87 protein-coding genes and 2 pseudogenes are annotated in these 83,889 nt (G+C 58.4%); 40 read left to right on the top strand and 49 right to left on the bottom strand.

Annotated features, from left to right (window positions below; translation table 11 throughout):
* Positions 1-182: 182 nt before the first annotated feature.
* A complete protein-coding gene (locus PL599_RS21435) occupies positions 183-641 on the bottom strand; it encodes an Rrf2 family transcriptional regulator (protein ID WP_077984493.1) in 459 nt (152 codons plus the stop codon).
* A 154-nt stretch (positions 642-795) separates the two neighbouring features.
* Here PL599_RS21435 and PL599_RS21430 point away from each other — a divergent pair, with 154 nt between their 5' ends.
* Entirely contained in the window at positions 796-1,683 is an 888-nt protein-coding gene (locus PL599_RS21430; RefSeq protein ID WP_077984492.1) for an NAD(P)/FAD-dependent oxidoreductase, read from the top strand.
* On the opposite strand, the gene PL599_RS21425 is transcribed toward PL599_RS21430, so the two are convergent.
* Complete coding sequence (locus PL599_RS21425) at positions 1,684-2,460, bottom strand: AraC family transcriptional regulator (protein WP_162520574.1); 777 nt, start codon at positions 2,458-2,460, stop codon at positions 1,684-1,686.
* Positions 2,461-2,554: 94 nt separating this feature from the next.
* Between PL599_RS21425 and PL599_RS21420 the strand changes: the two genes are divergently transcribed.
* Positions 2,555-2,962 carry a DUF2000 family protein gene (locus tag PL599_RS21420; RefSeq protein ID WP_142913750.1) on the top strand — a complete coding sequence of 136 codons (408 nt, stop codon included), beginning with the start codon at positions 2,555-2,557 and terminating at the stop codon, positions 2,960-2,962.
* Between the two features lie 64 nt (positions 2,963-3,026).
* On the opposite strand, the gene lepA is transcribed toward PL599_RS21420, so the two are convergent.
* The 3 genes from lepA to PL599_RS21405 are packed head-to-tail and all read right to left on the bottom strand — an operon-like array spanning position 3,027 to position 6,397.
* A complete protein-coding gene (lepA, locus tag PL599_RS21415) occupies positions 3,027-4,865 on the bottom strand; it encodes a translation elongation factor 4 (RefSeq protein ID WP_162520589.1) in 1,839 nt (612 codons plus the stop codon).
* Between the two features lie 60 nt (positions 4,866-4,925).
* Positions 4,926-5,795, bottom strand: coding sequence for a carbon-nitrogen hydrolase family protein (locus PL599_RS21410; RefSeq protein ID WP_269825239.1), 870 nt, complete (start codon positions 5,793-5,795; stop codon positions 4,926-4,928).
* Positions 5,792-6,397, bottom strand: a complete 606-nt coding sequence (locus tag PL599_RS21405) for a GNAT family N-acetyltransferase (RefSeq protein ID WP_162520573.1) — start codon at positions 6,395-6,397, stop codon at positions 5,792-5,794. Before PL599_RS21405 ends, PL599_RS21410 begins: the two co-directional genes overlap by 4 nt.
* Positions 6,398-6,469: 72 nt before the next feature.
* Here PL599_RS21405 and PL599_RS21400 point away from each other — a divergent pair, with 72 nt between their 5' ends.
* From PL599_RS21400 to PL599_RS21390, 3 genes are all read left to right on the top strand, one after another.
* On the top strand, positions 6,470-6,871 hold the full coding sequence (locus PL599_RS21400) for a ketosteroid isomerase-related protein (protein ID WP_142913747.1): 402 nt from the start codon (positions 6,470-6,472) through the stop codon (positions 6,869-6,871).
* Between the two features lie 95 nt (positions 6,872-6,966).
* Entirely contained in the window at positions 6,967-7,548 is a 582-nt protein-coding gene (locus PL599_RS21395) for a helix-turn-helix domain-containing protein (protein ID WP_077984486.1), read from the top strand.
* 21 nt (positions 7,549-7,569) lie between these two features.
* Positions 7,570-8,097, top strand: coding sequence for a GNAT family N-acetyltransferase (locus tag PL599_RS21390; protein ID WP_269825238.1), 528 nt, complete (start codon positions 7,570-7,572; stop codon positions 8,095-8,097).
* A gap of 5 nt (positions 8,098-8,102) precedes the next feature.
* Here the strand turns inward: PL599_RS21390 and PL599_RS21385 are convergent, their stop codons facing one another.
* Positions 8,103-9,179, bottom strand: a complete 1,077-nt coding sequence (locus PL599_RS21385; RefSeq protein WP_137409606.1) for an alpha/beta hydrolase family protein — start codon at positions 9,177-9,179, stop codon at positions 8,103-8,105.
* A gap of 143 nt (positions 9,180-9,322) precedes the next feature.
* On the opposite strand from PL599_RS21385, the gene PL599_RS21380 reads away from it, so the two are divergent.
* The gene (locus PL599_RS21380) at positions 9,323-10,417 is read left to right on the top strand and encodes a helix-turn-helix domain-containing protein (protein ID WP_269825236.1); all 1,095 of its coding nucleotides are present in this window, start codon (positions 9,323-9,325) and stop codon (positions 10,415-10,417) included.
* A gap of 6 nt (positions 10,418-10,423) precedes the next feature.
* Here the strand turns inward: PL599_RS21380 and PL599_RS21375 are convergent, their stop codons facing one another.
* Both PL599_RS21375 and PL599_RS21370 read right to left on the bottom strand, forming a co-directional pair.
* Positions 10,424-11,527 (bottom strand): TRAP transporter substrate-binding protein, encoded by a 1,104-nt coding sequence (locus tag PL599_RS21375; protein ID WP_077984484.1) that lies wholly within the window; start codon positions 11,525-11,527, stop codon positions 10,424-10,426.
* A gap of 162 nt (positions 11,528-11,689) precedes the next feature.
* Positions 11,690-12,160 carry a group III truncated hemoglobin gene (locus PL599_RS21370; protein ID WP_269825235.1) on the bottom strand — a complete coding sequence of 157 codons (471 nt, stop codon included), beginning with the start codon at positions 12,158-12,160 and terminating at the stop codon, positions 11,690-11,692.
* Positions 12,161-12,301: 141 nt separating this feature from the next.
* Here PL599_RS21370 and mbfA point away from each other — a divergent pair, with 141 nt between their 5' ends.
* Positions 12,302-13,285: an iron exporter MbfA gene (gene mbfA, locus PL599_RS21365; protein ID WP_269825234.1), complete on the top strand. Its 984-nt coding sequence runs from the start codon at positions 12,302-12,304 to the stop codon at positions 13,283-13,285.
* A 57-nt stretch (positions 13,286-13,342) separates the two neighbouring features.
* Here the strand turns inward: mbfA and PL599_RS21360 are convergent, their stop codons facing one another.
* Both PL599_RS21360 and PL599_RS21355 read right to left on the bottom strand, forming a co-directional pair.
* Complete coding sequence (locus PL599_RS21360; RefSeq protein ID WP_089153251.1) at positions 13,343-13,957, bottom strand: transglutaminase-like cysteine peptidase; 615 nt, start codon at positions 13,955-13,957, stop codon at positions 13,343-13,345.
* A 119-nt stretch (positions 13,958-14,076) separates the two neighbouring features.
* Positions 14,077-14,865 (bottom strand): alpha/beta hydrolase, encoded by a 789-nt coding sequence (locus PL599_RS21355; protein ID WP_269825233.1) that lies wholly within the window; start codon positions 14,863-14,865, stop codon positions 14,077-14,079.
* A 187-nt stretch (positions 14,866-15,052) separates the two neighbouring features.
* Here PL599_RS21355 and infC point away from each other — a divergent pair, with 187 nt between their 5' ends.
* From infC to pheT, 6 genes are all read left to right on the top strand, one after another.
* Positions 15,053-15,589, top strand: a complete 537-nt coding sequence (gene infC, locus PL599_RS21350) for a translation initiation factor IF-3 (protein ID WP_077224822.1) — start codon at positions 15,053-15,055, stop codon at positions 15,587-15,589.
* A 189-nt stretch (positions 15,590-15,778) separates the two neighbouring features.
* Entirely contained in the window at positions 15,779-15,982 is a 204-nt protein-coding gene (rpmI, locus tag PL599_RS21345) for a 50S ribosomal protein L35 (protein WP_003493355.1), read from the top strand.
* A 40-nt stretch (positions 15,983-16,022) separates the two neighbouring features.
* Positions 16,023-16,427, top strand: a complete 405-nt coding sequence (gene rplT / locus PL599_RS21340; protein WP_003493358.1) for a 50S ribosomal protein L20 — start codon at positions 16,023-16,025, stop codon at positions 16,425-16,427.
* Between the two features lie 164 nt (positions 16,428-16,591).
* Positions 16,592-17,470, top strand: coding sequence for a lipopolysaccharide kinase InaA family protein (locus tag PL599_RS21335; RefSeq protein ID WP_191217326.1), 879 nt, complete (start codon positions 16,592-16,594; stop codon positions 17,468-17,470).
* Positions 17,463-18,545, top strand: coding sequence for a phenylalanine--tRNA ligase subunit alpha (gene pheS, locus PL599_RS21330; RefSeq protein ID WP_077983783.1), 1,083 nt, complete (start codon positions 17,463-17,465; stop codon positions 18,543-18,545). The genes PL599_RS21335 and pheS overlap by 8 nt, the downstream gene beginning before the upstream one ends.
* 24 nt (positions 18,546-18,569) lie before the next feature.
* Positions 18,570-20,993: a phenylalanine--tRNA ligase subunit beta gene (gene pheT, locus PL599_RS21325; protein WP_191217328.1), complete on the top strand. Its 2,424-nt coding sequence runs from the start codon at positions 18,570-18,572 to the stop codon at positions 20,991-20,993.
* 58 nt (positions 20,994-21,051) lie between these two features.
* On the opposite strand, the gene PL599_RS21320 is transcribed toward pheT, so the two are convergent.
* Complete coding sequence (locus tag PL599_RS21320) at positions 21,052-22,053, bottom strand: aldo/keto reductase (RefSeq protein WP_142913740.1); 1,002 nt, start codon at positions 22,051-22,053, stop codon at positions 21,052-21,054.
* A gap of 118 nt (positions 22,054-22,171) precedes the next feature.
* On the opposite strand from PL599_RS21320, the gene PL599_RS21315 reads away from it, so the two are divergent.
* Positions 22,172-23,062: a LysR family transcriptional regulator gene (locus tag PL599_RS21315; protein ID WP_269825232.1), complete on the top strand. Its 891-nt coding sequence runs from the start codon at positions 22,172-22,174 to the stop codon at positions 23,060-23,062.
* Here the strand turns inward: PL599_RS21315 and PL599_RS21310 are convergent, their stop codons facing one another.
* From PL599_RS21310 to PL599_RS21295, 4 genes are all read right to left on the bottom strand, one after another.
* The gene (locus tag PL599_RS21310) at positions 23,063-23,506 is read right to left on the bottom strand and encodes a GNAT family N-acetyltransferase (RefSeq protein ID WP_269825231.1); all 444 of its coding nucleotides are present in this window, start codon (positions 23,504-23,506) and stop codon (positions 23,063-23,065) included.
* A 1-nt stretch (position 23,507) separates the two neighbouring features.
* Entirely contained in the window at positions 23,508-24,458 is a 951-nt protein-coding gene (locus tag PL599_RS21305; protein ID WP_271359871.1) for an aldo/keto reductase, read from the bottom strand.
* A 109-nt stretch (positions 24,459-24,567) separates the two neighbouring features.
* Positions 24,568-25,551 (bottom strand): GlxA family transcriptional regulator, encoded by a 984-nt coding sequence (locus PL599_RS21300; RefSeq protein WP_269825230.1) that lies wholly within the window; start codon positions 25,549-25,551, stop codon positions 24,568-24,570.
* Positions 25,551-26,111, bottom strand: coding sequence for a cysteine hydrolase family protein (locus PL599_RS21295; protein ID WP_142913735.1), 561 nt, complete (start codon positions 26,109-26,111; stop codon positions 25,551-25,553). The genes PL599_RS21300 and PL599_RS21295 overlap by 1 nt, the downstream gene beginning before the upstream one ends.
* Before the next feature lie 179 nt (positions 26,112-26,290).
* Here PL599_RS21295 and PL599_RS21290 point away from each other — a divergent pair, with 179 nt between their 5' ends.
* Positions 26,291-27,274, top strand: coding sequence for a Gfo/Idh/MocA family protein (locus PL599_RS21290; RefSeq protein WP_142913734.1), 984 nt, complete (start codon positions 26,291-26,293; stop codon positions 27,272-27,274).
* On the opposite strand, the gene PL599_RS21285 is transcribed toward PL599_RS21290, so the two are convergent.
* Both PL599_RS21285 and PL599_RS21280 read right to left on the bottom strand, forming a co-directional pair.
* Positions 27,271-27,642 carry a hypothetical protein gene (locus tag PL599_RS21285; protein WP_269825229.1) on the bottom strand — a complete coding sequence of 124 codons (372 nt, stop codon included), beginning with the start codon at positions 27,640-27,642 and terminating at the stop codon, positions 27,271-27,273. The genes PL599_RS21290 and PL599_RS21285 overlap by 4 nt on opposite strands.
* Positions 27,643-27,654: 12 nt before the next feature.
* The gene (locus tag PL599_RS21280) at positions 27,655-27,897 is read right to left on the bottom strand and encodes a hypothetical protein (protein ID WP_077983775.1); all 243 of its coding nucleotides are present in this window, start codon (positions 27,895-27,897) and stop codon (positions 27,655-27,657) included.
* Between the two features lie 189 nt (positions 27,898-28,086).
* Here PL599_RS21280 and xseA point away from each other — a divergent pair, with 189 nt between their 5' ends.
* A complete protein-coding gene (gene xseA / locus PL599_RS21275; protein WP_269825228.1) occupies positions 28,087-29,685 on the top strand; it encodes an exodeoxyribonuclease VII large subunit in 1,599 nt (532 codons plus the stop codon).
* Here xseA and PL599_RS21270 read toward each other — a convergent pair whose 3' ends face one another.
* From PL599_RS21270 to PL599_RS21260, 3 genes are all read right to left on the bottom strand, one after another.
* Positions 29,686-30,888, bottom strand: a complete 1,203-nt coding sequence (locus tag PL599_RS21270; protein WP_137409621.1) for a mandelate racemase/muconate lactonizing enzyme family protein — start codon at positions 30,886-30,888, stop codon at positions 29,686-29,688.
* 54 nt (positions 30,889-30,942) lie between these two features.
* Positions 30,943-31,650 carry a FadR/GntR family transcriptional regulator gene (locus tag PL599_RS21265; RefSeq protein WP_077983772.1) on the bottom strand — a complete coding sequence of 236 codons (708 nt, stop codon included), beginning with the start codon at positions 31,648-31,650 and terminating at the stop codon, positions 30,943-30,945.
* Between the two features lie 107 nt (positions 31,651-31,757).
* Positions 31,758-32,258: a MarR family winged helix-turn-helix transcriptional regulator gene (locus tag PL599_RS21260; RefSeq protein ID WP_170985432.1), complete on the bottom strand. Its 501-nt coding sequence runs from the start codon at positions 32,256-32,258 to the stop codon at positions 31,758-31,760.
* A gap of 81 nt (positions 32,259-32,339) precedes the next feature.
* On the opposite strand from PL599_RS21260, the gene pecM reads away from it, so the two are divergent.
* A complete protein-coding gene (gene pecM / locus PL599_RS21255; RefSeq protein ID WP_271359870.1) occupies positions 32,340-33,203 on the top strand; it encodes a 4-hydroxybenzaldehyde efflux transporter PecM in 864 nt (287 codons plus the stop codon).
* Positions 33,204-33,212: 9 nt separating this feature from the next.
* Here pecM and PL599_RS21250 read toward each other — a convergent pair whose 3' ends face one another.
* The 3 genes from PL599_RS21250 to PL599_RS21240 all read right to left on the bottom strand — a co-directional run bounded on the left by PL599_RS21250 (position 33,213) and on the right by PL599_RS21240 (position 35,376).
* The gene (locus PL599_RS21250) at positions 33,213-34,451 is read right to left on the bottom strand and encodes an aminopeptidase (protein WP_271359869.1); all 1,239 of its coding nucleotides are present in this window, start codon (positions 34,449-34,451) and stop codon (positions 33,213-33,215) included.
* 88 nt (positions 34,452-34,539) lie between these two features.
* The gene (ybaK, locus tag PL599_RS21245; RefSeq protein ID WP_137409625.1) at positions 34,540-35,016 is read right to left on the bottom strand and encodes a Cys-tRNA(Pro) deacylase; all 477 of its coding nucleotides are present in this window, start codon (positions 35,014-35,016) and stop codon (positions 34,540-34,542) included.
* A gap of 12 nt (positions 35,017-35,028) precedes the next feature.
* Entirely contained in the window at positions 35,029-35,376 is a 348-nt protein-coding gene (locus tag PL599_RS21240; protein WP_077983768.1) for an ArsC family reductase, read from the bottom strand.
* Between the two features lie 234 nt (positions 35,377-35,610).
* On the opposite strand from PL599_RS21240, the gene PL599_RS21235 reads away from it, so the two are divergent.
* A complete protein-coding gene (locus PL599_RS21235; RefSeq protein WP_003503889.1) occupies positions 35,611-35,778 on the top strand; it encodes a hypothetical protein in 168 nt (55 codons plus the stop codon).
* Between the two features lie 59 nt (positions 35,779-35,837).
* Here PL599_RS21235 and PL599_RS21230 read toward each other — a convergent pair whose 3' ends face one another.
* From PL599_RS21230 to PL599_RS21165, 14 genes are all read right to left on the bottom strand, one after another.
* Positions 35,838-36,554, bottom strand: a complete 717-nt coding sequence (locus tag PL599_RS21230) for a 2'-5' RNA ligase family protein (RefSeq protein WP_271359868.1) — start codon at positions 36,552-36,554, stop codon at positions 35,838-35,840.
* Positions 36,555-36,657: 103 nt separating this feature from the next.
* Entirely contained in the window at positions 36,658-38,235 is a 1,578-nt protein-coding gene (gene guaA / locus PL599_RS21225; protein ID WP_271359867.1) for a glutamine-hydrolyzing GMP synthase, read from the bottom strand.
* Positions 38,236-38,318: 83 nt separating this feature from the next.
* Positions 38,319-38,957: a 5'-methylthioadenosine/S-adenosylhomocysteine nucleosidase gene (locus PL599_RS21220; RefSeq protein ID WP_271359866.1), complete on the bottom strand. Its 639-nt coding sequence runs from the start codon at positions 38,955-38,957 to the stop codon at positions 38,319-38,321.
* The gene (locus tag PL599_RS21215; protein ID WP_077983757.1) at positions 38,954-39,403 is read right to left on the bottom strand and encodes a PaaI family thioesterase; all 450 of its coding nucleotides are present in this window, start codon (positions 39,401-39,403) and stop codon (positions 38,954-38,956) included. The genes PL599_RS21220 and PL599_RS21215 overlap by 4 nt, the downstream gene beginning before the upstream one ends.
* Before the next feature lie 135 nt (positions 39,404-39,538).
* The gene (locus tag PL599_RS21210; protein WP_142913724.1) at positions 39,539-39,991 is read right to left on the bottom strand and encodes a TspO/MBR family protein; all 453 of its coding nucleotides are present in this window, start codon (positions 39,989-39,991) and stop codon (positions 39,539-39,541) included.
* 51 nt (positions 39,992-40,042) lie between these two features.
* The gene (locus tag PL599_RS21205) at positions 40,043-41,137 is read right to left on the bottom strand and encodes a DUF1513 domain-containing protein (protein ID WP_271359865.1); all 1,095 of its coding nucleotides are present in this window, start codon (positions 41,135-41,137) and stop codon (positions 40,043-40,045) included.
* A 4-nt stretch (positions 41,138-41,141) separates the two neighbouring features.
* Positions 41,142-42,263, bottom strand: a complete 1,122-nt coding sequence (locus PL599_RS21200; protein ID WP_173987935.1) for an imelysin family protein — start codon at positions 42,261-42,263, stop codon at positions 41,142-41,144.
* Positions 42,263-43,786: a di-heme oxidoreductase family protein gene (locus PL599_RS21195; RefSeq protein ID WP_269825220.1), complete on the bottom strand. Its 1,524-nt coding sequence runs from the start codon at positions 43,784-43,786 to the stop codon at positions 42,263-42,265. The genes PL599_RS21200 and PL599_RS21195 overlap by 1 nt, the downstream gene beginning before the upstream one ends.
* 58 nt (positions 43,787-43,844) lie before the next feature.
* Positions 43,845-45,122, bottom strand: a complete 1,278-nt coding sequence (locus PL599_RS21190) for an imelysin family protein (protein WP_269825219.1) — start codon at positions 45,120-45,122, stop codon at positions 43,845-43,847.
* 155 nt (positions 45,123-45,277) lie between these two features.
* Positions 45,278-46,567, bottom strand: a complete 1,290-nt coding sequence (locus PL599_RS21185) for an RsmB/NOP family class I SAM-dependent RNA methyltransferase (RefSeq protein WP_269825218.1) — start codon at positions 46,565-46,567, stop codon at positions 45,278-45,280.
* A 61-nt stretch (positions 46,568-46,628) separates the two neighbouring features.
* Entirely contained in the window at positions 46,629-46,997 is a 369-nt protein-coding gene (locus PL599_RS21180; protein WP_077983751.1) for a septal ring lytic transglycosylase RlpA family protein, read from the bottom strand.
* A 427-nt stretch (positions 46,998-47,424) separates the two neighbouring features.
* Positions 47,425-48,297: an SDR family oxidoreductase gene (locus tag PL599_RS21175; RefSeq protein ID WP_077983750.1), complete on the bottom strand. Its 873-nt coding sequence runs from the start codon at positions 48,295-48,297 to the stop codon at positions 47,425-47,427.
* 3 nt (positions 48,298-48,300) lie between these two features.
* A complete protein-coding gene (gene queG / locus PL599_RS21170; RefSeq protein WP_269825240.1) occupies positions 48,301-49,452 on the bottom strand; it encodes a tRNA epoxyqueuosine(34) reductase QueG in 1,152 nt (383 codons plus the stop codon).
* Positions 49,453-49,582: 130 nt separating this feature from the next.
* Positions 49,583-50,275 (bottom strand): glutathione S-transferase family protein, encoded by a 693-nt coding sequence (locus PL599_RS21165; protein WP_003520121.1) that lies wholly within the window; start codon positions 50,273-50,275, stop codon positions 49,583-49,585.
* 261 nt (positions 50,276-50,536) lie between these two features.
* On the opposite strand from PL599_RS21165, the gene PL599_RS21160 reads away from it, so the two are divergent.
* A complete protein-coding gene (locus PL599_RS21160) occupies positions 50,537-51,343 on the top strand; it encodes an undecaprenyl-diphosphate phosphatase (RefSeq protein ID WP_077983748.1) in 807 nt (268 codons plus the stop codon).
* Positions 51,344-51,939: 596 nt separating this feature from the next.
* Here PL599_RS21160 and PL599_RS21155 read toward each other — a convergent pair.
* The 6 genes from PL599_RS21155 to dnaN all read right to left on the bottom strand — a co-directional run bounded on the left by PL599_RS21155 (position 51,940) and on the right by dnaN (position 56,655).
* Positions 51,940-52,920, bottom strand: a complete 981-nt coding sequence (locus tag PL599_RS21155) for a complex I NDUFA9 subunit family protein (RefSeq protein WP_077983746.1) — start codon at positions 52,918-52,920, stop codon at positions 51,940-51,942.
* Between the two features lie 121 nt (positions 52,921-53,041).
* Positions 53,042-53,329 carry a DUF1330 domain-containing protein gene (locus tag PL599_RS21150; protein ID WP_077983790.1) on the bottom strand — a complete coding sequence of 96 codons (288 nt, stop codon included), beginning with the start codon at positions 53,327-53,329 and terminating at the stop codon, positions 53,042-53,044.
* Positions 53,330-53,349: 20 nt separating this feature from the next.
* The gene (pyrF, locus tag PL599_RS21145) at positions 53,350-54,057 is read right to left on the bottom strand and encodes an orotidine-5'-phosphate decarboxylase (protein ID WP_003503850.1); all 708 of its coding nucleotides are present in this window, start codon (positions 54,055-54,057) and stop codon (positions 53,350-53,352) included.
* Between the two features lie 4 nt (positions 54,058-54,061).
* A complete protein-coding gene (locus tag PL599_RS21140) occupies positions 54,062-54,658 on the bottom strand; it encodes a histidine phosphatase family protein (protein ID WP_269825217.1) in 597 nt (198 codons plus the stop codon).
* Between the two features lie 95 nt (positions 54,659-54,753).
* On the bottom strand, positions 54,754-55,347 hold the full coding sequence (gene pmtA / locus PL599_RS21135) for a phospholipid N-methyltransferase PmtA (protein WP_142913714.1): 594 nt from the start codon (positions 55,345-55,347) through the stop codon (positions 54,754-54,756).
* Between the two features lie 189 nt (positions 55,348-55,536).
* Positions 55,537-56,655, bottom strand: a complete 1,119-nt coding sequence (gene dnaN, locus PL599_RS21130; protein ID WP_065654600.1) for a DNA polymerase III subunit beta — start codon at positions 56,653-56,655, stop codon at positions 55,537-55,539.
* Between the two features lie 263 nt (positions 56,656-56,918).
* On the opposite strand from dnaN, the gene rsmI reads away from it, so the two are divergent.
* From rsmI to PL599_RS21080, 11 genes and pseudogenes are all read left to right on the top strand, one after another.
* A complete protein-coding gene (gene rsmI / locus PL599_RS21125) occupies positions 56,919-57,860 on the top strand; it encodes a 16S rRNA (cytidine(1402)-2'-O)-methyltransferase (RefSeq protein WP_077983789.1) in 942 nt (313 codons plus the stop codon).
* Positions 57,850-58,218, top strand: coding sequence for a YraN family protein (locus PL599_RS21120; protein ID WP_137409648.1), 369 nt, complete (start codon positions 57,850-57,852; stop codon positions 58,216-58,218). Before rsmI ends, PL599_RS21120 begins: the two co-directional genes overlap by 11 nt.
* A 17-nt stretch (positions 58,219-58,235) precedes the next feature.
* Positions 58,236-58,397, top strand: a pseudogene (locus PL599_RS22875) (maltose acetyltransferase domain-containing protein); the annotation flags it as partial.
* Positions 58,398-58,619: 222 nt separating this feature from the next.
* Positions 58,620-58,772 (top strand): annotated as a pseudogene (locus tag PL599_RS22870) (DapH/DapD/GlmU-related protein); the annotation flags it as partial.
* Between the two features lie 132 nt (positions 58,773-58,904).
* Positions 58,905-60,203: an extracellular solute-binding protein gene (locus PL599_RS21110; RefSeq protein WP_077983740.1), complete on the top strand. Its 1,299-nt coding sequence runs from the start codon at positions 58,905-58,907 to the stop codon at positions 60,201-60,203.
* Between the two features lie 82 nt (positions 60,204-60,285).
* Complete coding sequence (locus PL599_RS21105; RefSeq protein ID WP_170985433.1) at positions 60,286-61,254, top strand: ABC transporter permease subunit; 969 nt, start codon at positions 60,286-60,288, stop codon at positions 61,252-61,254.
* Between the two features lie 11 nt (positions 61,255-61,265).
* Positions 61,266-62,108 (top strand): sn-glycerol-3-phosphate ABC transporter permease UgpE, encoded by an 843-nt coding sequence (gene ugpE, locus PL599_RS21100; RefSeq protein ID WP_003520108.1) that lies wholly within the window; start codon positions 61,266-61,268, stop codon positions 62,106-62,108.
* A 10-nt stretch (positions 62,109-62,118) separates the two neighbouring features.
* A complete protein-coding gene (locus PL599_RS21095) occupies positions 62,119-63,219 on the top strand; it encodes a sn-glycerol-3-phosphate import ATP-binding protein UgpC (protein ID WP_137409650.1) in 1,101 nt (366 codons plus the stop codon).
* 109 nt (positions 63,220-63,328) lie between these two features.
* Positions 63,329-63,841, top strand: a complete 513-nt coding sequence (locus tag PL599_RS21090; protein ID WP_077983738.1) for a cupin domain-containing protein — start codon at positions 63,329-63,331, stop codon at positions 63,839-63,841.
* Between the two features lie 242 nt (positions 63,842-64,083).
* Complete coding sequence (gene gshB, locus PL599_RS21085) at positions 64,084-65,043, top strand: glutathione synthase (protein WP_137409651.1); 960 nt, start codon at positions 64,084-64,086, stop codon at positions 65,041-65,043.
* Between the two features lie 183 nt (positions 65,044-65,226).
* Positions 65,227-66,771, top strand: a complete 1,545-nt coding sequence (locus PL599_RS21080; protein ID WP_142913709.1) for a YifB family Mg chelatase-like AAA ATPase — start codon at positions 65,227-65,229, stop codon at positions 66,769-66,771.
* A gap of 203 nt (positions 66,772-66,974) precedes the next feature.
* Here the strand turns inward: PL599_RS21080 and cysK are convergent, their stop codons facing one another.
* The 3 genes from cysK to dut form a co-directional block, all read right to left on the bottom strand.
* Positions 66,975-67,943, bottom strand: coding sequence for a cysteine synthase A (gene cysK / locus PL599_RS21075; RefSeq protein ID WP_077983736.1), 969 nt, complete (start codon positions 67,941-67,943; stop codon positions 66,975-66,977).
* Between the two features lie 141 nt (positions 67,944-68,084).
* On the bottom strand, positions 68,085-68,702 hold the full coding sequence (locus PL599_RS21070) for a LysE family translocator (protein ID WP_269825216.1): 618 nt from the start codon (positions 68,700-68,702) through the stop codon (positions 68,085-68,087).
* Between the two features lie 87 nt (positions 68,703-68,789).
* Positions 68,790-69,260 carry a dUTP diphosphatase gene (dut, locus tag PL599_RS21065; protein WP_137409673.1) on the bottom strand — a complete coding sequence of 157 codons (471 nt, stop codon included), beginning with the start codon at positions 69,258-69,260 and terminating at the stop codon, positions 68,790-68,792.
* 90 nt (positions 69,261-69,350) lie between these two features.
* On the opposite strand from dut, the gene PL599_RS21060 reads away from it, so the two are divergent.
* From PL599_RS21060 to PL599_RS21035, 6 genes are all read left to right on the top strand, one after another.
* On the top strand, positions 69,351-70,934 hold the full coding sequence (locus PL599_RS21060) for a peptide chain release factor 3 (RefSeq protein ID WP_077983734.1): 1,584 nt from the start codon (positions 69,351-69,353) through the stop codon (positions 70,932-70,934).
* A 70-nt stretch (positions 70,935-71,004) separates the two neighbouring features.
* On the top strand, positions 71,005-72,210 hold the full coding sequence (gene coaBC, locus PL599_RS21055) for a bifunctional phosphopantothenoylcysteine decarboxylase/phosphopantothenate--cysteine ligase CoaBC (protein ID WP_142913707.1): 1,206 nt from the start codon (positions 71,005-71,007) through the stop codon (positions 72,208-72,210).
* Positions 72,207-72,560: an MmcQ/YjbR family DNA-binding protein gene (locus tag PL599_RS21050; RefSeq protein WP_269825215.1), complete on the top strand. Its 354-nt coding sequence runs from the start codon at positions 72,207-72,209 to the stop codon at positions 72,558-72,560. The genes coaBC and PL599_RS21050 overlap by 4 nt, the downstream gene beginning before the upstream one ends.
* A 155-nt stretch (positions 72,561-72,715) precedes the next feature.
* Positions 72,716-73,681 carry a transporter gene (locus PL599_RS21045; RefSeq protein ID WP_332909367.1) on the top strand — a complete coding sequence of 322 codons (966 nt, stop codon included), beginning with the start codon at positions 72,716-72,718 and terminating at the stop codon, positions 73,679-73,681.
* A gap of 2 nt (positions 73,682-73,683) precedes the next feature.
* Positions 73,684-73,854 (top strand): hypothetical protein, encoded by a 171-nt coding sequence (locus PL599_RS21040; RefSeq protein ID WP_271359863.1) that lies wholly within the window; start codon positions 73,684-73,686, stop codon positions 73,852-73,854.
* Between the two features lie 907 nt (positions 73,855-74,761).
* A complete protein-coding gene (locus PL599_RS21035; RefSeq protein ID WP_271359862.1) occupies positions 74,762-75,418 on the top strand; it encodes a C39 family peptidase in 657 nt (218 codons plus the stop codon).
* Positions 75,419-75,625: 207 nt separating this feature from the next.
* Here the strand turns inward: PL599_RS21035 and PL599_RS21030 are convergent, their stop codons facing one another.
* The 3 genes from PL599_RS21030 to ubiE all read right to left on the bottom strand — a co-directional run bounded on the left by PL599_RS21030 (position 75,626) and on the right by ubiE (position 79,094).
* Positions 75,626-76,540, bottom strand: coding sequence for a sterol desaturase family protein (locus PL599_RS21030; protein WP_269825211.1), 915 nt, complete (start codon positions 76,538-76,540; stop codon positions 75,626-75,628).
* A 166-nt stretch (positions 76,541-76,706) separates the two neighbouring features.
* The gene (ubiB, locus tag PL599_RS21025) at positions 76,707-78,281 is read right to left on the bottom strand and encodes a 2-polyprenylphenol 6-hydroxylase (RefSeq protein ID WP_077983731.1); all 1,575 of its coding nucleotides are present in this window, start codon (positions 78,279-78,281) and stop codon (positions 76,707-76,709) included.
* Between the two features lie 36 nt (positions 78,282-78,317).
* Complete coding sequence (gene ubiE, locus PL599_RS21020) at positions 78,318-79,094, bottom strand: bifunctional demethylmenaquinone methyltransferase/2-methoxy-6-polyprenyl-1,4-benzoquinol methylase UbiE (protein ID WP_137409677.1); 777 nt, start codon at positions 79,092-79,094, stop codon at positions 78,318-78,320.
* 143 nt (positions 79,095-79,237) lie between these two features.
* On the opposite strand from ubiE, the gene mutM reads away from it, so the two are divergent.
* The 4 genes from mutM (at position 79,238) to dnaA (ending at position 83,736) form a co-directional block, all read left to right on the top strand.
* Positions 79,238-80,134 carry a bifunctional DNA-formamidopyrimidine glycosylase/DNA-(apurinic or apyrimidinic site) lyase gene (mutM, locus tag PL599_RS21015; RefSeq protein ID WP_077983729.1) on the top strand — a complete coding sequence of 299 codons (897 nt, stop codon included), beginning with the start codon at positions 79,238-79,240 and terminating at the stop codon, positions 80,132-80,134.
* Positions 80,135-80,168: 34 nt separating this feature from the next.
* Entirely contained in the window at positions 80,169-80,942 is a 774-nt protein-coding gene (locus PL599_RS21010) for an enoyl-CoA hydratase (RefSeq protein ID WP_077983728.1), read from the top strand.
* Between the two features lie 195 nt (positions 80,943-81,137).
* On the top strand, positions 81,138-81,404 hold the full coding sequence (rpsT, locus tag PL599_RS21005) for a 30S ribosomal protein S20 (protein WP_006310170.1): 267 nt from the start codon (positions 81,138-81,140) through the stop codon (positions 81,402-81,404).
* An 868-nt stretch (positions 81,405-82,272) separates the two neighbouring features.
* Positions 82,273-83,736, top strand: a complete 1,464-nt coding sequence (dnaA, locus tag PL599_RS21000) for a chromosomal replication initiator protein DnaA (RefSeq protein WP_244614278.1) — start codon at positions 82,273-82,275, stop codon at positions 83,734-83,736.
* Positions 83,737-83,889 lie beyond the last annotated feature (153 nt).

Raw genomic sequence — 83,889 nt, 5'->3', positions numbered from 1 at the left:
GATCTTTCGGGACCAGACTATCGAGCGTCACCATCTCGAGAGCGGTCTGTTCAGGAGCAGGTTTCTTCAACATGTCCCAATGAATCATAAACCCCCAGCTCACGCCAGGGGTTTGTCAGCAGTCTGACCGTCTGCCTCAGGGCAGGCGGTTTTTCTTTGCGAGATGGCCCCTTTCCCGTCCCCTAAAGCTGTTCCATCGCGGAAGGGTGGTTGGAAACCCTGGACCAGCGGCTGATGGACTCTTGCGCCAGCTGCGAAAGGGCAATGCCTCCGAAACGGGACAGCAGAATGTTTTCCGCCTCTTTCATGGCATCAAAAAGTGCTGCATTGACAGCCTGTTCGATAACGCAGTTCGGGTTGTCGCCAGCCAACCCGATCGAGAACAGTTCCGGCGCGCCAAGCGCCCGGTAAATATCGAGCAGCGTGATTTCGCTGAGCGGCCGCGCCAGCACCCACCCACCGCCATGGCCTTTTTCCGACGAGACATAACCATGCTCTCGCAAGCCCGCCATTGTCCTGCGCACCACCACCGGATTGGTCTGAAGCATCGCTGCGATGCTCTCGGAAGTCGCTGCACCCTTATGATTTTCCATATGGATCAGAATATGCAGCACCCGTGAAAGGCGCGTGTCGTGTCTCATTGTCCAAACCCGCTTGTTTACAACGACGCTATCACTTTCGATGTGACGTAACAATATAAGTTGCGTGACTATTGACTCCGAAAATCACGTAACAATATAAGTATCGTGAAACGAACGGGCACTTCCGCCTCCCTCCTGAAACGATGGGTGCATCATGAAATTCGACGTCATCATTATCGGCGGCAGCTATGCCGGCCTCTCAGCCGCCCTGCAGCTTGGACGCGCCAGAAAAAACATTCTGGTGGTGGACGCAGGTGAACGGAGAAACCGTTTCGCCAGCCATTCCCACGGTTTTCTCGGTCAGGATGGCAAGGCGCCGGGTGAAATTATCACCGAGGCGCGCCGCCAGATCGAACGCTACCCGACCATAGATTGGGCTGAGGGCAGGGTGACCGATGCCGAAGGCTCCTTCGGCGATTTTGTAATCGAGATCGATGGCGGCCGTCGTGAGACTGCGGACCGGCTCATCCTCGCTATGGGCGTCGCCGATGAATTGCCTGCAATTGCCGGGCTGAAAGAGCGTTGGGGCTCTTCGGTCTTCCATTGCCCCTATTGCCATGGTTACGAGCTCAATCAGGGAAAGATCGGCGTCATCGCCGCTTCACCTTTGGCCATTCACCACGCATTGATGCTGCCCGACTGGGGCGAGACGACCTTTTTCACCAACGGCGTCTTCGAGCCGGATGCGGACCAGAACGCATTGTTGTCAAAGCGCGGCGTGCGGGTGGAAACAACCCGCATCCGGGAAATTACGGGGCATGCGGATGTCGTTCTGGCGGATGGACGCAGCATCGCATTGGCTGGCCTTTTCACCCAGCCGAAATTGCGTATCGCCTCGAACTGGCTGGAAAAACTTGGCTGCGCTGTGGAGGAAGGGCCCATGGGATCAAGCATCGTGACAGACCCGATGAAACAGACCACCGCCCCCGGTATTTTCGCCTGCGGTGACGTGGCAAGGCCTGCCGGCTCGGTCGCCCTCGCGGTGGGAGACGGCGCCATGGCGGGTGCTGCGGCTCACCGGTCGATCCTGTTTCCGGAATGATCAATTCGAAACAAGGTTGAGCCAGCGTCCCGGCGGCATGCCAAAGGCATTTTTGAAGTGTCGGGTAAAATGCGCCTGATCCGCAAAACCGCAGGCAAATGCCGTTTCCGCAAGCCCCGCACCCGCACGCATCATGTCCTTGCATTTTTGCAGTCGGCGCATGATGAGATAGCGGTGCGGGCTTGTGCCGAACAGGAAACGAAAGTGCCGAAAGAGCGTGAAGCGGTCGAGCCCACTTATCCGTTCCAGCTCTTCAGAGCCGACGGTGCCGGCGCTATTCTCCAGCAGATAGTCCCGGCACCGTAAAACGGCGATACGGTCGATCCGTTTGATGGTTCTGGCGCTTCCGTTTGAATGTTTCCAGAGCAAGTCCGCCAGTCTTGACTGCCAGTCGGTAAGAAGCAGATTGTCCGGCTCGCCTTCCAGATTGCCAAGCGCCTCAATGAGGCATCGCCGGAATTCCTCATCTTCGATGACGGGATTTTGGGCGAAGGGCAGCGCATTATATCCCGCCTCAGTCGTTTTTTCGGGCGGAAGATAAAGCATACGGTAGCGCAGCCCTTCATCGGTGCCTGCGCCGCCATCGTGAACTTCGTCCGGATGCAGCACGATTACCTTTCCGGGCATGCTGAAATGCGATTTCCCCCGATAGGAAAAGGTCTGGACGCCGGAAAGCGTGACACCCAGCGCATAGGTATCATGACGGTGCGGCGCATAGGCGTTGCCATGAAAGCGCGCTTCGATGCGCTCTATGCCTTCGCTGGAGGGCGCCTGCACGATCCCTTCGAATTTGCACGAACGTTCAAGATCGCCGACGCCCCGAGGCGCTAGGATCGTTTCTCTTTCGTAACCACAGCCAGATTGAGTTCGCATGTTTGATACCAAGATCGCCGTCATCCTTCGCGATGACCTTGCCGTGTGGCAAAAACTGAACGTTACCGCATTTCTCATGTCCGGGATCGTCGCCCAGGCACGAGAGATCATCGGCGAACCATACCGCGACGGGGCGGGCAACGTCTATAATCCCCTGTCCATTCAGCCGATTGTCGTCATGGCTACGGATCAGGAGGCGTTGCGCAAAATCCACCAGCGATCCCTCGAGCGCGACGTCACGACATCGCTTTATATCGAGGAAATGTTCGCCACCGGGCACGATGTCGCCAACCGCCAGATATTTTCGGAATTTTCTCCTGATGATGCCAAGGTGGTCGGCATGGCGCTGAGGGCCGACAGGAAGATCGTCGACAAGATCACCAAGGGTGCCAAGTTGCACGCGTGACCCTAAACGCAAAAGGGAGGCTATGGGCCTCCCTTCAATAGCGATGGCAATATGATTTTGCTGCTTATTCGTCGTTCATCTTCAGCGCGGCGATAAAGGCTTCCTGCGGAATTTCCACCTTGCCGAACTGGCGCATGCGCTTCTTGCCTTCCTTCTGCTTGTCCAGAAGCTTGCGTTTGCGCGTCGCGTCGCCGCCATAGCATTTCGCCGTCACGTCCTTGCGCAGCGCGCGCACGGTTTCGCGGGCGATGACCTTGCCGCCAATGGCCGCCTGGATCGGAATCTGGAACATGTGCGGCGGAATGAGTTCCTTCAGCTTTTCGCACATGCCGCGCCCGCGCCGGTCGGCCGCCGAACGGTGCACCAGCATGGAGAGCGCATCCACCGGATCGCCATTGACGAGGATCGACATCTTGACGAGATCGCCAGCGCGATAGTCGATGATGTTGTAATCGAACGAAGCGTAACCCTTGGAGATGGATTTCAGCCGGTCGTAGAAATCGAACACCACTTCGTTGAGCGGCAGTTCATAGGTGATCATTGCACGGTTGCCGACATAGGTCAGCTCCGTCTGCAGGCCGCGCCGGTCCTGACAGAGTTTCAGGATGCCACCGAGATATTCGTCCGGCGTCATGATCGTCGCCTTGATCCACGGCTCGCGGATTTCCTTGATCTTCACAACGTCGGGCATGTCGGCCGGGTTGTGCAGTTCCTTTTCCGTGCCATCGGTCAGCGTCATTTCATAGACAACCGAAGGGGCGGTGGCGACGAGATCGAGATTGAACTCGCGCTCGAGGCGTTCCTGAATGATTTCGAGGTGCAGCAGGCCGAGGAAGCCGCAGCGGAAACCGAAACCGAGAGCGGCCGACGATTCCATTTCGAAGGAGAAGGAGGCGTCGTTGAGGCGGAGCTTGCCCACTGCCGCGCGCAAATCCTCGAAGTCGGCTGCATCGACCGGGAAGAGACCGCAGAACACCACGGGCTGCGCGGGCTTGAAGCCGGGCAGGGCCTGCGCTGTCGGGCGCTTGTCGTCGGTGATGGTATCGCCGACGCGGGTATCGGCCACTTCCTTGATCGACGCGGTAATAAAGCCGATCTCGCCGGGGCCGAGGCTATCGACAGTGACCATCTTCGGGGTCAGCACACCGACGCGCTCAATGCCGTATTTCGCGCCGGAGCCCATCATGCGGATCTGCTGGCCCTTGCTCAGCACGCCATCGATGACACGCACCAGAACCATGACGCCGAGATAGGTGTCGTACCAGCTGTCCACCAGCAGTGCCTTCAGCGGCCCGTTTTCGCCGACATCGCTCTTCGGCGGCGGCAGGCGGTGGACGATGGCTTCGAGAACATCGGGAATGCCAAGGCCGGTCTTGGCCGAAATCATCACCGCATCGGAAGCATCGATGCCGATCACTTCCTCGATCTGCTCCTTGATACGGTCGGGTTCGGCCGCCGGCAGGTCGATCTTGTTGAGCACCGTGACCAGTTCGTGATTATTGTCGATCGCCTGATAGACGTTGGCGAGCGTCTGGGCTTCCACGCCCTGCGACGCATCGACCACCAGCAGCGAGCCTTCGCAGGCCGAGAGCGAGCGGGACACTTCGTAGGCAAAATCGACGTGGCCGGGCGTGTCGATGAGGTTCAGCACATAGGTTTCGCCATCATTCGCCTTGTAATGCAGGCGCACGGTCTGCGCCTTGATGGTGATGCCGCGCTCGCGCTCGATATCCATCGAATCGAGAACCTGTTCCGACATGTCGCGTTCGGCAAGGCCGCCCGTCGACTGGATCAACCGGTCGGCCAGCGTCGATTTGCCATGATCGATGTGGGCAACGATCGAGAAGTTGCGGATATGGTCCAGGGGCGTGCGGGTCGAATTTGTGCTCATGTCCCGCGCTATAGCAGGGGCTTGTCATGCCGCAAAGCGGGAATTTGGTTAAAAGCCCTTTAAAATGGGCTTTCAGATCGCAAATTGCTCCGGCCAGTCACGCCGGGTGGCCACCTGTCCTTCGGTGCGCAGCCTTGCAACGGCGGCAAGATCGATATCTGCGATCAGCAACGTGCTTTGTGTGACCGCATCGTGCTCGCTTTCCGCAATGATGCCGGATGCCGGCATGCCATAGTCTGACGGCACATAAAGGGCGGCGCGGCCGCAATTTTCATCGACGGCGGGAGACCATGGGGCCTCGCCCGCAGTAGGGGAGGAGAGGATGGCATATTGATTTTCCAGCGCCCGTGCCTGCGCGCCGATGCGAACCCGGTAGGCGCCCGCCAGCGTGTCGGTGCAGCTGGGGGCGAGAACAAGTTCGACGCCGAGCTCCGCCAGCCTGCGGCCCAGCATCGGAAACTCATTGTCGTAACAGATGAGGATGCCGAGCCTGCCGATCGGGGTCTCGAAGGCTTTCAGGCCCTCCACGCCGGCATGAATGTTCCATTGCTCCCGCTCGAAGCGGGTCATGATCTGCTTGTCCTGATATCCGATCAGGCCATCCGGGCCAAACAGCCATGCGCGGTTGCGGAACTTGCCGTCCGGATCCTTCACGGGGGCGCTGCCCGGCTGGAAGAGGATTTGATGTTGCCGCGCCAGCTCTTCGCAAAGCTCCACCCAGGAGGGGATGAGCGGCTGTATGTCTTCGATGGAACGGTGCAGATCGGAGCGCGCATCGGGTGACAATTGCCCGGTCAGCGCCATCGCCGAATATTCCGGCAGCAGCAGCAGTTCCGCGCGCTTACCCTTGGCCTCGCGGACGATGGCGGAAAGATGCGCGGCATAGGCCTCCCATGTTTCGATCAGTTCGATGGCATATTGGCTGGCGGCTAACCGGGTCATTCGTTTCCGTCTCCGGCAATGTTCTTCATCCAGAAGGACAGCGGTTTTGCGCTTTCGCTGCCCTCGTCGAGGTCCTGCCATGTGAAGCTGGTGCGCAATTCTGGGTGATGGCGATAGCCGCGCTTTTCCCAGAAGGCATTGAGCGGCACGTAATCCGCTGGGCGACGCGGATGGTCGGCGGGCCGCTCGACGGCACAGAAGGTGCAGCGATCAAAGCCGAGCCTCTTTGCATGCGCCTCCCGCGCCTCGAAGAAGCGCACTCCTATCCCGTGACCACGATAGCCGGGCAGCAGCACGCTTTCACCGAAGTAAAATATCCGGTCCGGATCGTAACCCGCCTTGATGAAGGGCGCCTTCACCTCTTCGGTCTCTGCCGCCATCGGCATGCCGGTCGACATGCCGACCACATTGCCGTCATCGAGCGCCAGCACGAAGACCGCGCCGTCTGTATCGGCATAGGTCGCGAGATATTTTCGCTCATAGTCCAGCGAGCCGTCATAGAGATAGGGGAAGGCACGGAAGACCGTGATCCGCAGGCGCGCGAGGTCATCGAAATGATGCGCGGCGTCGATGCCGGAAAGAGACTTGATTTCGACGGTCATGGGCATTTTCACTCTCGGTTGCACTGGTTATACCGTCATGGAACACCCGCGCAAGCATGAACGGAGAAGACGATGACCGCTGCCGAGACCATCCGCGCCTATTACGATGCCTTCAACCGTCAGGACATGGATGCCTTCCTGGCGCTGCTTCACGATGAAGTGGTGCATGACATCAATCAGGGCGAGCGCCAGACCGGCAAGGCCGCCTTTGCCTCCTTCATGGACCACATGAACCGCTGCTATAGGGAAAACCTCACCGATATGGTGATCATGGCGAGCGATGACGGCAAACGCGCATCCGCCGAATTCGTCGTGAACGGCCAATATCTCAAGACCGACGAAGGGTTGCCCGAGGCTAATGGCCAAAAATACGTCCTGCCAGCCGGTGCCTTTTTCGACCTGAAGGACGGAAAAGTTAGCCGAGTAACGAACTACTATAACCTCAACGATTGGATTGCCCAGGTCGGCGCTTGACACCTCTATTTGTCGCGGAGCAACCGGCGGCGAAAACGGTCACAATTTCCACTATCATGGATATTGACTCCATCATATGAGAATGCAATTCTCATATGATGGAAAACGAAGATCATATTCTCGACCGCTCGATCGGCGAGCGGATCAAAACGTTGCGGGCTGAAAACGGCCTGACGCTGGACAGGCTAGCGTCCGAATCCGGCGTCAGCCGAGCCATGATTTCCCGTATCGAACGTGGAGAGGCGAGCCCCACGGCGTCGCTGCTCGCCCGCATCTGCGCAGCACTTGGCCTGTCGCTCTCCGGTTTCTTCGCCGAAGACGAAGAGGTTGTTTCCCCCCTGGTGAGAAAGCGCGATCAGCAGCTCTGGAAAGATCCGGAGACGGGCTATGTACGCCGCGCCATCTCCCCGCCACGTATGGGGTCTGACGTTGATATCGTTGAAGTCGAATTTCCAGCAGGCACGCGTGTCGGTTTTCCGCCGCATGCGGCAAGCCGGGGCATGACGCAATATGTCTGGCTCTTCGAAGGCGTTCTGGAGATGACGAGCGGCGGTGTCGTGCATCTGATGGAACCCGGAGATTGCCTTTTCATGCCGGTTGGAGAAGGGCATGTCTTTCACAATCCTTCCGAAAAACCCGCCCGTTATGCCGTCGTGCTGGATCAAAGACAGCGCTGATTTTTCCTGACAGGAGTTTTTATGGCCACAATCCGCGTGTTGAACGGGCAAGAGACGCTCGATGTCCTGCCGGAACTCTGCGAAGTCCTCTCCACCTGCGTGAACGGCGGCGCATCCGTTGGTTTCATGTTGCCCTTTTCCCCACAGGACGCCGAGTCATTTTGGCGGGATGTGGCAGCTGCCGTGGGACTAGGCGGCACAATTCATGTGGTGGCGGAAGTGGATGGCATGGTGGTGGGCACCGTACAAGTGGGCCTCGCTTCCAAACCCAACCAGCCGCATCGCGGCGATCTGATGAAGCTTCTCGTGCATCCCTCGGCGCGCGGTCTCGGACTTGCCCGCAAACTCATGCAGAAGGTGGAAGAAGAGGCGGCGAAGCGTGGCCGCACCCTTCTGGTGCTGGATACGGCCACGGGCAGCGATGCGGAGGCGATCTATCCCCGTCTCGGGTGGGAGCGGGTCGGCGTCATTCCTGACTACGCCCTGTTTCCCGATGGGCGTTATTGCGGCACGACCCTGTTTTACAAGCGGATCGGCCAGAGCGTTTAGGCTGCCTATTGCCCTGGCTTCAGCGTGCGGTTGAAGGCGGCAACAATCATCTTTTCCAGTTCAGCATGAATATCTGCACGGTCGCGCGGCCCGGCCGGTTCGCAGATCGGATCGCGCTCACCGACGGATTTGAGAAACGCATCGGCTTCCGGCTTGCAAAGGGGCAGAAAGCTGAAATGGTTTGCCTCATCCACCTGCTGATAGGTTGAACCGGGCACCTCGGCTGCGAGTTTGTCAGCCAGCACAGCCGGCGGTATTTTCCCTTTGCCGCCGAGATTAATGAAGGTCAGTGGAATATCGATTTGTTTCAGGCCCTCCAGCTGGAAGGCGAGCGCCAGGCCGGGATCGACGAGCACGGCGGAACGGATGCGGGGATCGCGGTTCTGCTGCTCGAACTGCGTCTTATCGATGGTTCTGAGGTCGAGCTTCGGCACGCTGACCGGCTCGTTATTGACATAACCCCGGCCGCCGGCGAACCATTGGCAATCCATCATCGCCGCATAATCCTCGCAATAGCGCCTATACGCGTTGAGATCGGCGCGTGCGCCCGAAATCTCCATTGCCGCGCTGCCGCCCAGCGAAAACCCAAGGACGCCGATCCTCTGCGCATCAATGACGCTCGACCATTTGCCTTGCGTCGTCAGCGCCGTGAGAATCGAGGAAAGATCGTCTGTCCGTTCCCAGATTTTCGGCGTGTCCGCAGGTGTGGAATAGCCGCTGGTCGTGCCGGGATGGTTGGTTCCAGCAACGATGAAGCCTTCGCTAGCGAGCTTCGCCGCAATCCACGCCATGGCCTCCGCGCGCGAGCCGGAACCATGGGAGATCAGCACGAGCGGGAAATGTCCGTCCTTGATGGACGCGTCCTTCCGCACTGCCATCCCCTGAAATATGCGGTTATCGCCAGAAAGAGCGGGCGTGCCGGTCCCGCTTTTGGCCGGATACCAAATTGTCACATCAAGGTCCGTGTTGCGCGCCTTGGAGGACACCGGGACGTTCAGAAGTCCAACGTCATCAGCAGCCAATGCCTGCGAGGAAAACGCCGCGCATACCAGAAGTGCGACGAGGGTGTTTTTCAGTGTCATGAGAGCTTCTCCGTTTGACAAGGTGGATGCTCCCGTTCTCTCTTTTGGACGTATAAATGCGTCCTTGATCACGTTTGAGGTCGTACCGAAACGCGATTTGGTCCATGACAGGGCAATAGATCGTCGATCCGGGATATTCTTTCGTGCTTTTCATTCCCCTGCCATTCGTCGTGGCGCTTCTGCTGGTCGTCATGTTCATCGTCTTTTTCCGAAGCGGAGACGATGTGCGGACGAACCGCGCCTTTCTGGCCCTGATCGCGCTTTGTGCGGCGCAATCGGTTCTTGTCGGCCTGCGCTGGGGGTATGGCGTCAATGCCGTGCGTTATGTCCTGCCGGTTCTCGCCGCCTGCCTGCCACCACTTGTCTATATCGCCTTTCGCGGCTTGATGAGGGTCGGGGCAGACAGCAGAAGGACGATGCTGGCAGGTCTTGTGCTCTCGCCTCTGTTGATTGTCGTTCTGGAGTTCGCCCTGCCGGTGGCGATCGATCTTGCCTTGATCCTCATCTTTGTCGGCCATGCCGCCGCACTGCTTCTTCTTGGAGGAAGGGGGCCGGATGGGCTGGACGAGGCGCAATTCGCCAGCGTCAGTTCGGCGCATGGGGCGCTCATCATTGCTGCCATTGCCCTTTGCGTTTCGGCACTGTTCGACCTTCTGGTGTTTCTCGATTTTGAAGGGGCGCACGGAGAGAATGTCGCCGCACTCGTCAGCAATGCCAATCTTTTCGGGCTGTTGTTGATCGGTCTGATGGCCGCTATGGCTGGAAAAAGCAAAGCACCGCAAGCGGCTATAGAGCTTGCTGAGGAATCGCCGCTTTCGGTGGCACCATCGAAACAGGATCGAGACATTGTGGCAAGCCTCGACCAACTGATGACAACACAGGCGCTTTACCGTGACGAGAACCTCAATCTGACGCGGCTGGCCAGACGCCTCGGCCTGCCAAGCCGGCAGATTTCCGGGGCCATCAATCGTTCCCTCGGCATCAATGTTTCGCAATATGTCAACCAACTTCGTATCCGCGAAGCGTGCCGGCTGCTGGAAGAGACGGAGCAATCCGTAACGGCGATCATGTTTTCCTCGGGTTTCCAGACCAAGTCCAACTTCAACCGGGAATTCCGCCGCGTCACCGGCATGAGCCCGGTGGACTGGCGTGAACGGCAGGTATGGAAGCTGGTCTCGCCAAACAAAACGGCCACCCGGCAGATGCCGGATGACCGTTTGAAGATCGTCGGGAAATAATGGGAATCAGAGCGTGCCGTTACGCTGCTGGATCATCATGTAGGTGTCGTAGGTATATTCAGCGATCTGCGCCCAGAGATAAGCGTCCTTCTTGAAGGCCTGCTGGCTCTCGTAGATCTTCTTGAAGCTCTCGTTCTTGGCCGAAATATCCGCGTAGGTTTCCTGCGCCGCCTTATGGCAGACATCGAGGATTTCCTGGCTGAACGGGCGCAAGATAGCGCCCTGCGCCACGAGTTCCTTCAGGGCTTGCGGATTGCGCGCATCGTAACGTTCCAGCATGCTGGCGCTGCCGGCGGCGCAGGCATCCTTCAGAATGCGCTTGTAGTTCTCGGGCAGTTCATTGAACTTCTGCAGGTTCACGAAGGCATGAACGGCCGGGCCGCCTTCCCACCATGCCGGATAGTAGTAGTATTTTGCGACCTTGTAGAAGCCGAGCTTCTGGTCGTCATAGGGGCCGACAAATTCGGTAGCGTCGATCGTGCCTTTTTCCAGCGCGGCATAAACGTCGCCGCCGGCGATCTGCTGCGGTGTCACGCCAACCTTCTGCATCACCTGGCCGGTGAGGCCGGCAATGCGCATCTTCAGACCCTTGAGGTCATCGATCGTGTTGATTTCCTTGCGGAACCAGCCGCCCATCTGGGCGCCGGTATTGCCGAGAAGGATCGAATAGATATTGTGCTGGGCAAGGAATTCATTGAGCAGCTCATTGCCGCCGGCCTGATTGAACCAGGCATTTGTCTGGCGCGCGTTGAGGCCGAAGGGAACCGAGGTGCCGAGTGCGAAGGTCGGGTCCTTGCCGACGTAATAATAGGCGCAGGTATGCGCCATTTCGACGGTTCCGGCCGTCACCGCGTCCGCCGCCTGCAACGCTGGCACGATTTCACCGCCGGCAAAGTGCTGAATGACGAAGTTGCCGCCGGAGGCTTCCTTGACATGGTCGGCGACGATCTGGCCGGCCCCGAAAAGAATGTCGAGGCCCTTGGTGAAGGACGATGTCATGCGCCAGGTGATCTTGGGATTTTCCTGTGCAATGGCCGGAGCGGCAAGCGCCGTTGCTGTAACACCGGCGCTAAGAGCGCCCGCCTTGCGGATAAATGATCTGCGATCCATGTCGATAAGCCCTGCTATGTCTGCATATGACGGGCGAACCGTACGGTACGCCTCCCGCCGGCTACTAATCATTTATCCTTGCGGTCATCAAGAGGGAATGTTCGAAACTTGCGTGATCATCGGTAATGCTTGGCGAATGTTGCTTCTTCACGTCTCTCCGTATCATTTGCTGCGCATCAACGCCGGGTCGTCCAGTGCGGGATTGTAAAACAGCGAAAGTGTCAGGCTTCTGGCGATGCGTTCGGCCGTTTCCATGAACCAGTCATGGGCCTGTCTGCTCGGCGCGACATCGTCGAGCGTGGTTGAAAAAAGCGCAAGCCATTGCGGGAAAAGCTCCGCCGACATGCCCTTTACGCCGAGGTGCGCCTGCACGGGCTTGCCGCCGTAACCGCCGTTCTTGAAGGCCACTGCCGCCCAGAACTGTTTCATCCTTGTCATATGTTCCGGCCAGCGCCCGTCAAGCCGTGCATCAAAAACCGGGCCGAGCGTGGGATGGGCGAGAACGCGTCCGTAAAATGTTTCCACCAACACATCGATAAATCCGGCATCCACGCCGATCGCAGCCATGGCTTTTTCCGCCCTGTCCTGAATTTCCGCGCTGTGGGTGGCTCTGGCCGCAATGTCGTCCTGCATGGTGTTTCCTTTTTGGGCGAATTTACCCTGCTGCGATGCGACCCGCAATGCGACCCTTTGCCTTGTTAGAATTATTCTAAAATGACTTGATCCTGTCGCGGCGGAGATGTATTTAGAATTATTCTAAAAAAGGTTTCAGCCATGTTTCGTAGTCTTTTCTCCCTGTCCAAACGTCCCTTTTCTTCCCTTGGCGAACAGGAAATCCTAGCGCTCGCAATTTCGTCTGAAGAAGACGATTCCCGCATCTATCGTTCCTATGCCGATCATCTGCGTGTGCAATATCCGCAATCGGCGAAAGTCTTCGATGATATGGCCGAGGTTGAGCAGCAGCATCGAAACGTGCTGATCGACATGCATCGCCGCCGTTTCGGAGAGACGATCCCGCTCGTCCGTCGCGAACATGTACGTGGTTTTTATGAGCGCACCCCGGACTGGCTGGTGAAGAATCTGTCGCTGGAAAAAATCCGCGGCCAGGCCGAATTGATGGAAGCCCAGGCAATCCGTTTTTACGATGAGGCCGTCAAACGCACCAGCGATGCCTCGACGCGCAAGCTCCTCGGCGATCTGGCCGAGGCGGAGCGGGGGCATGAAGACATCGCGCAGATGCTGGAAGAGAAACATCTCGATGAGGATGGCAAGACCGAAGAGGCGGAAACCGCAAGGCGGCAATTTCTTCTGACCTATGTGCAGCCCGGTCTCGCGGGATTGATGGATGGTTCCGTTTCGACGCTCGCGCCGATCTTTGCGGCCGCCTTTGCAACGCAGGATACCTGGCAGACCTTTCTCATCGGTCTTTCCGCCTCCGTCGGTGCGGGTATCTCCATGGGCTTCACAGAGGCCGCCCACGACGATGGCAAGCTTTCCGGCCGTGGATCACCGCTGAAGCGCGGCCTGGCCTCGGGTATCATGACGGCCGTTGGCGGTCTCGGCCACGCGCTACCCTATCTCATTCCGCATTTCTGGACAGCAACGGCGATTGCCGCCATCGTTGTTTTCGTGGAGCTCTGGGCTATCGCCTTCATTCAGAACCGTTTCATGGAAACGCCGTTTCTTCGCGCCGTATTTCAGGTGGTGCTGGGTGGTTCGCTGGTGCTCGCGGCGGGTATTATCATCGGTAACGGGTGAGAAAAGAAAGAGCCCGCTACCGCGGGCTCCAATCTCTCAGACGCGGAACTTTAAGCGTCAGCGCAATGCGCCAACCAGAACGTCGCGGCCATCCTCGATGGAGACCCAACGGCCCGTGTTGAAGGACGCCTGTCGCTTCAGATAGGTGTAGTTGGTGTCGGTCCACAGCTTCACGTCGTCGGTGAGGTTGTCGAGAATGTAATCACCGTCCGTGGTGCGGAGCGTCAGCACGGCATGGCCTTCGCCGTCAGGCTTGCGCACGACTGTTATCAGCAGATCGGCGACGGAAAAACCGCGCTCGATCAGCTTCTTGCGCTTCAGCAGCACGAAATCTTCGCAGTCGCCGGCGGTCGTCGGATATTCCCAGACCTCGTCCTTGCCGTAGATTTCCTGGTCGGTCATCGCCACGATGGTCGTGTTGACGGACGTATTGATCTCGCGAATGACGCCCCAGCCATATTCGGTAACGCGCGGCGGCGGCGTGACCTTGCTACGGATGTTGCATTCGTCGGCATATTTCTGACAGAACTCGTAATGGCCGATCGGCTGGGAGGTAATACCGCCCGTCACCATGGAAGGGCTTCCCTTGGTTTCCGCGGTGGCGGAGGCGGCAGTCATTAGCCCGGCGGCAACTGCAAACAGCAGCGCACGCGCCAGCGGTGCGTTCATCATGAAACCCGTCCCTTAAATTCTTAATGAAAAGTTAAGAGGGATCGGGGGTGCGAGTCAATCATTAGCAAACGGCGGCCCTCAAGACTCGCTGAATATGGTTAAGAGCGTTGCGCAAATGCCTATATTGCAAGGGCTTTGACAGCTGCGAGCATCCGCTCGATATCCTGCGGTCGGGAAAGCCGATGGTCTCCGTCGCGGATCAGCGTCAGCACCACATCGTCGGCAGGAAGATGTTCGATGAGTTTCAAAGCATGCTGATAGGGAACGTCTGGGTCACGCATGCCCTGCAGGATGTGGACGGGGCAGCCGGTGGTGATGATGCCCGTGAGCACGCGGTTCTGCTTTCCGTCTTCCATCAGCGCGCGGGTGAAGATGTTGGGCTCGGGGCTATACTCCGAATGTTCCTCGAAGTAACCCCGTTCTGCGAGAGAGGCTTTTTCCGCATCCGAAAGGCTCGGCTCTATCAGTTCCTGCGTGAAATCAGGCGCAGGCGCAATGAGAACCAGACCGGCGACGGAGGGTGCGCCGCCCGCCTTGCGAAGCTCCTCGACCATGCGCAATGCAATCCATCCACCCATCGACGAGCCGACGAGAATGACCCGTGACGGCGCTTTTGCACGCACCACCGCTAGTGCCTCCTCGAGCCATCTCGAGATCGTGCCTTTGTTGAAATCACCGCCGGAAGCCCCGTGCCCGGAATAATCTAGGCGCAGGCAATCAAGGCCGTTTTCCGCGGCGAAGCGGTCAAGCTCAATTGCCTTGGTGCCCGTCATATCGGAACGGTATCCGCCCAACCAGACGAGCATGGGCGCGTCCTGTTGCGATGTTGCGCGGCGATGAAGGAAGGCAATGTTGCGGGCGTCGTCGCCCATTCCTATATGCAGAAATTCAATGGCTTGTTCGGTCATGTATATGCAATTCTCCTGATTTTCCTGCAATATCGGCGGCGTATTTGCAAAATCCGTGGCAACAGGTGATCTTTTCGGGCAGATATGCTATTGACTTCGCCGCGGCAATAACGACATTTCCGCCACTTGTACCAAACAAGCTGTTTTTTGTTGACGTGATCCAGAAACAGATCAGGAGAATACGACCATTCGCAGACCTTTCAAAGCCGATGCCCCCGTCAAGGAGGGGCCGCGCTCCAACCGGGAAATTCGGGTTCCCAGAGTTCAGCTTATTGATGAAGAGGGCCAGAACCTCGGTAGCATGCCGACGGATCAGGCTTTGAAAATGGCGGAAGAGGCCGGTCTCGATCTCGTCGAGATTTCGCCGAACGCAGAGCCGCCGGTATGCAAGATCCTCGATCTCGGCAAGCTTAAGTACTCGACCCAGAAAAAGGCCGCTGAAGCGCGCAAGAAACAGAAGATCGTCGAAGTCAAAGAAATCAAGATGCGCCCCAACATCGACACGCATGATTATGACGTGAAGATGAAGGCGATGAACCGTTTCTTTGACGAAGGTGACAAGGTGAAGGTGACGCTGAAGTTCCGTGGCCGTGAAATGGCCCACCAGGAACTCGGCATGAAGCTTCTCCTCCAGGTGAAGGAAGACACCCAGGCGATTGCCAAGGTGGAAGCCGAGCCGAAGCTCGAAGGCCGTCAGATGATGATGGTTCTCGCCCCGAAATAACTTGCGCCAGCCTTTTAAGGCCGCATGAATAGCCATCGCAAGGGGAAGTTTGCTTTCCCCGTTGCGCTTTTAGCCGACTGCGGTTATAAGCGCGCGTCCGAACGGTCCGGCAGGGCATGCCGAGGCCGTTCCTGAATAGCTTGAAATAGGCCTCGTCTGCCTGTTTCGATACAAAAACGGAGTAGCAAAATGCCCAAGATGAAGACGAAGTCCGCTGCAAAAAAGCGGTTCAAGATCACCGCCACCGGCAAGGTTGTTGCAGCTGCCGCCGGTAAGCGCCACGGCATGATCAAGCGTACCAACAAGTTCATTCGCGACGCGCGCGGAACCATGGTTCTCGCCGAAGCTGACGGCAAGAAGGTCGTCAAGAACTACCTGCCGAACGGTCTCTGAGACTTTTCCGCACTTTTGGACACTTTAAGGAGATCATGACATGGCACGCGTAAAACGTGGCGTAACTTCCCGCGCCAAGCACACCAAGACACTCAAGGCAGCCAAGGGCTTCTACGGCCGCCGCAAGAACACCATCCGCGCAGCAAAGGCTGCCGTGGATCGTTCCAAGCAGTACGCCTACCGCGACCGCAAGGTTAACAAGCGCAACTTCCGCGCTCTGTGGATCCAGCGTATCAACGCTGCTGTTCGCGAATTCGGCCTGACCTATGGCCGCTTCATCGACGGCCTGAACAAGGCTGGCATCGAAGTCGACCGCAAGGTTCTGTCCGACATGGCTATCCATGAGCCGGCAGCATTCGGCGCGCTCGTCGAAGCAGCAAAGAAGGCGCTTGAGTACCTCAAGGATGCCGGCACGGCCAACGAGTTTGAAACCGCTGTAAAGTAATTACGGCGCGGACAATCTGTTGTTCATTTGAAACCCGCGTCGGGAAACCGGCGCGGGTTTTTCGTTTTGAGTTGCTGATAATTTCCATCGGTATTTTTTAATTTAGAAATTTAGAAGAGTTGGAGTATTCACGCCGTTTGGAGCGAAACCCTTGGTGGATGGAAATGCTGGTCAATAAAAGTGAGGTTGTGGAAGCGGAAGGTTTTCGCGTTCATCTCGAAGACGATGACATCGCAACCGTGATGCGCGTCCTCCTGAAAAGTGACCGGCGCATTCAGAAGGTCGAGCTTTCGCAGCTGACGGTGTGGATCAAACGGCAGGGCACGGAACGGGTGACCTGGTGGATGAAAATGCAGAAGCTGCTGTCGAAACTTCTGCCCTACACTTTTCTTCGTCCTTCCGAACCGCTTGATGGTGCCGGCCTCATGCAGCGAGAACTGGAAACATTGCAGCAGTTCCAGCAACGCGGCTTCCCGGTTCCGCCGCTGATCTATTCTTCACGTACGGCGGTGGTGCTGGGAGATGTCGGCCCAACGATCATGGAGCGGATGGATGCGCTGAAGTCGTCCGATCCGGTGGAGCATGACGCCTTGCTTGTGAAATCCGCAGAAGCGCTCGGCGAGCTGCATGCTGCAGGCCTCTGCCACGGTCGCCCGCATGTGCGTGATTTCTTTTTAAAGGACGGCCGTGTCGGTTTCATGGATTTCGAGGAGCGCCCGCAGGAGGTCATGCCGCTTGAAACGGCGCAGGCCCGCGATATCTGGCTGCTGTTTCTGCAGGTCGCGACCCGTGCCTGTGATGCCCCTAAAACCCGCGATGCGGCCTTTTCACGCTGGCTTGAAAACGCCCCACCCCGGGCAGTCGAAGAATTAAGCCGCCTGACCCGCATTCTCGGGCGATTTTTACCGCTTGCCCGGTTGATCGGGCGCGTGCGGATGGGTAGTGATCTGCGACGCTTTATCATGGCGACCGACTATCTGATGAATGCTGTGAACACCGACGCCGCTGTAAAAAAGTCCGGCAAGGCAGGAAAAGATGACTGAACTTGATACCTTGAAATCGCAACTGATGTCGGAGATCGCCGCCGCTGCCGATGAGCCGGCCATCGAAGCCGTGCGCGTCTCCGCGCTTGGCAAGAAAGGCTCGGTTTCGGAGCTTTTGAAGACGCTTGGCAGCATGACGCCGGAAGAGCGCCAGACCCGTGGGGCTGCCATCAACCAGCTCAAGACCGAAATCACCGACCTCATTAGCGAGCGCAAGAACGCGCTGAAGGATGAGGCCATCGCCGCCCGGCTTAAGGCGGAAACGGTGGATGTCAGCCTGCCGGTCCGCCAGTCTCCGGCCGAGCGCGGCCGCATTCATCCGATCAGCCAGATCGTCGATGAAATCACCGCCATCTTTGCGGATATGGGCTTCTCCATTGCGGAAGGTCCCGATATCGAGACCGATTATTATAACTTCACGGCGCTGAATTTCCCGGAAGGTCATCCGGCCCGCGAAATGCACGACACCTTCTTCTTGCCACCGGATGAAAACGGCGAGCGCAAGGTGCTGCGTACGCACACCTCGCCCGTGCAGATCCGCACCATGGAAAGCCAGAAGCCACCGATCCGCATCGTCATTCCGGGCAAAACCTATCGCCAGGATTCCGACGCCACGCATTCGCCGATGTTCCATCAGGTCGAAGGCCTTGTCATCGACAAGAAGGCGCATGTTGGCAATCTGCGCTGGATTCTGGAAGAATTCTGCAAGACCTTCTTTGAGGTCGACAGCGTCGTCATGCGCTTCCGCCCGTCCTTCTTCCCCTTCACGGAGCCGAGCTTCGAGGTGGATATCCAGTGCGACCGTTCTGGCCCAATCGTGAAGTTCGGCGAAGGCACGGACTGGATGGAAATCCTCGGTTGCGGCATGGTGCACCCCAATGTGCTGCGCGCTGGCGGGCTTGACCCGGATGAATATCAGGGCTTTGCCTGGGGCATGGGCCTCGACCGCATCGCAATGCTGAAATACGGCATGCCTGACCTGCGTGATTTTTTCAACGCCGATGTCCGCTGGATGACCCATTACGGCTTCCGCCCGCTCGACATGCCGACGCTATTCGGCGGTCTCAGCGTTTAATCCGGTTAGCCAAGGAGCAAAGACATGAAATTCACTCTTTCCTGGCTGAAAGAGCATCTCGAAACGGATGCGACGCTGGACGAGATCTGCGAGCGGCTGACGGCAATCGGCCTTGAGGTCGAGGATGTTGATGACAAAACGGCCTACAAGCCTTTCGTCATTGCCAAGGTGGTTTCCGCTGAAAAACACCCCGAGGCCGACCGCCTCAAGGTGCTGATGGTCGATGCCGGAGACGGCAAGCCGGTGCAGATCGTCTGCGGCGCGCCGAATGCACGCGCCGGTCTCGTCGGTGCGCTCGCGCGTCCGGGCGTCTATGTTCCGGGCATCGACGTCACCCTTGCAGTCGGCAAGATACGCGGCGTGGAAAGCCACGGCATGATGTGCTCCGAAAAGGAGCTCAACATCTCCGACGATCATGACGGCATCATCGATCTGCCGCAGGATGCCCCTGTCGGCACGTCCTTCGCCACCTATGCCGGTCTCGACGATCCGGTCATCGAAATCAACCTGACGCCGAACCGTCCCGACTGCACCTCGATCTATGGCATTGCTCGTGATCTCGCCGCGTCCGGTCTCGGCAAGCTGAAGACGAGACCCGCGCCGTCCTTCAAGGTGGAAGGCGCAACGCCTGTGGACGTGAGGCTGGAACTGGACGACACTGCCCTTTGCCCCGGCTTCTCGTTGCGCATCGTGCGCGGCGTGAAGAATGGCCCAAGCCCGAAATGGATGCAGCAGCGCCTGATGGCAATCGGTCTGCGCCCCATCAATGCGCTTGTCGACATCACCAACTACATGACCTTCGATCAGGGTCGGCCGATGCACGTCTTCGATGCCGCCAAGGTCAAAGGCGATCTCACGGTTCGCCGTGCGAAGGAGGGCGAGACCATCCTCGCGCTCGACCAGCGCGAATATAAGCTCGGTCCGAACAATGTCGTCATCGCCGATGAAAAAGGCCTCGAGTCCATCGGCGGCATCATGGGTGGCGAACATTCAGGCTGCGACGAGAACACCGTCGACGTGCTGATCGAATCCGCTCTCTGGGATCCGATCAACATCGCCAAGACCGGCCGTTCGCTCGGCATCATCACAGATGCGCGTTATCGTTTCGAGCGCGGTGTCGATCCGGAATATATGGTTCCGGGTCTGGAACGCACCACCGAGCTGGTTCTGGAACTCTGCGGTGGCATTGCCGGGGAAGCCAAAGTCGTTGGCTACAAGGGCCATCAGCCAAAGGTCGTGGATTTCCCGCTGACGGAGGTGAAGCGCCTGACAGGTCTGGAAGTGTCGGCGCAGGAGAGTCTCACCATTCTCAAGGGTCTCGGTTTCGGCGTCGAGGGAACGGGCGAGCGCGTATCCGTCACCGTGCCGTCCTGGCGTCCTGATGTCGACGGTAAGGCCGATCTGGTTGAAGAGGTCATGCGCATTCATGGCGTTGACAATATCAAGCCGGAACCGCTGGAAAGCTTCGGTGCCGTCAACGGCCGTATCCTGACCACGCTGCAGATCCGCACCCGCACCGCGCGCCGTGCGCTGGCAAGCCGCGGCATGCTCGAGGCCGTCACCTGGTCCTTCATCCCGGAAGCGCAGGCAAAGCTGTTCGGCGGCGGTTCGCCGGCCCTGAAGCTCGCAAACCCGATTGCGGCCGATATGTCTGACATGCGGCCCTCGCTGCTGCCCGGCCTGCTGACCGCCGCACAGCGCAATGCCGACAAGGGCTATGGTGACGTCGCGATCTTCGAGGTTTCCGGCACCTATGAGGGCGATACACCTGATAAGCAACGCCGCGTTGCCGGCGGCGTTCGCCGTGGAACGGCCTCGCTGGCGGGTAGCGGCCGCATGTGGTCCAATGCTTTGAAGGGCGGCGGTAAGCCGGTCGATGTTTATGACGCCAAGGCCGATGCGCTTTCGGTGCTCGAAGCTTGCGGCCTGCCCATGGCCAATGTGCAGATTGAGGCCGGCGGCCCCTCCTGGTATCATCCCGGCCGTTCCGGCACCATCAAGATGGGTCCGAAGGTCGTGCTCGGTTATTTCGGTGAATTCCACCCGAAGACGCTGTCCGAACTGGATGTCTCCGGCGCCTATTGCGGTTTCGAGATTTATCTCGACGCCATGCCGGAGCCGAAGAAGAAGGCAACCCGGACCAAGCCTGCGCTTGAGCTTTCACCCTTCCAGGCGGTGAAGCGCGACTTCGCCTTCGTGGTCGACAAGTCGGTGGAAGCGGGCGCCATCATCAAGGCGGCTACAAGCGCCGACCGCAAGCTGATCGCCGGCGTCAACGTCTTCGACATCTTCGAAGGCGCATCGCTCGGCGAAAACCGCAAGTCGGTAGCCATCGAGGTCCAGATCCAGCCGGTCGACAAGACGCTGACGGACGAGGATTTCGAAGCCTTGACGGCCAAGATCGTCGGCAATGTCGAGAAATCGACGGGCGGCGTCCTGCGCGCCTGAGCCTGGGGGCATCTGTCGGAATGAACAAAGCCGCGGCGGTTGCCGCGGCTTTTTGTTTCTAGCGATTGGCCATCCGTGACATCTGTTCTGGGTAACGCGCGCCGGCGACTTTTGCGGGCGAAAGTAGCGCGCCGAGGCTGGCGGCTTCTTCTGCCGTCAGCGATACCTCCGCCGCGGCAACATTCTTCTCCAGATTGGCGATTTTTGTCGTGCCGGGAATAGGAACGATGAAGTCGCCCTGCGCCAGAACCCAGGCCAGAGCCAGTTGTCCGGCGGTCACGCCCTTCTCAGTCGCCATGTCCTCCAGAAGCTTGATGAGCGCCAGATTGGCGTCGAAGTTTTCGCTTTGAAAACGCGGCAGGCCGCGGCGAAAGTCGTCCGATGCAAGTCCGTCGAGCGTCTTCAATGCGCCAGTCAAAGCGCCGCGTCCAAGTGGACTGAAGGGGACGAAACCGATGCCGAGTTCGCGGCAGGTCTCCAGCACGCCGTTTTCCTCCACGTCGCGGGTCCATAGAGAATATTCGCTCTGAATGGCCGCAATCGGATGAACAGCGTGCGCTTTGCGAAGTGTTTCGGCGCTCGCTTCCGACAGGCCGAGATGCTTCACTTTGCCCTGTCGCACCAGCTCGGCCATGGCGCCGACCGTGTCTTCGATCGGAACATTCGGATCGACGCGATGCTGGTAGAACAGGTCGATCTCATCGACGCCAAGGCGTTTGAGAGAGGCTTCGGCGACGGCGCGCACATTTTCCGGGCGACTGTCGGTGCCTACCATCATCTGGCCAGCGGGTTTGGTGGTGTCGATTTTGAAGCCGAACTTGGTGGCGATGACCACCTTGTCGCGATAGGGCTTCAAACCCTTGCCGACAAGGATTTCGTTGTTGTAAGGCCCGTAAACCTCCGCCGTATCGAAAAAGGTAACGCCGAGTTCGACGGCGCGGTGCAGCGTTGCAATTGCGCTGCTCTCATCGCCGGTCGGGCTATAGGCATGGGTCATACCCATGCAGCCGAGGCCAAGCGCCGAAACGGAAAGGTTGTTTCCGAGGGTTCTTTTTTTCATTTGTACGTCCTTCCATAAGGAACCGCCCATCGCTAGGGGGCGTGGTTAGAAAATAGCGTCTCATGGCGATAAAAATAATCGCTGCAAATCCGTGTGGGTTGTTCTATCATTTAGAACAATGAATCGTGTGCAACTCTCCCAGCTGGCCGTTCTGGCCGCCGTTGCCGAAGGCCGCAGCTTTCGCAAGGCCGCCGCCGAACTTGCCATTGCCCCTTCCGCCGTCAGCCATGCGGTGTCATCGCTGGAGGCGAGCCTTGGGCTACGCCTGCTTCATCGTACCACCCGCAGCGTCTCACCGACAGAGGAGGGCAGGCGGCTTCTCGAGACGCTTGGCCCTGCACTTGCGGATATCGATGCGGTCATCGAGACCCTCGCCGAGCATGGCGGGAGACCGGCCGGCCCCCTGCGCATCACTCTGCCGAGACTGGCCGCCGAGGACCTCATCGTGCCACGGCTGGGTGAATTCCTGCGGCTCTATCCCGATATTTCACTCGAAATTTCAACCGACGACCGCTTCGAGGATATTGTCGCAAAGGGTTTCGATGCCGGGCTGCGGCTCGGGGAGCACCTCGATGCGGATATGATTGCGGTTAAAGCCAGCGGCGCGTGGCGCGGCGCAATTGTTGGCTCTCCGTCCTATTTTGCGGAAAATCCATCGCCACGCGATCCCAGGGATCTCATTCGGCATCGCTGCATTCGCCGGCGTTTCGCTAGCGGCCTTATCTATCGCTGGGAACTGGAGAAGAATGGCAAGCCATTGGTGGTCGATGTGCAAGGGCCGCTGATCCTGTCGGACCAGAGCCTCATTCGACGGGCGGCGATTGACGGCGCAGGGCTTGCCTTCGTTTTTGAGCAGCGTGTCGAGGACGATATCAGGGAGGGAAAGCTGATCCGCGTGCTGGAGGACTGGTGCGCGCCCTTCGACGGTTTTTACATTTATTATCCCTCACGCCGGCAGATGCGTCCGGCGCTGAGGGCTTTCGTGGATTTTTTCCGCTTCAGGGGCTGATCAGAACTTGATGCGATAGCGGATATGGCCGTCGCTTTTGACGTAGCTGTCGTAAAGCTTCTGGGCACGATGATTATGCTCGTCCGTATTCCAGTAAAGCCGTGACCAGCCCTTGTCCTTGCAAATAGTGATCAGGTCATCCATCAACGCCCGGCCCGTGCCCTTGCCACGGATTTCGCCATCGACGAATAAATCCTCCAGATAGCAGTCCGGTGTCTTCACCCAGGTGGAATCATGGAAATGGTGGACGGCGAAACCGGCCATGCGCTTGCCGAGCATGGCCACCCGCATGGAAACACGGGATGTGGGATCGAGGATACGCGCCCAGGTGTGTTCCGTCACATCATCGGCAAGATCAACCTCGTAAAAGGCGAGGTAATCGTTCCAGAGGCGCAGCCATTCCGCCCGGTCAGCCGGCTCTGCGTCGCGAATCGTGAGTTCCATCTTATACGCCCGCCTTGTCGAGAAGGGTCATCATATCATCCGTGAGCTTCAGATCGCCGGCGCGTTTGAAGCTTTCAAGCTGCGACAGGCTGGTGGCGCTGGCAATCGGCGCGGTTATCGCCTTTTTCCTTAACAGCCACGCCAGTGCGATATCCGCGAGCTTAGCCCCGGTCTGTACCGCCACAGCATCCATGGCGCCCAAAACGGCGAGACCACGTGTGTTGACATATTCGCCGACGCGATAGCTGCGGGCGACACCTTCCGTATCGGCCTTGGCGCGATATTTCCCGGTCAGAAAGCCGGCGGCGAGGCTGTAATAGTTGATGACGCCGAGCTCTTCCTTGACGCAAAGATCGGCAAGAGGACCTTCAAAATCCGCGCGGTTATAGAGGTTATATTCCGGCTGCAGCACATCATAACGCGGAAGATCATTCTTCCGAGCCACGTCCAGCGCCTCCTGAAGCTGGCTCGCGGTATAGTTGGAGCAGCCGATGGCGCGGATTTTCCCCTCTTCCTTCAGCTTTGCGAAGGCGGCAAGCGTCTCTTCCAGCGGCACGTCCGCATCCGGTTTATGGGCAAGATAGAGGTCGATATAGTCAGTCTGCAATCGGTTCAGCGAAGCCTCGACAGCCTCTGCGATCCACCTGGCGCTCAGCCCTGTCTTCTGGCCGCGATTGTCGAAACCGACCTTGGTGACGATCACCGCGTCCTCGCGCTTGACGCTCGATTGCTTCAGCCATTTGCCGATGATCGCCTCGGACTCGCCGCCCACATGTCCATCCACCCAGGCGGAATAGACATCTGCCGTGTCGATGGCGTTGAACCCGGCGTCGAAAAAGGCGTCGAGCAGGGCAAAGGAAGTCTTCTCGTCCGCTGTCCAGCCGAAGACGTTGCCACCGAAGACGATCGGGGCGATGGAGAGGCCGGTGCGGCCAAGGCTTCGTTTTTCCACGAGGAATGCTCCTGTTGCTGACTTTGCCCCAAGGTTAGCAACTGCCAGTCTGCATAACCATTCAATTCCTTTGATGGCATTCATCAGGCAGCGGCAGGGTCTGAGATTATCAGGCCTGAAAACCGCGATAGTGGCTGGGAGGGAAGCGATTATGCTGTTGCCAGACACGCCGCAAATGCCGGGCGGAGGCAAAACCGGCCCTCTCGGCAATGGCTTCGATATCCAGACGGCTATTTGCAAGGATGTCGCGGGCAAGATTGACCCGCATCAGGTTGACGTAGTCGATGACGCTGATGCCCGTATGCTCGCGAAACAAACGCGACAGGTGCCTTTCGCTGAGCGCCGCAATATCGGCCAGCCGCTCCAGCGACCAGTCCTGCGCCGGCTCGGCCATCACACGGTCCTGAACCCGATGAATGGCGGGGTGGATGTGGTTGCGGCCGGTGAGCCACGGGGAGATTTGCGGATCGCTGCCGCTGCGCCTGAGATAAACCACCATGGTTTTGGCAATACGCGCTGCGACCGCCGGGGATGTCAGCCGGGAAACCACATGCAGCATCAGGTCGATGCCGGTGGAAATGCCGGCGCTTGAGAAGCGGTTGCCATCCTCGACGAAAAGGCGGTTTTCGGCCACCTGGGACAGCGGCGCGACGCGGCGCAGCCCTTCAACGCAATCGGCATGGGTCGTGCAGTTGCACCCGTCGAAAAGCCCGGCTTCGCCTGCCAGCAGCGCGCCGGAACAGATGGAAATGACTGTCGTATGAGGGCGCACCGCGCGGCGCAGCCATGCCACCAGCGCCTGCCGCTCTCGCCGTGTCTCCGGATCGTTGTCGAAGCGTGACGTGCTGCCCGAGATCAGCAGGAAAGCATTTTCCGGCAGGGTGGCGGGCAAGCTCTCCAGCCCTGAAAGCGCAAGGCCGATGGAGGATTGTTGTTTGTCAGTCGCAGCAATGTAGCGGCAGTCGAAATGGATGTCCCGTTGTTCCCCGTTGGCATAACGGATCACTTCGAGCGGACCGGCAATATCGAGCAACAGCGCATGGGGCGGCACAAGCGTATAAAAGGGAATGGTGCGTGTGCCGCCTTTATCCATCAGGCCGCCTCTTCCACGGTGGCAAGTGCGTCGTCGACGGTTACGATGCGCGCGAAGCGGCCAGCCAGCACCAGCTCGGTTCGCTTGCGGATATCGTCGGGGCTGAAGACGGTGCCGGAAGCATGTGTCATCGGGAAAGTCAGCGTCGCTTCGGTGACGTAGTCGACGCTGTAACCAAGATCGGAAGCGTGCCGGGTGGTGGTTTCACAGCATTGTTCGGTGCGGATACCGGAGACGATCAGCCGGTTGATACCCTTCTGCGTCAGCCAGATTTCGAGGCCGGTGCCGGCAAAAGCGGAATGGCGGTTCTTGTGAAAGGTGACATCTGGGGTAATCCGCACACCCTCCAGCGCCCGGATATAGCCGCTGTCTTTTGAAAAGGCCCGGTCGCCATCGACGTGGAAGATTTGCACGACGGGAATGCCCGCAGCCTTGGCGCCGTCGATCAGCACCTGCTGCTTCTCCAGATAAGCGGCAAGCTCGCTTTCTTCGAAGTAAGGGGCGTGCCGAAAGGATTCCTGAACGTCGATGACAAGCAGCGCTGTACGAGAAGAGGACATTTCATGTTTCTCCATTGGGTTCATGCATAGCATAATTCCTCTTATCTAGCTTGGAGAAAAGCAGGTATTCCGACAAAGACAGGACAAATTCAGCCATACGCTGCTCTGTCATGCATGCGCGGCTTGCCAGGCCGTGTGACGATGGTAAGTTTCCAACGATGGCAGAGCGGGAGAATGGAATGCTGCGTTTCGGAATAATCTCAACGGCGAAAATCGCTCAGGATCACGTCATCCCGGCGATGCAGGATGCGCGAAACTGCGTGGTCAGCGCCATCGCCAGCCGTGACCTCGCCAAGGCCCGCGCGGTGGCGGATCGTTTTTCCGTGCCCCACGCCTTCGGCTCCTATGAGGAGATGCTGGCGTCGGATGTTATCGACGCCGTCTATATTCCGCTTCCGACCTCGCAGCATGTGGAATGGACCGTCAAGGCCGCCGATGCCTGCAAGCATGTTCTGTGCGAAAAGCCGATTGCACTGAAGGCCGAGGAGATCGATACCCTCATCGCCGCGCGTGACCGCAACCGTGTTATCATCTCGGAAGCCTTCATGGTCACCTATGCGCCCGTCTGGGCGAAGGTGAAGGAACTGCTGGCGTCCGGCGCGATAGGCACACTGAAGCATGTTCAGGGCGCTTTCAGCTATTTCAATCGCGATCCCGGCAATATGCGCAATATTCCCGAACTGGGTGGCGGCGCCTTGCCGGATATCGGCGTTTACCCGACCATCGTTACCCGCTTCGCTACCGGCGCGGAACCCCGGCGCGTACAGGCCACCGTCGAGCGCGATAAAGAATTCGGCACGGATATCTATTCCAGTGTCCGGGCCGATTTTGGCGATTTCGAACTGAGTTTTTATCTGGCCACACAGCTTGCCGCCCGTCAGCTCATGGTTTTCCATGGCACTGAGGGGTATATCGAGGTCAAGTCTCCGTTCAACGCCAATCGCTGGGGTGCGGAAGAGATCGAGCTGACCAATCAGGCCCACAATCAGTCGCAAATCTTCCGGTTTCAGGATAGCCGCCAATACAAACTGGAGGCGGAGGCCTTTGCCCGTGCGGCGAAGGGTGAGGGCGACGTCGTGACGCTGGAAAGCTCGAGAAAGAACCAGCTTTTCATCGACGCTATCTACCGTGCAGCGGAAAAGGATGGCTGGGAGACAGTTTAGTCCTGATCCTGCCGTTGCTTTTGAAGCCGCCAATAGCCGTAAAGCGCCAGCACAAATGCTGCGAGTGCTGAAAAAGCAAGCGGGACGAGCGGCTGCACCAGCGGGTTGCGCCATTGCAGCAGGGCAAACAGCCCGACGCTGACGATCCGTGAGGTAAGCGTGACGGCATTTGTCAGGAAGCTGTTCAGCCTGGCTGATGCCTCACTATACGAACGGTTCAGCCGCCAGCTTGTTGCAAGCCCCGTTGCGGCGCCCGGCAAACGGGCGGCAAGCGGATCGACGCCGAGATAGAAAATAAGCAGACAGGTAACGACGAGATCAACGGCCAGTCCGCCGATCTCGGTCAGTGCAAAGTGCGGAAGCCTCAAGGCGATGTACTTTTAGAGGGTTGGCTTGGTGGAACGCGGGCGCTGCAGCACCAGAAGGCTGATAACGACACCCACGACACCGAAATTGTAACCGGCGAGCGCCAGAAGCAGCGAGATCAAGGGCACGGCCGTGGAAGAAAGTGCAATCGCCACGCCATAGGCACCGATAACCATCATGCAGATGAAAACGATGCTGAAAACCGAACGGAGCGCAACTGCGGTTACGCCGAGCACTGTGGCGGTAAGAAAAATCATGATGCCGCCTCCTCTTTGATTGTCGGGCCTGAGGGAAGGCTTAACGCCGTTTTCCCTAACGAACCCTTGTTTCCTCCTCCCATCCTCATCTTCCTAACTCGTTAGTTGAGGATATGGTTTCAACGTCGTTAAAATGAGGCTGGTCGGCGCCGGCATTTCCGAATCGGCGGGTTTTGGTTACAAACGGGCATGAGCGATATTTTCTCCCACGCAGCATTGAGCAATCTTGCCGAGTTCTCGGTCTCCGAACTGTCGGGTTCCATCAAGCGCACGGTGGAGACGGCGTTCGAGCAGGTGCGGGTGCGCGGCGAGATTTCCGGCTATCGTGGTCCGCATTCGTCCGGGCACGCGTATTTCTCGCTGAAGGACGACCGCGCCCGTATCGACGCGGTGATCTGGAAAGGCACCTTCTCGCGGCTGAAGTTCCGCCCCGAAGAGGGCATGGAAGTCATCGCCACCGGCAAGGTCACAACCTTTCCCGGCTCCTCGAAATACCAGATCGTCATCGAAAGTCTCGAGCCGGCCGGTGCCGGCGCGCTGATGGCGCTTCTGGAAGATCGACGTCGGCGGCTGGCGGCGGAAGGGCTGTTCGATGCGGCTCGCAAGCGCCGGCTGCCCTTCATGCCGCATGTCATCGGCGTCGTCACCTCGCCGACGGGCGCTGTCATTCGCGACATCCTTCACCGCATTTCCGATCGCTTTCCGGTCCATGTGGTGGTCTGGCCGGTCAAGGTGCAGGGTGAAGGTTCGGGCGAGGAGGTGGCGAACGCCATTCGCGGTTTCAACGCACTTCAGCCCGGCGGTGCGATCTCGCGGCCCGACGTACTGATTGTCGCGCGCGGCGGCGGCAGTCTGGAGGACCTCTGGAGTTTCAACGATGAAATCGTCGTGTGCGCCGCTGCCGAAAGCGAAATCCCGCTGATTTCCGCCGTCGGGCATGAAACCGATACGACCTTGATCGACTACGCCGCCGATGTGCGTGCGCCAACCCCGACGGGCGCCGCCGAAATGGCCGTGCCGGTGCGTGCGGAACTTGAAGCGCAGCTTTCCGGCCTTGCCGCGCGCCTTGCCGGCTCGGTTTCGCGGCAGATGGATAATCGCCGCCAGGGCGTGCGGGCGCTGGTGCGTGCCTTGCCGTCCCTCGATCAGCTTCTGGCCCTGCCGCGCCGCCGTTTCGATGAGGCTGCAAGCGGTCTTGGCCGGGGATTGGAATTGACGACGCTGAACAAGCGCCGCGCCTTCGAACGTTCCGCTTCGGGGCTGAGACCGGAGACCCTGCTAAACGGTCTCAAACACCACAGGCAACGCGTCACCGAACGTATGCACCGGGCCGAGACCCTGGTGGAGCGCCGTTTGCTGCAGGGCAAAGGCCGGGTTGATTCCTTCGATTCCGCGCTGCGTTCGCTCCCCGCCCGCCTGCTTGGCCAGCTGGAACGGCAGAAGGAGCGGGTCGTCACTGCTGTGCGTCGGGCCGATACCGCCGTATTGCACCGCATGGCGCAGAACCGCGCGGGCGTTGCCGCTCATGACCGCATCCTGCAATCTCTGTCTTATAAAAACGTGCTGAAACGCGGTTATGCCGTGATCCGTGACGAAGAGAACCGGCCGTTGACGCGTGCGGCAGCTATCGCTTCAGGTGCTGTGGTCTCGATGGAATTTGCCGATGGCTGCGTCTCGGCCATCACGACGGGGGAGGGCGCACCGTCCCCCGATAACCCCATAGCGCCAAAAAAGAAGCCGGCGAAACCGGCTTCTTCCGATCCGGGCAATCAGGGCAGCCTGTTCTGATCAGATCGACGCCGTATCCGAAAAACGGCGGCTGACAGTGAAGGTCTTTTCGATATCGGGGTGCAGTTCCATGCCAAGGCCGGCGCCCGGCGGCACGGTAATCATGCCGTTTTTCACCTCAGGCAATGCGGTGACGAGATCGCGATACCAGGTCTTGTAGAAGGCGCGCACGCTTTCCTGCACCAGCGCATTCGGCGCATTGAGCGACAGATGCGTGGAGGCGCAGAGCACGACCGGGCCAGTGCAATCATGCGGCGCGACCGGCAGATGCCAGGCCTCCGCCATGGAGGCGATCTTGCGCGCCTCCGAAAGTCCGCCGCACCAGCTGATGTCAAGCATCACCACGCCGGCTGCACCTGTTTCCAGCAGGTCACGGAAGGCCCAGCGGGAGCCGAGCGTTTCGGATGCGGAAATGGGCGCTGGCGACACGGCGGCATAACGCGTCAGGCTGGAAAGGCTGTCCATCTTGATCGGGTCTTCGTGCCAGAAGGTCTGGTAGGGGGTAAGCGCCTTGGCGATCTGCATGGCGGGCAGAAGCTGCCACATCGAGTGGAACTCCACCATGATATCCATCTTGTCGCCCACCGCCTTGCGAATCTTTTCGAACGGCTCGAGCGCGCTTTTCAGGTCCGGCATCGAGATATATTGCCCGCGCGTCTTTTCCGCCGCCGCATCGAAGGGCCAGATCTTCATGGCGGTGATGCCGTCTTCCAGCAGCGAATGGGCAAGCTCGTCGGCCCGGTGCAGAAAGCCGTTCAGATCGTCATAGTCCTTGCCGCCGGAAAGGCCGTAATTGGCTGTCTGCTGGCCGGTCGCTTTCTTGATGTATTCGGTGCCTGCGCAGGTATTGTAGGTGCGGATTTCCCTGCGGCTGAAACCGCCGAGCAGCTGGGCGATGGGCTGGTTGGTGGCCTTGCCGAAAATATCCCACAGCGCGATGTCAAAAGCGGAGTTGCCGCGCACTTCCGCGCCCGAGGAACGGAAGCCGAGATAACCGACAAGGTCTTGCGCCAAGAGGTCGATTTGCAGCGGGTCGCGACCGATTACCCGGGGCGCGATATATTCATGGACATAGGTTTCCACCGTCTCGGCGCCATAAAAGGTTTCGCCAAGCCCGGTAATACCTTCATCCGTATGGACCAGAACCCAGAGCAGGTTTGCCCGTTCCGCCACACGGACGGTCTCAAGTTTCGTGATTTTCATGAAGTATCTCCTCCAGAGGCAGGTCGTGTTCCGCCTGGAACGGTGTTTGAAAAATCAGGCGATGCCGGCGGCCAGAAGCGCATGCACGCTTTCATCGAAATGCCGCGCCATCAGTGTTGAAGCCGTTTGCGGATCGCCGGCGGCAATGGCCTGTCCGATGGCGATGTGAAGCTCGCTTGCGGCATGGCGCTGCGCATCGGATGTGCGGCTTTTCCAGCCGATCGGCCAGGTCTGACGCGTCACATTCTGGAAGGCGGCGAGAATGAGTTCGAAAACCGGGTTCTTGGAGGCCCTGGCTATGGCGATGTGAAAAGCAAGATCGTGTTCCATGACCTTGTCGTTGTCGCCGAAATCCCGCTCCATATTGTTGGCATGGTCGAGAATGGTCAGCGCCTCCGCATCGGTGCGCCTCAGCGCCGCAAGCGTCACGGTTCTGACTTCGATGGTGCGGCGTACGTCGTAAATCTGCTGGATGTTGATCTGTTCGGTGTGAATGCCATGTTCGAACATCAATGACATTGCACCGTGATCCAGCGTCGCCACAGTGGCCCGCTTGCCGGCGCTCACGTCGATCAGCCGCATGGCAGACAGAGACCGGAAAGCCTCACGAACGACGGTGCGGGAGACACCGAGCTGCTGCGAGAGCGAAAGCTCGCTAGGGAGCTTCGCGCCGGGTGCGAGTTCGTTTTCGCGGATATGACGGGTGATAGCGCCGACCGTGCTGCTGACGAGACCGGCTTCATGCGAAATGGCGTTTAACATTTTTCCTCCAACCTGTAGTACAGGTTTATGGAAAATTGCTTACAGGATTTTCTGAAGCGAAACAAGCGCCATCACGGAGCCATTGTGTGTTTGTCGGCCAAAAAGGCCTATTCTTCGAAATCTCGCAAAAACCGTTTCAGCAGTCGGTTCAGCGTCGCACGGTCTTCTTCGCTGAGGCCGGCGACCAGGCGGTGCTGGTTTTCGACGTGAGCGCCTGCCGCTTCCTCGACAATCGCAAGGCCCCGTTCCGTCAGCGATATCAGGACGCTGCGCCGGTCGTTCGGGTTGTGGATACGTTCCACCAGGCCGGCTTTCTCGAGTTGGTCGATTCGGTTGGTCATGGTGCCGGAACTCACCATCGTCATGGCCAGGAGATCGCCGGGGGAGAGCCTGTAGGGTGAGCCGGAGCGCCGCAATGTCGCCAGTACATCGAAAGCGGAAGAGGAAAGCCCGTGCTTCAGCAGCGCCGCCTCTACCTCGCGGCCGAGATGGGTGGAAAGACGGTTCAGGCGCCCGAGCAGCCCCATGGGATCGACATCGAGATCGGGTCGCTCCCTGCGCCACTGCGCCAGAATGTGATCGACGTGGTCCAACGGTTCTTCGCTCATCACCAAGGCATAACAATTGATATCTTGACGTCAAGATAAAATCGACTAAGTTGGATTTATCTTGATATAGAGATTCTTGATATGAAGAAAAATACGACCTACTTAGCCGATGTGCTGGTGACAGCACTTGCTCCCGCCATCTGGGGAACCACCTATTTTATCACGACGGAATTCCTGCCGCATGGATATCCGCTGCATGTCGCCATGCTGCGCGCCTTGCCGGCCGGTGTCCTGCTGCTGCTTCTCGTCCGAAAGCTGCCGGAGGGTATCTGGTGGCCGCGCAGCTTCATTCTCGGTGCGCTGAATTTTTCGTTTTTCTGGGCGATGCTTTTCGTGTCGGCCTATCGGTTGCCGGGCGGTGTCGCGGCAACAGTGGGTGCGGTGCAGCCGCTCATCGTCATCGGGCTTTCGCGGCTGTTTCTCGCTGCGCCGATGCGGCCGCTCGCCCTCGTCGCCGGTTTTCTCGGCATTGCCGGCGTCGCGCTTCTGGTGCTGACGCCCGGCGCGGCACTTGATAGTATCGGTGTTGCCGCAGGCCTTGCCGGCGCCGTCTCCATGGCCTTCGGAACGGTGCTGACCCGCAAATGGCGCCCGCCGGTCTCGAACCTCACCTTCACAGCCTGGCAATTGACGGCGGGCGGCATTCTTCTTTTGCCGGTCGCCTATGTTCTGGAGCCGGCCTTGCCGGCGCCAACGGCCGCCAATATTCTCGGCATGGCCTATCTCGGCCTTATCGGTGCGGCACTCACTTATCTTCTGTGGTTTCGTGGGCTCGCCCGCATCGAGCCTTCCGCGGCGGCATCCCTCGGTTTTTTAAGCCCCGTCGTGGCCACCCTTCTTGGCTGGCTGGCGCTTGGCCAAAGCCTTGCGCCAACGCAGATCGCCGGGTTCATTGCCGTGCTTTTCAGCATCTGGCTCAGTCAGCGCAGCCAGTTGCCGAGGTAGGGGGGGCCGTCAGGCCCATTCGCCCTTGCGCATGACAGGAACCGTGGAGCCATCTGGCTTAACGCCGTCAATATCCACCTTGTCGGAACCGATCATCCAGTCGATGTGGATAAGGCTGGAATTGCCGCCCTGCGCCTTGATCTGATCCTGCGACAGCGAGGCGCCGTCGAGAAAACATTTCGAATAGCACTGGCCAAGCGCGATGTGGCACGAGGCGTTTTCATCGAATAGCGTGTTGTAAAACAGGACTCCGCTTGCCGAAATTGGCGAGGAATGCGGCACAAGCGCCACTTCACCGAGACGTCGCGCGCCCTCATCGGTGTCGAGCACCTTGTTCAGCACAGCTTCGCCCTTGGAAGCCTTTGCTTCGACGATGCGACCGGCTTCGAACTTCACCTGGATATCATCGATCAGGGTTCCCTGATGCGACAATGGCTTGGTGCTGGACACATAACCATCGACGCGCAGCGCATGCGGTGTGGTGAACACTTCTTCGGTCGGAATATTCGGGTTGCAGGTCACGCCATTCTTGGCCGTGGAGGCGCCGCCATGCCATTCATGGCCATCCGCCAGACCGATCTTTACGTCGGTGCCCGGGCCGGTGAAATGCAGCGCGGAGAAGCGTTCGCCATTCAGCCATTCGGAGCGCTTGGCAAGATTGGCATTGTGCTGCGCCCATGCGGCGACGGGATCGGCCACATCCACCCGCGAGGCGGCGAAGATGGCATCCGCGAGCTTGCGCACCGCTTCATCTTCGGTGAGGCCGGGGAAGACTTGCTTTGCCCAGGACGGATTGGGGTAAGAAATGATGTTCCAGTTGATATCGAAGTTGGAAATCTTCTCCAGCGCCGGCTTATAGGCGGTGGAATTGGCCTTGTTGGCGCGCGCCACCTTGGCGGGGTCCTCTTCGGCCAGCAGCATGGGGTTGTCGCCGGCAATCGCCAGCCGCGCTGCGCCATTGGCATAGGCCTTGGCCATGCCCTCATAGAGCCAGCCGGAAGCCCGGTCGAAATTCGCGTCGCTGGCATGGCGGTAGCGCGAAAGCGTGGTTTCCTCGTCGGAATAGAAAGTGGTAACCAGCCCGCCGCCCGCCATATAGGCATGCTTGGTCAAAAACCTGACCAACGGCAGGGCCGCCAGCGGTGCAGTGATCACCAGATCCTGATCCTTCTGCAATTGCAAGCCGACCTTGACGGCGACTTCCGCGAGTTTTTCCAGTTTGACGGGATCGATGGGGGAAACGGTCATGATCTGCCTTCGTCTATTTCAATAGGAGGCGCCGACCATAGCCCATTCCTTCCGAAAGCCAAATGCTTTCAGGCGTGCCCCTCGCGCGTCAATCGGCGACCAGCGGTGCCGCAATGGCCTTCAGCGCCTTTTGGGCATCGCGTGGCGAAAGCCTTACCTGCAAGCCTCGCTGCCCGCCGTTCATGTAGACACAATCATGCGCCATGGCCGCGGCCTCGATGGCCGTCGGCACCTGCTTCTTCTGCCCGAAAGGGCTGATGCCGCCGACATGGTAACCGGTCGCCCGCTCCGCATCGGCGGGTTTCATCATGCTGGCGGACTTGCCGCCGAAGGCGGCGGCAAGCTTCTTCATGCTCACCTCGCGGTCGGAGGGGACAATGACGCAGACCGGCTTGCCGTCCAGCTCCGCCATCAGTGTCTTCAGCACCAGATGTGGCGCCTCACCGATCGCCTCGGCCGCCTGCAGCCCGATGCGATCGGCATTCGGGTCGTAATCATAAGTCACGGTGGTGAAGGCAATGCCGGCTTTAGTCAGCATCTGGGTGGCGCGGGTTGTTTTGGACATGGTGGGTTGCGTTCAGGCAAAAAGCGTCTGGTAGATTTCCGGCTTGAAGCCGACGGTTATCTTACCCTTCGCTTCCAGCACGGGCCGCTTGATCATGGAGGGCTGTTCCAGCATCAGCCCGATGGCCCTTTCTCGTGTAAGATCGGCCTTCTGGCTATCGTCGAGTTTCTTGAATGTCGTGCCGGATCGGTTGAGAACCGTTTCCCAGCCGGCGGCATCACACCATGTTTCCAGATGGGCGCGGTCGATACCGGCTGTCTTATAGTCGTGGAAAGAATAATCGACGCTGTTCGTCTCCAGCCAGCTTCTGGCCTTCTTCATCGTGTCGCAATTCTTGATGCCGTAAATCGTGACCGTCATGCTATCGCCTCTTCGTCTTCAAGCCTTCCGGCATAGCAAAATATCCATCTTATTCAAGCTGCCGCCTGAGGCGCCTTGCGTCGATTCATCCCTCATAATGCTTGAGCTATGCAAAATCGAGGTGGCTGACATCCAAACGAGCGCGAGCAAAGCTGCATGGCTTCCCTGCTACATCGAGAGTTGTAGAAGATGCCTGAAATCCCCATTATCTGGGCAACAAAGATGGAGATTAAAATGCGTCAGGTTGCAAAGACATCGCGTAACTTCTTCGGTGAAACCTTCGCCGTTCTCGGTGCAGCGCTCTCGGTTTCGGCCGCTGTTCGCGCACATCGCAAGCCCGCCCGTGCCGATCTAGAAGCTCTCGGCATCGACGGCAAGGCTTTCGACAAGGTTCAGCTCTAAGCTGCTATCGTTTGTAGCGAGGCGATTTCGCCTCGCCCGTGAGTATATTTTGGCGCGCCTTAGCGTTCCGACTGCTTCCGGTTCGGTCGTTTTCTAGGACCGATCAGTTTGTGCGGTAGATGTAGCTGACTTTCGAGCGGCTCATACCGATCCGCTTTTGCGGAGAGTGCGAAGCGTCCAAGGGACTCATGTCGGGTTTCGCCATTATGGCTGAAAACAAGCTCGAAATTACTCGCAAGCCAGCTATATGGCTTTCCGGCTGGCATCGGTTCCATCTTCCCGCAGCTATAAATCATCGTGATATGCGGTGTAAAAGATGGTGCAGGGATATAGGGAAGGTTCGCCTGTCGAAGCGCCCGTTGCAGCAGCCTCACCAGGGCATGGATCTCCGGCTGATCACCACCGTTTCGTAGGACCAAACTGTTGCGATTGCCAAAAAGTGCACTTCCATCAAAGATGACCGGAACAGGCCGCGCGCTTACCGCACCCATTGCCGCCTTCAGTCTGCTTGTCAGTCCGTGAGGGATCGTCTCGAAACATCCCAAACACAGCAGGGTTATGTGCAGAAGCTCGGCGGGATATGCCTCGCGGGTTGTCCGACCCAGAGCATGATGCGACGCATCGGCAAACATTCTTTCCGCCAATTGCCGTGGCGGCTTCAGCAGCAACAGGAGCTTGTTTCGAAAGCGTGGATTGACGCGTCGTATTTTCTGCGGCTCCAGCCCATCAAAGCAAAGCTGCCTCAAGGCTCTTTCGTCCGTCAACTCGCACTCCATGACGATGCTCCACAGCCTTATGCCAAGGCCGGAAACCTATCATTGTGCGGTGATAAAATAAAGAACAAAAGATGAACGGAAGGCGGAATTGCTCCGCCTTCGCTTATTCCCACTCGATCGTGCCGGGCGGCTTGCTCGTCACGTCGTAGACGACGCGGTTGATGCCGCGCACTTCGTTGATGATGCGGGTTGCGGCTCGGCCGAGGAAATTCATGTCGTAGGGATAGAAATCCGCCGTCATGCCATCCACCGAGGTTACGGCGCGCAACGCGCAGACGAAGTCATAGGTTCGATAATCGCCCATCACGCCCACGGTCTGTACCGGCAGCAGCACGGCAAAGGCCTGCCAGATGGTGTCGTAGAGACCGGCCTTGCGGATTTCATCGAGATAGATCGCATCCGCCTTGCGCAGAATATCCAGCTTCTCACGGGTAATCGCACCGGGGCAGCGGATTGCCAGGCCCGGGCCGGGGAAGGGGTGGCGGCCGATGAAGCTGTCCGGCAGGCCGAGTTCACGGCCGAGCGCACGCACTTCATCCTTGAAGAGTTCGCGCAGCGGCTCGACAAGCTGCATGTTCATGCGCTCGGGAAGACCGCCGACATTGTGGTGGCTCTTGATGGTGACCGAAGGGCCACCGGAAAAGGAGACGCTTTCGATGACGTCAGGGTACAGCGTTCCCTGCGCCAGAAACTTCGGTGCCCCCTTGCCATCGGCAGCGATCTTGGCCGCTTCGGCCTCGAAGACTTCGATAAACAGGCGACCGATGGTCTTGCGCTTCACTTCCGGATCGGAAACGCCCGAGAGTTCACCGAGGAACAGATCGGCGGCGTCAACGTGCACCAGCGGAATGTTGTAATGATCGCGGAACATGCCGACGACCTGCTCGCTTTCGCCAAGCCGCATCAGGCCATGGTCGACATAAACGCAGGTCAGCTGGTCGCCGATCGCCTCATGAATGAGGATGGCCGCAACGGAGGAATCGACGCCGCCGGAAAGCGCGCAGAGCACGCGGCCGGTGCCGACCTGCTCGCGGATCTTGCGGATCATTTCGGCGCGATAGGCGGCCATCGTCCAGTCGGATTTGAGCCCGACGATCTTGTGCACGAAGTTGGAAAGCAGCTTGCCGCCATCAGGCGTATGCACCACTTCCGGGTGGAACATGGTGGTGTAATAGTGACGCTTCTCGTCCGCGGCGATGGCGAAAGGTGCATTCTCGGAAGTCGCGATCACCTCGAAACCGTCCGGCAGCTTCGTGACGCGATCACCGTGACTCATCCACACAGGATAGCTCTTGCCCTGCTCCCAGAAACCGTCGAACAGAGGGCTTGCCTTCTTGATGTCGATATCGGCGCGGCCGAATTCGGCTGCGTGGCCACCTTCAACGGTACCGCCGAGCTGGGTGCACAGCGTCTGCTGGCCGTAGCAGATGCCGAGGATCGGAATCTTGCTGTCAAACACCGCCTGCGGTGCGCGCGGACTTCCTTCCGCCGTCACGGATGCGGGGCCGCCGGAGAAGATCACGCCCTTGGGCTGAAGCTTCTCGAACGCGTCTGCGGCATTCTGGAACGGATGGATTTCGCAATAGACCCCGGCTTCGCGGATGCGACGCGCAATCAGCTGCGTCACCTGGCTGCCGAAATCGATGATGAGAATGCTGTCTGGATGGGCTATCTGGGTCATGGCGAGCCTTTAAAGAAAAGCGGGGCTTTAGGCAACCCGGAAGCGGGCGTCAAAGGGCGGAAATTTGCGAAAATCGCAAGGTTCTAAAGGGCGATCACGCCGTCCTCGATGGCGCGGCAGAGCCGGTCGACGGCATCCGCCAGCTTTTCATCGATGACGTGCAGGTACTCCGTCCAGTCGTCCACATGGTTCACATCCTCCTTGCCGTCGGAAATGCCGCGCAGACTGACGAGCGGTACGCCGAAGCGCTGGCAGGCTCTTAAAACCGCAAAGGTTTCCATTTCCACCATATCGGCGTCGATCAGCCCGTAGGCCTCGCCTGAAACGACATTGGCGCCCGTGGAAAGCCGCGCCTCGGAAATGTCCGGTATCCGCAAAGGCAAGGCCACTTCGGCGGGCAGATCGAGCAGCGGCGTGCAGCCCTTTTCGAAACCGAAGGCGGAGGCATCCATGTCGCGATAGGAAACGGAAATGGCCTGATAGACGCCGGTTTGCTCCAGCGTCCGCGAACCGGCGGAACCGAGCGAAACGACGAGGTCCGGCAGGTGATCGGCCGCATCGAGACCGGCAAGAACGGCCGTGACTGCAATCGCCGCCTCGACCGGGCCGATACCGGTCATCAGCGGTGCAATGCGCGCCTGAAGATGGGGCCCGTATTCGGGGGAGGCCGCCATGACGAAGAGGACGGATTTATCCGCAACATGCGAAAGCCGGTAGCTCATCCGATAATATCCTCGCGACCCTTCACCACCATCATCGTGCCCGTCATGGAGGCGATCAGCTTTGCCGGCCCATCGGACAGGGCATATGCACGACCATCCGCCACGATCAGATTGTTGCCGGGCTTGATGATCTCGCCGCGAAACAGGAACCGCTCACCGCGCCCGGGCGACATGAGGTTGACCTTGAATTCGATGGTCAGCAGCGAGGCTTCCGGCTCAATGATCGTATAAGCGGCATAGGTGCAGGCCGTATCCAGACCCGCGGCGATGACGCCCGCATGCAATATGCCGTGCTGCTGCGTCAGCTTTTCATGAAAAGGCAGTTCGATTTCCACCAGACGGTGTTCGATACGGCTGATCTCGGCGCTGATCGCCTGCACCACGCCCTGCCGCGCAAAGCTTCTTTCTATCCGCTGACGAAAATCGCCGGGATCCGTGATCTCCATGGCCTACCTGCCTGCTTCTGCCTCATCGCAAACTGACATGGCGCGTGGCGGCAGGCAAGGCAAGGGCGGTGCGGAGAATTAGAACATTTCCAGAAAAAGTGGAGCCCGGTTTCCTTTCGGGAATACGAAAACAGTCTAGTTGAGCATGCCTATGCTCGCATTCAATACCGTGGCAAAGGCGACCCATACGGCATAGGGCACGAAAAGCCACATGGATATGCGGTCACGGCGGTAGGTGAGCGCCACAAAGGCGACGATGCAGATCAGCATCGGAATGATGATGATGAGCGCACCCGCCGGGCTCTGCATTCCGAAAAAAATCGGAGACCACAGGAAGTTCAGCACCATTTGCGTGAACCAAAGCCGCATGCGCGTCCCCATCGGCTTGCGGATCCATGTCCGTGCGCCAGCAATGCCGATCAGCACGTAAAGCGCGGTCCAGACGGGCCCGAAAATCCAGTTGGGTGGATTGAAGAAGGGCTTCTGCAGCGATTGATACCATTCGCCGGGCACATTGTTGACGCCAATCAGCGCCCCCACGGCAACAACGACAACCACAAAAACGATATAGACGGCAAGGTTTCTCATAGTCCGTCCAATGCAAAGGGCGGGCTTTTGTTCCCCTTTCTTTTCAGTATTTTAGCTGGGCAAACGCACGATGTGCTGGTCCCACGCCACGTCGCTGCGCCGGGTTTCGAAAAATCCGTCATAGGAAGATACCGCAATGCCTCTCGCGGCGGGCGCGACGCCTGCCGCTTCTCGCACGGTCGTCTCGGAAACGACGCGCCCGGTTTTCGCATCCAGCGTCACGGCGGCGTTGCCGTTGGGCGAGGTCAGTCCCACCAGCCCATCGCGCCGGTTGACGGCAATGGCCCCGACATAATTGGCGAGACGCACCGTCGTTTCTTCCGGCAGATCGACGAAGGCCACATCCTCACCCTTGGAGAAATGGCCGACAAGCGGCGGAAGATCGTTGCGCGGTCCCTCGTATTGACAGGCGAACCAGATACGGCCGTCATCGCCGAGATCGACATGACGGGTGGAAAGCTGCCGAAGCTGCTCCGGCATGGCGTGTTTCTGGATCACTTGTCCGGTCGAGGCGTCCAGAAGCACGAGGGACGGCTGCATGCTGTCGATATTGAGCTTGGTTCGGCCGAAATCCGGATGGGTTTCGATGCCGCCATTGGCGATCACGATCAGCCGGCCGTCATCGCTTACCGTCATGTCATGTGTGCCGATGCCATGCGCATCATATTCGCCGATGCGGGCAAAGCCGTTGCGGGCGTCATAGAGACCGATAACGCCGCGATTGCCGTCGAAGTCGTTTTCGCTGGCGTAAAGGATCGCGCCATCGGGTGAGAATTGCCCGTGGCCGTAGAAGTGGCGGTTTTCCGGTGTGTGCATCACAATCGGTTCGCCGCGCCGCGCGGGATCGAAGGCCATGAAGAAGGTGCCGGGCCGGCGCGCAAAGGCAACGGTCATGCCGGTCGCATGGCTCGTCGCCATTCCATGGGCGCGGGCAGGAAGCGCGACGCGGTCGATGATCTCGCCGCCTTCGCTCACCGTCGCAATGCCGTAGGACCCGTCACGGGCGCGAAAGGCGGAAGCGAAGACCGCGTCCGCCCGTTCGAGCGCATAAAGTGAACGGGGAGCCAGCGCGGCGAGAAAGGGAGCTCCTGCCGCCTTGATGAAGCTGCGCCGATCTATCAGCATCCGTTTGGCGCCGGAGATCATCGGTTCAATCTCCATCGGCGAAGGAAAAGCCGGAACTGAGGCCGATCGCGCCGCCATATTGATCGTTCAGGCGGTAGATCAGGTCTTTGCCATTGAGCAGCAGATAATCCACCTTGGCGCGCTGATCGTGCTGATCCAGCGCTTTTTGCACATCCGTATCGATTGTCCCGGCAACGCGGATCATCGATTTGGCGATGAAATCGATGGAGTTGACGATGGAGCGCTGATCCGGCGGTACGAGTTCGACCATATCCGCCGTGTGCAGCAGGGTCTGAACCGCCTTGATATTGGTGGAAATGCTTTGCCAGGTCTGGCCGGAGCGCCAATAAATGGCGGTGCGGGGAAAACCTGCCTTGTCCGGTCCCTTGTAGAAGGTTTCGATCCGCTGGTCGCGGATGGCTTCGGAGCCGTGGACGAGAATACCGAGCAGGGCAACAAGCGCCTCGCGCTCATCACGAAAGACGGGGTTGTCCGCTCCGGGCTCCGTCCAGTTTTTCTGCGCACCGTCAGGTGCGTTCCAGCTGTCGGAAAGCTCTGCCGCCACATTGGCGATATTGCCGGCGATAGCTGCGCCGTAGCGGCAGCGGAAATCACCTTTCCTGTCGAGCAGTTCTTCCGCTCCTGTTCCGTAAAGCACGAACTCAAGAGCGCCGAGCCCTTGCGCCGCAACGCTCTTGCCGCTGAGGCCGTCCGCACTCGTGACGCTTTCATCCTTTTCTGTGAGATAGCGCTGCACCTGTTTCAGCCCGAGACCCTTCTTGTCGGGGTAATAAAGCACCCGTTCGAAACGGTTCTTCTCAATGACAGGGCCGACACGTACGATCTCGATTGTCGACCAGCTTGACACCGTATCGACAAAGGCAGCCTTGGCCGCCGCCGCCGTCGTTTCCGAGGGAGCGGTGCAGAAAGCTTTCATGCGGTCTTCCAGCCTCTTCGCCGACTGCCGGAAGCGGTCATAGCCGGGACGGATAAAGCCGTTTACCGCCTTTTCCATCACACTCTGCACCTTAACCGGGTCGAGCGGCGGTGGCGGCATCAGTTCGACATCCTGCGCCCTCGCCGGAAGCGTGGTCAGAAGCACCAATACGGACATGACGCCGGAAATTTTTCGCATGGTATTTTTCATCAAAGGGACTCCAGAAAGGCCAGCAAAGCCTGCCGGTCGGATTTTTGCAAGGTGGCGAAGGCGTTTCGCGCTTTTTGCCCTTCGCCGCCATGCCACAATATCGCTTCCGGCAGGCTGCGCGCCCGGCCGTCATGCAGGTAAAAACCGTTGCCATTGACCTTTTGGGTGAGGCCTATGCCCCAGAGCGGCTGGGTCCGCCACTGCCGTCCGCTGGCTTCGCCCACCTGCTGGCCATCGGCAAGTCCTTCGCCCATGTCGTGCAGCAGAAAATCGGAATAGGGCCAGATCAGCTGGAAAGCATGCATGGGGTCGGCGGCGTCGCGGCGGGTTACGAATTTCGGGGTGTGGCAGGCCGTACAGCCGGAGGCGTAGAAAAGCTGCTTTCCCTGCAGGACCATCGGATCATCGACGTTGCGGCGGCGCGGCACGGCGAGGTTTTCGGTATAGAAGGTGACGAGATCGAGAACCGGATCGGGCGCCTCCACCGGCCCGAGCCGGGGCTGCACGCCGGTCGGCATGGCAAGACAGTCCTTCTGGGCCTCGGTGCAATCGCCATAGGCATTCGGCGCATCCGGCGTGGAAATGCCGATATCGTGGGAAAAGGCGCTGGCGCTCTGGTCGCGCACGCTCGCATTTTGCGCTTTCCAACCAAACCGCCCGAGTTTCACCTCGCCAGTGCGATGGTCTTTGACCCATGCGGGACGCCCGGCAATGCCGTCGCCATCGTTGTCGTTCGGGTCGGCCTTGGCCAGAATATCGGCCTCGGCAATGGCCTCAATCAGGCCCAGCCCGAGGGTGGGCATGGCAATGCGCGCTGAAAGCGCCGTGTCGGCGCCAAGCGGGCCATATTGCAGATTCGCCACGGCATAGTCGGGCTTGCGTAACATCACCACCTCGCCATCCGCGAATTGAACCGGCTCTTCCCTATAGGTGATGACTGGCTTGCCTTCGGCTGCAAGGCCGGGAATGGCCAGGTTCTGAAGCTGCCGGCCATAGGTCTCATCGGGAAAATTCAGCACTTGGTGGCTGGCAATGGCCTGTCGTTCGGCTTCGTTGCGGGCCGGTCGCGCCAGCCGCAGAAACAGCGAGACGGCGTCTTCTCCGGCAAGGGGCGGTCGACCCCTGCCATCCTTGACATGGCAGGTCTGGCAAGAACGTGCGTTAAAAAGCGGCCCGAGCCCATCCGAGGCCTGTGTGGAAGAAGGGGAGGAGACCCAGAGCTTCTGGAACAGCGCATTGCCGAGCTTGAAATCCTGCTTTCGCTCGAGCGGCATGGTGGTGGAAGGATGTGAAAACGCGCCGCTGTCGGCTTTGCCGACACTTGTCGTCGCTCCGCCTGACATGGCCTCGAAAGGTTCCGGCCTGGTAAAATACGTCGTTGGCGCGGTCACGGCCAGTACGCGACTTCGATCTTTTTCCGTCAGATCGTCCCGCAGCGGTTCGGCAAGCGCAATCGACGCTGCAAGGCAGGCTGCCGCGGCGAAGAAGAATGGCTTGCGGATCGGCGGCGGCAAAAATTGCATGAAAACAAGGGTGGATGGAGAATAACGGGCCGCGGCGATCCACGGCCCGCTTTACCGCTTATTTGAAGACGGTGTTAGGATTGTCGAGGCTGTCGGAGCCTTCAAGCTCGATCTTGCCCAGATCGAGCGCCGCAATGACGCGTTCGACAGTCTTCGTCTGGTCGAGCAGGCCGTCGATGGCCGTCTGAACCACGGCGTTGCCTTCCTTGTTGCTCTCGCCGATCATCTGGTCATAGGCCTCGACGGTCTGCGCGCGCTTTTCCATCGCGTGCATGGCGTCGAGCGTCTTGTTCAGCTTCGCCAGCATTTCGTCGTTCAGAGCCTTGTCCTTGGCGCCGACCAGTTCAGACAGCGAGGCGCCCGTCATCTTCGTTCCGTCTGCGCGGGTGTAGTCACCGGTATAGGCCGAGGCGATGCCGATCGCGTCGTAAAGATGCGAATTGTAGGTGTTGTCGGAGAAGCAATCATGCTCTTCTTCCGGGTCGTGCAGCAGAAGGCCGAGCTTCATACGCTCACCCGCCAGCTCGCCATAGGAGAGCGAACCCATGCCGGTGAGGATGGCGGTGAGGCCCGCTTTCGGATCGGCTTCCAATGTCTTCGTGGCTTCGCCCTCCGGCGCCCAGGCATCCACCATCTCCTGAAGATCCTTGATCAGCAGGGTCGAAGCGGATTTCAGGTAATCGGCGCGACGGTCGCAATTGCCGTTCGTGCATTTTGCTTTGTCGTAGTCGGTGTAGGGGCGGTTGCCTGCGCCCGGTCCGGTGCCGTTCAGATCCTGACCCCAGAGCAGAAATTCGATGGCGTGGTAACCGGTCGTGACATTGGCTTCGACATCGCCCGCCTCGTGCAGGCTTTCGATCAGCTCGGGGGTGATCTTGGAGGCGTCGACCTCTTCACCGCTGATCTTGATCTTCGGATTGGCGATGATGTTGGCGACGTAAAGCTCGTTCTCGTCGCTTTCCGTCCCGTAGGAGCCGTCGACATAGTCGATCAGGCCTTCATCCAGCGGCCAGGCGTTCACCTTGCCTTCCCAATCGTCGACGATCGGGTTGCCGAAACGATAGACTTCCGACTGCTGATAGGGAACGCGGGCCTTGATCCATGCTTCCCGGGCGGCTTTCAGGGCTTCTTCGCTCGGCGTTGCGATCAGCGCATCGATAGCCTTGTCCAGCGCCTTCGCCGTGGTCAGCGAATCCTCATATTTCGCATGCGCGACATCGGCGTAATGCTTGACGACGGCCGCCGCATCGGTGGCAGCCCGGGCGGGAAGCGCGGTGAAAACCGCAGATGCGGCAAGAAGCGCAAGAGAAGCGCTGAGAATGGTTTTGCGGATCATGATCCCTCTCCTTCGACAGGCGCGAAATGACTTCGCGCCGCGGCAAGCGAGTTCTGACCCAATCATAAACTTGTGTCAAACATTCTAGTTTAGAATGCTTAGAAACAAGACCCGGCGTCGTATTCCAAGAAAAATCGGTGCTTGCAAAGACGGTACTATGCTTTGCGCTTCATCAAGCAGAAGAAGAAGCCATCCGTATCTGTGGTTGCAGGCGTTAACGTCACTGTCTTGCCGTCGGAGGAATGCGGTTTGTTCGCGTGGCCGCCGAAAGTCAAATGCCAGCGCTCCAGTGCAGAACCGATCGTAAATTCTGGATTTTCCTTACAGAAACGTCCGACCTGCTGTTCGTTTTCTTCAGGCAAAACCGAACAGGTGACATAAAGCAGCTCGCCGCCGGGCCGCACGAAACCCTTGGCCTGCGAAAGCGCCTCGCCCTGCTGCTGCACGCGTTCTTCCAGATTGCGCGCCGTCAGGCGCCATTTGGTGTCGGGACGGCGGCGCCAGGTTCCGGTGCCGGTGCAGGGTGCGTCGACCAGAACGCGGTCGAATTTTTCCTGGAACGGGGCAAGGCCCGCTGCGCGGTCATGCACCTGCACATTGCGCGTACCGGCACGCTTCAGCCGCTCGATGATTGGCGCGAGCCGCTTGCGATCGGCATCGAAAGCGTGGACCTGACCTTTATTGTTCATGCTGGCGGCCATGGCCAACGTCTTGCCGCCACCACCGGCGCAATAATCGAGGACCTGCTCGCCTTCCCGAGCACCGGCAAGATCGGCGACGATTTGCGAGCCCTCATCCTGCACTTCGAACCAGCCCTTCTGGAAGGACAGTTCGGCGGTGACATTCGGTAGACGGGATGGGCCTTGGCCGGCGGGAATGCGCACACCCTGCCGGGCGATATGCGTGGCTTCCGCGCCGCTCTCCTCCAGCGCCTTCAGCACCTTGTCGCGCGTCGCTTTCAAGGTGTTGGCGCGCAGATCAAGCGTGGGCCGTTCGTTGAGCGCCTGCGCCTCGGCGAGCCAGCGCTCTCCAAAGGCGGTTTCGAAGGAAGATTGTACCCATTCGGGTATGTCGCCCTGAATATAGGCCGGTGCGTCACCGAAGGAACGGGAGAGGAAGGCCTTCTGCCTTTCCGCATCGGGTGCGGTGGGCGCGAATTTGTCGCCGTCGAATTCCGCCTCAAGGTCCGAAAAGCTTTTGCCCCACTGCCGCAATAGAACCGCATAGGCGAGAGAGGCGGCGCTGTCGTCATCCATCAGCCAGGCGTGGGAGAGCTTCATGCGCAGCGCGTCATAAACGATGTTGCCGATTGCGGCCCGGTCGCCGGAACCGGCGAAACGATGGGCAAGGCCCCAATCTTTCAGAGCATCGGCGACGGGACGCCTGCGTCCCTCAATATCCGCCAATACTTCGATTGCTCCGGCCAAACGCCCGCCTAAACGCATTGTCTACCTCGTTCTTGTGCTAAGCCCGGTTGGTAGACGCGAATGACGGCGAGGGCAAGGCTCAATCGGCCTTGACGATCTCGTAGCAGACCTTGGCGGTGCCGGAATTGATCATGCCGATGTTCTTGGCGGCCGCCTTGGAAAGATCGAGAACGCGACCCTTGATGAACGGCCCGCGGTCATTGATACGCACCACAACGGCCTTGCCATTGCGCGCATTGGTCACCTTGATCTTGGTGCCGAACCGCAAAGAGCGGTGGGCAGCGGTCAGGTGGGCAGCGTTCATGCGCTCACCCGAAGCAGTCTTGGAGGTCAACGCATACCACGATGCGCCTCCACAACCATTTGCCGCATTCGCCTGAAGAGGCGCAATGATGGAACAGGCGGCGATAGTTGCAGCGGTGAAAGTTATACGACGGATATTCAACAAACTGTACTTCCCTGAAAATCGGCCCCGCGCCGATTGATTGTGCCCTTGCTAAACGGCCATGAACTGGCCTGAACGCCTTTTGATGCGAGATTGTAGGGCGAGGGAAAAATGGCGAAAAAAAGCTGAGCTCAAATCACGAACCGTTACAGCCTGTAATATTCGTGATCGTTAGCCGGGAGCCTGTCAGAGCGTGCTTTAAGAAAAAAGTGGAAAAAATAACGCGGAATCAATAGTTAATCGAAATGCTGTTGCAGGTCACGACTTCGTGAATCTGGTTCACGAAATGTAAGTGAAATATTTTTCTAATTACTCTGAATTTACTGATTTTTGGGCGGTTAATAAAATCCTAATTGGCTGAAATGAGACGAAAACCATCCGCAAAAGCGGGCTTGGAAGGATTTTTCATCACTTTTCGACAGGGGATTTTTCAGCCCCGCCAGACGCCGTTTTCCCACAATTGTCTGAGGGAGAGCCTGTACTCCGGAAAGCGGAAATCGAAGCCGAGATCGCGTATTCTGGCGTTGGAAACGCGCTTGTTCTCGCCATAAAAAGAGCGCGCCATCGGCGTCAGATCGGCGGTCTCGAAGGCCTGTTCGGGTGGCGGTTCCACCCCCATCAGCGCTGCTGCGAAGCTCACCACATCCTGCGGCGGGCAGGGTTCATCGTCGGTCACGTTGAAGATGCCACGTTCGTCTTTCGCTACAAGAAAGGCAAGTGCTGCACCGATATCCTCGACCCGGATGCGATTGAATACCTGATCTTTCTTCACTAGCCGCCGCGCCGTTCCCTTCTCGAAATTCATGAAGGTATTGCGTCCGGGGCCGTAAATTCCGGAAAGGCGCAGGATGGAAAGCGGCGCACCCGCCTTTTCCGCCGCCGCAGTCCAGGCGGTTTCCGCAGCCACCCGTTCCACGGATCGCGCGGAGACCGGGCGGCAGGGCGTTGTCTCGTCCACCCAGGCGCCGCCATGATCGCCATAAACGCCGACGGTGGAAAGATAAGCGACCCATTTCAGATCGGGCATGAGCTTTTTCAGATCGCCGCCCAGAAGCGCAAGCAGCGGATCGCCATCCTTGCCCGGCGCGACGGATTGTACGAGATGGGTAACATTGCCCATTGCGGCGACGAGTTCGTCGTTGAGTTGAATACCGTCGAAGAGCAACGGCGTCATGCCTGCGGCGGCGAGGTCTGGGAACCTGTTCTGGCTGCGTGTGGTGCCGGAAACGCTTGCTGCTTCGGTCTTTAGCGCGTTAGCGATTGCTTTTCCTGAATATCCCGCGCCGAAAATCATCACATGCATGCGTCACGCCCCTGCCAGTTGCCATTCCATTTCGGCCTCCGGATCAGGCTCCGGGGCGCGACCGGCAGAGTATGTACGGAATTCGTCCCTGTCCATAAGCCGTGACAAAGCCCATGCGGCCATGCCGCGCACCTCCGGCGAAGGGTCTGTTTCGGCAAGCGCCTTGCATTGTTCCACGAATTGCCGGTCGGCGGAGTTGCCCGCCGCGATCAGCACGTTGCGGATGAAGCGATTGCGGCCGATGCGCTTGACGGGCGAGCCGCTGAAGAAACTGCGAAAGGCGGCGTCATCGAGCGTGAGCAGGGAGGCGATGGAAGGCTCCTTCAAATCCTCGCGCGCCTGCAATTTCATCTCGGAGGCGCTGGCTGCGAATTTGTTCCACGGACAGGCGGCAAGGCAGTCGTCGCAGCCATAGATGCGATTGCCGATCATCGGCCGAAATTCGTGCGGGATCGGCCCCTTGTGCTCGATGGTGAGATAGGAAATGCAGCGGCGCGCATCCAGTTGATAGGGCGCGGGGAAAGCGGCCGTCGGACAGGCATCGAGACAGGCGCGGCACGACCCGCAATGGTCCCTCTCAGCCTCGTCAAGACAGAGTTCGGCCGTGGTGAACATGCTGCCGAGAAATAGCCACGAACCATGGGTGCGGCTGACGAGGTTGGTGTGCTTGCCCTGCCAGCCGAGACCGGCGGCGGCGGCAAGCGGTTTTTCCATTACGGGTGCGGTGTCGACAAAGACCTTTACGTGCTCGCCGGCACGCGCGGCAAAACGGGTAGCGATTTCTTTCAGCCGCCCCTTGATGACGTCGTGATAATCGCGATTGCGGGCATAGACCGAAATGGCCGCCTTGTCGGGTTTGGAAAGCAGGCCGCGCGGATCTTCTTCCGGACCGTAGTTCAGCCCGAACATGACGATGGAACGAACGTCTCCCCAGAGCGTTTTCGGCTCTGCCCGGCGGGCCTCGGTTTCCTCCATCCACGCCATCGTGCCGTGATAGCCATTGTCCAGAAACTGTCTCAGCCGTTCGGGTGCGAGCGGAATGCTGTCTGGGGCAGTGATGCGGCAGAGATCGAAGCCAAGTGAAAGCGCTTCCCGACGAACGAAGTCCGTCAGTTTATGCGCGCGTATTCGCTGCTTTTCGCTCGCGACGTCGATGGTCGTGTCTCCTGCGGGTTAATCTGCGGCATATATAATGCATGTCGCCCGAAAGTGTGCAGCGGTTTCGGGACAACGACATGCTTTACATAAAGCCGCACGCCGCAGCAAATAACCGGATGGGCAGACCTTAGAAGTCCAGATCGGCGTAGTGGGAAGAAGGGGCAAGTCGGGGAATGCGTTCGCTGAGGAACGGCCGGAAGGAAGGCCGGGATTTCACCCGCTGATACCATTCCTTGGCAATCGGCGCTTCGAGCCAGTTGATCTCACCGAGATAATCCAGCACCGAGACCGCGGCAGCCGCGGCAAGATCGGCATAGCTCAACCGGTCGCCGGCCAGCCAGGTGCGCGAGCCGGCCAGCCATTCCAGATATTTGATGTGCTGGCGAATATTGTTGCGGGCGGTGCGCAGCAGCTTGGAATCCGGCGGTCCGCCACCCTGCGCCGCCGTCATCTGCAATTTATAGACCCGTTCCCGCACCAGCGGCCGGGTCACGTCGTTTTCCATCTTCTGCAGAAACCATTCCGTCAGCCGGCGGATTTCAGCACGCTGAAACGGGTCTTCGGCAAGAAGCCGACGGTCGCGCTTCAGAACCCCGTGCGTTTCGTCAAGAAATTCCGCAAGCACATAGGGCCCGCTCAGCGACCGCATATTGTCGTCCAGATAGACCGGCAAGGTACCGGCAGGATTGAGCGCCAGAAACTCTCGCCGTCTTTCCCATGGCTGCTCCTCCACGAGATCGGTCTGGAACCCGTATTCCGCAAGGATCAGACGAACGAACCGGGATGCGGTCGACATCGGAGAGTGATAGAGAGTTGGCATCGGTACTCAATTTTTACGATTGGTTGTCATGATCGGCATTGCCGAAAAACTTTTTCAGTTTCGCTTCATCAAGACGCTATAAGAACTCGGCTACTTTAAAACAAGTTTAACGCTATGGCATGTCTCCCAAAAGTGTGCAGCGGTTTTGGGGCAAAGACGTGCATAAAAACAAAAATTTAAAGTGCGTCGCACCGGTTCGGTCGAACGCGTCGCGCTTTATTACCGTGCATTGCCGCTTTCCCCTGAAAAGAAGGATATCTCATGGGTGACCAGTCGATCATCAGCGCACTTCTGCTGGGCATTATCGAGGGTCTGACGGAGTTCATCCCCGTCTCCTCAACGGCGCATGTGCTGCTGGCCGGGCATTTCCTAGGCTTCAAATCACCCGGCAACACCTTTGCCGTTCTTATTCAGCTTGGTGCGATCCTTGCGATCCTCCTTGTTTATTTTCAGAAGCTTGTGTCGATTGCGCTCGCTTTGCCGACAAGCGCGAAAGCGCGCCGCTTCGTGCTGGCCGTTGCTCTCGCTTTCCTGCCGGCGGCGATCATCGGGGCTTTGGCGCATGACTTCATCAAGACCGTGCTGTTTGAAACGCCGATGCTCATCTGTGCGGTGCTGATCGTCGGCGGCGTCATCCTGCTTGCGGTCGATCGTATGCCGCTGAAACCGAAATATACCGACATCATGGATTATCCGCCGTCGCTTGCCTTCAAGATCGGCCTCTTTCAATGCCTTGCGATGATTCCCGGCACGTCGCGGTCTGGCGCCACAATCGTCGGATCGCTGCTGATGGGAACGGACAAGCGCTCCGCCGCCGAGTTTTCGTTCTTTCTGGCAATGCCGACCATGCTCGGTGCTTTCACGCTCGATCTCTACAAGAACCGCGATGCGCTGAGCTTCGATGACGGCGCGCTGATCGCCGTGGGGTTCATCGCCGCTTTTGTCTCAGGCCTCTTCGTCGTTCGCTCTCTGCTGGATTTCGTATCGCGGCGAGGCTTTGCACCCTTCGCATGGTGGCGCATCGTCATCGGTTCGCTGGGACTGATCGCGCTTCTTGTGCTGGGGTGAGCCATCGGCGGCAATAATCTGCGCTCGCAACGAACAAAAAAGCGCCCCGGAGAACCGGCGGCGCTTTTTCTTTGAAACTTTTAAAGTCCGATCAGTTGGTGCTGATCGAAGCCGTTGCGCAGGGGTCGACGCCATAGGCTGGAGCGCAACCGCTCTTGCCCGCTGCAACCGTTCCCGGCGCCATGAAAGAACCCGCCAGAACCACCAAAGCCGCACACGCAAAAAAGAGTGCGATAGATCTGCCCATTTTATGATTGCCTTTCAGACGTTCGTTCGCGCGGATCATGCCGCCGTGTGTGAATTGAGGGTTCGGGATATGTTTGGAATGTGGCGAATATCAATAAAGCAGCTTGTTGAATACCGGGTTAATGCGAAGTCTTTTCCACAGTTGCGCTTGTGCCACGCTTGCCTGTGGAGCCCGGACGACCGTTAACTTTTACCCGGCTTTGCAACGCAGCCTTAGTTCATTCAACACCTCCCCTGCAGTTGAGGGGAAAATGCGCGAATAGCGGTTTGGTTGCGATTGAATTGCGCAAAAACAAAAAGCGGGAATGGCTCCCGCTTTCGTTTATGAGCGATGAGGCTGAAGGCAGGCCTCAGGCCGCTTTTCCGGCATTGGAGAACTGCCCGTGCGGGCGATATTGCACCATGTAGGAAGGCAGAACCGACGCAACGCGAACAGGGGTGATGCCGATACCTTCCAGCGTCAAGCCGTTCTTTTCGGCGTCAGTGGAAACGACATTGTCTTTTTTCAGCATGGTCACCTGATCGGGCGTCAGCGGCGGCGCAATCAGAGGTACCATTGAAGCGATCTTGCCAATCATCGACGCGACGCCGAAAGGCAGGTTGACGAAAGGACGCTGCCGGTAGGTCGCGGCAAGAACCGCCTCGAGACAGTCACGGAACGTCATGACATCCTGACCGCCGAGTTCATAGATCGCGCCTGGCTTTAGCTTGCCATCGACGCCACGGGCGACGGCTTCCGCGACATCCTCGACATAAACAGGCTGGAACCTGGTTTTTCCGCCGCCGATCAGCGGCAGGAACGGCATGCTGCGGGCCATCTTCGCGAACTTGTTGAAGAAATCGTCTTCCGGTCCAAATATGATCGACGGGCGCAGGATCACGGCGTCAGGAAGGGCGGAATGAATGGCGGCCTCGGCGCGGCCCTTGGTGCGGCCATAACCGGTCGGCGAATTGGCGTCCGCGCCGATGGCGGAGATATGCGTCAGTGTCGCACCCGCGTCGCGGGCCGCCTCAGCAATGGCTTTCGCGCCGAATTCCTGTACGGCGTCAAACGTGTTGCGACCGCTTTCGGTCAGGATGCCGACGCAATTGACCACATGGTCGGCGTCTTCCACGGCTTTGACGATGGAATCGCGATAACGCAGGTTCGCCTGGGCGAAGGAAATCTGGCCGACATTGCCGAGCGGCTGCAGGAAACCGGCGAGATCCGGGCGGCGCACGGCGACGCGGATGCGGTAACCGCGCTTCGCAAGTATCCGCACGACATGCCGCCCGACAAAACCCGAACCGCCGAAAACGGTGACGAGGGGTGGAAGGTTGGCCAAGGTCATGGGAGGCTCCTCAGAAGCTGTCAATAAAGCGTTTTTCAGTCTCTTAGCCCAAAGCTACGCGCGCGTGAAGAGCGGTTGTCGCAAGGCTTGAGGCTAGTTTGGGAAATGCGGTTGACGGTCCTCAAATTCCTTCGACGATCATCATCTGCGCATCTGCCACTTCCTGGCGGATTTTAGCCGCCGCCTGGTATTCGGGAGAGTTGTAGCAGTCAATCGCATGCTGGACGGACGGGAATTCGATGACAACGTTGCGCGCACGCGCCTTACCTTCCAGTTCCGTCACCGAACCGCCGCGAGCCAGAAAATTGGCGCCGAACCGCTCGAAGGCGGGCTTGGCTGTGGAGACATAGTCCTTGTAACGCTCGCTGTCGCGTACATCGACCTGGGCGATCCAATATCCCTTTGCCATTTCATCTCCTCCTGTCATCGTTACTGATTGGCCGGGAAGCTGGCGCGCAGCATATCGTCCAGAATGGCGCGGGCCGCCGCTTTCGGGTCTTCCGCCCTGACGATGGGGCGGGCGACAACCAGATGGCTCGAACCGGCCTTGATGGCATCGTAAGGCGTCATCACACGCTTCTGATCGCCGAGATCAGCGCCGGCGGGGCGAATGCCGGGGGTGACGACGGCAAGATCAGGACCGAGAATTTCGCGCACGGCGGTCGATTCTTCCGCCGAACAGACGATGCCGCCCATGCCCGCCTCGCGTGCCTGCTCCGCCCGGCGCAGCACCAGCGAACGGGCGTCAGAAGCATAACCCGCCTCGGCGAGATCGACGTCGTCCATCGAGGTGAGCACGGTGACGCCCAGCAGGCAAAGGCCGGAGCCTTCAGCGGCCTTGACGGCAGCGCGCATCGCTTTCGGATAGGCGTGCAGCGTCAGCATCGACATGCCCATGCGGGCGATGTTTTCGACACCAGAGGCGACGGTATTGTCGATATCGAGCAGCTTCATGTCGAGAAAGACCTTCTTGCCGCTCTGGACAAGGTCACGCGCGAATTCGAGACCGCCGGCGAAGACCAGCTGATAACCGATCTTGTAGAACAGAACCTCGTCGCCGATTTTCGAAACGATGTCTTCGGCCTGCTGCACAGTCGGAACATCCAGCCCGACGATGAGTTTTTCGCGCGCGGTCATTGTCTTATCCCTGCCATGTTTCCATTGCCGTCCAGTCGCATGTGGGGGGCGCGGCTGCAAGTGAAAAGTCGGCGATGGAGAAGCGAAAGAGATTGCCGCCGCCGGGCGGCTGGTCCTCGGCGCGGCTGATGCCACGGCCTTCGATATGGCATTTCAGAAGCGTGCCAACGCCACCATGACCGACAAAGGCGATCGGCTGCTGCGGGTCGTGCCGGTCAAGAACGGCTTTGACCGCCCCGACGATACGCGCCTGCGCGTCGATTGCACGCTCCCAGCCGTGAAAGCTTTCCTCGGGATGGGCGAAGAACCAGTCCGCCGCCTTTTCGAATTCCGGCGACGGCAGGAAGCCGGTGGCGGACCGGTCGTTTTCATGCATCGCCTCAACGATGTCCACGTCCGCCCCGGAGGCTTCAGCCAGGATGCGGGCGGTTTCGATCGCCTTGGTCTCGGCGCTGGAAACGATGTGGCGCAATGACCGTGCCCAGGGCAGGCGGCTTGCCTTGCGCGTCCGCTCGGCGCCCCTGTCCGAAAGCCCCCATTCGGGAACGGGAACGGCCGGATCGATCTTGACCTGCGGGTGGGTAATGTAGAGCGCATGCATGGCAATCGGTCCTCAAGGGCGGCGGAAAGGGCAAATCAATACCCTAACCATCCGTCGTGACCTGGAAATGACGGGTTCCAGCGCTCTGTCGACTATCAGGCCCGCGTGTAGGTCCACAATTGCGCCGGCGGAATATTGCGCACGATGAAATCGAAATGACGGATGTGATAGAGATGCGGCTGCGCGACGATCGGGGAAATCGGACCGTAGGATATCTGCACGACGGGGCGGCCATGGGGGACGCGCTTCAGCAATTCGTCGAGAAGCTTGATACGGGCGGCCATGGGAAAATTCAGCATCGGCACGGCGGAGATGACGCTGTCGAACATCTGGCCCTTGTGCTCGCCAAGCGTCGCATCGAGATCGAAGGCGTCACCATTGACGAAATTGACACCCGGATAGCTCCGGAGCAGTTGGTTGTAGAAATCGGTCGAATATTCGATTGCCGTCAGGTTCTCCGGCTTGATGCCGCGCGCCAGAATGGCCTTGGTGATGACGCCCGTGCCCGGGCCGAGTTCGAGAACCGGCAGGCCGGAATGGGGATTGATGACACTCGCCATTTTTTTCGCCGTGATTGTCGATGTCGGAACAATGGCTCCGACTTTTTTCGGCTGGCTGACCATGCCTTTGAAAAAGCGGATTTCTTCCTCAAATTTCTGTTCAAGCCGTTGCTTCAGGTTAAGTGCCATAGTTCCCTCAGATGCATTTGGTCATTGTCAAAAAACTGTTACGCAATGTTGATCCCATTTGGCGCAAAAACAAGGCAAAATGTCGTAACTGGAAAAATTCGTCTACGGTTCAAGAAGCGCTGCCGAATCAAGAAAAGCCGGTGAAGCGTTCCACCGGCTTTTCGATGAAATTTGCGGAAAATTCCCGTTTCAAACGCGCATCGGCATCAAAACGTAAAGCGCGTCGTCGCCGGCGGTGTCGCGTACGAGCGTCGGCGAGCCGGCGTCTGCCAGCAGGAAAATCGCGTCGTCGCCGGAAAGCTGCGAGGTGATGTCGAGGAGATATTTGGCGTTGAAGCCGATTTCCATCGAATCATTGTCGTAACCGACAGCCACTTCTTCCGTCGCACTGCCCGAATCCGGGTTGTTGACGGTCAGCGTTAGCTGGCCGTTGGTGAGCGCGAGCTTCACGGCGCGGCCGCGCTCGGAAGAAATGGTCGAGACGCGGTCGACAGCCTGCGCGAAGGTCTGGCAATCGACCCGCATTTCCTTGTCGTTGCCGGTCGGGATCACGCGCTGGTAGTCCGGGAAGGTGCCGTCGATCAGCTTCGAGGTCAGAACGACAGAGCCGATTGTCAAGCGGATTTTCGCATCCGATACTTCAACCGTCACTTCCAGTTCAGGGTTGTCCATCAGCTTCTGTAGTTCGCCCACGGTCTTGCGCGGGATGATGATGCCCGGCATGCCTTCGGAGCCGGACGGCGCATCCACATCGGCGCGGGCCAGGCGGTGACCGTCGGTCGCGACAGCGCGCAGCTTCAGATCGCCATTGCTCTCGATGGTGTGGAAGAAGATGCCGTTAAGGTAATAACGCGTCTCTTCGGTCGAAATCGCAAACTGTGTGCGGTCGATCAGCATCTTCAGGTCGGTCGCCTTCAGTTTGAAGGTGTGGCTGAAGGTGCCGGCGGTCAGATCGGGGAAGTCCCCTTCCGGCAGGCATTGCAGCGAGAATTTCGAACGGCCGGAGGCAACCGTCATCGAGGAGCCGTCCGGGTTGGTGGCCAGAAGCACTTCGGAACCGTCCGGCAGCTTGCGCACGATTTCATAAAGCAGATGCGCCGGCACGGTTGTGGCGCCCGCCTGTTCCACCATGGCCGGCGTCGCTTCGGTGATTTCGAGATCGAGGTCGGTCGCCTTCATGTCCAGATTGGCGCCGGAGGCGCGCAGCAGAACGTTGGACAGGATCGGGATCGTGTTGCGACGCTCGACGACCCTGTGGACGTGGTTCAGCGATTTCAGAAGGTTCGACCGCTCAAGAGTAATACGCATGGACGCTACCGCTTTCAACGTTGCGAACCGGCCACCGCCGGATCGGCAAGAAGAGTCTTCACCGGCAAAAGCCGGACAATGTGGACGGGCAAAATGGCAGAGTTATTGCAGAAAATGCAAGAGCCGAGTTCATCTGCCTCGGCTCATTTTACTGCTATACAACATGATCCACAGGTTGGGACCGCCGATGGACCTTGTTCGCCGGTTTTCTATTGCCCATAAAGGAAAAAACCGGAGCGACCGGCCGGCAAGGGTCGGCCAGAATGATTGGAAGCCGTGTGACGCAGGAAATATCGAACAGTGATGCCAGACAGGCGGCGAAGGAATTCAGGATCGGCACGGCCACCGTTCCTGCGCGGCCGCTGGAGCCGGCGCTTTATCTCGTCGCCACACCCATCGGCAATCTCGGCGATATCACCATCCGCGCGCTGGAAACGCTGGCCTCGGCCGATGTTCTCGCCTGCGAGGATACCCGCGTCACCCGCATCCTGCTTGAGCGTTATGGCATCCGCACGCGTCCGCTCGCCTATCACGAACACAATGCCAATGAAGCGGGACCGAAGCTCATTGCCGCGCTGGAGGCCGGAAAATCCGTGGCGCTGGTATCGGACGCCGGAACGCCGCTGGTGTCCGATCCCGGTTATCGTCTTGGCCAGCTGGCACTTGAGGCAGGCCATCGCGTCGTGCCGGTGCCGGGCGCATCGGCGCCGCTTGCCGCTCTTGTTGGTTCCGGTATGCCGAGCGATGCATTTCTGTTTGCGGGTTTCCTACCGGTGAAGGATCGCGGCAAGCGCGACCGTTTTGCCGAACTTGCGAAAATCCCCGCCACTTTGATCTTTTTTGAATCGCCGCGCCGCATTGGCGCCACCGTCAAGGTGGCGTCGGAAGTGCTTGGCCGCGACCGGCGCGCCGTGGTGTGCCGCGAACTGACCAAGACTTTCGAGGAGTTTCGGCGCGGCACGCTCAGCGAGCTTGCCGATTATTATGACGAGGATCGTGTGGTGAAGGGCGAGATCGTGCTGCTGGTGGAGCCACCCTCCTATGACGACATTCCCGATATCGAGGATGTCGAGAAGCTCCTGAAAGATCTTGTCTCAACCATGTCCGCCGCCAAGGCTGCCGGTGAAGCGGCGAAGCTGACAGGCCTGCCGCGCAAGGAGCTTTATCAGCGGCTGCTGGATATGAAGGACAGGAATGGCGGCTGACGCGCAAAGGGACAAAAGGCGTAATGCCGAGCGGCGCGGCCACACCGCGGAATATTGGGCCGCACTTTATCTGCTGGCGAAAGGATATCGCATCCTCGCCATTCGGTATCGCACCCGGCTGGGGGAAATCGATCTCATCGCCCGCAAGAAGAATCTCGTTGCCATCATCGAGGTCAAGGCGCGCGCTTCGGGTGAGAGCGCGGTGAATGCCGTCGGTTTCCATTCGCAACAGCGCATCCGCGCGGCTGCCGATCTCTGGCTCTCCCGTCGCAAGGATGCCGACCGTCTTTCACTGCGCTTCGATATTGTCGCCATTCTGCCACGACGCCTGCCGCAGCACTTTATCGACGCATTTTAAGAGGGAGGGGAAAGCCAATGTCCACCGAGCGGGAAAAGATGGCCGCGGGCGAATGGTACAACTGCATGGATGCCGAACTGGATTTGCTGCGCGGCCATGCGCGACGGGCGGTTCACCAGCACAATACCATGCAGCCGGATGAGCGCGGTGCCATCGGGCCGCTACTGCGGGCCCTTTTTGCTTCTGCGGGTGAAGGGGCATTTATCGAGGCGCCGTTTCATTGCGCCTACGGCCTCAACGTCACGCTGGGCAGGAATGTCTATCTCAATGCCGGCTGCACAATTCTCGATTCTGCGAAGGTCGCGATAGGCGACGGCGCGATGCTCGGTCCCGCCGTGCAGATCTATTGTGCGGAGCACCATCTGGACCCGGTTCCGCGCGCGCAGGGGATTGAAATCGCAAAGCCCGTCACGATTGGCCGCGATGTCTGGATTGGCGGCGGAGCGATCATTCTGGCCGGTATCACCATCGGTGACGGCGCAATTGTCGGCGCCGGTTCGGTGGTGACGCGCGATGTGCCGCCAGGTGCAACGGTCGTGGGAAATCCGGCCCGACCCATAAATCGCATAGCCGGCTGAGATTGTCCGTACGCGCTGTAATAAATCTGACACGGAACTGTCAAAGAGGCGTCATGGAACGCCTCTATTCGCATCCTCATCCCAATAAATGGTGGAGAGGATTTAGTAATGTTGAAGAAGATTTCCATGGCCGCGGTGGCCGTCAGCATGTCGGCAACATCTTCCATGGCTGCGACCAACATCACTTGGTGGCACGGCATGGGCGGCCGCAATGGCGAAGTCATCAACGAAGTCGCCCAGAAGTTCAACGAAGCCCAGAAAGAATGTGCGCTGACTCCGGTTTCCAAGGGCTCCTACGAAGAAGCCTTGGCCAGCGGCATCGCCGCTTTCCGCTCCGGCGAGCAGCCGAATATCCTCCAGGTTTTTGACGCTGGTGCCGCCACCATCATCAACGCCAAGGGCGCTGTCATTCCTGCCGAAGACCTCATCAACAAGGCTGGCTACAAGTTCGACCGCGACGCCTTCATCAACGGCGTTCGTTATTTCTATGCTGCCGCTGACGGCAAGTTCGTCGGCATGCCGTTCAACTCCTCCGCTCCCATCATGTATGTCAACGACGAAGCCCTGAAGAAGGCCGGCGTCGAAGCGCCGAAGACCTGGGAAGAGTTCGAGCAGGTGGCGCCGAAGCTTAAGGAAGCCGGCTATATTCCGCTCGTCCAGTCGCAGCTGACCTGGCAGTTCACGGAAAACTTCTTCTCCCGCAACAACATCCAGTTCGCCACCAACAATAACGGCTACGACAGCGTCACCGACACCAAGCTCAAGGTTACCGACCCGAACCTCGTCATGATGTTCGACAAGCTGAAGGACTGGAAGGACAAGGGCCTGTTCGCCTATTACGGCGCCGGCTGGAACGACAACCAGAAGCCGTTCGAAGAAGGCAAGGTCGCCTTCTGGATCGGTTCTTCGGGTTCGTTCGGCGGCCTGCAGAAGACGGCGACCATGCCGTTCTCGGCAACCTTCCTTCCCTACTGGGGTTCCATCAAGGGCGCCGGCACCAACTCCTTCATCGGTGGCGCTGCGCTCTTTGCGATGTCGGGCAAGTCTGAAGCCGAAAACAAGTGCGTGGCCGACTTCTTCCAGTTCCTGACCTCGCCGGAAATCCAGGTCTTCTACCACAAGGCAACCGGTTACGTCGCCATCACCAAGGCTGCTTACGAAAAGGCGAAGGCTGAAGGCTACTACAAGGAAAAGCCGGTCGCCGAAGTCGGTATTCAGCAGCTGTCGCTGCCGGGTGGTGAATGGTCCAAGGGTTACCGCCTCGGCTTCTACCCGCAGATCCGCGCTGTCATGGAACGCGAATATAACCGCATCTTCTCCGGCGAAGTCACGCCGAAGGACGCCTTCGACATCATCGAGAAGGAAGGCAACGACCTGCTCGCCCGTTTCGCCAAGACGGCCGGCTGATCGATCTTTACGAAACCAATGACCATTGCCGAGCCTCCTTTCCCACGGAAGGGGGCTCGCTCTTGGATAAGGAAGCGCAAGCGTGGCCTATTCATCGTCTCAACCGCGTCGGTTTTTGTCCGGCTGGTCCGCAAAGGCTGCAAAGCCAGCAAAACCTGCCGACGCCGGCATGAAGCGCGTGCAGTTCTCCTCGTCCTACGTGCCCTACCTGTTTCTGGCGCCGCAGCTTGCGGTGATTTTCATCTTCTTCTACTGGCCGTCGGTTCAGGCCATACATTCGTCCTTTTATATTGAAGACCCGTTCGGTTTTGGCGCCTCCTTCGTCGGATTTGCCAACTATTCCGATGCGATCTTCAGCCCCGAATATCTCAGCATCGCCAAATTCACGGTTGTATTCACCGTGCTGGTCACCTTCTTTTCGCTGGCGCTTGGCTTGCTGCTCGCCGTCAAGGCGGATGCGGTCATTCGCGGCAGCTCGACATACAAGACACTGCTGATTTCCGTCTATGCCATCGCGCCGCCTGTCGCCGGTCTCATCGGCATGATGTTTTTCGACCAGCATATCGGCCCCTTCGTCAAAATGGCCGCGTTTCTCGGCTGGGACATGAAGGTCGGCCTCAATTATTTCGATACGGCCTTCGCCATGATCGTCGTTGCGGTCTGGAAGCAGATTCCTTACAATTTCATCTTCTTCCTTTCGGGGCTTCAGGGTGTCCCGGTTTCGGTGCGGGAAGCCGCCGCCATCGACTGCCGCTCGGGTTTTCGACGGTTCTGGACGGTGATCATGCCGCTTCTGGCGCCCACGGCCTTCTTCCTGCTGATCATCAACATCACCTATGCGCTCTTCGACACATTCGGCGTCATCGACGTGATGGTGAAGGACAAGGCAGCCAATAATCCGATCACGCTGGTCTACAAGGTGTTTCTGGACGGTTTCCGCGGCAATGACATCGGTGGGTCTTCCGCCCAGTCCGTCATTCTGATGCTGGTCGTCTTCGTTCTCACCATCATCCAGTTCCGCTTCATCGAAAAGCGCATCCATTACAATTGAGGGAAAAGACCATGTACAAGACAAAGCCCCTCGATCATCTCGTGCTGATCATCGGCGCGCTGTTCTTGATATTGCCGGTCATCGTGGCATTCATGACCTCCACGCATACCGCTGCGGAAATTCACCGCAGTGGTCTGACGATGGTTCCCGGCGACAATTTCATCGAGACTTATGAAAAGGTCCTGACCCAGAAGGGCGGCTTTACCGGGCAGATCACGGGTCTCAACATGGTGTTGAATTCGCTGATCCTCGGCATCGGTTTTGCCGTCGGCAAGATCGTGCTGTCGATGACCGCGGCCTATGCGATCGTCTATTTCCGCTTCCGGTTCGCAACGCTCGCCTTCTGGATCATCTTCACCACGCTGCTTCTGCCGCTCGAAGTGCGCATCATGCCGTCCTATGAGGTGATGAGCAAACTCGGCCTTTTGAACTCCTATACCGGCCTCATCGTGCCGCTTCTCGCTTCGGCGACGGGCACCTTCTATTTCCGGCAGTTCTTCAAATCCGTGCCGGAGGAGTTGCTGGAGGCTGCCCGTATCGATGGTGCGGGTCCGGTGAAATTCTTCATCGACGTTCTCATACCGCTGTCCCGCACCATGATGGCGGCGATCTTCATCATCATGTTCGTTTATGGCTGGAACCAGTATCTCTGGCCCATGCTGATGACGACGGATGAGGGCTTCTTCACCCTGATGCGCGGCATCAAGTCGATCCTGCAGGTCTGGGTCGGTTCGCAAATTCCCGATTACAACGAAGCTTTCGCGCTCGCCGTGCTGGCCATGCTGCCGCCGGTGCTGATCGTCGTCATTTTCCAGCGCTGGTTCATAAAGGGCCTGACCGAAAGCGATAAATAAGGAGACCGAAATGGCCGCGATAGACATCAGTCAGGTCTGCAAGGATTATCATGGCGGCGTGCGTGCCGTGCATCACGTCGATATCGACATCAGGGACGGTGAATTCATCGTTCTGGTCGGCCCCTCCGGCTGCGGCAAATCCACGCTCCTGCGCATGGTTGCTGGGCTTGAGGATATTTCCGAAGGCACGGTGAAGATCGGCGACCGGGTGGTCAATCAGGCCGATCCGGCAGACCGCGATATTGCCATGGTGTTTCAGAACTACGCGCTCTATCCGCATATGTCGGTGCGACAGAACCTGGAATACGGTTTGAAGAACCGCAAGACGCCGAAGGAGGAGATCGATGCGCGTGTGGCTGAAGCCGCGCGCATGCTGCAGCTTGAACCCTATCTGGACCGCAAGCCGCGCGCCCTGTCCGGCGGCCAGCGGCAGCGTGTGGCCATGGGCCGCGCCATCGTGCGCAAACCGGCGGCCTTCCTGTTCGACGAGCCCCTGTCCAATCTCGACGCCAAGCTGCGCGTTTCCATGCGGGGCGAAATCAAGCGTCTGCAAAAACGTCTCGGCACCACCTCGATTTATGTCACTCACGATCAGCTGGAAGCGATGACGCTGGCCGATCGTCTTGTGGTGTTGAATGGCGGTCGTATCGAACAGATCGGCGCACCGCTCGATGTCTATCACACCCCTGCCTCGACCTTCGTTGCGAGTTTCATCGGCTCTCCCGCCATGAACCTGCTGAACGCAGAGTTGCATGGTGATAGCCTCGCCATCGGTCCGTCGCTCTTTGCGCTCAACGGTTTCGCACCTGCCTCAGGGTCGGTGACGGTTGGCATGCGGGCGGAAGATCTCCGCCTCGCTGCGGCAGGTGAGCAGGGCTTCCCGCTTCGGGTCGATTATATCGAGGAACTGGGCTCGCAGCGTCTCATCCACGGCATGATCGGCGAACAGAACCTGACCGTTGCCTTCCCGCCGGATGTCGAGGTTCCGTCTGCGCTCTCGGTCACGATCGCGCCGGAAAAACTGCATTTCTTCTCCAGCGAAACCGGCAAGCGTATCGCCGGCAAAGCGGAGCAGTTGGCGGCGCAGCCCGCGCAAATGGCGACGGCCTGAGCGCATCGCAGAAATCGGCGCGATGACTAAAATTGCGCCGATTGTCAAAACCGCTTTGTTACGATCCCGATGATAGAAGACCTCCAATATTTCACGGGGGTTTTCTCATATGTCCTTCAAAATGATGTTCGCTGCCGCGGCAACCATGGCGATCCGCACGGTGCCGATTTTGCCGGCCTATTTGCGCCGGTCAAAAGATGAGGCTGTTGTCAGCGCGTCCTGCACCGATCTGCGGCTTCAACCGGCGCCCATCAATCCGGACTGGATCATTTCCGGCAATCCTCAGGCGCGGGCGGCAGATCATTCCAGAAGCGGCGACCGTGCTTCAAGCACCGCCATGTGGGATTGTACGGCTGGTGAATTCCGATGGTTCTTCGGTTGGGATGAAACCGTCTATATTCTGGAAGGCGAGGTGCATGTGACGGCCGAAGACGGTTCGGTTAGCATCCTGCGGGTCGGCGACGTCGCCTATTTTCGGGCTGGAACATGGGCCACCTGGCGGGTGGATGATTATGTTCGCAAGGTCGCCTTCATGCGCCGTCCGTTCCCCAAGGCGCTGGCTTTTGCCTATCGCGTCAAGAACAAGCTGTTTGCCGGCCGTTCCTATAAGCTGGCGGCCTGAACCCATAAAACATTGCGGTTGGCGGGGCCCGCAAGGCTCCGCCGGCAGAATTGTGAAGGTTCAATAAAACTCACACAAACCACCGCTTGCAGCCGTTGCCTTTGAAGGGTCGCTGCCCTACATCTTCAGGGTTTTCTGAAGCATTTCCGGGTTTCTCCTGGTCCTGCAGGGAAGCTTGAAAAGGTGAGGCAATGGGCACCGCGGGCCGCAAAGCGTCCGCATGCTGCAAGAGGAACATTCGCATGGCGAAGATCAAGAACGTCGCGATCCAGATGGATCATGTCTCCGGAATCAATATCGCCGGTGACTCCACCTTCGCCATGAGCCTTGAGGCCCAGGCGCGCGGATATCGGTTGTTCCATTATACGCCGGAGCGCCTTTCCATGCGTGATGGCAAGATTTACGCCACTGTTGAGCAGATGGAACTGCGCGATATCAAAGGCGACCATTTCTCTCTGTCCGAACCGGAGCGTGTCGATCTGTCGATGATGGATGTCATCCATCTGCGTCAGGATCCGCCATTCGACATGGCTTACATCACCTCGACCCATCTGCTGGAGCGCATTCATCCGAAAACGCTGGTGGTCAACGATCCCGCCTGGGTGCGCAACTCGCCGGAAAAGATTTTCGTCACCGAATTCGCCGATCTGATGCCCAAGACGCTGATCACCAAGGACGTGGAGGAAATCGCCCGCTTCCGCAATGAAATGGGCGATATCATCCTCAAGCCGCTTTACGGAAATGGTGGTGCAGGCGTCTTCCATTCCGCGCGCGACGACCGCAACTTCTCCTCTCTGCTGGAGATGTTCGGCCAGATGTTCCGCGAGCCTTACATCGCCCAGCAATATCTGCCTGACGTCCGCAAGGGCGACAAGCGCATCCTCCTGGTAGACGGCGAGCCGGTTGGCGCAATCAACCGCGTGCCGGCGGAAAACGACGCCCGCTCCAACATGCATGCCGGCGGCCGACCTGAACCGACGGAGCTGACGGCGCGTGAAAAGGAAATCTGCCGCCGCATCGGCCCTGCCCTGCGGGAGCGCGGTTTCCTCTTCGTTGGCATCGATGTCATCGGCGATTATCTCACCGAAATCAACGTCACCTCACCAACCGGTATTCGCGAAGTGCGCAAATTCGGCGGCGCCGATGTGGCGAGCCTGCTGTGGGACGCGATCGAGAAAAAGCGCGACGCTCAGGAGTTCTGAAGCGATCTCAATCGCTCCCGGTTTGTTCCATGCGTACAACTCGATACAACTAAAATACATCGCATGCGAGAAATTGTTCTCTAGGTGTTCTTGTTTTATTCTTTTCTCTGTGGCACGTTGCTTGCGGGCGGCTGCCTTGGAACATGAAGTTCAGATGACGCAGCCGGTTTGCGGGGGCAGGCCATGGTGGCAAGGGTCAATACGGTTGCGTTTCAGGGCATAGAGGGCGTGCCAGTCGAGGTGCAGGTGATGGTTGCACCCGGAAAGATCGGTATCCAGATTGTCGGCCTGCCGGACAAGGCGGTCGCCGAAAGCCGCGAGCGAGTGCAGGCCGCCCTGCATGCCTCGGGTCTGGCCTTGCCGGCAAAAAAAGTCACCGTCAATCTGGCGCCTGCCGATCTGCCCAAGGAAGGGTCGCATTTCGATCTTCCAATCGCTCTCGGTCTCATGGCTGCTCTGGGTGCCATACCGGCGGAAGCGCTCAGCCAGTATGTGGTTCTCGGCGAACTCAATCTCGATGGTACGATCGGCATGGTTTCGGGCGCGCTGCCGGCAGCCATCGGCGCCAATGCGCTCGGCAAGGGGTTGATCTGCCCGGCTGAAAGCGGGCCGGAAGCGGCCTGGGCCGGCGCCGGCATCGATATTCTAGCCCCGCGTAGCCTCATTGCGCTTGCCAATCATTTTCGCGGCACCCAGCTTCTGTCGCGCCCCGCACCTGCCATCCGTGCCAATCCGGTCAATCTGCCGGATCTGGCCGATATCAAGGGGCAGGAGACGGCCCGGCGCGCGCTGGAAGTGGCGGCTGCGGGTGGCCACAATCTGCTGATGGTTGGCCCGCCCGGTTCTGGCAAATCCATGCTCGCCGCTCGGCTGCCCTCAATTCTGCCACCGCTGGAGGCTGCGGAATTGCTGGAAGTGTCCATGGTTCACTCCATCGCCGGCCAATTATCGGGCGGCAAGCTGTCGGACCGCAGACCGTTTCGTACGCCACACCATTCCGCCACCATGGCCGCGCTGATCGGCGGAGGGCTGCGGGCCAAACCGGGGGAGGCCTCGCTTGCCCATCACGGCGTTCTTTTTCTGGATGAGTTTCCGGAATTCTCACCCCAGGTGCTGGATGCGCTGCGCCAGCCGCTGGAGACTGGCGAATGCATCATCGCGCGGGCCAATCATCGCGTCAGCTATCCCGCGGAAATCCAGCTCGTTGCGGCGATGAACCCCTGCCGCTGCGGCATGGCGGGAGAGCCGGGTTTCACCTGTGCCCGAGGCCCGCGTTGTGTGACGGATTATCAGGCCCGCATTTCCGGTCCGCTGCTGGATCGTATCGATATCCGTATCGACGTTCCCGCCGTCTCCGCCGCCGATCTCATCCGCCCCGTCGCGTCCGAGCCGAGTGCGGTAGTGGCCGGCCGTGTCGCCCGGGCTCGCCTTGCGCAGCAGGAACGCTACGCGGCGGCGGGATTTGCCGCCATTCGCACGAATGCCCGCTGCACGACGACCTTGATAGAAAAATATGCCGAGCCGGATGCGTCCGGGCTGCAATTGCTGCGCGATGCGGCTGAGCGGTTGAAGTTCTCCGCGCGCGGTTATCATCGCATTCTCAAGGTTGCCCGCACCCTGGCCGATCTGGATGGCAAACAAACGGTCGGCCGCATCCACGTGGCGGAAGCTGTGTCCTATCGTATCGCTGGCGAAAGGCTGACGGCGGCGGCCCAGAGCATCCAGTAGAGATATGAAGCGGTTTTTCGTCCGGAAAATGTTTAGAAACAAGGAGGTAGGGGCCGTCCAACGATTCCGCTTAAACTGGAATTGCCCTAGAAGGCGGCCCTTTGCGCCCTGCCTGAAAAAACATTGTGCCGCCAGCGGAGCCGGCGGCACGTAAGACAATTCGCAAATTGGGCGCGCAATCGTACTGCGCTTGAAAGCGTGGCTTAAAGCCCAAGGCCTTCGAAAAGCGCCGTCGAAAGGTAGCGTTCCGCAAAGGAAGGAATGATGACGACGATGTTCTTGCCGGCATTTTCTTCCCGCGCGCCGACCTTGATTGCCGCCGCCAGCGCCGCACCCGAGGAGATGCCGACCGGAACGCCTTCCAGCCTTGCCGCCAGACGTGCTGTTTCGAAAGCCTCGTCATTGGTCACGGTGACGATCTCGTCATAAATGCCGGTATCGAGGATGGCAGGTGCAAAACCGGCGCCGATGCCCTGGATCTTGTGCGGACCGGGGTTGCCGCCGGAAAGAACCGGGCTGTCGGCAGGTTCGACCGCAATCACCTTCACCTCGGGCTTGCGGGATTTCAGCACCTGACCCGTGCCGGTGATGGTGCCGCCGGTGCCAATACCCGAGACGAGAATATCGACCGTGCCTTCCGTGTCGTTCCAGATTTCTTCAGCTGTCGTCTTGCGGTGAATATCAGGATTGGCGGGGTTTTCGAACTGCTGCGGAATGATGGCGTCAGGCAGGGTCGCGGCCAATTCCTGCGCCTTGGCGATGGCGCCCTTCATGCCCTTGGGGCCTTCGGTCAACACCAGTTCGGCGCCGAGCAGAGCCAGCATTTTCCGACGCTCAACCGACATGGTTTCAGGCATGGTCAGGATCAGCTTGTAGCCCTTTGCTGCGGCGGCGAAGGCAAGCGCGATGCCCGTGTTGCCGGAGGTCGGCTCCACCAGCGTTGTCTTGCCGGGGATGATCTTGCCTTGCGCTTCCAGCGTTTCGATCATGGCGACGCCGATGCGGTCCTTCACGGAGGCGATGGGATTGAAAAATTCGAGTTTGGCGAGAAGGTTGGCCTTCACGCCCTTCTCCTTCGCCAGCTTGTCGAGCCGCACGATCGGTGTGTCGCCGATTGTTTCCGTAATCGAGGAATAGACGCGTCCGCGTCCGGGCTTTCTGGCTTCGGGCATGATGCTCTCCTGTGTAAAGACCGCAAGATTTGAGCGGCAGAATAGGAGCAATAGCTTTCGCAAGCTAGCGAACGTTCGTCCGAATATCTCCAAATTGCAGGAATAATTTCACGATAAATCGCATAAACGCAAGAATTTGTTTTATGTGCTGCGGATCGCGATCATGGTCGCTGTTCCGGCCAGAATACCCGCCGCCGTGCGGTTGAGGATCGTCAAGGCGCTCGGCCTTTTCAGGAGGTTGCGCGCCTTGGCCGCAAGCAGGATGTAAGGCAGGAGAACCGCCATCAGCACGACGAAGGTGATGGCGAGAAGTGTCGCATATTCCGAAGCTCCTATCATGCGGATGTCGATCAGCGTCGGCACCAGCGCCACATAAAACAGCATGGTTTTCGGGTTCCCGAGCGTGATCAGTAGTCCGGACAGGAAGGACATGGGCATGCTGGTGCTTTTCTTGGCCTTCAGCTCCTGCGGCAGCAGACCGGCGGTCCAAAGCTTCCAGGCAATATAAAGGAGATAGGCTGCGCCCGCGAATTTCAGCACCATGAAGGCTTCCTGAAAGGTCTGCGCGACGAAGGCCAAGCCCAGGATCACAGCGGTCAGGTAAATCATGTCGCCCAGCACCAGCCCCAGACCCATGAAGAAGGTTTCGCGAAAACCCGAACCCAGCGCCCGCGCCACGATCGCCGTCATGCCGGGGCCGGGAATGGCGGCGGCAATGAAGAGGGCGGTGGCATAGGCGAAAAGGGTCGTCAGCGTCATGATCGTGTTTCCCGGAAAATCCGCCAGATCAATAGCGAAACTGCCGGGTAAAGACAATCACTCCACGCGTCTGTCCCAGCGGTGTCGCTAAACGCCGGTGGAGCCGAAACCGCCGGCGCCCCGCGCCGTCTGGGAGGTCTCCGTCACCTCGCTCACAACAACTTGGGTTACCGGTGCGATCACCATCTGCGCAATGCGCATACCGCGCTCGATGATAAAAACCTCCTGGCCCAGATTGGCGAGGATGACTTTCACCTCACCGCGATAATCGCTATCCACCGTGCCGGGAGAGTTGAGGCAGGTAACGCCGTTCTTGATGGCGAGGCCGGAACGCGGACGAATTTGTGCCTCATAACCTTGCGGAACCTCGAAAATGAAACCGGTCGGAACGAGCGTCCGCTCGCCCGGTTGCAGGGTCAGCGGTTCACCGGAAGGTACGGCAGCGCGCAGGTCCATGCCGGCGGCGCCACGGGTTTCATAGGACGGCAATTCGAGGTCAGCGCCATTGGCGAGGCGGACAAGCCGGAGAGGGGGGCGATTGTCGTTTTGAAGGGTCATGCCGCATTAGTTTGCCGAGATCGCGGCAAGGTCAATTGCAAATGTGGCCTTGAAACGCTAGATAGCCCGCAATTCCACAGGATTTGTCAGATGGCCGAAACACTTGCCGAGGCGGTCTCCCGCCGCCGCACCTTTGCTATTATCGCGCACCCGGATGCGGGTAAGACCACGCTTACCGAAAAACTGCTGCTGTTCGGCGGAGCGATCCAGCTTGCCGGTGAGGTCAAGGCGAAGAAGGATCGCATCCAGACCCGTTCGGACTGGATGAAGATCGAGCGCGAGCGCGGCATTTCGGTCGTCACCTCGGTCATGACCTTCGAATATAACGACCGTGTCTTCAACATTCTCGATACGCCCGGCCACGAGGACTTCGCCGACGACACCTACCGTACGCTGACGGCGGTGGATGCGGCGATCATGGTCATCGATGCCGCCAAGGGTATCGAGCCGCGCACGCTGAAGCTCTTCGAAGTCTGCCGCATGCGCGATATTCCGATCATCACCTTCATCAACAAGATGGACCGCGAAAGCCGCGACCCCTTCGAGATTCTGGATGAGGTGGAAGAGAAGCTCGCGCTCGACACCGCGCCCATCACCTGGCCGGTCGGCCGGGCAAAGACCTTCTGCGGCGCCTATAATCTCGCCGACAACACATTCCGTGGCGTCGATACCCAGGTGGAAGCCATGCCGGTCAACGGTCCGCAGGCGGTTGCCGATCGCCTGCCGGAAAATGAGCGCAACGCCTTCATCGAAGAAACGGAGCTGGCGATGGAAGCCTGCCGTCCTTTCGATCGTCAGGCGTTTCTCGAAGGTCATATGACGCCGGTATTCTTCGGTTCGGCGCTGCGCAATTTCGGTGTCCGTGACCTCATCAATGCGCTTGGCGATTTCGCACCGCCGCCGCGCGATCAGGTGGCGGATACCCGCACCGTCCATGCGGCTGAAGAAAAAATGACGGCCTTTGTCTTTAAAATTCAGGCCAATATGGACCCGAACCATCGAGATCGCATCGCCTTTGCCCGCATCTGCTCCGGTAAGCTGGAGCGCGGCATGAAGGCGCGGCTTGCTCGCACCGGCAAACAGATGGGCCTCACTGCGCCGCAGTTCTTCTTCGCCTCGCAGCGCCAGCTTGCCGATACGGCCTTTGCGGGTGACGTGGTGGGCATACCGAACCACGGCACGCTCCGCATCGGCGATACGCTGACCGAGGGTGAAAACTTGGTTTTCCAGGGTGTGCCGAACTTTTCGCCGGAAATCTTGCGTCGCGTGCGGCTTGAAGACGCCATGAAGGCGAAGAAGCTGAAGGAAGCCTTGCAACAGATGGCGGAAGAGGGTGTCGTGCAACTCTTTTCGCCGGAAGACGGCTCGCCGGCCATCGTCGGTGTCGTCGGCGCGCTGCAGCTCGACGTGTTGAAGGAGCGCCTGATGGGCGAATACGGCCTGCCGGTCTCCTTCGAAATGTCGCGCTTTTCGGTCTGCCGCTGGATTTCTTCCGATCAGCCGGCGGAAATGGAAAAGTTCCTCAACGTCAAGCGCGGCGATATCGCCCGCGATCTGGATGGCGATCCGGTGTTTCTGGCGCAGGACGCCTTCTCGCTGCGGTATGAGTCCGAGCGGTTTCCGGCGATCAAGATGGTCGCGATCAAGGAATATCACGTCGCCAAGGCGGCTTGATAAAGGCGTGATTGCACTTTGTATGCCAAGGGCTTAGTTTCCCGGTGAAATGGGAAACTGGTCCGGCATCATGACGCTTTCAGGCAAGCATATTCTCCTTATTATCTCCGGCGGCATCGCGGCCTATAAGAGCCTCGATCTCATCCGTCGCCTGAAAGAGCGCGGCGCGAAGGTGACGCCGGTCATGACGAAGGGCGCGCAGGAATTCGTCACCCCGCTTGCTGTCGGCGCGCTGTCCGCCACGCATGTCTTCACCGAGCTTTTTTCCCGGCAGGATGAACAGGATGTCGGCCATATCAGGCTGGCGCGCGACTGCGATCTCGTGCTGGTCGCACCCGCCACCGCCGATCTGATGGCGAAGATGGCGAATGGTCTGGCAGACGATCTTGCCTCCACAGTCCTTCTCGCGACGGATCGAAAGGTGCTGGCGGCACCGGCGATGAACCCGAAGATGTGGGCGGCAAAGCCCACGCTGCGTAATGTCGAAACGCTGAAAAAAGACGGTGTGTTTTTTATCGGTCCGATGGCCGGCGAGATGGCGGAGAAGGGCGAGGCGGGTTTTGGCCGCATGGCCGAGCCGTTGCAGATCGTCGAAGCCGTTGCCGCACTGCTGGATGAGGGGCCAAAGCCCCTGAAGGGCAGAACGGCCATCGTGACCTCCGGCCCCACGCATGAACCGATTGACCCGGTGCGCTACATCGCCAACCGCTCCTCGGGCAAGCAGGGCCATGCCATTGCGGCGGCTCTGGCTGAGTTGGGGGCAGAGGTCACGCTTGTTTCCGGCCCGGTCACCATCGCCGATCCTGCCGAGGTCACGACGATCCATGTCGAGCGTGCCGAGGAGATGCGCGATGCGGTAATATCGAGACTGCCGGCGGATATCGCCGTCATGGTCGCCGCCGTCGCCGACTGGCGGGTGATGGGCTCGTCGGAACAGAAGATCAAGAAGCAACCGGGCGATGCGCCGCCGGCGCTGCAACTGACGGAAAATCCCGATATTCTCAAAACCGTCGGCCATCATGAAAAGCGCCCGAAGATTGTGGTGGGCTTCGCTGCCGAAACGCAGGATGTCGAGAGGAACGGCCGGGCGAAGCTGGAGCGCAAGGGCGCGGATTATATCGTCGCGAATGATGTTTCGGCGGAAACCGGCATCATGGGCGGAGACCGCAACAGCGTGAAGATCATTTCCGCAGATGGTATCGATGCCTGGCCGGATCTCGACAAGGCCGAGGTTGCAAAACGTCTGGCGGCCCTGATCGCGGAGAAACTCGCATGAGCCTGTTCGATCGCAAGACATTCGACAAGGTGCTCGGCAAATGGCCGGGCGTGCGTTTTGTTGATCAGTGGGATTCGCATGTCGCCAAGGTGGGCGACAAGGTCTTTGCCGTGCTTGGCGAGCGGGAGGACTGGCGGCTGGTCGTCAAATGCTCGGAAGAGAGCTTCGAAATACTGACCTCGCTCGAGGGCATTACTCAAGCATCCTATTTCGCCAAACGCAAATGGGTATCGATTGCCGAGCATTCGCCGCTTGAGAGCGAGGAACTGGAGCATTATGTGAGCCGCTCCTATCAACTCGTCGCAGCTGGTTTAACGAGGAAGCTGCGGGCAGAACTCGGTATTTCGTGAGATTTCGCCATATCGTCTATCTTGGCCTCCCGATTTGCGACGAGCATCGAAAAATCTATCTTTGATTGCAAATTTCACATTATAAACTTGATTCTTAAATCATCCTTGTAGTATTTATACCGGGAAAGAATTTTATATTTTAGTTTTTTCTGTAGATATTAAGTATAAAGCAGATTTGTATATGTCTATATACGTCCGTTATTGTCGTTATTTCAGGCCTCGGCTCTTATGCGCAGGCGCAGGAAAAGATAGCTGAACAGGATGGCCTTGGCCTGAAACTGGAGGAGCTTCTTTCTGAAAAGGGCAAGTTCAGGTTCGAAGCAGGTAGCACGTTCAGTGCGTCACGCCGTGACGGAGCGGCGGGCCTTTACCGGACAATCCAAACCGGCATCGGCGAGTTTGTCACGGTGCCGGTCGGCTTAGGGCCAACAAACCGCCAGTCCGAAACCTTGCTGACCACAGTTGGCTTGCGTTACGGGTTGACGGAGAAATCGGAAATCTACACCCGCGCTACCTACCGGTTCGACAACTCTCGTTTTGCCGACAGCATCAACGACGCGATGGAGAACCGGTCTAGCAACGCCTTCCAAAGTCATGTCGTAGGCATCAATTATCGTTTTCTGGACGATGACAAATATCCGGCTCTCATCGGATTTGCTGATATCGCGCTGTTCGAAAATACGGCATCAAGCGGAACAAAATTACATTCAGCCAAGTCGGGCGCCGTAGGTTTCACCACATACCGGGTCATTGATCCGGTGGTTATTTCGATGACTGCTGGCTACCGTCCCAATCTTACGCGAAAAGTCGATTCGCAGGAGATAAACCCCGGTGACACCCTGTTCATCAATCCCAGCATTGCTTTTGCCGTGAACAATGAAATGACCCTGACAGGTGGGTTCGGATTGAATTTCACCGGAGCGGATACGCTGGACGGTGTGAAACGAGGAACACGAAACACCAATGCCGATCTGCAATTCGGGCTCGCTTATGCGTGGGATAAGAACACCACGCTGCGCGCCGATGCCCGTACCGAAGTCCTCGGCGAAAGCGGTTTCACCGTAGGCCTAACTCTGACCCGGAAGTTCGGGCAGAAACAACAGCAAGTGAAAGGAGAATGAAAATGTGCAGAAAAATTGCCGTAGAAGCGTTAGCATCAGTTGTTCTTGCCGCCATGTTGGTTGTGCCGTCGCATGGTGCCTCCCTTGATGCATCGGACATGGCTTTCGCCTTTGGCGGAAAATCGGGGTCTTCTATTAAAGTTACAAAATCAGCAAAGGCTGGGGGGGTCTGAAGTCGCCAAGCCTTTGAATGTTGCTTCATATCGCACGATGACGCAGACGGAGATGAGCGATACCAAGGGTGCTTATCTTATCCCAGGTGCGATAGTAGGCGGTATATCAGGTGGATTGTTCTACGGAGCGTCTTGCATTCAAACTAGGACATGCACAGCAGAAGGCTTCGGATTTAATGCGGGTGCCGGCGCCGCTCTAGGTGCGATCGGTGGACCTTTGTCAATCGGTCGTGCCTATTTTTATAGGAACGCATCTATTGGGCTTGGCATTGGCGCTGGACAAGGTTCTCGTCGGGGCTGGTGGTAAACATTAAATTTGCGGGCGAGTTGTTGTTGAAATTAACTCGCCCTCTATTCTTGTTGTAGGCAACAATGGAGGAGCCAGTGAGTAAAGGCGCTAGCAACATAATCGTGTTGTCGGTTTTTTACTTTGCTTTAATGGCCGGTAATATATATTTTTTTACAAATCATAAAAATATTATCCTTTTTATATTTACCTGTTTGTTGACGACAACCTATGTTGGGTCAAGAGTTTTAGCAAAATGGAACGTTGGCGTTCTTCGATTTTTAAGAACTGTATACCCGGTCGATATGCTAATTTTATTTGTAATTTTGTATATAAATATAAACAAATCTGGATTTTATTAAAGTAATTTTGTATTATATAGCTCATGTTATAATTATTAATCATGTTTTATTTATTAAAGACAAATCCGGATTATTGATCGAAGTCATATTTTCTCCGGCTGTAAATGCATTTCTATAGATTGCATTGAGAAATTTTTCGATTACGATAGAAAATAATATTTTTAATCGATTATAATTGTAATATTTTGTGTAATATTGCGCTTATATTCGATTTTTATATATTTACATTTTATTATGTAAATGGAAAATAGATTGACTGATGCTGAAAATTGGCAGATTTTTACTTGAAAATATCGTTTTTGTGTTGGCTGTAAGTGCTCCAACGGTTCTTTTGGCGGACATATTTCCCGGGATACACCTGCGGGGCAAACCTTCGGTAAACTCATGGAAGGCGCTGCGTGATTTCCGTATCGTCAAGCAAGAGCTGGACTATTCCTGTGGTGCCGCCAGCCTTGCCACTATCCTCAACGAATTCTATGGCCTGTCGGTCACTGAGAAAGATATTTTGAACCGCATGGGCGCAACGGACCGCTCATCTTTTCAGGAGTTGGCTGACGTCGCGCCAGCCTACCGGGTGAAGGCGGGCGGATTGATGCTGACTTTTGAGGATTTAAAAAGACTTAAAGTGCCTGTTATCGCCTATATACAGTATCGCGGCGACGATCACTTTACAGTCATACGAGGTGTACGTCAGGATGGTGTGGTACATTTAGCCGACTCATCATGGGGCAATCGTCAGCTTACGGCTCACCAGTTCCGCCGCATGTGGGAAGCCCAGGATACGGACGGAACGGCGCGAGGGCGCATCCTCCTTCTGGTGCCGCAAGACATCGCGGTCACAAAAACCGAGGAAACCTTTTTTGCCGAACCCAAAGGATGGACTCTTCCGCTGCAAACCCTACCTCTCGCCCGCTGAAACGCGAGGTCGACAAGCCCGAAAATGACATCAAACTCTACCGGTCAAGACTCCAATCGCCAAATGGACAAAAAGAGATATCGTATACTATCGTCTCCGCGACTATCTATATTTTGATGATAGTGCTGAGTTTTTATTCTTTCACGTTTCATAGAAGTGTAATTTATAAAACGCTGATAAACTCTTCTGGGCGGCTTCCGTGCGAGATCACCCTTTATCAGCCTTTCGTCCGATGATCTGGCGGACGCCTTCTTTGGTGAAGGGCTGCAGCAACTGCGGCACAAACCCCTTGGCGATCTCACCCTTGATGCCGATATCGGTGGATGATGGCCGGTCGGGGTTATGGTAGGAGCCGAAGATAATATCGAAGATGACGAGGTTCTCGCCGTAATTGGTATTGCCTTCCGGAAGCTGTTTGGAATGGTGCCAGCGGTGCAGGCGCGGGGTGCTGAAGACGTAGTCGAGCAGCCCTGTTTTCATATCGACGTTGCAATGGGTCAAGATACCTATGAATGCGGTCACGGCACCCAGCCACCAGAAGACCTGAAGCGGCGCACCCATGAAATAAAGCGGTATCTGGCTGAGCGCGATCTTGAACAGGGAATCGGCCACATGGAAGCGGCCGGTATTGACGACCCACAGCCGCACGACGCTGTGATGCAGCGCATGGAAGCGCCAGAAGAACAGGGTTTCATGCGCGATGCGATGGGCCCAGTAGAGGCCGAATTCGGCAACCGTCACCGCAAGCGCGACCTGAACCACCATTGGCAGATGCGATGGCCACAGGTCGAAACGCATGGCCGCAAGCGGCTGCAGCACATTGGCAGCCAGCATCGGGAAGATTGCCGCTGCGGCGGCAGCGAGCTGGACAAGCCCCTTGGTCAAAAGCGTGTGACCGATGCTGGTCATTGTCTCGCCGTCACCCTCAAGCCATTGGATTTCGTAGGGAATACAACGTTCCAGAAGAAACAGGCTCAAAACCGCGCCGGCATAAACAGCCAGAAACGCAGCGATCGGATGGCTGCCCGCGAAAGCGAAATGGGACCCCACGAGGCCGCCGACAAACACAAGCGGCCAGGAAGAATAGGAAAGAGCCTCTTTCAGTACCTGCGCTTTTGCCATCAAAATCAAATCCCGTCCGGCATCATTCGTCTATACCGCCGGCGCAATTTCGCGCCGGCGTCAAAGCAGCCCTTACTCCCGCATCGATCACCTGTCTCGATTGGAGATCAGGCCTTTATCGCTCGAATGCATTACACAAACATGGCACTCACCGGTGCCGAAATGTTCAGCTTATCCTGATTGCGATGTAAACAAGCGTCAGCGCTATGACCCAGAGTGCCGCCCGTCCCCATTTGGTGTGGCGCGCTTCCGCCTTGCCAATGGCTTCCGCCGTCTGCGTGTCGAAACGCAGGCCGTTTTCGCTCATATACATCAGTTCGGAATGCAGCTTTTCCGTCTTGGCCGCGATCTCCGGCGCTGCCTCGGCAAGCTTGAGGGCGGCCTTCATGCCGTCCTTCAGATCGGTGACGATGCGCTTCGGGCCGAGATTGTCCCTGATCCAGCCGCCGACGACCGGGTCTGCCGCCTTCCACATGTTGAATCGCGGATTGAGCATGCGCGATACGCCTTCCACCACCACCATGGTCTTTTGCAGCATCACGAGTTCCGGCCGCGTTTCCATGTCGAAAAGTTCGGTCACTTCGAACAGCAACGTCAGCAACTTGCCCATGGAGATCGTCTCGGCCGGCTGGCCGTGGATCGGTTCACCAATGGCGCGGATCGCCTGCGCGAAACTGGCTTTGTCGTGATGGCCCGGCACGTAACCGGCCTCGAAATGCACTTCAGCCACCCGCATATAGTCGCGGGTAATGAAGCCGTAGAGGATCTCGGCAAGGAAGCGGCGTTCCTTTTTGCCAAGACGTCCGGCGATGCCCATGTCGACAGCGACGATCTCGCCCTCAGCGTCGACGAAGAGATTGCCGGGATGCATGTCGGCGTGGAAAAAACCATCGCGCAGCGTGTGCCGCAGGAAGGACTGGATCAGTGTGTCGGCGAGTTTGTTCAGGTCATGGCCGGCGGCCTTCAACCCTTCGATGTTCGACATCTTGACGCCGTCGATCCACTCCATGGTGACGACATCACGCCCGGTGCGCTCCCAATCGACCTCGGGAACCCGGAACCCGGGATCGTCCTTGGTGTTCTCCGCAAGTTCGGAAAGAGCGGCGGCCTCGAGCCGCAGATCCATCTCGATCTTGGTGGTCTGCTCCAGCGTGCGTGTCACCTCGACGGGGCGTAGGCGGCGGGCGGAGCGGACGAAACGCTGCTGCAGATCGGCGATCAGATACATCGCCTCGAGATCGTTCTGGAAACGCTGGCGAACACCCGGACGAATGACCTTGACGGCCACCTTGCGCGGTCCCTTTGGCGTATCCACGATGGCAGGGTGCACCTGGGCAATGGAGGCGGCGGCGATCGGGTCACCGAATTCTCTGTAAAGCTCCGAAACCGACCGTCCGAGCGAGCCCTCGATATTCGCCTTCGCCGCAGCCGCCGGGAAGAAGGCCATGCGGTCCTGAAGGCTCGCGAGATCGTCGGCGAAGTCGGCGCCCACCACATCCGGCCGGGTGGCGAGAAATTGACCCATCTTCACATAGGATGGGCCAAGCCGCTCGACAGCCACCGCCAGACGGTCGCTGCGTTGCGCCCTTTTCGCCTTGCTGCGGGCGAAAGGCTTCAGCAGCGCTTTTAACAATTGGGCGGGAGCAGGCAGGTCATCGGAAGGCAGGGCCAGCACGACACCTTCGCGCACGAGAACCCAGCCAACCCTTGCGAGGCGGAAATATGCGCCCAAAGTACTCATGCTTATGCTTGTCTCCTGCGTCTGCCGGCCATGGTCTTAGAGCTTCCAGCCGGAATGCAGGGCGGCGATGCCGCCGGTATAGTTGGTATAGGTGACGCGGGAAAAGCCGGCGGTGCGGATCATCGTGGCAAAGTCCTCCTGATTGGGGAATTTGCGGATCGACTCGACCAGATATTGATAGGGCTCGGCATCACCGGTGATCATCTTGCCGAATTGCGGGATGGCATTGAATGACCAGGCGTCATAAACGCGGTCAAGCAGCGGCATTTCGACTTCGGAAAACTCCAGCACAAGCAGCCGTCCGCCACGTTTCAGCACGCGATGGGCCTCCTTCAGCGCGACATCGATGCGCGGCACGTTGCGAATGCCGAATGCGATCGTATACGCGTCGAATGTATTCGCCTCGAAGGGCAGTTCCTCGGCATTGGCCTCAACGAAGGTCAGATTACCGGAAAGTTTCTTTTTTGCTGCGCGCTCCTCGCCGACGGCCAGCATCGAGCCGTTAATATCGAGAACCGTGGCGTGCGCCAGGCGGTTGGAGGCTTCGATGATGCGGAAGGCGATATCGCCAGTGCCGCCCGCTACGTCCAGGATCTTGTAGGAAGGATCCTTGCGCGGTGAAAGCGAGGAGACCATGGCGTCCTTCCACAGCCGGTGCAGGCCGGCCGACATCACATCGTTCATGATGTCGTAGCGCTTGGCCACCTTATGGAAGACCTCGTTGACCAGCCCCTGCTTCTTGCCTTCGTCCACCTTGTGGAAGCCATAGGACGTTTCCATGCCGCCTTGGGCAGTGGTACGGGCGTCGGTCATCGTCTGTCTCCATATTTATTGCGTGGCGGACCATAGCGGAAACGCCATGGCAACGCTATCTGTTGCCGCATCGCCTGGGCGCGACATTTCGCGTGCACTCTATAGACCACATGGTCCTAACGATAAACTGTCGGATAAGCCAGATGCCAGAATTGCCGGAAGTCGAAACGGTCAGACGCGGCCTTGCGCCTGCCATGGAAGGTGCAAAGGTCCGCAAGCTTCATCTCGGGCGCCCCGATCTGCGGTTTCCGTTTCCAGAGGATTTCGCAGAGCTTATTGAGGGAAAGACGATCATCTCGCTTGGGCGCAGGGCGAAATATCTCCTCATCGAGCTGGAGGGCGGGCTGACGATCGTGTCCCATCTCGGCATGTCCGGCTCGTTCCGCATTGAGGCGGAAATGGGTGAGGGCGGTGAAGCGCCCGGCACGTTTCATTATGCCCGTTCCAAGAACGGCAAGCATGACCATGTCGTCTTTCATCTGGATAAAGGGGAAGAGCGCGTCTGCGTCATCTATAATGATCCGCGCCGCTTCGGTTTCATGCATCTGGTGGAGCGCAACAGGCTCGATCTTTACCCCGCTTTTGCAGAACTTGGCCCGGAGCCGACCGGCAATGCGCTGAGCGCCGATTATCTGGCAAGCCGGTTTGCGGGCAAAAGCCAGCCTCTTAAAAGCACGTTGCTGGACCAGAAGGTCATTGCCGGTCTCGGCAATATCTATGTCTGCGAGGCGCTGTGGCGCGCGCATCTTTCACCCTTGCGGGCAGCGGGAACGCTGGTGACGAAAGGTGGCAAACCCAAAGCGCAGCTCATCGATCTGACGGAGAAAATCCGCGACGTGATCGCGGATGCGATCGCCGCGGGCGGCTCCTCATTGCGAGACCATATACAGACGGACGGAACGCTCGGTTATTTCCAGCATTCCTTTTCGGTCTACGACCAGGAAGGCCAGCCTTGCCGGACACCCGGCTGCGGGGGTACGGTTGAAAGGGTGGTACAGGCCGGTCGTTCTACCTTCTATTGCGCCGCCTGCCAGAAATAGCGGTGCCGCAAATTACGGAGAAGAGGAGATTGCCGTGGACTATGAAACGATACTGGTCGAGAAACGCGATGAGGTGGGCATCATCACCCTCAACCGACCCAAGGCGCTCAACGCCCTCAATTCGGTGCTTCTGAAAGAGCTGCGGCACATTCTTTCTTCCTTCTCCGCCGATGATTCCATCGGTGCGATTATTATCACGGGCTCGGAAAAGGCATTTGCGGCGGGCGCTGACATCAAGGAAATGCAGGGGCTGGATTTCGTCGACGCCTATGTCGGCGATTTTCTCGGCGGCTGGGACGAGGTTGCGGCCACCCGCAAGCCGGTCATCGCCGCCGTATCCGGCTTTGCGCTCGGCGGCGGCTGCGAACTGGCGATGATGTGCGATTTCATCATCGCTTCGGAGACGGCGAAGTTCGGCCAGCCGGAAATCACCCTCGGTGTCATTCCCGGCATGGGGGGCTCGCAGCGGCTGACACGGGCAGTGGGCAAGGCGAAGGCCATGGATCTGGTTCTGACCGGCCGTATGATGGACGCGGCGGAAGCCGAGCGGGCCGGCCTCGTGTCGCGTGTCGTACCGGCTGCAAATCTCATGGATGAGGCGGTGGAGGCGGCAACCCGCATCGCTTCCCTGTCGCGTGCTTCCGTTCTCATGGCCAAGGAAAGCGTCAACCGCTCCTTTGAAGTCCCGCTTTCGGAAGGACTGCGATATGAAAGACGATCCTTCCAGTCGCTGTTTGCCACGGCGGATCAGAAGGAGGGCATGGCCGCCTTCGTCGAAAAGCGCAAACCCGCTTTCCGGAATCGCTAAGGATTCGGAATATCGGCGCTTTTAAGCGTTTTGCGCGTTGACGGGCGTAAGCTTTAGCGGTATATGCCCGCCCACGGTTAAGGAAAGCCATCCGGCTTGTCCGAAATTACTCCCGCATTCTTGGGTTACGTGAGGTCTTCGAACGACCCGATCCTATGGTTGCGGAATTTGGTTTGAATTCGAAGAGAGGCATACATGGCCAATACAACTTCGGCGAAAAAGGCGACCCGCAAGATCGCTCGCCGTACCGCAGTCAACAAGGCTCGCCGTTCGCGCGTTCGCGGCTTCATCCGCAAGGTCGAGGAAGCAATCGCTACCGGTGATCTGGCAGTCGCCACCGAAGCTCTGAAGGCAGCCCAGCCTGAGATCCAGCGCGCAGCGACCCGCGGCGTTCTGCATGGCAACACGGCATCCCGCAAGGTGTCGCGTCTCGCACAGCGCGTTAAGGCTCTTTCCGCCTAATCCGGCTAATCACAAATAATTATTCAAAAAGCCTGGTCTTTTGACCGGGCTTTTTGTGATTCTAACTGTCCGTTAACCATTGCTGCCGTAACGTGACAAACGCATGTCAGATGGACGACAGGAAATTTATAATAAAAACAATAGCTTGCTGGAGGTCTTCAGAAAGCTAGGAGGCTTTCTCTACGGAAGTCGCAGCTAGTTTTGAGTCAAGAAGATTTTTATTTTTTTGCCAAAATCGGCTCTCAAAAAATGCCAAAATTGAATCTCATTGATTCATAAGCGATTCTGCTTAGCACCCCGTCGGTGATGCAAAACGGCCTTTGCGAGTCAATGGCCGATCTGAGTTTTTGCAGAAAAAACGCCATTGATCTCTCCCCATGATCCTGCCTAAATGCATTTCAACAAGGGGTGCGGATCTCAGTCCACAGATTATCTCGATGATCGTATCGACGATATTCACCTTCTTGCTGGCGGGTCTCTCGGGGTCCGTTTTTTCAGGTCATGGAGCTTTTTGCGCCGTTTCGGTCTCCGGAACGGGCAGGAGTTTTTTGTCCTCAAGAATGCGCCTTAAGGTTGTAGCGAAAGGAGCGTTTTAGCGTGTCGCAGGCCTCTCCATGAGGGGGAGGGAAATGGGATAACCGGCTCGCAAACAAGTAGTCGTCTTTGACGTTCTTTCGAGGGGAACGCTGGGGGCAAAAATAACGAGGGGGATCTCTGGCGATCGATCTTTGATCGTCAGGCTATGATTGGCAATTTGAAAGGCGGCAATATGCAATTGAATTTGGCGATGGGTGCTGTGGCTGATGGGGACCGCGCACCAAAGACGCGTGATGCAGCTTGCTCAGATGCGGCAGGGGACAAATCGGCAATGACGCACGATGCGCTGTTTGAACGTTTTAGCGCGCGGCTCAAGGCACAGGTTGGTCCGGAAGTCTATGCGAGTTGGTTTGCACGGCTCAAACTCCATTCCGTTTCGAAAAGCGTCGTTCGTTTTACCGTTCCGACGACTTTTCTGAAATCCTGGATCAATAACCGTTACATGGATCTGATTACGAACCTCGTCCAGAGCGAGGATCCGGATGTGCTGAAGGTGGAGATTCTGGTCCGCTCGGCCAGCCGCCCGGTCCGTCCGGCTCAGACCGAGGAAAGGGCGCAGCCCGTTCCGGAGGTCGGCGCGGCTCAACGTAACAAGTCCTTCATTCCGTCGCAGCCCGCGACGTCGCCTGCGGCGCAGCCTGCGGCTTCGCAGGCGACCCTGCGTCAGGGCGGTTCCGGGCCGTTGTTCGGCTCGCCGCTCGACACACGTTTCACCTTCGACACCTTTGTCGAAGGCTCTTCCAACCGTGTCGCGCTTGCGGCGGCGAAGACGATTGCCGAAGCCGGCGCCGGCGCCGTGCGCTTCAATCCGCTGTTCATTCATGCGGGTGTTGGCCTTGGCAAGACACATCTTCTGCAGGCCATCGCCAATGCCGCCATCGACAGCCCGCGCAATCCGCGCGTGGTCTATCTGACGGCCGAATATTTCATGTGGCGTTTTGCGACTGCGATCCGCGACAATGATGCGCTGACGCTGAAGGACACGCTACGCAATATCGACCTTCTCGTCATCGACGACATGCAGTTCCTGCAGGGCAAGATGATCCAGCACGAATTCTGCCACCTGCTGAACATGCTGCTCGACAGCGCCAAGCAGGTCGTGGTTGCGGCTGACCGTGCGCCCTGGGAGCTGGAATCGCTCGATCCGCGCGTCCGTTCCCGTCTTCAGGGCGGTATGGCGATCGAGATCGAAGGTCCCGATTACGACATGCGCTACGAAATGCTCAACCGTCGCATGGGCTCGGCGCGTCAGGACGATCCGTCTTTCGAGATTTCGGACGAAATCCTGACCCATGTGGCCAAGAGCGTGACGGCGAGCGGTCGCGAGCTTGAAGGCGCCTTCAACCAGCTGATGTTCCGGCGCTCTTTCGAGCCGAACCTCTCGGTGGACCGTGTCGATGAGTTGCTGTCGCACCTCGTTGGCAGCGGTGAGGCCAAGCGTGTCCGTATCGAGGATATTCAGCGCATCGTCGCCAGGCACTATAATGTGTCGCGGCAGGAGCTGGTCTCCAACCGTCGCACCCGCGTCATCGTCAAACCGCGCCAGATCGCCATGTATCTGGCAAAGATGTTGACGCCGCGCTCGTTTCCCGAGATCGGTCGCCGTTTCGGCGGTCGCGACCACACCACGGTTCTTCACGCGGTGCGCAAGATCGAAGATCTGATTTCCGGCGACACCAAGCTCGGCCACGAGGTTGAGCTTCTGAAACGCCTGATCAACGAAAACAACGCATAAAAAAGAAGCGGCCTTCGGGCCGCTTCTTCAGACTGCTGACAAACCCCTGGCGTGAGCTGGGGGTTTATGATTCATTGGGACATGTTGAAGAAACCTGCTCCTGAACAGACCGCTCTCGAGATGGTGACGCTCGATAGTCTGGTCCCGAAAGAT

This window comes from Agrobacterium sp. ST15.16.055 (assembly GCF_027956555.1).
Classification (GTDB): Bacteria; Pseudomonadota; Alphaproteobacteria; order Rhizobiales; family Rhizobiaceae; genus Agrobacterium; species Agrobacterium salinitolerans.
Note: the sequence above shows the minus strand (reverse complement) of the source record. Positions and strands in the feature narration are given on the sequence as shown.

What these genes read in the sequence shown, in the direction of transcription:
- ubiE (WP_137409677.1), bottom strand. Translation starts at nt 79,094, where the DNA reads ATGACCGACGCCCGTACCACTGCCCAAGGCGGCATGGAAACGTCCTAT.
- PL599_RS21185 (WP_269825218.1), bottom strand. Translation starts at nt 46,567, where the DNA reads ATGCGTTTAGGCGGGCGTTTGGCCGGAGCAATCGAAGTATTGGCGGAT.
- gshB (WP_137409651.1), top strand. Translation starts at nt 64,084, where the DNA reads ATGGCGAAGATCAAGAACGTCGCGATCCAGATGGATCATGTCTCCGGA.
- PL599_RS21230 (WP_271359868.1), bottom strand. Translation starts at nt 36,554, where the DNA reads ATGGAGTGCGAGTTGACGGACGAAAGAGCCTTGAGGCAGCTTTGCTTT.
- xseA (WP_269825228.1), top strand. Translation starts at nt 28,087, where the DNA reads ATGAGCGATATTTTCTCCCACGCAGCATTGAGCAATCTTGCCGAGTTC.
- PL599_RS21140 (WP_269825217.1), bottom strand. Translation starts at nt 54,658, where the DNA reads ATGCATGCGCTCTACATTACCCACCCGCAGGTCAAGATCGATCCGGCC.
- PL599_RS21335 (WP_191217326.1), top strand. Translation starts at nt 16,592, where the DNA reads ATGCTGGTCAATAAAAGTGAGGTTGTGGAAGCGGAAGGTTTTCGCGTT.
- guaA (WP_271359867.1), bottom strand. Translation starts at nt 38,235, where the DNA reads ATGACCCAGATAGCCCATCCAGACAGCATTCTCATCATCGATTTCGGC.
- PL599_RS21390 (WP_269825238.1), top strand. Translation starts at nt 7,570, where the DNA reads ATGGCCACAATCCGCGTGTTGAACGGGCAAGAGACGCTCGATGTCCTG.
- PL599_RS21040 (WP_271359863.1), top strand. Translation starts at nt 73,684, where the DNA reads ATGTGCAGAAAAATTGCCGTAGAAGCGTTAGCATCAGTTGTTCTTGCC.
- PL599_RS21210 (WP_142913724.1), bottom strand. Translation starts at nt 39,991, where the DNA reads ATGAGAAACCTTGCCGTCTATATCGTTTTTGTGGTTGTCGTTGTTGCC.
- PL599_RS21315 (WP_269825232.1), top strand. Translation starts at nt 22,172, where the DNA reads ATGAATCGTGTGCAACTCTCCCAGCTGGCCGTTCTGGCCGCCGTTGCC.
- dnaN (WP_065654600.1), bottom strand. Translation starts at nt 56,655, where the DNA reads ATGCGTATTACTCTTGAGCGGTCGAACCTTCTGAAATCGCTGAACCAC.
- PL599_RS21320 (WP_142913740.1), bottom strand. Translation starts at nt 22,053, where the DNA reads ATGAAAAAAAGAACCCTCGGAAACAACCTTTCCGTTTCGGCGCTTGGC.
- PL599_RS21110 (WP_077983740.1), top strand. Translation starts at nt 58,905, where the DNA reads ATGTTGAAGAAGATTTCCATGGCCGCGGTGGCCGTCAGCATGTCGGCA.
- pheT (WP_191217328.1), top strand. Translation starts at nt 18,570, where the DNA reads ATGAAATTCACTCTTTCCTGGCTGAAAGAGCATCTCGAAACGGATGCG.
- PL599_RS21220 (WP_271359866.1), bottom strand. Translation starts at nt 38,957, where the DNA reads ATGAGCTACCGGCTTTCGCATGTTGCGGATAAATCCGTCCTCTTCGTC.
- PL599_RS21280 (WP_077983775.1), bottom strand. Translation starts at nt 27,897, where the DNA reads ATGATTTTTCTTACCGCCACAGTGCTCGGCGTAACCGCAGTTGCGCTC.
- PL599_RS21295 (WP_142913735.1), bottom strand. Translation starts at nt 26,111, where the DNA reads ATGTCCTCTTCTCGTACAGCGCTGCTTGTCATCGACGTTCAGGAATCC.
- PL599_RS21120 (WP_137409648.1), top strand. Translation starts at nt 57,850, where the DNA reads ATGGCGGCTGACGCGCAAAGGGACAAAAGGCGTAATGCCGAGCGGCGC.
- ugpE (WP_003520108.1), top strand. Translation starts at nt 61,266, where the DNA reads ATGTACAAGACAAAGCCCCTCGATCATCTCGTGCTGATCATCGGCGCG.
- PL599_RS21260 (WP_170985432.1), bottom strand. Translation starts at nt 32,258, where the DNA reads ATGAGCGAAGAACCGTTGGACCACGTCGATCACATTCTGGCGCAGTGG.
- PL599_RS21270 (WP_137409621.1), bottom strand. Translation starts at nt 30,888, where the DNA reads ATGAAAATCACGAAACTTGAGACCGTCCGTGTGGCGGAACGGGCAAAC.
- rpsT (WP_006310170.1), top strand. Translation starts at nt 81,138, where the DNA reads ATGGCCAATACAACTTCGGCGAAAAAGGCGACCCGCAAGATCGCTCGC.
- PL599_RS21190 (WP_269825219.1), bottom strand. Translation starts at nt 45,122, where the DNA reads ATGATCCGCAAAACCATTCTCAGCGCTTCTCTTGCGCTTCTTGCCGCA.
- PL599_RS21090 (WP_077983738.1), top strand. Translation starts at nt 63,329, where the DNA reads ATGTCCTTCAAAATGATGTTCGCTGCCGCGGCAACCATGGCGATCCGC.
- PL599_RS21165 (WP_003520121.1), bottom strand. Translation starts at nt 50,275, where the DNA reads ATGCCAACTCTCTATCACTCTCCGATGTCGACCGCATCCCGGTTCGTT.
- PL599_RS21430 (WP_077984492.1), top strand. Translation starts at nt 796, where the DNA reads ATGAAATTCGACGTCATCATTATCGGCGGCAGCTATGCCGGCCTCTCA.
- pheS (WP_077983783.1), top strand. Translation starts at nt 17,463, where the DNA reads ATGACTGAACTTGATACCTTGAAATCGCAACTGATGTCGGAGATCGCC.
- rplT (WP_003493358.1), top strand. Translation starts at nt 16,023, where the DNA reads ATGGCACGCGTAAAACGTGGCGTAACTTCCCGCGCCAAGCACACCAAG.
- PL599_RS21155 (WP_077983746.1), bottom strand. Translation starts at nt 52,920, where the DNA reads ATGACCTTGGCCAACCTTCCACCCCTCGTCACCGTTTTCGGCGGTTCG.
- PL599_RS21070 (WP_269825216.1), bottom strand. Translation starts at nt 68,702, where the DNA reads ATGACGCTGACGACCCTTTTCGCCTATGCCACCGCCCTCTTCATTGCC.
- cysK (WP_077983736.1), bottom strand. Translation starts at nt 67,943, where the DNA reads ATGCCCGAAGCCAGAAAGCCCGGACGCGGACGCGTCTATTCCTCGATT.
- pyrF (WP_003503850.1), bottom strand. Translation starts at nt 54,057, where the DNA reads ATGACCGCGCGCGAAAAACTCATCGTCGGGCTGGATGTTCCGACTGTG.
- PL599_RS21265 (WP_077983772.1), bottom strand. Translation starts at nt 31,650, where the DNA reads ATGTTAAACGCCATTTCGCATGAAGCCGGTCTCGTCAGCAGCACGGTC.
- PL599_RS21400 (WP_142913747.1), top strand. Translation starts at nt 6,470, where the DNA reads ATGACCGCTGCCGAGACCATCCGCGCCTATTACGATGCCTTCAACCGT.
- PL599_RS21395 (WP_077984486.1), top strand. Translation starts at nt 6,967, where the DNA reads ATGATGGAAAACGAAGATCATATTCTCGACCGCTCGATCGGCGAGCGG.
- rpmI (WP_003493355.1), top strand. Translation starts at nt 15,779, where the DNA reads ATGCCCAAGATGAAGACGAAGTCCGCTGCAAAAAAGCGGTTCAAGATC.
- PL599_RS21300 (WP_269825230.1), bottom strand. Translation starts at nt 25,551, where the DNA reads ATGGATAAAGGCGGCACACGCACCATTCCCTTTTATACGCTTGTGCCG.
- PL599_RS21205 (WP_271359865.1), bottom strand. Translation starts at nt 41,137, where the DNA reads ATGATCTCCGGCGCCAAACGGATGCTGATAGATCGGCGCAGCTTCATC.
- PL599_RS21375 (WP_077984484.1), bottom strand. Translation starts at nt 11,527, where the DNA reads ATGGATCGCAGATCATTTATCCGCAAGGCGGGCGCTCTTAGCGCCGGT.
- PL599_RS21050 (WP_269825215.1), top strand. Translation starts at nt 72,207, where the DNA reads ATGAGCCTGTTCGATCGCAAGACATTCGACAAGGTGCTCGGCAAATGG.
- pecM (WP_271359870.1), top strand. Translation starts at nt 32,340, where the DNA reads ATGAAGAAAAATACGACCTACTTAGCCGATGTGCTGGTGACAGCACTT.
- PL599_RS21150 (WP_077983790.1), bottom strand. Translation starts at nt 53,329, where the DNA reads ATGGCAAAGGGATATTGGATCGCCCAGGTCGATGTACGCGACAGCGAG.
- PL599_RS21095 (WP_137409650.1), top strand. Translation starts at nt 62,119, where the DNA reads ATGGCCGCGATAGACATCAGTCAGGTCTGCAAGGATTATCATGGCGGC.
- PL599_RS21035 (WP_271359862.1), top strand. Translation starts at nt 74,762, where the DNA reads ATGCTGAAAATTGGCAGATTTTTACTTGAAAATATCGTTTTTGTGTTG.
- PL599_RS21420 (WP_142913750.1), top strand. Translation starts at nt 2,555, where the DNA reads ATGTTTGATACCAAGATCGCCGTCATCCTTCGCGATGACCTTGCCGTG.
- mbfA (WP_269825234.1), top strand. Translation starts at nt 12,302, where the DNA reads ATGTTTCGTAGTCTTTTCTCCCTGTCCAAACGTCCCTTTTCTTCCCTT.
- PL599_RS21215 (WP_077983757.1), bottom strand. Translation starts at nt 39,403, where the DNA reads ATGGAGATCACGGATCCCGGCGATTTTCGTCAGCGGATAGAAAGAAGC.
- PL599_RS21370 (WP_269825235.1), bottom strand. Translation starts at nt 12,160, where the DNA reads ATGCAGGACGACATTGCGGCCAGAGCCACCCACAGCGCGGAAATTCAG.
- PL599_RS21160 (WP_077983748.1), top strand. Translation starts at nt 50,537, where the DNA reads ATGGGTGACCAGTCGATCATCAGCGCACTTCTGCTGGGCATTATCGAG.
- PL599_RS21250 (WP_271359869.1), bottom strand. Translation starts at nt 34,451, where the DNA reads ATGACCGTTTCCCCCATCGATCCCGTCAAACTGGAAAAACTCGCGGAA.
- ybaK (WP_137409625.1), bottom strand. Translation starts at nt 35,016, where the DNA reads ATGTCCAAAACAACCCGCGCCACCCAGATGCTGACTAAAGCCGGCATT.
- PL599_RS21360 (WP_089153251.1), bottom strand. Translation starts at nt 13,957, where the DNA reads ATGATGAACGCACCGCTGGCGCGTGCGCTGCTGTTTGCAGTTGCCGCC.
- pmtA (WP_142913714.1), bottom strand. Translation starts at nt 55,347, where the DNA reads ATGGCACTTAACCTGAAGCAACGGCTTGAACAGAAATTTGAGGAAGAA.
- PL599_RS21290 (WP_142913734.1), top strand. Translation starts at nt 26,291, where the DNA reads ATGCTGCGTTTCGGAATAATCTCAACGGCGAAAATCGCTCAGGATCAC.
- ubiB (WP_077983731.1), bottom strand. Translation starts at nt 78,281, where the DNA reads ATGAGTACTTTGGGCGCATATTTCCGCCTCGCAAGGGTTGGCTGGGTT.
- PL599_RS21200 (WP_173987935.1), bottom strand. Translation starts at nt 42,263, where the DNA reads ATGAAAAATACCATGCGAAAAATTTCCGGCGTCATGTCCGTATTGGTG.
- PL599_RS21195 (WP_269825220.1), bottom strand. Translation starts at nt 43,786, where the DNA reads ATGCAATTTTTGCCGCCGCCGATCCGCAAGCCATTCTTCTTCGCCGCG.
- PL599_RS21080 (WP_142913709.1), top strand. Translation starts at nt 65,227, where the DNA reads ATGGTGGCAAGGGTCAATACGGTTGCGTTTCAGGGCATAGAGGGCGTG.
- PL599_RS21240 (WP_077983768.1), bottom strand. Translation starts at nt 35,376, where the DNA reads ATGACGGTCACGATTTACGGCATCAAGAATTGCGACACGATGAAGAAG.
- PL599_RS21385 (WP_137409606.1), bottom strand. Translation starts at nt 9,179, where the DNA reads ATGACACTGAAAAACACCCTCGTCGCACTTCTGGTATGCGCGGCGTTT.
- PL599_RS21060 (WP_077983734.1), top strand. Translation starts at nt 69,351, where the DNA reads ATGGCCGAAACACTTGCCGAGGCGGTCTCCCGCCGCCGCACCTTTGCT.
- rsmI (WP_077983789.1), top strand. Translation starts at nt 56,919, where the DNA reads ATGATTGGAAGCCGTGTGACGCAGGAAATATCGAACAGTGATGCCAGA.
- PL599_RS21235 (WP_003503889.1), top strand. Translation starts at nt 35,611, where the DNA reads ATGCGTCAGGTTGCAAAGACATCGCGTAACTTCTTCGGTGAAACCTTC.
- PL599_RS21405 (WP_162520573.1), bottom strand. Translation starts at nt 6,397, where the DNA reads ATGACCGTCGAAATCAAGTCTCTTTCCGGCATCGACGCCGCGCATCAT.
- PL599_RS21175 (WP_077983750.1), bottom strand. Translation starts at nt 48,297, where the DNA reads ATGCATGTGATGATTTTCGGCGCGGGATATTCAGGAAAAGCAATCGCT.
- PL599_RS21410 (WP_269825239.1), bottom strand. Translation starts at nt 5,795, where the DNA reads ATGACCCGGTTAGCCGCCAGCCAATATGCCATCGAACTGATCGAAACA.
- dut (WP_137409673.1), bottom strand. Translation starts at nt 69,260, where the DNA reads ATGACCCTTCAAAACGACAATCGCCCCCCTCTCCGGCTTGTCCGCCTC.
- PL599_RS21030 (WP_269825211.1), bottom strand. Translation starts at nt 76,540, where the DNA reads ATGGCAAAAGCGCAGGTACTGAAAGAGGCTCTTTCCTATTCTTCCTGG.
- mutM (WP_077983729.1), top strand. Translation starts at nt 79,238, where the DNA reads ATGCCAGAATTGCCGGAAGTCGAAACGGTCAGACGCGGCCTTGCGCCT.
- coaBC (WP_142913707.1), top strand. Translation starts at nt 71,005, where the DNA reads ATGACGCTTTCAGGCAAGCATATTCTCCTTATTATCTCCGGCGGCATC.
- PL599_RS21310 (WP_269825231.1), bottom strand. Translation starts at nt 23,506, where the DNA reads ATGGAACTCACGATTCGCGACGCAGAGCCGGCTGACCGGGCGGAATGG.
- dnaA (WP_244614278.1), top strand. Translation starts at nt 82,273, where the DNA reads ATGACGCACGATGCGCTGTTTGAACGTTTTAGCGCGCGGCTCAAGGCA.
- PL599_RS21355 (WP_269825233.1), bottom strand. Translation starts at nt 14,865, where the DNA reads ATGACCGAACAAGCCATTGAATTTCTGCATATAGGAATGGGCGACGAC.
- PL599_RS21435 (WP_077984493.1), bottom strand. Translation starts at nt 641, where the DNA reads ATGAGACACGACACGCGCCTTTCACGGGTGCTGCATATTCTGATCCAT.